Raw genomic sequence first — 112873 nt, 5'->3', positions numbered from 1 at the left:
CAGCAGCCCCCACAGGGCACCAGAGGCGTGACCCCGCCGTTCGTCCGTCCCCGTCCCCGTCCCCGTTCCCGTCCCCCGCTCCCGCCCGCGCCGGACAGGCCGTCGGTCCGTCAGGCCGTCCGGCGCGCCGTCAGCCAGTCGTGCGCCGCGTCCGCGGTGAACTGAGGGCGTCCGCCACGGAAGAGGAGTCCGGCCGAGGCGAAGGCCGGGTCGTCCGCGATGTCCGTCGCGTACGGGATCACGATGCAGCCCATGCCCGCGGCGTGGGCGGCCAGCGCTCCCGGCGCCGCGTCCTCGACGACCACGCAGTCGGCGGGCCGCGCACCCAGTCGGCGGGCCGCCTCCAGGAACACGTCCGGAGCGGGCTTGCCGTGCGCGACCTCCTCGGCGGAGACCACCGTGGTCAGCAGCGCGTCCAGTCCGGTGCCCGCGAGGACGGCGTCGATCGCCTCGAGCGAGGAACCGGAGGCCACCGCCATCGGCACCCCTTCGGCGTACAGCCGCTCGACGAACTTCCGCATCTGCGGGAAGACCTCGGTCCGGGTGCGGGCCAGCTCCAGGTAGGCCGCGTTCTGCTCGGCGAGCAGCTGCTCGACCGGAGCCTGGATCCCGTACCGCTCCTTGAGGATCTCCAGCGTCTCCATGGTGCCGATGCCGATGAAACGCGCGTGCTGTTCCCACGTGAAATCGGGGACTCCGTGCCGCTCCAAGGTGCGGCGCCCGGATTCGTAGTAGTTCGGTTCGCTGTCCACGAGGGTGCCGTCGAGATCGAATATGACGGAAATCATCCGCTATGCCCGTCCTACCGCTTGTGTCCTGTCCCAGTCATCCTGTCAGGTCGCGCGGACGTTCCTCCCCACGGCTTCGACCAGCGGCAGCAGCCGGTGCGGGACCCGCTCGCGCAGCGCCACCTCCGTCCGCGTGCGGACCACGCCGGGCAGCTGGATCAGCCGCTGGATCACGTCCTCCAGGTGCGCGTTGTCGCGGGCCGCCACGCGGGTCAGCAGGTCCCCGCCGCCGGTGATCGAGAAGGCCTCGATGATCTCCGGTACGGCGGCCAGCGCGTCCCCCACGTCGTCCAGGTGTCCCTGGGTGACCTCGATGTGGACGAAGGCCAGCACCGGGTGGCCCAGCGCGGCGGGGGAGAGGACCGGCCCGGTCCCCGTGATCACGCCGGTGCGCTCCAGCCGGTCCAGCCGGGCCTGCAGGGTCCCGCGTGCGACGCCGAGGATCCGGGCGTACTCGCGGACGCTGGTGCGCGGCTGCTCGATCAGCAGACGCAGGATTCGGGTGTCGAGCTCGTCCACCGCCATGCCGCGACTGTACCAATGGCCCAGGTCAGCGCGATCGTTCCCGGCCAGGAGCGGGCCCGGTGTGCAGCGGGGGCTGCCCCCGGTAGGCGAGGCCCACCACCAGTACCGCTGCGGCCGTCGGCAGCAGGAGCCAGCCCACCGTGCAGCCGGCCCGGATCAGCAGCGCCCCGAGGACCCCGCCGGCGAACATCGCGAGGACGGACAGGCCGCGCAGTTTCCAGCCGGCCGTCCCGTATCCGTAGACGGCATCGCGCCCCATGGCGGAGCCGCCGAGGAAGGCGGTCATGGACCGGGTGACCAGCGTGGTCGGCACACCCGGCACGTTCGCCCGCATGATCGTGGTGTTGCGCATGCCCATCGCCAGCGCCAGGACCGCCATCACCGCCAGGTGCCGAGGGGTCGGCGATCCGTAGTGCGGCACCAGCCCCCAGGCGGCGGCCGCGGCGGCCAGGATCAGTCCGGCCTCGACGATGAGGCCCATGACGAACCAGCGCCGCCCGTGGGTCTCCGTCACGGACTCCAGGTGGGAGCCGCAGATCACCCCGAGGACGAACGCGGCCAGCGAGATCCCGGCGGGCAGCGTCGGCAGGTTGCCCGCCTGCGCGGCACCGAAGGCCAGGAACAGCACGTTGCCGGTCTGCATCGCCGTGAAGGCGGGCCCGAGCGCGAGCAGGCTCACCGCCTCGACCACCCCGGTCACCGCGGTCAGGGCGACCATCAGCGCCGGCATGTGCGGCGGGAGCTGCGAACCGGCCGTCCGCGCGGCCCTCCGCTTCTCGTCCATGACGCCCGACAGTGACACGCCCGCCCGGATCCCCCGGCGCCGACATGCCGGAAGGCATAGGGTCCGAGGGGTGAGCGACCTGTTGCTGGTGAGGCACGGAGAAACATCCTGGAGCGCCGGCGGACGGCACACCGGACGCACCGACGTCCCGCTGAACGCGGGCGGGATCGAGGAGGCCATCTCGCTGGCCCCCTACTTCCGGGACCGGCACCCGGCCCTGGTGCTGACCAGCCCGCTGCACCGGGCCGTCGCCACGGCCGAACTCGCCGGACTCACCGGCGCCGTCACCGACCCCGACCTGTACGAGTGGGACTACGGCGGCTACGAGGGCATCACCACCCGGGAGATCCGGCAGACCACCCCGGACTGGTCCCTGTGGACCGACGGCGTCCCGCCCGGCGACCCGGCGCACCCCGGTGAGAGCGCCGCCCAGGTCGGCGCCCGCGCGGACCGCGCGCTCGCCCGGGTCGCCCCCGTGCTCCGCGCGGACGGCGGCGACGTCGTGCTCGTCGCCCACGGCCACTTCCTGCGCGTCCTCACCGCCCGCTACCTGGGCCTGGAGCCCGCGGACGGCCGGCTCTTCCTGCTGCGCACCGGCACGGTCAGCCTGCTCTCCACGGAACACGGGCTCCCGGTCATCGCGGGCTGGAACATCCGCCCCTGACCGGCCCGTCCCGCCTCGCGCGGTGGCGGCGGGTGCGTGACCATGCGTACATGGGCCAGGACCGAACGGACGTCGAACACGAGCCGGACCACGGGGAAGAGGGGCTGAAGGCCAACGCGATCGGCTTCCTCGACGCGCTCGTCATCGGCCTGAACTCCACCTCGCCCGCCTACTCCCTGGCCGCCGTCCTCGGACCGATCGTGGCCCTGGTCGGGATCTACGCGCCGGGCGTGATGCTGGCCTCCTTCGTGCCGATGCTGCTCATCGCCGCCGCCTTCTACTACCTGAACAAGGTGGACCAGGACTGCGGGACGACCTTCTCGTGGGTCACCCGGGCCATGGGCCCCTGGGCCGGCTGGCTCGGCGGCTGGGCGATCGCCATGACGGGCGTACTGGTCATCGGCTCGCTGGCGGACGTCGCCGTCAACTTCGGCCTGCTCGCCTTCGGGCTCGACGACTGGGCGGCCAACCCCTGGATCCGGCAGTCCCTCACCGTCGCTGTGATCCTGGCCATGACCGCGATCTGCGTCATCGGCACCGAACTCTCGGCCCACCTCCAGGACGTCCTCATCCTCGCCCAGGTCTTCTTCCTGCTGGCCTTCGCCGTGGTCGCCATCTACCGGATCTACGCCGGCACCAGCACCCTCGAGGAGATCGAGCCGTCCCTCGCCTGGCTCAACCCCTTCGGCGCCGGCGGCGCCGCCCTCACCGGCGGACTGCTGCTCGGCGTGTTCATGTACTGGGGCTGGGAGTCCGCGGTCAACCTCACCGAGGAGGTCGAGAACTCCGCCACCGCGCCCGGCAAGGCCGGGATCTGGTCGACGGTCATCCTCCTCGTCACCTACCTGTCCGTGTGCTTCGCGGTCGTCGGGTACGCGGGCACCGCCTTCCTCGCCGAGAACGCGGGCGAGGAGGAGGCCATCTTCGCCGTGCTCGCCCACGAGGTCATGGGCGGCTGGGACTGGGTGGTGCTCCTCGCCGTCTGCACCTCCGCGCTCGCCTCCACGCAGACCACGATCATCCCGGCCTCGCGCACCGCCCTGTCCATGGCCCGCCGGCACGCGCTGCCGCCGCCGCTCGCGCACATCCACCACCGGTTCCGGACCCCGGACGTGAGCACCTGGTGGGTGGCCGGCATCGCCATCGGCTGGTACCTCGTCGTCAACCAGATCAGCGAGAACGCGCTCCTGGACTCCCTCACCGCGCTCTCCCTGCTGATCGCCTTCTACTACGCGCTCACGGGGCTGGCCTGCGCCGTCTACTACCGACGCCACCTCATGGAGAGCGCGCACAACCTCCTGCTCATCGGGGTCGGCCCGGTGGTCGGCGCCGGCCTGCTGACCTGGCTGCTGGTGGAGTCGATCGGCGACATGTCCGACCCGGAGAACTCGGCGAGCGGCGTCTCCTGGTTCGGGCTCGGCCCGCCGCTGGTCATCGGGATCGCGATCGCCGTCGTCGGCGTGCTCGTCATGTGCTTCTGGCGGGTACGGGACGGCAGGTTCTGGCAGGAGCGGCGGGGCGTGGTCGACCCGGCGCTCGTCCACACCAGGAAGCGCTGAGGAGTCCCGATGTCCGTGGTCCTTGGATACGACGAGTCGCCCGGCGCCGAACGGGCCCTGCACGTGGCGCTGGAGGTGGCCACCGCCTTCGGCGAGCCGCTCGTCCTCGTCTACGGCGCGGCCGCCCCGGGCGCCGCCGGCGAGGAGTACCGCGCCCACCGGGAGGCCGTGCGCCAAGTGGGCCGCAGCGCCCTCGCCCGCGCCGTCGAGGAGGCCGACGCCGCCGGTGTGCCCTCGACCGTCGAGGTGGTCGACGAGAAGCCGGCGCAGGCCCTGCTGGACGCCGCCGAGCGCCACCGCGCCCGCGTCATCATCGTCGGCAGCTGGGGCGACAGCCCGATCCGCGGCGCCCTGCTCGGCTCCACCCCGCACAAGCTCCTGCACCTGTCACCGGTGCCCGTCCTGTGCGTGCCGACCGAAGGCGGCCCGGCGCAGTGACCCCGGGCGGCCCCCGCCGCACGGGAAAGCCGGTCCGTTGGTCTGCTGATGGCCGAAGATCCCCACCGGTAACTGTGCCAATGGTCCAGTCGGCAGGGGCCCGCTTGAGCCATTGCCCCTGCGGATGCTTATCTGTGGCGTATCCATGTACTTACGGCGCCGCGCAGCGCCGGACGGCAACGAGGCCGGTTCCGGAGCGCGGCGCCTTCGCCGTGCCCGTCCACCGCCCACCACCCCCGGGCGGCGCCGGGCCGGCGCGCACCACACGAGGGGGGCGGCACACCGCCGTGAAGAGGATGTTCGTGGCTCCGGATCCGGGGCGTCTGAGATTCAGGAACGCGGCCCGCGCGGTGATCGGCGTCGCCGCCTCCGTCGCCCTCGCCGAACTGTGCGGTCTCTCCCTGAGCGCCTCCATCACCGGGGGACTGGCGGCCCTGCTCGCCCTCTTCACCGTCACCGACGCGACCGTGCGCCGCCAAGCCGTCACCACCGCCCTGCTGCCCGCCGCCGGGTTCCCGGTCCTCGCCCTCGCCACCGCCCTGCACGGGCTGACCCCCGCCCGCGACGCGGCCTTCGTGCTCGTCGTCTTCTGCGGGGTCTACGCCCGCCGCTGGGGCCCGCGCGGACACGCGCTCGGGATCTTCGCGTTCATGAACTTCTTCATCACGCAGTTCCTGCACGCCGTCCCCGCCCAGCTCCCGGAGCTGTTCGCCGCCGTGGGCCTGGCCCTGGTCGCCTCCGGCGCCGTACGGTTCCTGCTCTGGCCCATCGAGCGGCGCACCCCGCCGCCCGCCGCCCCCGCACAGCTGCCCGGCCGGGGCCTGGCCCGGCCCACCACCCGCCAGGCCTTCCAGGCCACCGCCGCCTGCGCCGTCGCCCTCGCCATCGGCCAGGTGCTCTCCGAGGACCGCTGGTACTGGGCCGTCGGCACCGCCTGGTGGATCTTCGTCAACACCGCCTCGCGCGGCGAGACCCTCGTGCGGGGCTTCCGCCGGGTGCTCGGCACCGTCATCGGCGTGGCCGCCGGCGTACTGATCGCCATCCCGCTGAACGGCGCGCCCGCGCCCACCGCCGTCCTCGTCGCCGCCTGCGTCTTCGCGATCTTCTACACGGCCGCCGTCTCCTACAGCTGGATGATCCTCGCGGTCACCCTCATGGCGGGACTGCTCTACGGCCTCCTGGGCGTACTGGACCCCGGCCTGCTCGTGCTGCGCCTGGAGGAGACGGCCGTCGGCGCGGTGTGCGCCGCCCTGGCCGTGGTCCTCGTGCTGCCGGTCACCACCCACGCCACGAACGACGCCTGGATCCAGCGCGCCCTGCACTGCGTGCACGCCGCCACCGCCCAGGCCGCCGCCCGCCTGGCCGGCTCCCCGACGGCCGACCCGGCGCCCCACGCCGCCGAGCTGGAGACCCTGCTGGCGCGGGTCCGGATGGCGCTCGCGCCGCTGGTCCACCCGCTCAGCCCGTTCCGCGCGCGCAAGGCCCGCGCCGGCCAGGTCATCGCGCTGCTGGACGACTGCGCCCGCGAGGTGCGCGGCCTGGTGGCCGTCGCGGCCGACCCGGACGCCAGCCACGACGCCCGCCTCGCCGCGGCCTGCTGGCGCGTCGAGGCGGCGGTGGAGGCGCTGACCGCCGAGGAGCGGGGCGTGAGCGGGCCCGCCACGGCCCGCGAGATCGTCGCGCACACCGCCGCCTCCGGGCCCGCGCTCGCCCACCTGCACGGCCTGGAGCGGGCCCTCGCCGAACTCGCCGCCCCGCTGGGCAGCGACCCGCGGGCGCCGTTCGTCGTCAGCGCCTGACCAGCCCCCGCGCCGGCAGCGCCAGCCCCGCCGGCAGCCGGCCGGCGGAGTGCACCACGCCGAGGGTCTGGGTGGCCCGGGTCAGCGCCACGTACAGGTCGCTGGGCTGGAAGTCGGCCGGCTCCACCACGACCACCGTGTCGAACTCCAGCCCCTTGGCCTGGCGCGGATCCAGCAGGACGACCTCCCGGGTCAGATCCGGCTCCGCGCCCTCCCGTACCCCCGGCAGGACGGCGGCCAGCGCGGCGTGCAGCGCCCGCGGCGCGATCACCGCGAGCCGCCCCTGCGCCGGCCGCTCCCGCTCCACGGCCTCCGCGACCGCCCGCGCCGGGTCCCCGGTCGCGTGCGCCCACGGCCGCACCCCGGTCGTCCGTACCGAACGCGGCGGTTCGAAGCCGGGATCGCGCTCGCGCAGCACGGCCGCCGCCACCTCCATGATCTCGGCCGGCGTGCGGTAGTTGACCCCCAGCCGGACCAGCTCCCAGCGCTCGCCCACGTACGGGGAGAGGATCCGCTCCCAGGAGCCGCAGCCCGCCTCGTCGGCGGTCTGCGCGGGATCGCCGACCAGCGTCATCGACCGGGTGGGGCAGCGCCGCATCAGCAGCCGCCACGCCATCTCCGACAGCTCCTGCGCCTCGTCCACGATCACGTGCCCGAAGGCCCAGGTGCGGTCGGCCGCCGCCCGCTCGGCGGCGCTGCGGTGGTCGGCCTCCTCCTGGCGCTCGGCCATCCGCTCGGCGTCGATGATGTCGTGGGCCGCGAGGAACTCGTTCTCCTCGTCCTCGAACTCGTACGACTGCGAGCCCTCCGACAGGTCCAGCACCCCCTGCGCGTACGCGATGCGCCGCTGCCGCTCCCGTTCCTCGGCGGCGCGCCGGGCGCTGTCGTCCTCCCCGAGCAGCTCGGCCGCCTCGTCCAGGAGCGGCACGTCGGCCGGGGTCCAGTCCGGCCGCGCCGAGGCCGCGCGCCGGACCAGCCCGGCCTCGTGCGCGGACAGGTGCGTGGGGTCCGCCAGGAAGTCGGCGACCAGTTGCTCGGGGGTGAGCGAGGGCCACAGCGAGTCGATCGCCGCGTGCACGGCGGGGCTCATCGCGATCTCCTTGCCGAGCTGGGCCACGTCGTCCGAGCCGAGCAGGTTCGGCCCGCCGTACGGATCGGCGCCCAGCCGGTCGGCGAGCTGCGCGGTGAGCGCGTCGATGATCCGGAAGGCGAAGGAGGGGCGCGCCTGGTTGTGCGGCAGCCCGGTGGCCCGGGCCCGGTCCCGCGCCTCGTACGCCATCGTGCGGTCCAGCAGCAGGGTCCCGTAGTCGTCGTGGTCGATCTCCAGCGCGGGCTCGGGGACCGTGTCGTACTCCTCCCCGGTGCCCGCCGGCACGGTCTCCGGCAGGGCCTGCCGGTCGGCCACGACCCGGGCGAGGACCTCCGCCATCGCGGCCCGGCCCTTCACCGCGGCGGCCCCGGGGCGGTCGGTGCCGGTGGCGTGCACGCCGGGGAAGAGCTCGCCGGGGGTGGCGAGCAGTACGCCCGTCTCACCGAGGGCCGGGAGCACCTCGCCGATGTATCCGAGGAAGGCCGGTCCCGGCCCGACGATCAGCACCCCGCGCTTGGCGAGCAGTTCCCGGTGGGCGTACAGCAGGTACGCGGCGCGGTGCAGCGCGACCGCGGTCTTCCCGGTGCCGGGACCGCCCTCCACGACCAGCACCCCCCGGTGCGGGGAACGGATGATCCGGTCCTGCTCGGCCTGGATGGTGCGCACGATGTCGTGCATGCGGCCGGTCCGGGCGGCGTCGAGCGCGGCGAGCAGCACGGCGTCCGCGTCGGCGCCCTCGTGCCCGGTGCGCTCCGCGTCGGTCAGGTCGAGGATCTCGTCGTGCAGGGCGGTGACCTCGCGCCCCCGGCTGCTGATGTGCCGGCGGCGGCGCAGCCCCATGGGGGTGTGGCCGGTGGCGAGGTAGAACGGGCGGGCCACCTCCGCGCGCCAGTCCAGCACCAGCGGCGTGCGTTCCGCGTCGTCCGCGCGGATTCCGATCCGGCCGATGTGGTGGTCACGGCCGTCGGAGAACTCCAGACGGCCGAAACAGAGGCCGTTCTCGCCCGCATTCAGCGCGGAAAGCAGGCCGGACTGCTCGGCGACCAGGACATCGCGTTCGAGACGCGCCTGAAACCCGCTCCCCACGTCGCGCAATGCCCCTTCGACCGCACGTTCGGCCTGGTCGCGCAGGTCGTCGAGGCGCCGATAGAGATCGGTGACGAATTGCTGCTCTTTTCGGAATTCCTCGGTTGACAATTGCACTCCCACCGCGATACAGTGTCCTCGTAAGGTTCCTTGTGGCTTCGTTTTCCATGAAGTCACGAACCAACGAATATACTCTCTCGCATCCCTCGGCAGCGAATTCCGCCGGGGGATTTTTTGCGTACGGTGGATCCCATGACCACCGCACACGGCTCCGCCGACGGAATCGTCTACCGCCTCGCCCGCCCCGAGGACGCGGGTGCCATCGAGGCCCTGGACAGCTCCTTCACCACCGCCACGGTCTTCGAGGTGGCCGCCGCCGAGGACGGCTTCGGCTTCCGGCTCCGCGAGGTCCCCGTGGACCCGCCCGTGCACAAGGTGTTCCCGCCCGAGGAGCACGACGAGCAGGGCTTCGGCGGCGCCGCGGGCCGGGACGCGGACGCGCGCACCTACGTGGCCCTCGACGGCGGCGAGGTGTGCGGCTTCGCGGCCGTCGGCTACGCCGCGTGGAACCGGCGCCTCACGATCGAGGACATCGAGGTCGCGCCCGGCCGGCGGGGCCGCGGCATCGGCCGCGCGCTCATGGAGTGCGCTGCGGAGTACGCCCGTGAACGGGGCGCGGAGCACCTGTGGTTGGAGGTCAGTTCGGTCAACGCCCCTGCCGTGCACGCCTACCGGCGGATGGGATTCGGCTTCTGCGGCCTCGACACCACGCTGTACGGCGGTACGCCCGCCGCAGGCGAGCGGGCGCTCTACATGAGCCGACCCTGCCGCTGAACCCGCGCCTGCGCCGGATCGTACGCCCCAACTCCCCTTGCCCGCAGGCCGATCGTCGAAGATCACTCAGAGGAGTGTTCCGGCCGCTCCTGCCGCACACCGCTGACCTGCGGCATGTACAACGGGTAATTGTTTACTGCACATTCATCCGGCACGTACAGGGTGGATCTGGTCGGACAGGGGGTAACCGCCCGGAATGGAAATTCTTCAACAGCGCTCCACCACCGCTCAGGTGTGGGAAGCGGCCGAGGAGTTCATCCGACTCTTCCACCGGGAGACCAAGGGCGCGGGCGATCCGCGCGCCCGGCTCGCCGCCGTCAGGGCCGAACTGGCCGGGACCGGCACCTACGTGCACACCCCCGAGGAGCTGGCCCACGGGGCGCGCGTGGCCTGGCGCAACAGCAACCGCTGCATAGGCAGGCTCTACTGGAACTCGCTGCGGGTCCGCGACCGCCGCGGGCTCACCGACGCCGACGACATCGCCGCCGAGTGCTTCGACCACCTGCGCGAGGCGACCAACGGCGGCAGGATCAGACCCACGATCACGGTCTTCGCCCCGGACGCCCCGGGCCGACCCGGCCCGCTGATCTGGAGCGAGCAGCTCATCAGGTACGCCGGGTACGGCGACCACCCCTCCATAACCGTCGGCGACGCACGCAACGCCCCGCTCACCGAGGCCCTGCTCCGGCTCGGCTGGGCCGGCGGCTCCGGCAGCCCCTTCGACCTCCTTCCGCTGGTGGTCCAGGGCGTCGACGACAAACCCCGCTGGTTCGACATGCCGGCGGACGCCGTGCTGGAGGTGCCGATCGACCACCCCGACGGCGACGGCTGGGCGGACTGGGGGCTGCGCTGGCACGCCGTACCCGCCATCTCCAACATGTGCCTGGAGATCGGCGGCATCCACTACCCGGCCGCACCCTTCAACGGCTGGTACATGGGCACCGAGATCGGCGCGCGCAACCTCGCCGACACCGACCGGTACAACCTCCTGCCGGCCGTCGCCCGCCGGCTCGGTCTGGACACCTCCAGCGAGCGCTCCCTCTGGAAGGACCGCGCGCTCGTCGAGCTCAACCGGGCGGTCCTGCACTCCTTCGACCGCGCCGGCGTCGCCATCGCCGACCACCACTCCGAGTCCCGGCGGTTCCTGTCCCACATGGAGCGGGAGGAACGCAAGGGGCGCGAGGTGGGGGCGGACTGGTCCTGGATCGTGCCGCCGATCTCCGGCTCCGCCACCCCGGTCTTCCACCGCACCTACGAGGACAACCCGAGCAGCACCACGTACGTCCACCACCCGGGCGCGCGGGAACGGGCCCAGGGACGGGATTTGGTCTAGACCTTCTGTTACCGTCAGCTCCCGACGGATCCGAGAGCGGTGAGAGGGGCCTCGCGTGGGCGGCGCTGACAGTACGGACCAATGCGGCGAACACCGGGCCTACATCGGCTCGTTCACCTCGGGGGGCGGCCGCGGCGTCACCACCGCGGCCGTGGATCCGGCGACCGGAGCGCTGACCGAGCTCTCGGTCGCCGCCACCGACGACCCCTCGTACCTCGCTCTCGCCCGGGACACCGGTGTGCTCTACGCGGTGAACGAGACCGAGGAGGGCGCGGTGACCGCCTTCCGGACGACCGCCGACGGCCTCGCCCCCCTCGGCGCGGCCTTTCGTGTCGGCGGCGCCGGCCCCACCCACCTCAGCGTGAGCGGAGGCCGACTGCTCACCGCCAACTACACCTCCGGCAGCGTCAGCAGCCTCCCGCTCGCCGTCGACGGCAGTCCGGCCGGGCCCGCCCACGTCCTCCCGCACGAGGGGAGCGGCCCCGACGCCGACCGCCAGGAGCGGCCGCACGCCCACCAGGTGCTGCCCGACCCGACCGGCCGCTGGGTGCTCAGCGTGGACCTCGGCACCGACTCGGTGCGGATCTGCGCGGCGGACCCGGCCACCGGCGCGCTGCGGGTGCACGCCGAGACCCCGCTGCGCGCCGGGACCGGGCCCCGCCACCTCGTCTTCCATCCGGAGGGCGCCGTGGTCTACGTCCTGCACGAGCTGGAGCCGCAGGTGACCGTCTGCCGCTGGAACGGGGCGTCCGGGCAACTGGAACCGGTCCGCGAGGTTCCGGTCGCCTCCACGGGCGCCTCAGGGGCCGTGCGGGCCTACCCCTCGGCGGTCGTTGCCTCGCCGGACGGGCGGTTCGTCTGGGTGGCCGTCCGCGGCGCCGATGTCATCGCCACGTTCTCCCTGGCCGGCGGACCCGAGGAGCCGCGGCTCGCCGGCGCCGTGGACTGTGGCGGCGACTGGCCGCGCGATCTCGCCGTCGACCCCTCGGGACGTCGGCTCTACGCGGCCAACGAGCGCTCCGGCGACGTCACCTGGTTCGACGTGGACCCGCTGACCGGGCGGCCGCACCGGTCCGGCTCGATGGCCGTCCCCGCGGCCACCTGCGTGGTCCTCGGCTGACACGCGTACGGGCCCCCGTAACCGGCCTCCGTACGGGACGTCCGCGCGCGTCGTCCGTACGGGGCCACGGGGAAGGCCCCCGGCGAGCCTGGAGACCAGGGTCGGCGGGGGCCTTCTCCGTCACGGACGGACGGGTCAGTGGGCAGCGGCGCCCTGGGCGATCCCGAGGGCCGCGGAGTACTGGGCGACGGCCAGCTTGCCGAGCGCCGGGTAGGCCCCGAGCACCTCGGCGGTGGCGCAGTCGGCCTCCTTGCAAGCGGTGTCCAGCAGTCCGTCGGCCGCCTCCGGGCCGATCAGGTACGGGGCGAGCGCGAGCTGCGTGGAGCCCTCGCCGCGCAGCTGCTCGGCGACGGCGGCCACCGAGCCCTCCTGGTCCAGCGCGGCCGCCTTCACGGGCACGGCGAGCCGGGCGGCGAGCAGCATGCCCGTGATCCCGGCGGCCTGCACGGCCTCCTCGCCACCGGTGGTGGCCAGGACGATGCCGTCGGCGGCGGTGGTCACGGTGAAGAGCCGGGCGCGGTCGGCGCGGGCCAGGCCGGCCTCGGACAGGCGCACGTGCAGGCCCTCGGCGAGCAGCGGGTGCGGGCCGAGCACGTCGGCCAGCTCGGCGGCGGCCGAGGAGTCCATCAGCGCCTGGCGGATCCGGCGGAGCAGATCTCCGTCCGGGCCGGCGAGCAGCGGCACGACCACGGCGTCCGGGCCGGTCGGTGCGGGCACCTCGTGGCCGGCGGCGCGGGCGAACTCCGCGCGCGCGGCACGCTCGGTCGCGACGGCGGTCAGCACGCCGGACAGGGACGGGAACTCGGAGGCGTCGTCACCGTCAAGGAAACCGATGCGGGCGTCGAGGCCCGGCAGCTCGGAGCGGCCGATGCTGATGATCTCTTCCGCCAGCTGCCGCGAGGCGGCCGAGGGGGCACCGGGCACGGCGAGCACCAGCGCGGGCGCGCCCTCGGGCGCCGCCGCGGGCTCGGGCCGGCGGTGCCGTCCGGTCTGGCGGGGTCGCGGCATTCGTACGGGCAGGCCATTTGCGGGCCCAGTGGGGGAGCTCATGGCGCCGCATGCTACTGGCTTATCGGAACAAGGTGTTCGGGCAGGGCCTTCTCAGGCGGCATCTGTCCGCATTTATCCGATGAAGGGCAGATACCGTCAACTGACCGACGGTAGGCGCCCGGCCACCCGTTGGACCAGTAGAGTGACACGGCGTGGCACCACGACCTTTGAATGAACTCGTTGAAGCAGGCTGGGCGAAGGCCCTGGAGCCCGTGTCCGGACACATCGCGGCCATGGGGAACTTCCTCCGCGGCGAGATCGCCGCGGGCCGGACCTACCTGCCGGCGGGCGCGAACGTACTGCGCGCCTTCCAGCAGCCGTTCGACGACGTCCGCGTCCTGATCGTCGGACAGGACCCCTACCCCACACCGGGGATGGCCATCGGCCTGAGCTTCGCCGTCGCGCCGGAAGTGCGCAGGCTGCCCGGCAGCCTGGAGAACATCTTCCGGGAGCTGAACTCCGACCTGGGACTTCCCCGGCCGTCCAACGGGGACCTCACCCCGTGGACCCGGCAGGGCGTGCTGCTGCTCAACCGGGCCCTGACGACGGCACCCGGAAAGCCGGCCGCGCACCGCGGCAAGGGCTGGGAGGAAGTGACCGAGCAGGCGATCCGGGCCCTCGTCGCCCGGGGCACGCCCCTGGTGTCGATCCTGTGGGGCCGCGACGCGCGCAACCTGCGGCCGCTGCTCGGAGACCTGCCCGCCCTCGAGTCGGCGCACCCCTCGCCGATGTCGGCGGACCGCGGCTTCTTCGGCTCGCGCCCGTTCAGCCGGGCGAACGACCTGCTGGCGCGCCAGGGCACGCAGCCGGTGGACTGGCGGCTTCCCTAGGCACCACGTCGCTCTGTCCGGCTGTCCGGCTTGTCCGGTCGTCCGCGTTCGGGCGCTGCCCGGCCCTGTCCGCATCCGTTCCGGGTGTGAACGGGGAAGGATGGGCGAAGGGGACCCGTCCGGCGCCCGCCGGCCGCCGTCCCGGGACGCAACGATCGGAGCACAGCCCGTGAGCACGCACCCCCGGAACCCGAACCCCGCCCCGGCCACCGGACTGCGGTGCCTGGTCACCGGCGCGGGCGGCTACATCGGCGGCCGGCTCGTCCCCGAGCTGCTCGACGCCGGACACCGCGTGCGCTGCCTGGCCCGCACCCCGGCCCACCTCAGGGACCACCCGTGGGCCGGACGGGCCGAGGTGGTCCGCGGTGACGTCACCGACGCGCAGAGCCTGCGTCCCGCCCTGCGCGACGTGGACGTCGCCTACTACCTGGTGCACTCCCTGGGAGCCGGGCGCGACTTCGAGGAGACCGACCGGCGCGCGGCCACGACCTTCGCCACCGAGGCCCGCGCTGCCGGCGTCGGCCGCATCGTCTACCTCGGCGGCCTCACCCCGCGCGGCGTACCCGAAGAGGAACTCTCCCCGCACCTGCGCTCCCGGGCCGAGGTGGGCCGGATCCTGCTCGACTCCGGCGTGCCCACGACCGTACTGCGCGCGGCCGTCGTGATCGGCTCCGGATCGGCCTCGTTCGAGATGCTCCGCTACCTCACCGAACGGCTCCCCGTGATGGTGACGCCGAGCTGGGTCGGCACCCGCGTCCAGCCCATCGCCGTACGGGACGTGCTGCGCTACCTCGTCGGCAGCGCCCGGATGCCGCAGGACGTCAGCCGGGTCTTCGACATCGGCGGCCCCGACCTCCTCACCTACCGGGACATGATGATGCGCTACGCGGTCGTCGCCGGACTGCCCCGGCGGCTCATCCTGCCCGTCCCCATGCTCACCCCGCGCCTGTCCAGCCACTGGATCGGCCTGGTCACGCCCGTGCCGGCCGCCCTCGCGCGGCCGCTCGCCGAATCGCTGAAGTACGAGGTCGTCTGCGCGGAACACGACATCCGCCAGTACGTGCCCGACGCGCCGGGAACGCCCGTCCCCTTCGACCGCGCCCTCACGCTGGCCCTGGAACGGGTCAAGGAGGCGCGCGTCACCACCCGCTGGTCCAACGCCTCACTGCCCGGCGCCCCGAGCGACCCCCTGCCCACCGACCCCGACTGGGCGGGCGGCAGCCTCTACACCGACGAGCGCGAGCAGCCCGTCCCGGCGACCCCGCAACAGCTGTGGCGGGTCATCGAAGGGGTGGGCGGGACGAACGGCTGGTACTCCTTCCCCCTGGCCTGGGCGGTACGGGGTTGGCTCGACCGGCTCGTCGGCGGGGTGGGGCTGCGCCGGGGCCGGCGCGACGCCGACCGGCTCAGGGTCGGCGACACGCTCGACTTCTGGCGGGTCGAGGAGATCGAGCGGGGACACCTCCTGCGGCTGCGCGCGGAGATGAGGCTCCCCGGACTCGCCTGGCTGGAGATGCGCGTCGAACGCGACGCCACGGGCGGCACGCTCTACCGCCAGCGGGCCCTCTTCCACCCGCGCGGCCTGGCGGGACAGCTGTACTGGTGGAGCGTCGCGCCGTTCCACGCCGTCGTCTTCGGCGGCATGGCACGGAACATCGCCCGCACCGCCGAGCAGACGGCGGAGGAACCCGCACGGGAGAGCGCCGTGGGCACGACGGGGCCCGTGGTGCATCCGGGAGGCGACGGCCGGCGGAAGTGAGGGCGGCAAGTCCGCACGCAGCCCACCCGCCGCCGCCCCGCGCGCCCGCCGGGTGGCCGATCGCCGGGAGTGGCGCCATGAACTCCGTCGTCCTGTTCACCTCCGACCTCCGCCTGCACGACCAGCCGGCCCTGCGCGCCGCCCTGGCGGCGGCCCACGACGTGGTGCCGCTGTTCGTCCGGGACCCCGCCGTGGACCGCTCGGGGTTCGCGGCGCCCAACCGGCTCGCCTTCCTCGCCGACTGCCTGGCCGACCTCGACGCCGGCCTTCGTGACCGCGGCGGCCGGCTCGTCGTGCGCACCGGGGACACGGTCGCCGAGCTGCACGCCGTGGCGCGGCAGGCCGATGCGGACGAGGTGCACATGGCCGCCGGATGCTCCCGGTTCGCCCGCGACCGCGAGGCACGGCTGAGGCACGCCCTGGAGTCCGACGGGCGCCGCCTCTACGTACACGACGGGGTGACCACGGCCGTGCCGCCCGGCGCCGTCACCCCGCAGGGATCCGACCACTTCGCCGTCTTCACCCCGTACTTCAAGCGCTGGGCCGCCGAGCCGCTGCGTACGCCCCTCGCCGCCCCTCGGGCCGTTCGGGTGGTCCGCGGGGTGCGCTCCGAGGCGCTGCCGTCGCGGGCCTCCGCGGGGGACGTGTCCGAGGGCCTCCCCGCAGGTGGGGAGCGGGAGGGCCGCCGCCGGCTCGGCAGCTGGCTGTCCCGGCTCGCCGACACCTACGAGGAACGCCACGACGACCTCGCCGGCGACGCCACCTCCCACCTGTCCGCGTACCTCCACTTCGGCGCCGTATCGGCCACCGAGGCCGTCCACCGGGCCAAGGCCCGCGGCGGCGCGGGCGCCGGCGCCTTCGTACGGCAGCTGTGCTGGCGGGACTTCCACCACCAGGTGCTCGCCGCCCGGCCGGAGACGGCCACCGCGGACTACCGGCCCCGGCACGACCACTGGCGGCGGGGCGCCGAGGCGGAGGCGGACCTGCGGGCCTGGCGGGAGGGGCGGACCGGCTACCCGGTGGTGGACGCCGCCATGCGGCAACTGGCCCACGAGGGCTGGATGCACAACCGGGGACGCCTGATCGCCGCCTCCTTCCTCACGAAGACGCTGTACGTCGACTGGCGCGAGGGCGCCCGCCACTTCCTGGACCTCCTCGTGGACGGAGACGTGGCGAACAACCAGCTCAACTGGCAGTGGGTGGCGGGGACGGGGACGGACACCCGGCCCAACCGGGTCCTCAACCCCGTCCTCCAGGGCCGGCGGTACGACCCCCACGGGGCCTACGTCCGCCGCTGGGTCCCCGAGCTCGCGGACCTGCCCGCCGGGACGATCCACGAGCCGTGGAAGCTCACCGGCCCGGAGCGGGACGCCTGCGATTACCCCGACCCGATCGTGACCCTCGCCGACGGCCTGGCCCGCTTCCGCCACGCCCGGGGGCGGGACTGACCACCCTGCCCGCGGGCCGCGCCGGAGCGCAGGACGACGCACGAACGATGCGAGTTGAAGCGCCTCCTTCCCGCGCCGGAGCCTGAGGGGGCGGGAGCGGCCGAGCTCCCGGCAGCGGTGAGGAGGCGGAGTCGTCATGAGCGCAGCAGCCGGCACGACCGGGACGCTCCCGGGCGGGGTCTCGGCCGGGGGCTCGGGCGCTCTGCGGGACCTGCTCTCGGACGAGGAGATCGGCCGCGGGATCGGGCGGGGCGACGCGGACTGCTTCGCCCTGGCCCACCGGCGCTGGGGCCGCCTCGTGCACCACCTGGCCGCCCGCACCCTCGGTGACGCCCGGGAGGCCGAGGACGTCACCCAGCAGGTCTTCCTCGCGGCGTGGGCCGGCCGCGCCGGCTACCGCCCCGAGCGCGGGCCCGTCCCCGCCTGGCTGGTCGGCATCGCCCGCCGGAAGATCGCCGACGCGCTCACCGCCCGGACGCGCCGGCTCGACCTGGCCGCCGCGGCCGGGGCGGCCCTGCCACCGGCCGCCCCGGCGCCCGACGGGTGCGAGCGGGCCCTGGACCGTCTCCTCGTCACCCGTGAACTCGCGCGTCTTCCCCGAGTCCAGCGCGAGGTACTGGCCCTCGCCTTCTACGCCGACCTGACCCAGGTCCAGATCGCCCGCCGCACGGGCCTGCCGCTGGGCACGGTCAAGAGCCATGTGCGGCGCGGACTCCAGCGGCTGCGCCGGGCCCTAAAGGGTGTCGTAGAGCCGGGAGACGAGGTCGAGCGCCTCCCGCAGACCGCCGGGGCGCAGCGTGCCGGGTCCGGGGGCGCGGCCCGCCCAGCCGGGGCCGGCGAGCAGCATCACGGGGTGCGTCCGCGCCCCCTTGACCCCGAAGGCGCTCTCGGTGACGTACCGGGCCAGTGCGTGGTCGGCGGTGGAGCGGGCCTGGGACCAGAGCACAACGGCGGCCGGTCCCGTGCGCCGCACGGCGGCGTCCAGTGCCTCGGCGGGGACGGCCGCGCCGAACATCCGGGCCGGCAGGCCGCGTTCGCCGAGCCCCGCCGCCAGCGCCTCCAGGGGCAGGGTGTGCTGCTCGGCCGGAACGCAGGCCAGCAGCACCGGGGGAGCGGCGGTCCGCCGTACCGGGGCGGGCGCCACGCGCCGCAGGGCCGTGGAGACGTGCCAGGACAGCAGGTGCTCCACCTCGACGTAACGGTCGCCGGAGGACTGCCACTTGCGCCCCACGGCGTGCAGGGTCGGCACCATCACCTCCTCCCAGACGGTGACGAGCCCGTGGCCCGCCATGAGGTCGCCCAGCAGCACGTCCAGGGCCGGGCCGTCGAGGCGTACCGCGGCGCGGGCCAGCCCCCGGCTCTCCCGGAGCACGTCCCGCTCGGCCCGCTCGTCCGGTACGTCCGGTACGGCGCCGGGGCGCACGGGCCCGGGCCGGCCCACCGGACGCGCCCCGGGTCCCCGATCCGCGACCGGGCGGGAGAGCCCGCCCCGGGCCGCCCTGGCCGCCCGGGCCGCCTCGGCGGGAGGCACGCCGGAGGCGGTGAGCCGGCACATCTCCTCCAGCATCGCGATGTCCCCGGCGGTCCAGCGACGGTGTCGCCCGTCCTCGCGCGCCGCGGGGCCGATGCCGTAGCGCTGGTCCCAGGACCGCAGCGTGGTGGGCGACACGCCGAGGTGGCGTGCCACCGCGCCCGTGGTGATGCCAAGCGTCGTCTCGGACATGTCCTCACCGTACGGCGCACGAACGATGCGGTTTCGCCGTCACCCGCCGATGGTCGCCGCGCGCACGCACAGTACGTCCGGCAGGTGCTCGGCCAGCAGCTGCCAGCTCTCGCCGTCGTCTTGGCTGGCGTACAGCTCACCGTTGCGGTTGCCGAAGTAGATGCCCGCGGGGTCCGCGTCGTCCGTGCACAGGGCGTCCCGCAGGACCGTGCCGTAGTGGTCCCCGGAGGGCAGCCCCTTCGAGAGCGGCTCCCAGCTCTCGCCGGCGTCCCGGGTGCGGAAGACCCGGCAGCGGTGCTCGGCCGGGACGCGGTCGGAGTCGGCGTTGAGCGGGAATACGTAGGCGGTGTCCGGCCGGTGCGGGTGCGCGGCCACCGCGAAGCCGAAGTCGGAGGGGAGCCCGCCGCCGATGTCGGTCCACCGGGCCCCCGCGTCGTCGCTGCGGTAGACGCCCCAGTGGTTCTGCAGGTAGAGCCGGTCGGTGTCCCCGGCGTCCTGGGCGATCTTGTGCACGCACTGGCCGTACTCGGGGTGCGGGTCCGGCAGGAACACCGCGGAGACGCCGTCGTTGGACGGGGCCCAGCTGGCGCCGCCGTCCTTCGTCCGGAACACGCCGGCCGTGGAGACGGCCACCGTCACCGCGTCCGGGTCGCGGGGATGGGTGATCACCGTGTGCAGGCCCTCACCGCCGCCGCCCGGGACCCAGTCGCCTCGGCTCGGGTGCTCCCACAGCGGGCGGACGAGCTCGAAGGACTCGCCCCGGTCCGTCGAGCGGAACAGCGCGGCCGGCTCCGTCCCCGCGTACACCACGTCCGGGGCCTCGGGCCCGGCCGGCTGGAGCTGCCAGACCCGCTCCAGCGAGGCGCCCGTGTCCTTGGGGAACTTCACGGCGGCCGTGGCGGGTTCGCGCCAGGTGGCCCCGAGGTCGTCGGAGGTGAAGACGGACGGCCCCCAGTGCGTGCTGTCCCCGCCGACCAGCAGCCGGGGTGCCGGACCCCGGCGGTCGACGGCGACCGCGTAGACGGCCTGGGCGTTGAAATGCGGCCCGTCGAACTCCCACGGCCCCTCCCCTCGCCGTCGGCCGACGAAGAGCCCCTTCCGGGTTCCCACGAGCAGCAGCACATCGGGCATGGCCGGTACCTCCGGACCTCGTCGTTCCTGCGGGGCGTTTCCTCATGAAGCGTCTTTCCGGCCAGTCTGCACCCACCCTCTGACAGCGGCCCGGCGGACGGCACCGGACCCTTCCATAGCTGATCGATACCGATCATTTACTCTCCGGAAATCATTGCTACTTGAACGTAGGCGTTTGGAATGGGTTGACTTCAAGCCACTGCACTGCTGTCATCGCCGCACGCGAGAGGACCTACGTGGCCACCGAGCACCTGTCACCGCTCGACCTCGCTTTCTGGCGGATCGAATCCGCCGCCCACCCCATGCACCTCGGCGCCCTCGCCGTCTTCTCCGCCGCCGGCGGCCCCGGCGCCGCCGAGCGCGCAGCCGCCCTGATCGCAGCCCGCTGCGCCGCCGTGCCGGGCCTGCGCCGGCGGATCCGCGACGTGCTGCTGCCGGTCGGCGCGGCCGCCTGGTCCCCGGACCCCGGTTTCGACCCGGCGCGGCACGTCTTCCTCGTGCCGACCGACGATGCGGACCCGCACACCGCCGCCGGCCCGCTGATGGCCCGGCCGCTCGACCGGGAGCTGCCGCCCTGGGAGGCCCACGTGCTGGCCGGGCCGGACCCGGACTCCTTCGCCGTGCTCTTCAAGTTCCACCACGCCCTCGCCGACGGCCTGGGCGCGCTGGCCCTGGCGGCCGCGCTCTTCGACGAGGGGCCGGCCCCTCGGACCCCGGCGCGCCCGGTCCCCGAGCAGCGGGCCGGCTCGGCCCTGCGCCGGCTCCCCGGGACCCTGGCCGCCCGGGTCCAGGACGTCGGCCAGGCCCTGGAGATCGGGGCCGCCGTGGCCCGCGCCGGGCTGCCGCTCGGGGTCCCCGCGGCCCTCACCGCGGACCCGGCCGGGCCGGGGACCCGGGCCGTCGCGGGCCTCGCCCTCGACCTGGACGAGGTGAACCTGGTCCGCAAGGCCGCCGGCGGCACCGTCAACGACGTGCTGATCTCCATGGTCGCGGGGGCGCTGCGGCGCTGGCTGGAGGAGCGGGGCGATCCCGCGCCGACCGGACCCGGCCCGCGCGCGCTGATTCCGGTGTCCCGCCGGGGCCGGCCCGGGGCCGGCGGCGGGAACCGGCTCTCGGGCTACCTGCTGCGGCTGCCGCTGGCCGAGCGCGACCCGCTGCTGCGCCTGGACCGGGTCCGTGCGGCGATGGACCGCAACAAGGACGCCGGGCCCGCGCGCGGCGCCGGGGCCGTCGCCCTGCTCGCCGACCACGTCCACCCGCTGGGCCACCGGCTCGGCGGTCCGCTGGTGGCGCAGGCCGCCCGGCTGCTCTTCGACATCCTGGTCACCAGCGTCCCGCTGCCCGGATTCACCTTCAGCCTCGGCGGCAGCCGGGTCCGCGAGGTCTACCCGCTCGCCCCGCTGGCCCGCGGCCAGTCGATGGCCGTCGCGGTGTCGACGTACAAGGGGACCGTCCACTACGGGCTGGTCGCCGACGCGGCGGCCGTCCCGGACCTGGGGGCCCTGGCGGGAGCGCTGCGCGCGGAGCTCGACGCGCTTGTACGAGAGGTCTCGTAGTACGAAGGATTTCGTAGTACGGTGAGTCTCGAACTCAGCCGCCGATCCCCGGCGCGCCCGGTGACCTCTGGAGCCCTGATGAGTGCTGCCCCCGCCGCCCCTGCCGCTTTCGCCGCCCTGTTCACCCCGTACGGCCTCCGCTCGGTCACCGTCCCGAACCGCGTGTGGATGGCGGCCATGTGCCAGTACAGCGCCGAGGCGTTCGGCCCGAACGCGGGCGTGGCGAACGACTGGCACTTCGCGCACTACGCCGCCCGCGCCGTCGGCGGCACCGGCCTGATCATCCAGGAGGCCACCGCCGTCTCCCCGGAAGGCCGGATCACCCCCTACGACCTCGGCATCTGGAACGACACCCAGGTCGCGGCGCTGCGCCGGATCACCTCCTTCCTCAAGGCCCAGGGGACCGTCCCCGGCATCCAGATCGCGCACGCCGGCCGCAAGGCCTCCACCGACCGCACCTGGAAGGGCGGCGGCGCGGTCGGACCCGAGGCGCACGGCTGGCAGCCCGTCGCCCCCAGCGCCGTCCCGTTCGGCGAGGGCAGCCACGTGCCGCACGAGCTGACGGTCGATGAGATCTCCGGGATCACCGCCCAGTTCGCGGCCGCCACCGAGCGCGCGCTCGCGGCGGGCTACGAGGTCGTCGAGATCCACGGCGCCCACGGCTACCTCATCGGGGAGTTCCTCTCCCCGCACAGCAACAAGCGCACCGACGCCTACGGCGGCTCCTTCGAGAACCGGACCCGCTTCGCCCTCGAAGTCGTGGACGCCGTACGGGCCGTGTGGCCCGAGGAGCTCCCGCTGCTCTTCCGGATCTCCGCCACCGACTGGCTGGAGGAGGACGGCTGGACCGCCGACGAGACGGTACGCCTGGCCCGGCTGCTCCAGGAACACGGCGTGGACCTCCTCGACGTCTCCACCGGCGGCCTCGCCCCCGGGGTGTCGATCCCGGTCGGCCCGGGCTACCAGGTGCCCTTCGCCGCCCGGGTCAAGGAGGAGACGACCCTCCCCGTCGCCGCCGTCGGCCTGATCACCGAACCGGAGCAGGCCGAGAAGATCCTGGCCAACGGCGAGGCCGACGCGGTCCTGCTCGCCCGTGAGCTGCTGCGCGACCCGTACTGGGCCCGCCGTGCGGCCGCCGAGCTGGGCGCGGAGATCCGTACGCCCGAGCCGTACCACCGCTCCTGGTGACGGCGGTGCGGCTCCGGCGCCCGGCGCCCCGCCCGCGGCGGAGCCGCACCCCGTTCCCGCCGATTTCCGCGAGAGCCCCGACTCCTTCGACGACTCTCGTACGATGGGGGCCCGCAGCAAGCCGAGTGAGTGGAGCAGGGACATGACGGAACGGGACGCCGGCCGTACCCTCGCCCACCCCGAAGCGGCCGAGATCCGCCTGGAGGGCGTGCTGCACGCGCTCTCCGACCCGGTCCGGCTCTCCATCGTCCTGGACCTGGCCGCCTCGGCCGCGGACCTGGCCTGCTCGTACTTCGACCTGCCGGTCACCAAGTCCACGACCACGCACCACTTCCGCGTCCTGCGGGAGAGCGGAGTCGTGCGCCAGACCTACCGGGGCACCACCAAGCTCAACGCCCTGCGCCGTGATGACCTGGAGGCCCTCTTCCCCGGCCTCCTGGACAGCGTCCTCACGGCGGCCGAGGCCGAGTCGGCGCGACTGTCCTAGAAGGTGGCGTCCCAGCGGTGGAGCAGCCCGCCGTCCGGGCCGAAGACGTCCATGCGGTAGCCGTGCGGCAGCGTGACGCCCTCGCGGAGCGTCAGGTACGCGGTGATGGACGTCGCCTGCCGCGTGAACCGGGCATGGTCCGCGTCCGGGTTGTGGGTGTGGACGACGAACAGGGGAGATGAGCCGTCCGGCCCGGGCACCTGCTCGATGCCGTACACGTCGGCGTCCCCGCCCGCCTTCCGGTAGCGCTCGGCGAGGGCCGCCGCGTCCGGGGGAGCGGCCGTACTCGTCACGGTGGGGCCCGGCGCGGGTGCGCCCGCCCGGTCGGCGCCCTCGTCCGTACACCCCGACAGCACGGCGCAGGCCGCCACGGTCACCGCGAGTACCAGCGTTCTTGCGCGCATCACCCCAGCACTCTAATGCGAGACGTCCCCTACGCGAGCCCCGCGGCGCCCAACAGCCCCGCCCAGTCCGGGATCTTGACGGAACGGCGGCCCAGGGAGCGGCCCAGATCGGACTCGGCCGTCTCGATGGCCTGCCAGCCCGGCCACTCCACCGGATGCAGCCCCGCCGCCCGCAGTGCGGCCAGCGGGTCCCCGGGCAGCTCCCGCCGGGCCAGCACCGCCGCGTCCTGGAGCAGCGAGGACACGGTCTCCTTCGCGCACGGCCGGTTCGTGCCGATCACCCCGGTCGGGCCGCGCTTGATCCAGCCCGCCACGTACTCGCCGACCGAGGCCCGGCCCGCACGGACCACCCGGCCCGCCGCGTGCGGGACCGTCCCCTTGGCGGGGTCGAACGGCAGCCCGGCCAGCGGAACGCCCTTGTACCCCACAGACCGCAGCACCAACTGCGCCTCGATGTCCTCGTGGACGCCCGTCCCGGTCACCCCGCCGAGCCCGTCCGGGGCGGTCCGCTCGAAGCGCATCCCGGTGACCCGGCCGTCGGGCCCGCCGAGGACCTCCACCGGACGCAGGTAGAACCGCAGCGCGATGTGGCGCGGCTCCACGCCCGGATCCGCCTCCGCCCAGCCGCGCAGCACCTCCAGGTTCCGCCGGGCCACCGCGGGCAGCGCCGCGGCCGCGCCCGGATCGGTGTACATGGGGTCGAGCGCCAGCTCGGCGCGGTCCGCGCGGGCGTCCACCCCCGGCAGGGTGCCCAGCTCACGCAGCTCCTTGGTGGTGAACCTGCCCTGCGAGGGGCCGCGCCGGGCCACCATCGCCACCCTGCGCACCCCGCTGTCCGCGAGCGCGCCGAGCGCCGGCTGCGGCATGTCCGTCGGCGCCAGTTCCGCCGTGCCGCGGGCCAGGATCCGGGTCACGTCCACCGCGACGTTGCCCGCTCCGACGACCACCGCCGAATCCACTCCGGGCAGGTCGAAGACCTCGTCGACGGCGTCCGGGTGGCCGCTGTACCAGGACACGAAGGCCGTCGCGGAGTGCACCCCGGCCAGTTCCTCGCCGGGGATCCCCAGCAGGCGGTCCCGCGCCGCGCCCACGCAGTACACCACCGCGTGGTACAGCTCCAGGAGCCGCTCCGTGGACAGCTCCGCCCCGCCGACCTCGACGTTCCCGAGGAAGCGGATCCGCTCGTCCTCCAGGACGGTGCGCAGGCTGCCCTGCAGCGACTTGATCTTCTCGTGGTCCGGGGCGACCCCGTAGCGTACGAGCCCGTACGGGGCGGGCAGCCGGTCCAGTACGTCGACCCGCACCCCGGGCACCTCGCGCTGCTGGACCAGCGCCTGGGCCGCGTAGACCCCGCTGGGGCCCGATCCGACGACGGCGACACGAAGCACGGCGGAGCTCCTCCCGCAGGTGGTCCCAGCATGACACCGGCCCCCTCCGCCGTCAGCCCATCGCGCGCATCCGGTGGATCTCGGCGCTCTGCGTGGCCACCACCTCGGTGGCCATCTCCTCGACCGCCACGTTGTTGCCGGCGGCCAGCACCTCGCCGGCCATCTTCACGGCGCCCTCGTGGTGGGCGGTCATCAGCTTCAGGAAGAGCCGGTCGAAATCGGCGCCCCTCGCCCCGGTCAGCTCCTCGAGCTGCTGCTCCGTCGCCATGCCCGGCATGGTGGCGTGGTCGTGGTCGTGTCCGCCGGAGCCCCCCGACGGGGCCGGATGGACGGTCAGCCACTTCTCCATCGCCCCGATTTCGGGCCGCTGGGCGGCCGAGATCCGTTCCGCCAGCCGTTTGACCCCGTCCGCCCCGGCCCGCTCGGGGGCCAGCGCACTCATGGTCAGCGCCTGCCGGTGGTGTTCGATCATCCGCTGCACGTAGGCGCGGTCGGCGGCGTTCGGGCTGTCGTCGGGCTTCGCCTTCGCGGCCTGCTCGGGGGTGAGCGTGCGCGCCTTCTCGCCGGGCCGGCCCGGGGCGACGACCACGGCCCCTCCGTCCGCGGCCCGGTCCGCCCCTTCGTCCCCGCCCTGGCAGCCGACGAGCGCCAGCAGGAGGCCGGCGGTCGCCACCGCCGCGGCGGAGCGGCGGATCAGCACGCTTGACGCCTCGCGGCCCCGGAGGTCTTTTGCCATGTCCATGAAAGGGAAGATACTGCCGGGGTCCTGGTTCCGTTCCCCCGTGAGCGGAACCGATCTGGCTCCCATCGGAGGGCACAGTGACCTCGCTACACGCAAGGAGAGTGCGGAACAGGAGGGTGGGGGTGGCCGTCGCGGCGGCCGGGCTCCTCACCACGCTCCTGGCGGCCGGACCGGCGTCGGCCACCCCCGACCCGGGTGACTTGGCGCCCGGCAGCGGCGGCCGGCAGAGCGCGAACTCCGTCGGAGGCGGGGAACTGGCTCCGGGCGACATCCCCGGTCAGGACGAGATCGTGCACAGCCGCAACATCAAGCACCTGGCCAACATCCCCAGCGCCGATCCCGCGAACATCAACTCCGACCTGGCCTTCCAGGGCCGGTACGCCTACGCGGGCAGCTACAGCGGCTTCACGATCTACGACATCGCCAATCCGAAGGCACCGAAGACCGTCTCCCAGGTGCTCTGCCCCGGCGGCCAGAACGACGTCTCCGTCCACGGGGACCTGCTCTTCCTCTCCACCGACTCCTCGCGCAGCGACGACTCCTGCAACAGCGTCTCGCAGCCCGCGACGGAGAAGTCCTCGTGGGAGGGCATCAAGATCTTCGACATCAAGGACAAGAAGAACCCCAAGTACATCAAGTCCGTCGAGACCGCCTGCGGTTCCCACACCCACACCCTGGTGCCGGGTGACAAGGACATCTACCTCTACGTCGCCTCGTACTCCCCGAACGAGGCCTTCCCCGACTGCAAGCCGCCGCACGACGGCATCTCCGTGGTGAAGGTCCCGAAGAAGGCGCCGACGAAGGCCGCGGTCGTCGCCTTCCCGATCCTCTTCCCGGACGGCGGCAACCCCGGCGGGCCCACCAACCCCGGCGTCTCCAAGACCACCGGCTGCCACGACATCACCGTGCTGCCGTCGAAGAAGCTCGCCGCCGGCGCCTGCATGGGCGACGGCATCCTCTTCGACATCAGCAAGCCCGAGCAGCCGAAGGTCATCGACCGGGTCCAGGACAACGTGAACTTCGCGTTCTGGCACTCGGCCACCTTCAACGAGCGGGCGAACAAGGTGGTGTTCACCGACGAGCTCGGCGGCGGCTCCGGGGCCACCTGCAACGAGGCCACCGGCCCCGACCGGGGCGCCGACGGGGTCTACGACATCACCGGCCGCGGTGACCAGCGCAAGCTCGTCTTCCGCAGCTACTTCAAGATCCCGCGCCACCAGGCCGACACCGAGAACTGCGTGGCCCACAACGGCTCGCTGGTCCCGGTCGGCGGCGGCCGCGACATCATGGTGCAGGCCTGGTACCAGGGCGGCGTGTCCGTATGGGAGTTCACCGACTCCGCCAAGCCCAGGGAGATCGCGTACTTCGAGCGCGGGCCGCTGACGACGGACCAGCTGGGACTGGGCGGGTCCTGGTCGGCGTACTACTACAACGGACACATCTACTCGAACGACATCGCCAAGGGCCTCGACGTGCTGCGGCTCGACGACTGGCGCACCGACAGCGCCAAGTGGGTGTGGATGGACCGGCTCAACGTGCAGAGCCAGCCCGAGTACCACTGACGCCCTGGTCCCTAGGGGTGTGAGGGAAACGTTCCGCCGGGCGGCCCGCCGTCCGGCGGAACGCCGAGCTCCCAGTCCAGCCCGTAGCGCTGGAAGAGCTCGGCCCGCAGCCGGGCCTGCGGCATCGGCGCGCCCGGCAGCAGGACCGCCACCACCGCCCCCATCAGCAGCGCCCGCAACAGCGGATAGTCCGCGTCCACGTCCGCCGAGCCGTAACGGGCGACGGTGTCCCGCAGCAGCTCCGCCAGCCGCTGCTGCTCCGGACACTGCACGAAGCCCTCGGCCGCGAGGATGCCCGCCATGTGGGTCCGCATCAGCAGCGGCTCGTCGCGGGCGAGCCCGAGGATCGCGTCGATGGCGCGCGCCAGCCGCTCCCGCCCGTCATCGGTACGGGGCTCCCGCTCCAGCGCCGCGTGCAGCGTGAGGTGCATCAGCCGGTGCACCGCGGACTGCAGCAACTGCCGTTTGCCCGGGAAGTAGTACGAGACCAGGCCGCGGGCGGCGCCCGCCCGGTCGGCGATGTCGCCGAGGGTCGTGGCCTCGTAGCCGCGCTCGGCGACGAGCTCGACCGTGGACTGGAGCAGCCGCTCCCGGGAACGTCTGCGCAATTCTTCATTGACCGATGCGCTGCGCGGGACCATGCTTACTCCTGCGTTGACTGGCTCAGAGCCAATATACTCAGCGCACGGGGTCGCCTGCTCTGGGTGAAACGGGGGATCGCCCAGAGCAGGTACCCCGCCCCTTCACCGGTCCACCGGGCCGGATCCGCGCCGACGGCCGTATCCGGCCGTCGCGAGGGCCACGACGGCCACGCCCAGCAGCCACCCGGCCAGTACGTCGGACGTCCAGTGCACCCCGAGGTAGACACGGGTGAAGCCGACCCCGAGCACCGAGACCGCGGCCACCGCCCAGGCGGCGGCCGGCGCCCACGCCGGGAGCGTACGGGCGGGAGGCGGGGGGAGCGGGCCGGAGCCCGGCCGGGGGAGCAGCCACAGGAGCATCCCGCACACCACCGTCGCCGTCATGGCGTGCCCCGACGGGTAGGCCGCGTACTGAGCCGAGTCCACCGGATCGGGCCACACCGGACGCTCCCGGCCCACCAGCGCCTTCAGCCCCTGCTGCACCGCCGTGGCCACCACGGCGGCCAGCGCCACCCGAAGGGCCCGCTCCCGGTCGCCGCGCCACCACAGCAGGACACAGGCGACGGCGGCCAGCGCCCGCATGGTCCAGGGGTCCCACACCCAGTCGGAGAGCACCCGCATGGCCTGCGTGACCCCGGGGTGGGCGACGGCGTGCGCGTGCAGGTCACCGGCGGCCCGGACGTCGAAGGAGAGCAGCGGCCGCCACCGCGCCGCGACCAGCGCCGTCAGAATCGACGCGAGGAGCACGGCGAGGATGCCCGCCCACCGAAGGGGGTTGTTCCGCATGAGTGGATCCTCGCACCGGCACACGGATCGCCGGGCCGCGGCACGGGCGGACTGCGCAGGCGCACTTCGGGGGCGGACTACGCGGGAGCACTAGGCCAGTGCGCTCAGGCCCGGCACGAAGGCCACGAGCAGCGGGATCGCCGGGACCAGCGTGGCCAGCGCCGTCAGGCGCAGCCGGCGGCCAGCCGACAGCCGGGGCGCGGCCGCGAGCAGCCGCCGCACCCGCTGCGGGACGTGCGCCTGCTGGGCGGAGGCCCCGAACACCCCCCGGTCCTCGTTGAGTCCGACGAGCGCCAGCGCGATCGTCAGCCGGCCGAACCGCCGCGAGGCCACGTCGTCGGCGGCCATCTCCACGAGCCGGTGCATCTCCGCCTCGAAGGCCGCGAAGACCGGCACCTGCGGGAAGCCCCGGGCCAACGCCCGCGAACAGTGCAGCAGCCAGTCGTGCCGGGCCGCCGCATGCCCTTGCTCGTGCGCCATGACGGCGTCCAGCTGGCTGCCCTTCAGCCGCCCCAGCGCCGCCGTGGTGACCACCAGCTGCGGGGCCGCTCCCGGCAGCCACCAGGCGTCGGGCCGCGGGCCCTCCAGGACGACGAGCCGCGCACCCGAGGGGTCCTCCCCGGGCAGCAGCGGAGCCCGCACGAGCAGTTCGCTGCCCTGCGCGCGCCGCCGGGCCCGCGCCCCCAGCACCTCACCGGTCAGCATCGCCCCGGTCCACAGCCCGCCGCCCGCCAGCGCGAGCGCGGTGGCGGCGGCCCAGGGCCCGCCGGACGCGCCCAGCGCGTAGGCGTCGACCACCCCGTGCGGGGCGGCGGCGAAGAGCCGGCCCCGGACCGCCTGCCAGGCGGCCGCGGCGCTCAGCAGCATCGACAGTCCGAAGCACAGCAGCACCGCACCGACCACGCACTGCCACGCCCACAGCGCCACGACGGGTTCTCGCTCGGGCCATCGGGCCCGGGCCAGCAGACGGGGGGCGAGCACCGCGGTCAGGGCGCCGAGCATCAGGAGAGCGGCGGGGACCATCATGTCCGCCAGCCTATGAGCGCGGGACTACCTGCCGGTACGGCCTCGGCGCATTGGTGACGCAGGACACGTCCGCGAGCCCTCACATCGTCAGCAGCATGGCCAACATGCCGATGCCCATGGCCAGTCGGCAGGCGCGGATCAGCTCGCCCGGTCCGCCCCCGCCCACGGCGGCCTGCTGCCCGGCGGGTCCGCCCGCGGTGACCAGCCGGGTGCCGCCGAGCACCACGTACCCGGAGTAGTAGAGGAGGAGCGCCCCGGTCAGCAGCGGCAGCCCGGCGCCCTGCCCGTGCTCGTGGCCGCCCCCGGAGCCCGCCGTCAGGGTCATGTAGACCATCGTCAGGGAGCCCACCAGGTGGTGCGTGTGGTGCGCGCCGCCCCGCAGCAGCCACAGGGCGTGCAGGGCCGCGCCGCAGAACACCACCGCCAGGACGGGAGCCCGCCAGCCGTCGCCCCGCGCGAGGGGCACCGCCATCAGCGCCATGCCGAACCCCATCACCGCCTCCGCGGCGGCCGCGCCGCCCGACGCGCGCACCCGCCGGAGGCAGTACGCCCCGCTCACCGCGCACAACAGGACGAGCAGCCAGGCGGACACGGAAACGGACACGGAGTCGGAAACGGAGGTGGCGGAACCGTGCACGGCGGAACCTCCCGGTTCGTCGGCGTCACGGGGAGAGATGCCCCTCTCACACGGCGCTCACGCGGACCCGGGTTACGCTCTCCCTGCCGCACCAGGCATGTCATATGCCACCGCATCGAACGGAGCGCCCGATGTCGACCGCCCAGTCTGCCGCCCTCAGTTTCCGCAGCGCCGTGGAGGCGGACATACCGGAACTGGTGGTGCTCGTCGAGTCCGCGTACCGCGGGGATGCCAGCCGGGCCGGCTGGACCACCGAGGCGGACTACCTGGACGGCCAGCGCACGGACCCGGACGGGGTCCGCGCCGTCGTCGAAAGCCCCGACAGCGTCCTGCTCGTCGTCGAGCGCGCGGGCGAGCTCGTCGCCTGCTGTCAGCTCGAACACCGCGGGGACCACGCCTACTTCGGCATGTTCGCGGTCCGCCCCGGGCTCCAGGGCGCCGGTCTCGGCAAGGAGATCCTGGCCGAGGCCGAGCGCCGCGCCCGCGAGACGTGGGGTGCGAAGGAGATGCGGATGACGGTGGTGAACGTACGGGAGGAGCTCATCGCCTACTACGTGCGCCGCGGCTACCTGCGCACCGGCGAGCTGAGCCCCTTCCCCTACGGTGACGAGCGCTTCGGCGTCCCGCTCCGCGACGACCTCGCCTTCGAACTGCTCGTCAAGCCGCTCTGACCCCCCGTCGGGGCGGCTGAACCTCAGGCGGTGAACCGGCCCGTGCTGCGGATCTCCGGGAGGTCCGTGGCCGCGCCGTTCAGCCCGAGGGCCCGCGCCAGCCGCAGCTGGTCCAGGGTGTTGACCGACAGGGCGGTCACCCGCAGCCCGGCCGCGTGCGCCGACTGGACCGTCTCCAGGGACAGCAGGTGGATGTCCGCGGCGATGGTCGCGGCGCCCACGGCCAGCGCCCGGTCCACGATGGCGCCGGTGCCGCCGCCGGGGGCCGCGTACAGGGTGGTCCGTACGCCGGGCACCAGCCGGGCCACCTCGGCGAGCACCGCCTCGTCGGCGGAGGCCACCTCCACCCGGCCGGTCAGGTCGCGGCGCAGGACCAGCTCCGCCAGCACACCGGCCGTGGCCCGGTCCCGTACGGACACCTGGAGCGGCACCCGGACCGCGTCCAGGACCTCCTCGAGGACCGGCACGCGCTCGCCCTGACCGGCGTCCAGTTCGCGCAGCTCGGCCAGGGTCAGATCGGCGACGGCCCCCGAGCCGTCGGTGGTCCGGTCCACGTCGGGGTCGTGCACGGCGACGAGGGCGCCGTCCTTGCTCAGCCGGAGATCCAGGGCGATGACGTCCATGCCGGAACGTTCCGCTCGAACGAACGACCGCAAGGTGTTCTCCGGTTCGACACCCATGACCCCGCGGTGACCGATGGTGAGGAAAGTCAAGGTTCTCTCGCTTCCGTCGACGGCGGCTCCCCGCGCGGTCGCGGTGTCCCTACCGGCCGCGCGCGATGAGGTCGCATGCTAGTGCGCCGAGGGTGCGAAGGGACCGTGCGTGCACGGCCCCGAAAGAGCGTTCAGGCCGCTTCCCGCCAGGGTTGTGCGCCCCCCGGCGGCCGGCGCCGGGCCCGTCGCGTCACCCGGGCGTGGGCGCGTCCCCGTCACCTTGACGACCTGCGGCGTCGGCCTCCGGGAGCCCTGCCAGGTCGTCGAGCAGGGCCTCGGCCAGCTCCAGTTCGGCCAGGTGCTGCCGTTCGCTCCAGCGCAGCGCGAGGGCGGGGAAGGCCCATTCCGGTACGCCGCTCGCCTGCTCCATGGCCTCCCGTACGGCGGCCAGCTCGTCCCGGGTGCGCTCCACGTGCTCGCCGACCATCGCGCGCAGCCGCTCCGGCTCGGCCAGGTGACCGAGCCAGATCCGCAGCAGCAGCCCGTGCTTGAGGACCGGCGGTCCCGCCTCGGCGGTGTCGGCGGCCCAGCCCGCCAGTGCCTCGCGGCCCGCGGCCGTGATGGCGTACCGCCGCTTGGCCCGCGCCTCCTCGGGGCCCGAGCGCGCGGAGGCCGCGTAGCCCAGTTCCTCCAGACGGCGCAGCTCCGCGTAGATCTGGCTGATGGCCGGCGACCAGTAGAAGAAGCGCAGGGAGGAGTCCGCCCACTTCTTCAGCTCGTAGCCGGTCCGCTCCCCGGGGAAGGAGAGCAGGCCGAGCACGGCCCACGCGGTCGGCGGAAGCTCTTGCTTCTTCGCTTCATGACTACTAGTCATATTACTGATTGAAGTGAGACCGGGTACGCGACGCAACCCTGGGGGCACCGTGAAATTCTCCGTGATCTTCGAGGCTCAGCTGGCCGATCCGACCGTCGAGCGGGAGCACCAGGTCATCCGCGACTGCGTCGAGCAGGCCGTGCTGGCCGAACGCATGGGCTTCGACCGGATCTGGGCGGTCGAGCACCACTCCCTGAAGTGGTACGCACACATGAGCGCTCCAGAGGTCTTTCTCAGCTGGATCGCCGCCAAGACCAGCACCATACGCATCGGGCACGGCGTCGTGTGCATGCCCTTCAACTTCAACCACCCGGTGCGGGTCGCCGAGCGGGCCGCCATGCTCGACCTGCTCTCGGGAGGGCGGCTCGACCTCGGAGCCGGGCGCGGCGGCACCGAGCAGGAGACCTCGCTGTGCGGAGTGGACCGTGACCGCACCGCGGCGGAGGTGGAGGAGGCCCTGCGGATCATCGGCAGGGCCTGGCAGGAGGAGGAGCTGGAGTACCACGGCGAGCTGATCGACATCGACCCGCACCCGATCCTGCCGCGGCCGGCGCAGACCCCGCATCCGCCGCTGTTCCTGGCGTGCAGCCGCGGCGAGACGCTGGTCCAGGCGGCCGAGCTGGGGATCGGGGCGCTGGTGATGGGCTTCGCCGGACCGGAGTCCATCGCGCGGATGCGCTCCGACTACGACGCCGCGATCGCCGGCCGGGACGGCAGCCGGTTCGTGTCCACCGTGGTCAACGACCACTTCTCCGTGCTCTGCCCGACCATCGTGCTCGACGACAGGGAGGAGGCGCGCCGGATCGGCGTCCGCGGCCAGCGCTTCTTCGCCCAGTCCATCGGCCACTGGTACGGCGGGGCGGGCGTCCCGGACGAGGCCGTGGTCGCGGGCGCCGACGAGGCCGAGGAGATGCGCAGGGCCGCAGAGCAGGTGGTGGCCCGGCTGCACGAGCTGGAGATCCCGGTCCGGCCGACCTCGACCGCCACCTTCAACGCCGATCACGCCTACGGCAGTGCCGACGACGCCATCGCGTACGTGGAACGGCTCAGGGAGGCCGGCGCCGACGAGATCATGTGCCTGATCCAGATGGGCACGGTGGAGCAGGAGGCCTGCCTGGAGACCCTGCGGCAGTGGGGGGAGAAGGTCATTCCACACTTCCGGGGCGTGTGACGTCCCCCTCCATGGTGCGCCCCGGCCCCGCCGGCCGCTGCCGCGCCGGAGGGCGGTCGATGGGCCGGAAATCGTTGGCGCGACTGGGCGGAGTGGAGAATTCCAGGCTGACGAACGGGAAGACTTCCGGTGAAGCGGGGGGTATCGCAGGATAATTTCCCGAACTACCTCTTGAACGGAAGAGCCTCGCGCGCATACGCTGCCTTGACGTGAGGTTCTCCTGTGGAGGAAGTGACATGACGGAAACTCTTGTGCCGGGTACCGGCGGGGCCGTGATAACCGCCGAGACGCGGGTGGTCGACCACCCGGCGTGGCCCGAGCTCAAGGCCGCCGTGGAGGAGATCCGCCCGTGGCAGGCCAAGGACGGGTCCATCGACTTCGAGGCCGAGGGTGCGCCCGCCCGGCACACCGCCGAGGCCGCGGTCGGCCGTGTGATCCGCGCCGTCGAGACGCTCTCCCCGCTCCTCCCGCACGCCACCGCGTACCACGAGGCGCTCATCGCCGACCTGCGCAAGTGGGCCGCCGCCGACTTCCAGGTGCCGGACTTCCTCGACTCGCTGCTGGCCTTCCACCCGGCCGCCGAGCGCGCCGACGGGCTCCAGCACCTCGTCGTCTTCCCGATGTACACGCAGAACGGCAACCCGGACCGCAATCTGGAGGCCGTCGCGCTGAAGATGGTGTGGCCCGAGTGGCTCGCCGAGCTGGAGCGCACCCGGTACGACAACCCGCTCTTCCTCGGCATCACCTTCGAGGACTTCACCGCGGGCTACGACACCCACTCCGCCGTGCTCTTCCCGGAGACCATCGCCGTGCGCGAGGCCCCCGAGCGCTTCACCTGGGGCGGCATCTTCTGTGACCGCGAGGCCGCGCGCTTCCGCAAGGTCACCTCGGCCGCGGTCGACATCCTCGGCGTCGAGCTGCCCGCCGACATCGCCGCCATGGTCACCGACCAGGAGCGCTGCGAGAAGGCCTTCGTCCTGTGGGACATGGTCCACGACCGCACCCACAGCCACGGCGACCTGCCGTTCGACCCCTTCATGATCAAGCAGCGCCAGCCGTTCTGGATGTACGGCCTGGAGGAGCTGCGCTGCGACCTCACCGCCTTCAAGGAGGCCGTGAAGCTGGAGTCCGAGGGCAACGAGCACGGCCGTGACGTGCAGTACGCCGTCCTCTTCGACCGGATGTTCCGCTTCCCGGTCTCCGGCGACCGCACCCGCAACTACGACGGCCTCGGCGGCCAGCTGCTCTTCGCGTACCTCCACAAGCACGACGTCGTGCGCTGGACGGACAACAAGCTGAAGATCGACTGGATGCGTGCCCCGCAGGTCACCAACCAGCTGTGCGCCGAGATCGAGGACCTCTACCGGGCCGGCATCGACCGCCCGAAGCTGGTGCACTGGTTCAAGGCCTACGAGCTGGTCTCGACGTACCTCGCCCCGCACCCGGGCTCCAAGTGGGCCAAGGGTCCCGACGCGCTCGACATGACGCAGCCGCCGCGCAAGCTCGTGGACGACGTGCTTCCGGACGAGTTTCCGCTCAGCATGTTCTTTGAGGCGCTCGCCAAGAAGCTCAAGGGCACCATCGCCTCGACCAAGGGCATCACGGCTCTGAACTCAGAGAACGCCGAGCGAGTCGCCGCGTGAGCGCTCGCCCACAGGAGGCTGCACGGATGAACGGCTCCGGGAACGGCAACGGAAAGCTGCACGGCGCGGTGGTGGCGGTGGCCGGGGCCGGCGGGCCCGCCGGCCGCGCCACCCTGCTCCGCCTCGCCGAGGCGGGTGCCGTGGTCGTCGCGTCCGACGCCAACCCGGCGCGGCTCGCGGAGGCCGTGGACGCGGCACGCTACGCCCACGGCGGCGCCACCATCACCGGTGACACCGTGGACCTGCTCGACCTGGCCGCCACCAAGGCCTGGGCCGAGCAGACCGAGAAGGAGTTCGGCCGGATCGACGGCCTGGTCCACCTCGTCGGCGGCTGGCGCGGCAGCAAGACCTTCACCGACGTGGACCTCGCGGACTGGGACTTCCTGGAGAAGCTCCTCATCCGCACCGTCCAGCACACCTCGCTGGCCTTCCACGACGGACTGCTGCGCAGCGACCGCGGCCGCTACGTCCTGGTCAGCCAGTCCGGCGCGCACAAGCCGGTCGCCAACAACGCCGCGTACAACGCGGGCAAGGCGGCGGCTGAAGCATGGACCCTGGCCATGGCGGACTCCTTCCGCAAGGTGGGGGGTGACGAGGGCCCGGGTGCGGCAGCTGCGATCCTGGTCATCAAGGCACTGGTGCACGACGCGATGCGCGCCGAGCGTCCCAATGCGAAGTTCGCGGGTTTCACCGACGTGAAGGAGCTGGCCGAGGCCATCGCCGGCGTCTGGGAGCGACCCGCCACCGATGTGAACGGACAGCGTCTGTGGCTCACTCCGCAACCGTGAGAACCGATGCCGGCAAGACCGACGCCCGGCGCCACCACGATCCGGCGGTGCGCGGTTTCGCGAGCGACAACTACGCGGGCGTGCACCCCGAGGTGCTCGCCGCCGTCGCCCTGGCGAACGGCGGCCACCAGGTCTCGTACGGCGAGGACGAGTACACCGAACACCTGCAGAAGATCTTCCGCAGCCACTTCGGTCCGTACGCGGAGGCCTTCCCGGTCTTCAACGGCACGGGTGCCAACGTCGTCGCCCTGCAGGCCATGACGGACCGGTGGGGCGCCGTGATCTGCGCCAAGACCGCCCACATCAACGTGGACGAGGGCGGCGCGCCGGAGCGGATGGCGGGCATCAAGCTGCTCGCCGTCCCCACTCCGGACGGCAAGCTCACCCCCGAGCTGATCGACCAGGAGGCCTGGGGCTTCGAGGACGAGCACCGGGCGATGCCGCAGGTCGTCTCCATCACGCAGAACACCGAGCTCGGCACGGTCTACACGCCGGACGAGATCCGTGCCATCTGCGAGCACGCGCACGGCCTGGGCATGAAGGTGCACCTCGACGGTGCCCGGATAGCCAACGCCGCGGCCTCGCTGGACGTGCCGATGCGCACGTTCACGAACACCGTCGGCGTGGACGTGCTGTCGTACGGCGGCACCAAGAACGGCATGATGTTCGGCGAGGCCGTGGTCGTGCTCAACCCGGACGCGGTCCGGCAGATGAAGCACATCCGCAAGATGTCGATGCAGCTCGCGTCCAAGATGCGGTTCGTGTCGGTGCAGCTGGAGGCGCTGCTCGCCAAGGACCTGTGGCTGCGCAACGCCCGGCACGCCAATGCGATGGCGCAGCGGCTGGCCGCCGGCGTGCGCGAGACGGACGGGGTGGAGATCCTCTACCCGGTCCAGGCGAACGCGGTGTTCGCGCGGCTGCCGCACGAGGTGTCGCGGCGACTGCAGAAGCGTTACCGCTTCTACTTCTGGGACGAGGCCGCGGGCGACGTCCGCTGGATGTGCGGTTTCGACACCCAGGAAGAGGACGTGGACGGCTTCCTGCAGGCCCTGAAGGAAGAGATGGCCCGCTAGCACCGAGCCGGTGTGACGACAGCAAAAATCGCATAGATATACCCTCGACCGTAAATCTATTGATCCACGGTCGGGGGTCTGTCTATGCTCCGGGGCATGCAGCTGATCCAGCAGAATCCTGACATTCATGCCTATTTGGCGTCCGACGAAGCGGTCGACCATTGGGATCCCCTCGTGCAGGAGATCTCCGAAGCCCTCTGGTCCACCACGGGCAACGCATATTCATACGCCAAGGCGGCCTTCGAGTTCGTCCGCGACGAGATCCCCCACTCGGCCGATTCCGGGGACGTGCGGGTCGCCTGGCGCGCCTCCGACGTCCTCGCCACGCGCAACGGCATCTGCTTCGCCAAGTCCCATGCCCTCGCGGCCCTGCTGCGCGCGCAGGGCATCCCGGCGGCCCTCTGCTACCAGCGGCTGACCGACGACGACGGATCGCACCCGGTCGTCCACGGCCTGGTGGCCGTCCGCCTGCCGGGCGGCGCCCGGTGGTCCCGGCTGGACCCGCGCGGCAACAAGCCCGGCGTGGACGCGCAGTTCAGCCTCGAGGATGAGCGGCTGGCCTTCCCCGTGCGGCCGGAGCTCGGCGAGATCGACTACCCCGAGCTGTACGCCGCCCCGCACCCGGCCGCGCTGGGCGCCCTTCAGGGGTCCGCCGATCGGCCGGAGTTGTGGACGAAGCTGCCGACGACCCTTTGACGTGCGGTCAATAGGAAAGTTTCCTGTCTGACATCGTTGTCAGGTTGGCATGGGCATGAGTAGATTCGGTTGCGGAATCCCCCCACGGAGACCCCCGGAATCCCGGATCCCCCACCTCCGACCGGAAGGCGCTTCATGCGATACGGAGTTCCCGCCGGGCTGGCCGCCCTTGCCCTCGGCCTGGCCGCAACCCTCGCTCCCGCCCCCGCCGCAGTCGCCGGAACACCCCGAACCGCGGCCGCACCCGCGCAGTTCGCCCACCCCGGAGTCCTCAACAGCCGCGCCCAACTGGACTTCGTACGCACGCAGGTGCAAGCCGGCCGGCAGCCGTGGAAGGCCGCCTACGAGCAGATGCTGGCGAGTAAGTACGGCTCGCTGTCGCGCACGCCCAAGCCGCGCGAGGTCGTCGAGTGCGGCTCGTACTCGAACCCGGACATCGGCTGCTCCGACGAGCGCGAGGACGCCATCGCCGCGTACAGCCACGCCCTCGCCTGGTACGTGACCCGGGACGCCAAGTACGCCCGCAAGTCCATCGAGTTGATGGACGCCTGGTCCGCGAAGATCAAGGACCACACCAACAGCAACGCACCGCTGCAGAGCGGCTGGGCCGGCTCGACCTGGCCGCGCGCCGCCGAGATCATCAAGCACACGTACACGGGCGGATGGCCGAACCAGGGGCGCTTCGCCACCATGCTGCGGGACGTCTACCTGCCCGAGGTGATCAACGGGCGGCCGAACAGCAACGGCAACTGGGAACTGATCATGATGGACGCGGCCGTCGGGATCGCCGTCCACCTCGACGACCGCGCGAGCTACGACAAGGCGATGGGCATCTACCTCGGCCGCGTCCCCGCCTACTTCTACCTCGCCTCCGACGGCGCCCAGCCCGCGTACCCGCCGCGCTCGACCGTGGACACCCGCGCCGAGCTGATCGACTACTGGCACGGCCAGAGCACCTTCGTGGACGGCCTCGCGCAGGAGACCTGCCGCGACTTCGGCCACACCGGCATGGGGATCGCCGCCGCCATGCACGTCGCCGAGACCTCACGGATCCAGGGCCGCGACCTCTACCCGCAGTTCAAGGACCGGTTCCGGCACGCGCTGGGCTTCCACGCCGCCTACGAACTCGGCGCGGCGGTGCCCTCCTGGCTCTGCGGCGGCAGCCTGACCAAGGGCCTCGGCCCGGCCACCGAGGTCGGCTACAACGCCCTGCACACCCGGCTCGGCGTCACCATGGAGAACACCCGCAGGCTCACCGAGGGACGGCGACCCGCGGGCACCGAGAACCACTTCGAGGCCTGGGAGACCCTGACCCACGCCGAAAACCCCAACTGACCGGGTTTCGCCACCGGGCGGTGACGCATGCTGACCGTATGACTTGGCAGAGACTGGCCTGGATCTGCGGTGCGGTCTGGGTGCTCACCGCTGCGGGCCTCATCGCGTACTTCGTCACGGTCGGGCTCGACCAGGCGGACAAACTGGCGAGCAGCATCGGCCTGCCCGTCACCCTGCTCGGACTGGCCGGCCAGGTGTTCTCCCTGGTCATGGCGCACCGCACCACCGCGCCGCCCGCGCCCGGTTCCGAATACGTCGGCGGGTCGAAGATCTCGGTCCGCCGGGTACGGGGCCTTTCGCGGGTGACGCTGAGGCGACTGGGCCGGAACCGGCGGACCGCCCCGGTTCCCCCGCCGGCGCCCGGCTCCCACATCGAGGGGAACCACGTCCAGGTCGACGGCGCGGGCGAGTCAGTGATCGAGGAGCGGTGACCCCCCGGCGCGGCTGGCTCGCCCGGCCGGGGCAGCAGGTCACGGTGCACGGCAACATGACGGTCGTCGAGCGGGTCGGCAGCTCCGTCGTGCAGAACTTCGACCAGCCGCCCCTCTACCACCTGGGGCCCGCCACCCGTGCCCCCCTCGACATCGACCGGGAGAAGGTGCGCGAGCATCCGAGCCAGCTGCTCAACCCCCGGTACCCACAGCCGGAGTTCGTGGGTCGGGCCGCACTGCTCGGGGACCTGCGGGAGTGGCGCGGCGCCAAGGCCGCCTCCTCGGCGCTGCTGCTCCACGGGCCGGGCGGTCAGGGAAAGTCACGCGTGGCCGAGGAGTTCGCGCGGGAGTCCGAGGACGCGGGCTGGACCGTATTCCAGGTGCGGCACGGGAGTGAGCGCATGACCCGCTCGCCCACCCACTCGCCCCTGCCGGAGGCCGACGGCGGTTCCGAAGGGCTCCTGCTGATCGTCGACTACGCCGATCGCTGGCCCGCCCGGGACCTGACCGACTTCACGACCGACTGCACGGGGCAGGGTGACCCCGCGCTGCGGATGCTGTTCATCGCCCGTGCGGCCACCGGCTGGTGGAGCACGCCGTCCAAGCACCTGTGGGATCTCGGCGCGCTGGTCGAGGAACGCGAACTGCCCGCCCTGACCGAGGAGATCGACCGCGCCACCCTGTTCGCGGCGGCCCGCGACCACTTCGGCGCGGCGCTGGGCGTCACGGCCCCGCCCCGCACGCCGCCCGAGCTGAGCGGCGACGGGTTCGCCACCGTACTGGCGGTGCACATGGCGGCGCTGGCCGAGGTGGACGCCGTGCGCCGGGGCCAGGATCCACCGCGCAGCCCGGCCGAGATCTCCACGTACCTGCTCCTGCGCGAGCAGACGTACTGGGAGCAGCTGCGGGCCGCCGGCCAGGCGTCCATCCCACCCGCCACGTTCGCCCGGACCGTGTACGCCGCCACGCTCACCGGGGCCCTGCCGTGGCCGCAGGCGCACGAGGTCCTCGCGCGCCTCGACGTCAACCCCGGCGATCCGGGCCTGGCCCTCGACGACCACGGCGTCGCCTACCCGGCACGCGAGCAGGACACCGTACTGGAACCGCTGTACCCGGACCGGCTGGGCGAGGACTTCATCGCCCTGATGCTGCCGAACGGCCCGATGCGATCCGTGCTGAGCACGGCATGGACCACGCAGGCCCCCCAGCGGCTGTTCGCCTTCGCCGACGAGCCGGCCGAGGGCCTGTCCTGGCCCAGGCGCGCGCTGATCACCCTGATCGAGACGGCCCAGCGCTGGGACCACGTCGCCGAGAGACAGCTCGTACCGCTGCTCGCCGCCCGGCCCACGCTGGTGCACCGGGCCGGATCCGCCGCGCTCTCCGCGCTCGTACGGATCCGGTCCCTGCCGCCGGAGCTCCTGGACGCGATCGAAGCGGGCCTGCCGTTCCGGAACCCGGAACTCGATGCCGGCGCCGCGGAGATCGCCCGGTACGTCACCCCGTTCCGATTACGGCGTGCGGGCGGGGACGCGGCAGCCCTGGCGGAGATCCACAGCGATCTCGCCCACCGCCTCTACACGATCGGTGCGTACGCGGCGGCCGTCACCCGGATCGAGACGTCCATCAGGCTCCTCGAGGAACTGGCCGTGCAGGGTGACCCCTACGCGGAACGACTGGCCGCCTGTCTGGACTGGGCCGGGATCATGTACGAGTTCAAGGGTGACCACGTGCGGGCCCTGGAGTGCACCCGCCAGGCTGCCGCGCTGTACCAGGAGCTGGCAGCACGCCACAAGGACCAGCCGGAGACCTACGGCAGGTTCCAGCGGCGGCTGACCTACGTCCTGGCCAATCTCGCGGGCCGGGTGCTCCTCGGTCCCGCGGAGCGCCTCGAAGTGGCGCAGGAGGCGGTCGAGGCCTGCCGCGCACTCGTCCACGGCGACTCGGTCCCGCGCGACGTGGAGCTGGCCGGCGCCCTGCACAACCTGGGCACGGCGCTGCACAGGCTGGGGCGGCACGAGGAGTCGCTGGCACCGCTGAGGGAAGCGACCGCCATCCGCCGGACGCAGGCCGCCGGGGACTTCGCCTTCTACGCCCAGTACTTGGAACAGCTGCTCGGCGTGCTCACCCGCCAGCTCGCCCTCGTGGGCCGACGGCGGGAGGCGTCCAACGCCACGCGGGAACGCGTCGGAGTCCTGCGCAGGCTGGCCGAAGCCGATCCCGGGCGCTTCGCCGGGGTACTGGCCAGGGTGGAGCGGCAGCTGGAGGATCTGGGCTGACGGGACGCGGTGACGGCGACGGCCTCCGCGACCCGGCCGGGGTCCCGGAGGCCGTCGCCGTACGGGGCGTGCGCCCGGGCGTCAGCCCGCTTCGCGGACCTGGGCCGGGGTCGGGGCGGTGCCGCCCAGGTGGGCCGGCAGCCACCAGGAGTCCTCGGGGCCGCTGGGCTTGGCCGGGTAGGCGCGCTGGGCGGCGTCCAGCAGCTCCTGCACGCGCTCGCGCAGCCGGCGCGTGATGGCGCCGGCGTACTGGTCGGCGGGGGCGTCCATCGGCTCGCCCACGCGCATCGTCACCGGGATGTGGCTGCGCTTGAGGTTCTTCGGGCGGCCCTTGGTCCACAGCCGCTGGGTGCCCCAGAGCGCCACCGGGATCAGCGGGACCCCGGCCTCCTGCGCCATCCGGGCCGCGCCCGACTTGAAGCTCTTGAGCGTGAACGACTGGGAGATCGTGGCCTCGGGGAAGACGCCGATGATCTCGCCGGACCGCAGCGAGTCCAGGGCGTGCTGGTAGGCGTCCTCACCCTGCTTGCGGTCGACGGGGATGTGCTTCATCGCGCGCATCAGCGGGCCGGACACCTTGTGCCGGAACACCGACTCCTTGGCCATGAAGCGCACCAGGCGCTTCTGCGGCCGCGCCGTCAGGCCGGCGAAGATGAAGTCGAGGTATCCGATGTGGTTCGACACCAGGACCGCACCGCCCTTGCGGGGGATGTTCTCGGTGCCCTTCATGTCGATCCGGATGTCGAGGGCACGGAAGAGTCCGTGCGCGGCGCCGATCACGGGAGGGTAGACGAGCTCAGCCATGGTGGGGAGACCCCGCTTTCTGCCTGGGGAGGTGCTCCCGGCCGGAAGTTACGGAAGCGTAGGTACGCGACCATGGGGATCGTGCCCCATACGAGGGCTGCTGGCCAGCCCAGAGGCCCGTGCCCGGGGAGATTCTCATCACGCCGGGAATGTCGCGGGTCTTCGGGGTGCTCCGATCCACGTACGCGCGTACGAGCATGACGTACGCGGACGAAGACGGCGACGGGAGCGCGGGTGCTCGGGCAGGAAGACGGCCGGGACGGTCGGGACGGCCGGCCGGGGGCCCGGCTGGGGGCCGCGGAGCTCGGAGCGGAGCCGGGGGAGCGGGCCACTCTGGTGCAGTTCTCCAGCGCCTTCTGCCAGCCCTGCCGGGCCACGCGGCGGATCCTCGCCGAGGTCGCGGCGATGGTCGAGGGGGTCGCGCACGTCGAGATCGACGCCGAGGAACGGCTGGACCTGGTGCGGGCACTCGGGATCGAGAAGACCCCGACCGTGCTCGTCCTCGACGCGGCGGGCCGGATCGTCCGGCGGGCGGCCGGGATGCCGCGCAAGGTGGACGTGATCGCCGCGCTGGGGGCCGCGGTATGACGGGCGGCGCGCGATCCGGCCCGGCGGCCGGATCCGGTTCGCGGCACCGTGCCGCGCCGCCGGGCGCGCCGGTGCGCGCGCCCGCACGCAGCGTGACGCGCCTGACATCTGCCCGATCCCGCTTGACTGTGTCCACGGAAGATCGCCAGGCTGGCGGTATGCGGTATGAACTCCTGCTCTACGGACGCGTCCATGTGGATCTCGTCCGCCACGCGAGCGCGCGCTGTCGGAATAGCTGAACGCCCCAGGCCCTCGATCTCCGACAACGCCCGCGTGTCCCGCGGCAGAAGGCAGAACCCTGATGACTGCTCCGACGGTCCCGACGGTCCAGACCGCTCCGTCCCCCCGCTCTTCCCGTTCCGCGGGTTCGCCCGGTTCCTCCGGTTCCCCGGCCGGTCCCTCCGGTTCCCCGCGTTCCCCGCGTTCCGGTGACGGCCGTCCCGGCTCGCCCGACCTCCTGCGCTCCGTCTTCCGGCAGCACGCCGCCGGAGTCGCCGTGATCACCGCCCAGGACGGCGCGCGGCCGGTGGGCTTCACCGCGACCTCGCTCAACTCGGTCTCCGCCGACCCGCCGCTGCTGTCCTTCACGATCGGCACGGGGGCCTCCAGCTGGCCCGGGGTGCGCGACAGCGAGTACCTCGGCGTCCACATACTCGGCGAGCACCAACGGGAGCTGGCCGGGCTGTTCGCCCGGAGCGGAGCCGACCGGTTCGGCGGGGCCACCGGCTGGAACCCGGGGCCGCACGGGGTCCCGGTGCTCGACGGCGTACTGGCCTGGCTGGTCTGCCGGGTGGTGGCACGGGTGCCCGCCGGTGAACATCGTGTGATCATCGCTGAGGCGGTCGCGGGGGATCCCGCGGGCGACGGCCGCCCGCTGCTGTACCACCAGGGGCGTTTCAACGCGTTGCGCGACTGAATCGTCCCTGCTTGGGAGGGTCGGGCGGCGTTGGGCAGATCACAGTTCACCAGCCTTGCGACTTGGCGGCACCCACTGTGTACTGACGAGTAACATTCCCTTCGGAGCGCGGGCCGCCCCGACCGGGATCCGCCCGACAAGGCGCCTATGCTGCCTGCATAAGGCGGTACCAGAAAAGACGATGCGGTAGGAGAGCCGGCGTGAGCCTGAGGATCGTTGTCTGTGTGAAGTACGTGCCCGACGCCACTGGCGACCGGCAGTTCACCGAGGACTTGACCGTCAACCGTGACGACGTCGACGGCCTGCTGTCGGAGCTCGACGAGTACGCCGTCGAGCAGGCGCTGCAGATCGCCGAAGAGGCCGACGACGCCGAGATCACCGTTCTGACGGTGGGCCCCGAGGACGCCAAGGACGCGCTGCGCAAGGCGCTGTCGATGGGCGCCGACAAGGCCATCCACGTCGAGGACGACGACCTGCACGGCTCCGACGTCATGGGCACCTCGCTGGTGCTCGCCAAGGCCATCGAGAAGGCCGGCTACGACCTGGTCATCACGGGCATGGCGTCGACCGACGGCACCATGGGCGTGCTCCCGGCGATCCTGGCCGAGCGCCTGGGCGTCCCGCAGGTCACCCTGCTCTCCGAGGTCAAGGTCGAGGACGGCACCGTGACCGGCCGCCGTGACGGCGACACCGCGAGCGAGCAGCTGGAGGCCTCCCTCCCCGCGCTCGTCTCGGTGACGGACCAGTCGGGCGAGGCCCGCTACCCGTCCTTCAAGGGCATCATGGCCGCCAAGAAGAAGCCGGTGGAGTCCTGGGACCTGGAGGAGCTGGAGATCGAGGCCGACGAGGTCGGTCTGGAAGGCTCCTGGACCGTGGTCGACGCCGCGGCGCAGCGCCCGGCCCGCACCGCCGGCACGATCGTCAAGGACGAGGGCGAGGGCGGCAAGCAGCTGGCCGAGTTCCTGGCCGGCCAGAAGTTCATCTAAGAGCTTCGGCCAACCCCTCCATAGCCCCCAGACACTTCGCAATCGCAGGAGAGCAGTCCCATGGCTGAAGTTCTCGTCTACGTCGACCACGTGGACGGCGCCGTCCGCAAGCCCACCCTCGAGCTGCTGACGCTGGCCCGCCGCATCGGCGAGCCCGTCGCCGTCGCCCTGGGCGCCGGTGCCGACGCCACCGCCGCGGTGCTCGCCGAGCACGGCGCGGTCAAGGTCCTCACCGCCGACGCCCCCGAGTTCACCGAGTACCTCGTCGTACCGAAGGTGGACGCGCTCCAGGCCGCGTACGAGGCCGTCTCCCCGGCCGCCGTGCTCGTCCCGTCCTCCGCCGAGGGCAAGGAGATCGCCGCGCGCCTGGCCGTCCGCATCGGCTCCGGCATCATCACCGACGCCATCGACCTGGAGGCGGGTGACGAGGGCCCGGTCGCGACGCAGTCCGCCTTCGCCGCGTCGTTCACCACCAAGTCCCGCGTCTCCAAGGGCACCCCGGTCATCACCGTGAAGCCGAACTCGGCCCCGGTCGAGGCCGCCCCGGCCGCCGGCGCCGTCGAGGCGCTCGCCGTCACCTTCGGCGCCCTGGCCACCGGTACCAAGGTCACCGCCCGCACCGCGCGCGAGTCGACCGGCCGCCCCGAGCTGACCGAGGCCGCGATCGTCGTCTCCGGCGGCCGTGGCGTCAACGGTGCCGAGAACTTCCACATCATCGAGGAGCTCGCGGACTCCCTCGGCGCGGCCGTCGGCGCCTCGCGTGCCGCCGTCGACGCCGGCTGGTACCCGCACTCCAACCAGGTCGGCCAGACCGGCAAGTCGGTCTCCCCGCAGCTGTACATCGCCTCCGGCATCTCGGGCGCGATCCAGCACCGGGCCGGCATGCAGACCTCGAAGACCATCGTCGCCATCAACAAGGACGCCGAGGCCCCGATCTTCGACCTCGTCGACTACGGCGTGGTCGGCGACCTCTTCGCGGTCGTCCCGCAGCTGACCGGCGAGATCCAGGCGCGCAAGGGCTGACCTGCGCTTCTCTTCGTAGCTTCACTTCTTCGGGGCCGTGTGGTGTTTCTCACCGCACGGCCCCGAGTCGTTCGTCCCACGCGTCGGAGGGACCATTGACGGAGCGGAACCGCGTGACTAAATTCTGCTATGCGGATCTAAGCTTCCGTGAAGCGGAAAAGAGGAGAGTGCACGATGGGTCAGCAGGAGAAGGTGGCGACGAGCCTCGCAGGCGCGGTCAGCGAGGGCATCAGCGCCTCCCTCGCGCCGGTGGACGCGGAACTCGCGCGCCACTACCCGGGCGACCCCGGCACCCGTCAGCCCATCCACACGGTCTACGTCCCCGGTGACGTCTTCGCCGCGGACACCATCCGCTCCTGGGGCGACCAGGCCCTCGCCGCGCTCGACGAGCACGCCCCGGACGCCGCCACCTTCGCCAAGGTGCTCGGCATCTCCGACGAGCTGGCCGTACCGGTCTACGACCGCGTCCGCGCCAAGCTGGCCAGTGAGCCCATCGAGGACCTCCGCGTCGACTTCGAGGACGGCTTCGGCGTCCGCTCCGACGAGGAGGAGGACCAGGCCGCGGCCCGCGCCGCCCGCCTGATCTCCGAGGCGTACTCCAACGGCACCAACGCCCCGTACATGGGCATCCGGATGAAGTGCATGGAGTCCAACGTCCGCGACCGCGGCATCCGCACCACCGACATCTTCCTGTCCGGCCTGCTCGCCCACGGCGGCCTCCCGGACAACCTGGTCCTGACCCTGCCCAAGGTCACGTACGCCGAGCAGGTCACCGCCTTCGTCAAGCTGCTGGAGGCCTTCGAGACGGCCCGCGGCCTGCGCCCGGGCCGGATCGGCTTCGAGATCCAGATCGAGACCAGCCAGTCCATCCTGGCCTCCGACGGCACCGCCACCGTCGCCCGCATGATCGAGGCCTCCAAGGGCCGCGCCACCGGCCTGCACTACGGCACCTTCGACTACAGCGCCTGCGTCGGCGTCTCCGCCGCGTACCAGTCGAGCGACCACCCCGCCGCCGACCACGCGAAGGCGATCATGCAGGTCGCGGCCGCCGGCACCGGCGTACGCGTCTCCGACGGCTCCACGAACGTGCTGCCCATCGGCACCACCGAGCACGTCCACGAGGCCTGGAAGCTGCACTACGGCCTGACCCGGCGCGCCCTCGCCCGTGCCTACTACCAGGGCTGGGACATGCACCCGGCGCACCTGCCGACCCGCTACGCGGCCGTCTTCACCTTCTACCGCGAGGGCCTGGAGGCCGCCGCCGCCCGCCTGAAGGCGTACGTCGCCAAGATCGAGGGCGACGTGATGGACGAGCCCGCCACGGCGAAGGCCCTGGCCGGCTACCTGGTCCGCGGCCTCGACTGCGGCGCGGTGGGCACCGAGGAGGTCACCGCCCTCACCGGCCTGACCCGCGCGGAACTGGACGCCTTCGCCATCCCCCGCCGCTCGGCCACCCTGACGGCCACCGCCTGAGCCTGACGCAGGCGCGGGGCCCGGCCGGAGCGTCTTCGGCCGGGCCCCGCGCGGCGTTTCACCGCGTTTCGGTCAGCCAGAGCCGCAGGGCGCCGTCGTCGCACGAGGCGGCCAGCAGACTCCCGTCGGGGGAGAAGGCCACCGAGGTGGCGCCGATCCGGCCGCCGTCCATCAGGCGTGCGAGGACCAGGCCGTTGCCGCCCCACAGCCGCAGGGCGCCGATGTCGTCCACGGTGGCGAGCAGACGACCGTTCGGCGAGAACGCCAGCCCCGCGATTCCCGGCCGGTGGCCCGACAAAAGCGCCCGCAAGGCCTCACCGGTCCGCGGGTCCCACACCGAGACGCCCGCCCCGTCCGCGTCGATGACGCTGATCCGTGTGCCGTCCGCCGTGAACGCGGCCCCGGGCCGTACCGCGCCCGGCCGCTCGGGGAACGGCGGGCAGGTGATGCCACCGCCCTCGGCGTCCCACACGAGCACCCGCTCCCCGACGACGGCGAGCAGCCTGCCGTCCGGGGAGAACCGCACCTCGGTGCCGTGGGCCGGCCGGCCGGGATCGAAGGGGCCGCCCCGCTGTGCGAACGTCGCCCGGTCGTGCAAGGTGACCGTGCCGTGGGTGTTGGTGAGTGCGACGAGCCGTCCGTCCGGTGAGTACGCCATGTGCCCGACCATCGACAGCCGGGACCGGTCCGCCGGCCCGATCGGCGGCGTCAGCCCGTGCGAGGTCCAGATGCCCGCCAGGACGCCGTCCCGGCCGAACTCCACTCCCCAGGCCGGCATCCCGACGGGAACCGCCAGGTCGGCGACCTGCTCCCAGGCGGCCGGGTCCCACACGAGCAGCCGGTCCGCGTCGCTCACCGCGAGGATCAGCGAGCCGTCCGGCGAGAACCGCACCCCGTCCAGGGCGGATTCGTTGCCCGCCGACGGCAGGAACATCGGGAGCGGCACGGCGACGCGCTCGCGCAGGAAGGCCGACAGAACCGCCGACCCGCTGGATGCCGGGGCGGGCGCGGGCTCCGGGGCCGGTCCCGCGCGGTGCAGCAGGACGGTCCGGTCGTCGCCCGCGGTGGCCAGCACCCTTCCGTCCGGGGAGAAGGCCACGGCGTTGACCGCGAGGGTGTGGCCGCCCACGGGCCGCCCGACGGGCGCGCCCGTCGCGGTGTCCCACAGCCGGACGGTCCGGTCGCCCCCGGCGGTGGCGAGCAGCCGCCCGTCGGGGGAGAAGGCCACCGCGGTGACCGCGTCGTCGTGCCCGGCCAGTTCGGGCCCGTGCTGCCGGCCGGTGGCGGTGTTCCACAACCGCGCCGTGGCGTCGTGACTGCCGGTGGCCAGCAGCCGGCCGTCCGGCGCGTACGCCAGTGCCTCCACGTTGTCGCGGTGCCCGGCCATCGCCGGGCCGAAGAGCAGGCCGGTGGCCGTGTCCCACTGCTGTACGGAGGCGAACCCGTCGGTGGCCGCCAGCAGCCGGCCGTCCGGCGCGAGGGCGAGGACCTCCGAAAACCCTCCCCAGTCCGTCAGGCACGGTCCCACCGGGCTGTCGGCGTCCAGATCCCGCACATGTACCTGGTCGCCCTCGCCGCTGACGCCGAACAGCCGTCCGTCGGCCAGGAACCGCAGCCGGCCGAGGTCCCGGCCGGGCCGGCACCGGGGGCTGGGGAGCCGCTTCCCGGACACCGGGTCCCACAGGTTCACGACGCCGTCGTCGCGGAGCACGAAGATCCGGTCGCCTACCGGGGAGAAGGCGACATGGAGGGCGGGGACGGAGGGCTCCCAGAGGTCACTGACCCGTACTGCCTCCGCCCGGCCGTCCGCGACGCTCCACAGCCGGACCGTGCCGTCGTTGCCCGCGGAGGCGAGGGTCCGGCCGTCGGGCGAGAAGGCCAGGTGCCACACCAGCCGGGTGTGTCCGACGAGCCGGTACGCGATCCGGAACTCCCCCGTGGCCGCCTCGCCCGGCGGTTCGGCCGTGCCCGGTACGGGGACCGGGGCCGGGGACGGATCCGGCGGGGCCGGGGACGGCGGGGCCGGAGCGGGAGCGCGGCGCCCGTACCCCGGGTCGAGGGCGGCGAGGTCGCGCCAGCGCCGGCGCCAGACCTCCAGCTCGGGTGCGTTGTGCGGGGGCACGGGCTGCTCCCGGCCGAAGGCGTCGTAGGCGTGGAGGATCCGGACCAAGCCCATGAGCCGGTCCAGCCGCAGCAGCCGCTTGCCGCGGAACGCGTCGCTCTGGGTGGCCACCGGGAGGCGGATCCCCGTCTGCGACCTCGCCGCGCGGGCGGCGAGATCGCGGTACGAGCGTTTGCCGCGGTCGATCCGCAGCCGGCACAAGTCCGCCGCGAACGCCGCGAGTTCATCCTCGAATAACGGTGCGTCTTCCATCAGGGGCCAGGTTAGAGCGGTACGGCACGGCTCCGCCGGACAATCCCGAACAGCGCGGAACGATCGCGGTGACGGCCGGTGTACGGCGTTGTCCGGCAGCGGTACGGGTTCGTTCGGCCCGTGCCGCGAGGCGGTCCGCGGCGCGCTGCAATCGGTGCATGACCACACCCCGGCACCCTGAATCCCGGCCTCCCGAGCCGCCCTCCGCAGAGCCTCCCCTCCTCACCCTGCACGCCGCCGTCGTGCTGCTCGGCGCCATGCTCGTCGGCTTGGTCGCCGGCGGGCTGAGTCACCTCGGCGGGCTACCGCCCGCGCTGGCCGTGCTCGGGGGGCTCGGGGCCGCCGGTGCGGCCGTTCCCGTGCTGCGGACCCTCATCCGCTGAACGGCGGGAGTTCGCCCGAACCGCGGGGGATCAGGTGGGTCGGGAGTTCGGTGCGGGTCGTGGGGAGGGCGGATCCCGACAGGCGTTGGAAGAGGCGGTCCGTGGCCACGCGGCCGAGGGTGGCCGGGTCCTGGGCCACCACCGTGATGCCGGGGCGGAGCAGGTCGGCCAGTTCGAAGTCGTCGAAGCCGACCAGGGCCACCGGGTGCTCCCGGGCCGCGAGGACCCGTACCACCGTGACCGTCACGCGGTTGTTGCCCGCGAAGACGGCCGTCACCGGATCCTGGCCCGCGAGCATGGACCTCGTCGCCGCGGCCACCCGGTCCGGGGCCGTGGAGCCGAGGGAGACCCAGGAATCGGCCACCGGCAGGCCCGCGTCGGCCATGGCGGCGCGGTAGCCGCGCAGGCGTTCCGTCGCCGTGTGGATGCGGGGGTGGTCGCCGATGAAGCCGATCCGGCGGTGGCCGCCGGCGATCAGATGGGCGACGCCGTCGCGGGCGCCGCCGAAGCTGTCCGAGAGGACGACGTCCGCATCGATCCGGCCGGCCGGGCGGTCCACGAAGACCGTGGCCACACCGGCCCGCATCTCCGGCTCCAGGTAGCGGTGGTCGTCGCCGGCCGGGATCACGATCAGACCGTCCACCCGGCGGGCGCACAGGGCGAGCGCCAACTCCCGCTCCCGGTCCGGATCCTCGGCGCTGGAGCCGTTGATGAGCAGCGCGCCGTGCGCGCGCGCCACCTCCTCCACGGCCCGGTTCAGCGGTCCGTAGAAGGGGTCGGCGAGGTCCTCCAGGATCAGGCCCACGGTGGCGGTGCGCCCCTTGCGCAGGACGCGCGCGCTGTCGTTGCGGCGGAACCCCAGGGCGTCGATGGCCTCTTGGACCCGCTTCTCCGTCTCGGGGGTGACGCCAGGCTCGCCGTTGACCACCCGTGACACCGTCTTCAGGCCGACGCCCGCCTGGGCCGCCACGTCCTTCATGGTCGGCCGGTTGCCGTAGCGGGGATCGAACGGGCGGCGGTTGTGGGGCACGGTCGTGAATCCTCCGGAGTCTCGGGCAGGGCTGTGACCTTGAGGATAAGCACTCGGCCGATAGTGAGGTTTCCGTGGCAGGGTGGTGCGGGCAAGCCACTGGGGGCTCCGGACGAGCCATGGGGAGAGGGGTAGACGTGATTGTCTGGATCAACGGCACATTCAGCGCGGGAAAGACCAGCACGGCCCGCGAACTGGCCGCAATCCTGCCGGACAGCACCCTGTTCGACCCGGAGTTCATCGGCGACGCCCTGCGCGTGCTGCTGCCGGCCAAGCGGCTTGCGAAGGTCACCGACTACCAGGACCTGCCGAGCTGGCGGCGGCTGGTGGTGGACACGGCGGCGGCGATGCTCGCGGAGCTGGGCGGGGTGCTCGTCGTACCGATGACGCTGCTGCGCCAGGAGTACCGGGACGAGATCTTCGGCGGGCTGGCGGCGCGCCGGATATCGGTGCGGCACGTGCTGCTCGCCCCTGCGGAAACGATCCTTCGCGAGCGGATCGCGACCCGTGAGGAGCCGGGGGACCCCGACCAGGTCGACCTCCGCGTCCGCCAGTGGGCCTACGACCACATCCCCGTCTACCAGCAGGCCCTCGGCTGGCTCACCGGCGACGCGCACGTCATCGACAACAGCAGCCTGACCCCGCGCGAGACGGCGCAGCGGATCGCCGAGGCCGTCCGCTCGGAGACCGCCCCGGTCTGCGACATCGTGCAGACCCCGGAACCCACGCGGGAGACCGTCGCGGCCGGGGTCCTGCTCTTCGACGAGCACGACCGGGTGCTGCTGGTGGATCCGACGTACAAGGCCGGCTGGGAGTTCCCGGGCGGCGTCGTCGAAGCGGGCGAGGCCCCCGCCCGCGCGGGCGTACGGGAGGTCGCGGAGGAGCTGGGCCTCGTACTGGACCGGGCGCCCGGCCTGCTCGTGGTCGACTGGGAGCCCCCCCAGCCGCCCGGGTACGGGGGGCTGCGCCTGCTCTTCGACGGCGGCCGCCTCTCACCGGAGGCGACGGCCCGGCTCCGGCTGCCGGGCCCCGAACTGCGGGCCTGGCGCTTCGTCACGGAGGCCGAGGCCGCCGATCTCCTCCCGCGGCACCGTCACGAACGCCTGCGCTGGGCCCTGCGCGCCCGGGAACGCGGCCGCCCCCTCTACCTGGAGGCGGGCACCCCGGTCGGCTGAGCCCGGCGCCGGGCAGCCGGGCGCCCGAGGGCGGGAACCGAGGGCGGGAAACCGAGGACGGCAGACCGAGGACGGGAGACCGAGCCGTCAGGCGGGAGTTCCGGCGGCCGCCTTGACCAGTGCGGCCGCCGTGTCCGCCGTCAGCGGATCGCCGTGGCCGAAGCAGGCGATCGACGGGGAGAGCCCGGCCAGGCGGTGGAACGAGTCGATCGCCCGGCCCCGGTCCACGTTGAACACGCCCAGCATCAGCGGGCCGACGGCGGCGATGCAGTCGCCGGTGAACAGCACGCCGTGGCGCGGGAGGTGGATCCCGATGCTGCCGTCCGTGTGGCCGGGGGCGTGGACGACGTACGCCCCGTCCCCGAAGCCCAGCGCGTCCCCGTCCTCCAGCTCCCGGTCGACCGGGGTGGGCGGGGCCTCGGGGACGGCGGTCAGGGCGTGCGCGTACAGCGGGATCTCCCAGTCGAGCAGCACCGGTTCGGGAACGGGCCGCTCTCCCCGGACCACCGGCGCGTCCAGGCGGTGCGCGAGCACGCGTGCGCCCCAGCGGGCGGCGAGCTCACCGGCCGCGCCGATGTGGTCGCCGTGGCAGTGGGTGAGGACGATCCGCTCCAGCCGCTCGGGGAGCAGCCCGAGGGAACGTATCGCCCCCTCGATCTCGGCGGCGGACCCGGCGTTGCCCGCGTCGATCAGGGTGAGGGCCTCGCCGTCCTGCCAGAGGTAGGCCTGGCCGATGGGGAAGCGGAGCATGTGGAGCCGGTCCGGAAGCACTTCTACAAGATCCATGCGTCGACCGTAGCCACGGCCGGCCGGTTCACACGGGCGACTTCACCGGTAGCGGAGTACGCCCAGGGCGCACTGCGCCCCGGGCGCACACGCACCCCTCACGGGGTCAGGCGCGCTTGGACTCCGCGTAGTTGACGAGGAAGAGGGCCTCCGCCACCGACAGGCGCTCCAGCTCCTCCGGCGACACGCTCTCGTTGACCGCGTGGATCTGCGCCTCGGGCTCGCTCAGCCCGATCAGCAGCATCTCCGCCTCCGGGTACAGCGACGTCAGCGTGTTGCACAGCGGGATCGACCCGCCCATGCCGCTGATCTGCATCTCCTGGCCGGGGTACGCGGCCTCCAGCGCCGACCGCATCGACGCGTACGCCGGGCTGTCGGTGTCCGCCTGGAACGGCTGGCCCTGGCCGACCACCTCGAGCTCGAGGCGCGCCTTCCACGGCGTGTGCGCCTCCAGGTGGGCCTGCAGCAGCTTGATGGCCTCCGCGGTGTCCACGCCCGGCGGCACGCGCAGGCTGATCAGCGCGCCGGCGCTCGCGTGCACCGAAGGCGTCGCCCCGACCACGGGCGGGCAGTCGATGCCGAGCACCGTCACGGCCGGGCGGGCCCACAGCCGGTCCGCGACCGAGCCCTCACCGATCAGCTCGACCCCGTCGAGGACCTTCGCGTCGGCACGGAAGTCCGCCTCCGGGTACTGCAGACCGTCCCACACCGCGTCCGAGGCGAGCCCGTCCACGGTCGTCGAACCGTCCGCCGCGCGCAGCGAGTCCAGTACGCGGATCAGCGCGGCCAGCGCGTCCGGGGCGGCGCCGCCGAACATCCCGGAATGCAGGTTGCCGCCCAGCGTGTCGATCTTCACCTTGAGCAGGCACATGCCGCGCAACGTGGCCGTCACCGTCGGCAGGCCGAGACGGAAGTTGCCCGCGTCACCGATGACGATGGTGTCGGCGGTCAGCAGCTCCGGGTGCGCCTCTGCGTACTGCTGGAGGCCGCCGGTGCCCTGCTCCTCGGAGCCCTCGACGATCACCTTCACGGCCACCGGGACACCGCCGTTGGCCTTCAGCGCGCGCAGCGCCAGCAGGTGCATGATGAACCCGCCCTTGCAGTCCGCCGAACCGCGCCCGTACCAGCGGCCGTCGCGCTCGGTCAGCTCGAAGGCGGGGGAGATCCAGGCCGCGTCGTCCAGCGGCGGCTGGACGTCGTAGTGCGCGTACAGCAGCACGGTCGGCGCGCCCTCGGGGCCGGGCAGGTAGCCGTAGACGGACTGGGTGCCGTCGGGGGTGTCGAGCAGCGCCACGTCCTGGAAGCCCTCGACGCGCAGGGCGTCGGCCACCCAGTTCGCGGCGGCCTCGCTCTCGCTCTTGGGGAACTGTGCCCAGTCCGCGACCGACTGGAAGGCCACCAGCTCGGTCAGCTCCTGCTTGGCGCGGGGCATCAGCGAGGCGATGGTCTCGGCGATCGGATTCTGGGACATGGGCACGCTCCTTTTGGGTGCGACGTTGTTCTCCGTGTACGCCGCCCGCATCCGCGGGGTGTGCGTATGCCGGGTACGGCGAAAAAGACAGTTCCGATCCTCGCACAGCAGGACGGCGCGTCGTCTCGCCGTAGGATTTCCCCGGCATCGGAGCAACCGGGTGATCAGGAGCGGCAACACATCGTGAGCAGCGACGACGACGTACGCGACGCAGGGGCCGGCGCAGGCGAGGGCGCGGGCCGGGGCGAGGGCGCAGACGCAGGCGTGGACGCGGGGCAGGCCGGACAGGGGGCGCTCGACGGGGCCGTCGACGAGGCGGCCGGCGAGGCACCCGACGAGGCGGCAGGGGGGAGCGGCGGGACCGGCGAAGTGTGGGACGTCGTCGTGGTCGGGGCCGGACCGGCCGGGTCTTCGGCGGCGCACGCGGCGGCGACGGCCGGGCGGCGCGTCCTGCTGCTGGAGAAGGCCGAACTGCCCCGCTACAAGACCTGTGGTGGCGGCATCATCGGCCCCTCGCGCGACGCCCTGCCCCCGGGCTTCGTCCTGCCCCTCAAGGACCGCATCCACGCGGTCACCTTTTCGATGGACGGGAAGCTGACCCGAACCCGGCGCTCGAAGCAGATGCTGTTCGGGCTCATCAACCGGCCCGAGTTCGACGCCGGCCTGGTCGCCGCCGCCGAGAAGGCCGGCGCCACCGTCCGTACGGGCACTGCCGTGGCCCGCGTCGAACAGCACGGGACCGCCGTGCCCGACCGGCGCACCGTCGCCGTCGTGCTCGCCGACGGGGAGACCGTCCTGGCCCGTGCGGTGGTCGGCGCGGACGGCAGCGCGAGCCGGATCGGCGCGCACGTCGGCGTCGAGATGGACCAGGTGGACCTCGGCCTGGAGGCGGAGATCCCCGTGCCCGAGACGGTCGCGGAGGACTGGAAGGGGCGGGTGCTGATCGACTGGGGCCCGCTGCCCGGCAGTTACGGCTGGGTCTTCCCCAAGGGCGACACCCTCACCGTCGGGGTCATCTCGGCCAAGGGCGAGGGCGCGGCGACCAAGCGCTACCTGGACGACTTCATCGCCCGGCTCGGGCTCGCCGGCTTCGAACCGGCCGTCTCCTCCGGACACCTGACCCGCTGCCGCAAGCCCGATTCGCCGCTCTCGCGCGGCCGGGTCCTGGTGGCGGGCGACGCGGCCGGGCTGCTGGAGCCGTGGACCCGGGAGGGCATCTCCTTCGCGTTGCGCTCGGGGCGGCTGGCGGGGGAGTGGGCGGTGAAGATCTCCGAGGCGCAGGACGCGGTGGACGCGCGCCGGCAGGCCCTCAACTACGCCTTCGCGGTGAAGGCCGGACTGGGCGTGGAGATGGGCGTCGGAAAGCGGATGCTGACCGTCTTCGAGGCCCGGCCGCGGATGCTGCACGCGGCGATCACCGGCTTCCGTCCGGCGTGGCGGGCCTTCGCCCGCATCACGCGCGGTTCGGCGACCCTGGCCGACATGGTGCGGACGTCCCCGCTGGCCCGCAAGGCGCTGCACATGCTGGACGCCAGGCAGGCGGCGGCGGCCGGGAACGGCGGCCGGGGCCCGGACAAGGGCCCGGACAAGGGCCGGGGCCAGGGCCAGGGTCAGGACTGAGGCGTGGGCCGGGGCACGGGCGCGGGCGGTTCCGAGGGGGATGCGGGGCCGCCCGGCCCGGGCTGGTGGGGCGGCGTGGACCTGAACGGGGTCGAGCGGCCGGAACAGGTCCTCGCGGCCTTCGAACGCGGCGAGGGGCGGGTGGGTGTGGCCGTGATCGCGCTGGCGCTCAACCACGCCGATCCCGCGGCCGTGCTGCCCGTGGTCGCCAGGGCGCTGGACTCGGCGGACCCGGAGGTCCGCCGGCAGGGAGTGGTGGCCCTGGCACACGTCGCGCGGCTCCACCGCACGGTGGACCGGCGCTGCCTGGAACTGCTGCGCCGTTGCCCCCGTGGCAACGAGGCCGGCGACGACCTGTGGTCCTTCGTGCCGCACCGGGAGCTGCCGCTCTGGCTGTGGCGGCACCATCTGCGGGAACGGCTGGTCGAGCGGCTGCGCCGGCCGTTCGACTGAGCGGTATCGGCGGTCACGATCGGGGGCCACGGGGGCCACGGTGGCCCGCCGGCCGAGTCCGCGGGGTCAGTTCGACACCGTGATCCGGAAGACCGGGTGGTCGGCGGCGGCCGCCTGGAGTTCCGCGTCGGAGGACTTCGCGGAGATGCCCTGGAAGAACCGGTCGACCTCCCAGCCCCACTTCTCCAGGTAGGTGCGCAGGACGGCGGCCTGCTGGACCGGGTCGGTCAGCTCGGTGGCGGTGAACGTACGCACCTTGCGCCCCACGCGGAGCTCGCCGCCACCCGCCACCCGCATGTTGCGGACCCACTGGGAGTGGCCGCGGGCCGAGACCAGGTACTGGGCGCCCTCGTACGTGTGCGGGTTGACCGGGATCCGCTGCATCTTGCCGGACGTGCGCCCGCGCACCGACATCTCGGCGCTGCCGGCCAGGCTGATGCCGAAGCGGGCCAGCTTGCCGAAGAAGGAGTTGAAGCGGGTGGCGAGCGGGCCGGCCTGGACGTAGTACGGGGTGGGCGCGTTCATGGTGACCTCCGGGGTCGTTCTCCGCTGCTGAGAGAGCACTGCTCTCCCTTGAGACCAGTGTGCACGGATCGATGCACCAAAGCAAGAGCACTGCTCTCGAAATGGAGCGGTGTCCCACTTTCTGGGCAGTGCTCCAGATGCGTGGCACACTGACCCGCATGAACACCGTGCGAGGGGCCAGGGAACGGGCCCGCATCGAGGTCACCGCCGCCATCAAGGACGAGGCGCGCCGCATGCTCGCGGCCGAGGGCGCCGCCAAACTCTCCCTGCGCGCCGTAGCCCGCGAGCTGGGCATGGTCTCCTCCGCCCTCTACCGCTACTTCCCCAGCCGTGACGAGCTGCTCACCGCGCTGATCATCGACGCGTACGACAGCATCGGAGCCGCCGCCGAGGAGGCCGACGCCCGCGCCCTCGCCGCCGGGTCACCGCCCCGCGCCCGCTGGACCGCGGTCTGCGAGGCGGTCCGCGCCTGGGCGCTGGAGCACCCGCACGAGTACGCCCTCATCTACGGCTCCCCGGTGCCCGGATACAGCGCCCCCATGGACACCGTCGGCCCCGCCTCCCGGGTCGGCAACGCCTTCATCGCCATCCTCCGTGCCGCCCACGAGGGGCGCGGCCTCGCCCTCCCGCCGCTGCCGCCCGCCCTGCGCCCCGAGGCGGACCGGATGACCGCCGACTTCGCCGAAGGCCTGCCCCCGCAGGTCACGGCCGCCCTGGTCGCCGCATGGGCCCAGTTGGTCGGCCTCGTCTCCTTCGAGCTGTTCGGCCAGTTCAACCGCGTCGTCGAGGACCGTGCCGCCTTCTTCGCGCACGCCGCCGACCAGCTGGCGCACGGGGTCGGCCTGCCCGCCGTGTGACGGGAGGAGAGGAGGGGGGAAGAGGGGGCAGAGGGGAGGGCGGGGGGCGGGAGTACGGCCGCTTCCGGAGATTCACATGATGAGGGGATGACTCGCTCTTCTGTTCCTCACACCAATGCGGGCGGTTCAGCCTTGAACGATGGGCCGCCCGTCTAGTGTTCCTGAGGTCGCCCGCCCTGCCGCCGCCGGAGGAACGTTCATGCCTCGCGCCGTAAAGGCCTTGTACGCCGTCCTGGCCACCCTCTTACTGGCCGCGCCGGCGCCGGCCGTCACCGCGTCGGCACGCGACGCGCCCGTGGTCGCGGCCGACGCCCCGACGACCACCCCGCCCCCCATGCCCCGGATGCCCGGCGTACGGGGCCTGGAGATCGGCGTTCCCGCGTACGTCCCGGCGAACGACCGCATGCTGACCGACCTCACCGCCACCGGCCCGGCCGCCTCGGTGGTGGTGCTGAACCCGGGCAACGGCGACGCCCCGTTCGACGCCCCCTGGCGGGCCCGCGCCGACGCACTGCGCAAACGCACCACCGCCACCGGCGAGAAGACCAAAGTGCTCGGCTACGTCCACACCGACCACGGCAACCGCGACATCGCCGCCGTCAAGGCCTCCGTCGACAACTACCTCAAGACCCCCGACGGCCGCCTCCACGTCGACGGCATCTTCTTCGACGTGGTCAGCCGAGACTGCGGCCCCGCCAACGCCACCCGCGACCACTACGCGGAACTGCGCCGGTACGTGCAGGACACCATGAGCGCCGCCGACCCGGCCGCCCCCGACCTCGTCGTCAACAACCCCGGCACCGCCATAGCCGACTGCTACCTGGAACCGGGCCGCCGCACCGCGGACGTCTTCGTCACGTTCGAGGACACGTACGCCGCGTACACCGGCGGCGGCTGGCTCGGCGGCAACGTCTTCGACCCGCTCGCCGGCTACCGCTCCGGGGCCGAACTCGACCCGAGCGGAACGGCGTTCTGGCACCTGGTCCACGACGTCCCCGCCGCCGAAGCCATGCGCACCACCCTGCGCACCGCCTTCGACCGCGGCGCGGGCTACGCCTACGCCACCAGCACGGTCATGCCCAACCCCTGGAACGCGGGCCCGACATGGAAGTACCGCGCCCAGACCACCTACGCGGCCACCCTCGGCTGACGCGCTCTGCCGTTCACTCCAGTGCCGTGAGGAGGCAGGGGCAGTCGATGACGATGGCGCACAGTTATCCGATCACCCCCCCGAGCGTAGTGCCCACAGCCGGGCCCGCGATATTCGGCGGCGGCACTCGGCGTCGGGTGGCAGGCTGGCCCGATGCCTACCTGGACCCCGTCGGCGGTGCTGTTCGACAACCTGCGGTACCTGCTCAACGAGTGGGATCCGATCGGCGTCGCCGATCTGTCGCAGGACGAGTACGACTGCATGCTCGTCCCCTTGTTCCAGCGTCTCCACCGCGGCACCACCCGGGCCGAGATCGGTGAGTTCCTCTGGTACGAGCTCGAGGACCACTTCGGTCTGGATCCCGTCGTCCACCGGACCGATGCGATGGCCGACCGGCTGATCGCCTGGTGGGCCGCGGCGGGCCCGGCGGCGTAGCGGCCCGCCGACCTGGCAGCCCGGCCATTCAGCGGCCGTCGTTCTCCGGGCGGCGGGCGAAGCGCCACAGGAGGTGGGTGATCCGGAGGAGGAAGACCGCGCCCGCCACGATTCCTCCGGCCACCGCCAGGGCGTGGCCGGCCGCCGGGGAGAGGGAGAACGCCGGCGCGGGCCCGTACACCGCGCCGAAGACGAGGGCGGCCGCGAAGCCGGCGCTGACCAAGGCGTAGCCGATCTCGATCGTGATCGCGTCCCGGTCCGCCTGCGTACGTCGCCCCATGCGCGCAGTCTCACAGCGCGCACTGCGTGCCACAAGGAGGCCCGCGCCGTGCCGCGCCGCTCCCGCCGCCCGGTTCAGATACCCGCCGTCTCGCTCCACAGCCGGGCCAGCGCCACATCGCCCGTCACTCCCGGACCGGCCAGCGGAATCCGGTTCCACAGGGCCGCGTAGAGCCAGGCCGCCTCCCCGGTCAGCTCGCAGTCGGCCGCCCCGCCCGTGTCACCCAGGACCGTCCGGGCCGGCTCCGGCGACAGGTGCACCGTCCACACCGCGCCCGTGTCGGCGGCCCGGACCCGCACCACCCGCGGCTCCGGGGTGCGCACCCGGCTGCGCGGCCGCGCGTGGAAGCCGGTCAGCAGCTCGTCCACCCCGTCCTCCGCGAACTCCGGCTCCACCGCGGAGAACGCCACACCCCGCGCGGCTTCCGCGTCCATCCGGTGCACGGTCGTCTCGTGGGCCTGCCGCCGCGCCCAGAACGCCAGCGGCGACGGCGGGGCCGTCGGGAGGAAGGTCCAGCACTGGACGTCGGCCGGGGCCTCGGTCAGGGTGCGCACCAGGTCCGCGTGGCCCTGCCGGAACCACGCCAGCAGCTCGCCGTCGGCCAGTTCCGGCGCGTCCGGGAAGCCCACCGGCTCCAGCCGCCGCTCCGCCACGTACCCGGCCGCCCAGCGGTGCACCGACCCGGTGTGGCGCAGCAGATCGGTGACGTGCCATCCCGGACAGGTGGGGACCGGGGCCTGGGTACCGGCCTGTTCGGCCACGTCGGCGAGCAGCTCGCCCTCTCGTGCGAGGGTCTTCACGAATTCGGTGATCTCCATACCGGGAGTCTTATCAGCCCGCCCGCGACAATGGGGGGCATGGATGGGGAACTCTTCCCGCGCGAGCGGACCCTGATCGCCCCCGGCGCCGTGCACGTGCCCGACTGGCTCGGGGCCCGGCGGCAGGGCGAGTTGCTGGCGGCCTGCCGTGCGTGGGCCCGCCCGCCGGCCGGCCTGCGCACCGTACGGACCCCGGGCGGCGGGGTGATGACCGCCCGGCAGGTGTGCCTCGGGCTGCACTGGTATCCGTACGGGTACGCCCGCACCGTCGTCGACGGGGACGGGACGCCGGTCAAGCCGATGCCGGAATGGCTCGCCGAGCTGGGGCGGGAGGCGGTGGCCGCCGCGTACGCAGACGTGCCGGACCTGCCGGGCCTGCCCGACCCGGCGGGCCCGGCCGAGGCCTACGACATCGCGCTGGTCAACTTCTACGACGGCGACTCCCGCATGGGCATGCACCGCGACGCCGAGGAGAAGTCCGCGGCCCCGGTGGTCTCCCTCAGCCTCGGCGACACCTGTGTCTTCCGCTTCGGCAACACCGCCTCGCGCGGGCGCCCCTACCGGGACGTGGAGCTGCACAGCGGGGATCTCTTCGTCTTCGGGGGCGAGAGCCGGCTGGCCTACCACGGAGTGCCGAAGGTCCTGCCGGGCACGGGTCCGCGGGACCTCGGGCTGACCGGGCGGCTGAACATCACACTGCGGGTCGGCGGGCTGGGCTGAGCGGCGGCGTCCGGCACCCTCCGATCATGCGAGGATCGATGGCATGAACGGCAACGGGGCCCCGCCGCGGGTGGGGGATGTGACCACGCCATCCGCGTCCACGAACGCCACGCGGACCAGACTGGAACGCGGTCGCGGCGCGCTCGGGCCGGCGCTGGAGCTCGTGCACACCGGCCGCGCCCCGACCCGCGCGGTCCTGACGGCCGAGCTCGGGGTCACCCGGGCCACCGCCGGAGCCGTCGCCGCCGAGCTGGAGGCGCTCGGGCTGATCCGCGTGGACTCCCGCCCCGGCGGGGCCGGCGGAGCCCAGGGGCGCCCCTCGCACCGCCTCTCCGTGGCCGAGGACGGCCCGGTGGCGCTCGCGGCCCAGGTGCACTCGGACGGCTTCCGGGCGGCCCTGGTCGGCCTCGGCGGCCGCATCGTGGCCACCGCCCCCGGCAAGGTCACCGTCTCCGCCGACCCGGCCCAGGTGCTGGGCGCGGTCGTGGAGGCCGGCGCCGAACTGCTCGCGGACAGCGGCCGCCGCTGCGTCGGCGCGGGGCTCGCGGTCCCCTCGGCCGTCGCGGAGCCGGAGGGCACCGCGCTGAACCCGCTGCACCTGGCCTGGCCGGCCGGTTCTCCCGTACGGGCCATCTTCGCGGAGTGCGTGAAGGCGGCCGGCATCGACGGCCCGGCCCTGACCGGGAACGACGTCAACCTCGCGGCCCTGGCCGAGCACCGGCACGGCGCGGGCCGCAGCGCGCAGCACCTGCTGTGCGTGGCCACCGGGCACCGGGGCGTCGGCGGGGCGCTGGTGCTGGACGGCCGCCTGCACAGCGGCAGTTCGGGCCTGGCCCTGGAGGTCGGTCACCTCACCGTGAACCCCGAGGGGCGGGCCTGCCACTGCGGCGGCCGCGGCTGCCTGGACGTCGAGGCGGACCCGCTGGCCTTCCTCACCGCGGCGGGCCGCAGCCCCGGCCCCGAGGTGTCCCTGCTCCAGCAGGCCCGCGACCTGCTGCGCGAGGAACCCGCGGAGCCGGCGGTACGGGCCGCCACCGAGGAACTGATCGACCGGCTCGGGCTCGGCCTCGCCGGGCTGGTGAACATCCTGAACCCGGACCGGATCATCCTGGGCGGCCTGCACCGGGAACTGCTGCACGCGGACCCGGAACGGCTGCGCGCGGTGGTCGCCGACCGCAGCCTGTGGGGGCGCAGCGGCGGCGTGCCGATCCTGCCGTGCACCCTGGACCACAACAGCCTGGTCGGCGCGGCGGAGCTGGCCTGGCAGCCGGTGCTCGACGACCCGTTGGGGGCCCTGGCCTAGGCCGTCTCTTTCGGATCTTGCTCCCCCAGCTACCGCTGGGAGGTGCCCCCAGACCCGCGCCGCCTGGCACCGCACCTCGCTGCGTTGTCGGGGCGCCCAAGTACGTCCAGTACTCGGGCGCCCCTCCGCCTTGCGATGCACGGCACCAGACGACACGGGCTTAACCGGCAAGATCCGAAAGAGACGACCTAGGCCGGCGTGTCCTGCCGGTCCAAGCCGGGTGTGGGGCGGGGCGGGGCGTCGGGGTCGGGTCACCCCGGCCCGGCGCCCACCGGTGATGCCACCGGCACGCCCGTCCCGACGGCGTTCGGGTCGAGGATTCCGGGGTCGACGGAGACGACCACCGTGCGCGCGGGTTCCCGTACGGGCCTGGTCTCGATGCGTACCGGCTGCGGGGGCGCCGCCGGGGCGGGGGCGGCCGTGAGCGAGAACCACACCACCTTGCCCGGCCCGTCGGGCTGGTGCCGCGCGCCCCAGGACTCGCTGAGCGCCGCCACGAGGGCGAGGCCGCGTCCGCAGGTCTCCAGCGCGCCGGCCTGCGTCTCGTGGAGCACCGGGAGCCGCGGATCGCTGTCGATCACCGAGACGGTGAGGCGCCCGAGGCGGAGTTCGATCTCGACGACGCAGGTCTTGTCCGGCTGCGCGTGGCGATGGACGTTCGTGAGCAGTTCCGTCACGCCGAGCGCAGCCCGGTCTATGAGCGGATCGAGCTGCCAGTGGCGCAGCTGGGCAGAAACGATTCTGCGGATTTGGCCGATCCGCGACGGCAAGGCCTGCAGTTCGACGACGCAGTGCCTGCGGGAATGACTGATCACGGCTGCGACTCCCCGACATGAGTGTTACGGGTGCTGCACCCTCGGTAATGCTCCACCAGGGTCACTCACGGTGCCGCGCAGTGCAACCGAACGCCATCGAAAGCAATGTGCATGGAACCCCAAAGCGAACGTTTGTGCAGGTGAGCGAGGTACATTGCGAAAGGAGGGGGCGAATTACACCCATGAAGGAGCGCGGCGCATGAGCACCACCGGCACCACCAGCAGCACCGGTACGACGGCCACCACCATCGACGTCGACCGCAGCGACGCGGAGTACCGCGCCTGGCTGAAGGAGGCCGTCCGCAAGGTCCAGGCCGACGCGAACCGCTCCGCGGACACCCACCTCCTGCGCTTCCCGCTCCCCGAGGAGTGGGGCATCGACCTCTACCTCAAGGACGAGTCCACGCACCCGACGGGCTCCCTCAAGCACCGCCTCGCACGCTCGCTGTTCCTGTACGCGCTCTGCAACGGCTGGATCCGCCCCGGCCGCCCGGTGATCGAGGCCTCGTCCGGCTCGACCGCCGTGTCCGAGGCGTACTTCGCCAAGCTGATCGGCGTCCCGTTCATCGCCGTCATGCCGCGCACGACCAGCCCGGAGAAGTGCCGCCTCATCGAATTCCACGGCGGCGCATGCCACTTCGTCGACGACTCGATGAAGATGTACGAGGAGTCGGCCCGGCTCGCCGCCCGTACGGGCGGGCACTACATGGACCAGTTCACGTACGCCGAGCGGGCCACCGACTGGCGCGGCAACAACAACATCGCCGAATCGATGTACCAGCAGCTCAAGCTGGAACGTTTCCCCGAGCCCGCCTGGATCGTGGCGACCGCCGGCACCGGCGGTACCTCGGCGACCATCGCCCGCTACGTGCACTACATGCAGCACGACACCCGCATCTGCGTCCCGGACCCGGAGAACTCCTGCTTCTTCGACGGCTGGACCAACAACGACCCGAACGCGAGCAGCGATTGCGGCTCGCGCATCGAGGGCATCGGCCGGCCGCGGATGGAACCGAGCTTCGTGCCCGGCGCCATCGACCGCATGATGAAGGTCCCGGACGCGGCGAGCATCGCCGCCTGCCGCGCGCTGGAGACGGCCATAGGGCGCAAGGCGGGCGGCTCGACCGGCACCGGCGTGTGGAGCGCCCTGAAGATCATCTCGGAGATGGTGGCGGAGGGCCGTACCGGCAGCGTCGTCACCCTGCTGTGCGACCCGGGCGACCGCTACCTGGACAAGTACTACTCCGACGAGTGGCTGGCGGCGCAGCGGCTCGACATCGCCCCGTACGCGAAGACCATCGACACCCTGCTGACGACCGGGGTCTGGCGCGAGCCGGTGGCCTGACCGGCCCGGCCGGCCCGGCCGGCCCGACCGACGTGACCTGCCGGACCGGGTCCGTGGCGCGACCGTGACGGTACGGGGACGAAAACGCCCCGGGTGCAGCCGAGTCGGCTGGTTACGCTGTGCGGACCTTCGAGCGGGCGGAGCACCGGGGGAGCCACGGCGGGCATCGAGTACAACAGACCGGAACGGCTGGAGCGTCCGAGCTGCCGCCGCTCGGACGAGGTGCGGGCCGTCCCCGCCATCTGCGTGAGCGGGCACAGCAGGTACCGGGAGGAAGCCGGCGGCGACCGCGGCGTCGGCACCCTCGAGGTCGTCCCGAGGCTGGCCGAGGCGCCGGCCGTCGCCCCGCCGCCGCCGGTGACCGCGGGGCGGACGGCGCCGGCCGTGCTGCTGGTCCTGGTGCCGATGGGTACGTTCACCGGCGGCGCGGCGGGCGGGCAGTGGTTCGCCGACGCGCCCGCGGCCGAAGTGGACCACGGGTCGACGACGCTCTGGGGCGGTGCCACACGGGCGACCGCGCCCGAGCCCGGGGCCGAGCCCCTGTTCCCGGCCTGGATCTCGGCGTTCGCCCTGCTGGGGGGCGGTCCTGCTGATCACCTCGGCCGTGCGGACCCAACGGGCGTTCCGGACCCGGATCGCGGCCGGCCGGGACGCCGCCGAGGAGGTCTGGTCCCGCGGCTGGTGCTGCGCGCGGTGGTCCACCTCGGCGCGGGGCGGGCGATGACCCTGCAGGAGTTCCGCAGGGCCGTCTGGGGTGCGGGCGGCTACGGAGAACTGGCCGAAGTGCACCGTACGACCGGCACGGTGGCGGCCCCGGCTACTGATCCGCCGCGCGTCGGGCGGTGAGCCGCCCGTCCAGTGTGCGGACCGCCGTGCGGAAGGAGTGGCCCAGGCCCGGGCGGGCGGCGGTCAGGCCCAGACGGAACGGGGCCGAGCCGTCCGCGGCGAAGGTCCAGCGGACGTGCGTGCCCGAGCCGGCCGGTGTCAGGCGCCACTCCTCCAACAGGGCCCGTACCCCGGGGGCGTTGGTCGTGTCGACCCGGTAGGCGTAGCGCTGCTCGGGATCCGCGGCCATGATCGTCTCCTCGAAGCGCACCCCGCCCGTCAGCCTGACCTCGCGGCCCGCGCCGCCGTGCGTGGGCCGGGCCAGGGTCACCGCCTTGAACCAGCTCGGCCAGCCCGCCACGTCCTCGGCGAGCGCCTGGTACACGGCCTCGGGCGGCGCCGCCGCCTCGGTGGCGAAGACCAGCCGGATCGGTGCGTCGTCGATGAAGTCCAGCCCCACCGGACGGAGTCGGCGAGCCATGGCGGTACCCCCTGGGACGAGGTTCGGGATCTGCGTGGGCGTCACCATAGCCGGGCGGCCCCGAGAAGTCCGCTGCGATCTCGCACGGATTCCCGGCCCCGTTCCCGGCCTGTTTCCCGGCCCCGTTCCCGGCCGGCTTCCCGGCCCGCTTCCGGTCTCGGTGAATTCGCCCCACGTGGGGGATTCCCCCGCGCGGGGCCTGGGCACGGGAGGCGGCGCGCGGGATGCTGGACCCGCGCCGATCCCGCCCCGCGAGCGGAGGCCTCTGTGCCCGACCGTCCCACCCCAGACCCTCCCCTCGCCCTCGAACTCCTCGTCCACGGAGTCGCCGGCGCCGCCCCCGGCGAGCTGCTCGGCGACCCGCGCACCGTCCGCGTCACCGGCGACTCCACCGCCGCCGTCTTCCGCCGCACCGAGGACGCCGACGCCGAGGCGCACCCCGAGCGGTACGCCGGGCGGCCCGTCCCCGAGGCCTACTGCTGGTCCCGGCTCACCTCCGGCAACGGCGCCCGCGCCCTGTGGCTGCTGCTCCTGCCCTTCATGGTGGCCAACCTCGCCCACTGGGCCCGGCCGGCCACGCCCGCCGCCGACCCCGCCCCGCGCGCCGTGCGCGCGTACGGGGTGCTCGTACGGATCCTCGCGCTCAGCCTGACCGTGCTGCTGATCGCCGCCGCCTGTGAGGTCGCGCTCGACCTCTTCGCCTGGCAGTGCGCGGGCTCCGGCACCTGCGCCGGCTCCCGTTCCTGGCTCGGCTTCCTCGCGCCCGGAGGCGGCTGGTGGGCCCAGCCCGGGCGCCGCCTCGCCCTCGGGGCGCTGGTCCCCGCCGCGCTGACCGGGCTGCTCTGGTTCCTGTCGAACCGCACCTGGAGCGCCTACGAGTCCCAGCCGCCGCCCGCCGGCTCCGCCGACCCGGACGCCGCCTCCGAGACGGCGCCCGCGCTCGGCCGCCCGGGTTTCTGGTACGGCCGCCGGATCGTGGCCCGGCTGCGCGCCGCGCACACCGCCGCCGGGCTGCTCACCGTGGCGGTGGCCGTCGCCGTCCCCACCGCCCGCTACGACCGGCGGGCCGCCGCCCCCGTACTCGAAGCGCTCGGCTGGGTCATCCTGACCCTGCTCGCCGCCGGGGCCGTCACCGTGGCCTGGGTCGTCTGCCGGCGCGGCCGCTCCGAGGTCCGGGCGGACCACCGGCTCGACCGGGCCGCCGTCACGCTGCTGCCCGGCGCGGCCCTCGCCCTGCTCGCCGTCGTCGTCCTCCACGCCTGCTGGTCGCGCTCCGGCTGGGCCTCCACCGGGCGGCTCCCCGGGGACTTCGCCTTCGGGGTGCTCATGCTGGGGCAGGGCTGCTGCGTGCTCGCCCTCGCCGCCGTCGCCCGGTCCCTGCACCGGCGGGCCCCCGATCCGGCGGCCGCCCTGCACGGTCTGGGCGGGCCCGCCGTCGCCATGCTGGGCTGCGCGCTCGGCGGGGTGATGTCCGGCGGTGTCGCCCAGCGGGTCGCCGACTGGCTGGACGGCGGGGCCACGCCCGGGATGGCCGGCACCCCGCTGGCCGGGCCGCCCGTGCTGCTGTCGTGGCAGGCCGCCGTATTACCGCCGATGCTCCTCGTACTGGCCCTGCTCGCCGTCTGGTTCGCCGTGCGCGGAGCCCGTGCCCGGGGCCGCCTCGCCACGGCCGTGGCCGCCGAATACCCGGGGGAGGCGCCGGACGGGGCCCGCAGCCGCCGCATCGCCGGGGCGCGGACCGCGGCCGCGCTCACCGACTCCGCTCCCTGGTTCGTGGCGGCCGTCTCCGGGATCACCCTGGTGCTCGGCGCGGGCGCGCTCGCCGGGGCCTGGCTCACCGGGAAGGTCCCGGGCGAGGCGGCCCGGGGGACCCAGCCGCTGCTGGAAGGCGCCGCCCGCGCCGCCCAGGACGCCGGGTCCTGGCTCATCGGCCTCGGCATCGCCGTCTTCGTCACCTGGGGCCGCCGCGCCTACCGGGACGCCTCCGCCCGCCGGACCATCGGCATCCTGTGGGACGTCGGCACCTTCTGGCCGCGCGCCGCCCACCCCTTCGCACCGCCCTGCTACGCCGAGCGCGCCGTCCCCGACCTGACCTGGCGGATGGCCGGCTGGACCGGCCGCACCGGCGGCCGCCTGGTGATCTCCGGCCACTCCCAGGGCAGCGTGCTCGCCGCGGCGGCCGTCTGGCAACTCCCGCCGCCCGCCCGCCGCAGGGTCGCCCTGCTCACGTACGGATCCCCGCTCGGCCGGCTCTACGGCCGCTGGTTCCCCGCCTACTTCGGCCCCGGCCCGCTCGCCGCCCTGCACGGCGAGGTCGACTGCTGGCGCAACCTGTGGCGGGCCACCGACCCCATCGGCGGCCCGGCGCTTCCCGGTGCGGGGCAGGACGTGGACCGAGGCCCGCTCGCCGACCCGATCGCCTACGGACGCAGCGTCCGCCACCCGCTGCCCGCGCCGATCCTGGGCCACTCCGACTACCAGGCCGATCCGGCCTTCGCCGCCGAACGCGACGCCCTGCTCGCCCGGTTGGACGCGGCCGCGCGGGGCGACCTCCCCGCTCAGCGGTCCCGCGTCAGCAAGGAGCGGGCAGGGCCGGCAGGGTCGGGAGATCCGCCGGGAACAGCAGGGTGAGCTCGTCCGTACTGGGCTCGGACAGCTGGGCCACCCGGCCCGCGTGCCGCTCCACCATCGACTCGAACGTCTGGCGCGCGGTGCGGCCGTTGCCGAAGGCCGGACCCTTCGGCAGCTCCGTGAAGTACGTCAGCAGGGCCTCGGAGGTGCCCTCCCCGAGCCGGTACTCGTGCTCCTCCGCCTGCTGCTCGACGATCCGCAGCAGTTCCCCGGGCCCGTAGTCGCCGAAGGTGATGGTCCGGGAGAACCGCGAGGCCACACCGGGGTTGACGGTCAGGAAGCGGTCCATCTCCGCCGTGTACCCGGCGACGATCACCACCACCGCGTCCCGGTGGTCCTCCATCAGCTTCACCAGCGTGTCGATCGCCTCGCGCCCGAAGTCCCGGCCCGAGTCCTCCGGGGCCAGCGCGTACGCCTCGTCGATGAACAGCACCCCGCCGCGCGCCCGCTCGAAGGCCTCCTGCGTACGGATCGCCGTGGAGCCGATGTGCTCGCCGACCAGGTCCACGCGGGACACCTCGACCAGGTGACCGCGCTCCAGCACCCCGAGGGAGGCGAGGATCTCCCCGTACAGCCGGGCGACCGTGGTCTTGCCCGTGCCGGGGGAGCCGGTGAAGACGAGGTGCCGGCGCACCGAGGCGGCCTTGAGGCCCGCCTGCTGCCGCCGCCGGCCCACCTCGATCATGTCGGTGAGCGCCCGCACCTCGCGCTTGACGCTGTCCAGGCCCACCAGCGCGTCGAGCTGGCCCAGCACTTCGCCGGAACCCCGCGCGGCCGCCGCCGCGCCGTCCTGCGGCCGCTCCGACGCGGGCCGCGGTACGGTCGCGGACGCCCGGGCCGGCTGCGGGACGGCGCTCTGCGCCGCCGTGACCGTACGGATCCCCGCCTGCGCCCCCGCGAAACCGCCGCCCGAGGCCGACTGGGCGGCCAGCCGCGGGCCCGACTCGTCGCTCGTGCACTCTTCGGCGAGCGGGCCGTCCTCCGCGAACTCGTAGCCCCCGCGGGCACAGCGCTCGGTGTGGCAGCGGGACAGCGTGGTGCGGCAGCCGTCGATGACGTGGAAGCCGAAACCGGAACTGCCCGTCACCCGGCAGGCCGTGAAGGTGCCGCGCCCGCCCGCCGACACGTAGTACCCGGCCTCGGCCGGGGAGGTGACCGTGCACCGCTCCAGCGTCGGGTCGGCGCCCTTGGTGACGATCACGCCCGTCTGAACGGCGTCGATGGTGCAGTTGGCGAGGGTGCCGCCGCTGCCGTGGTCGCGGAACCAGGCCCCGGTGGCCGCCTCGCGGATCCGGCAGTCGTCGAGCTGCGCGGTGGCCCCGTCGCTCACCGAGACGGCGGTGTTGCGGACCTGGGACAGGTCGCTGTCGACCACGTCGACGCGCGAGCCCCGGTCCAGCACGAACAGCGCGTCCGGCACGTCGTGCACCCGGCAGGAATCGAGGGCGACGGTGGCGCCGTCGCTGATCCACACCGCCGGATAGTCGCCCGTGCTGTCGTGGATCTCGCAGGACTCGGCGTCCACCCGGGTGCCCGGGTCCCACACGGACAGACCGTTGCGGCCGAAGCGGCGGACCGTGGTGCGGCTGAGGGTGAGCACCGAACGGGACCGCAGGTCGACGGCGTTCTCCGGGATGTCGTGGATGTCGCAGCCGGCCAGGGTGAGGACCGCGTCGGTGTCCAGGGTGACCCCGTCGGCCGAGGTGCGGTGCACCGCGCAGTCGGTGAGCCGGGCCGTGGCACGGGCGGCGATCTGCACCCCGGCGCCCTTGACCTCGTACACCTCGCAGCCCAGTGCCTCCAGGCCCGAACCCTCGCCCGTGACACCGATGCCGGCGCCCGTGGCGTGGTGGATGCGGCAGCGCTCCAGCCGGGGCCGGCCCCCGCCGCGCACCGAGACGCCGGTCTGCCCGGCGGCGACGACCTCGCACTCCTCGAACACCCCGCCGCCGCCGTCCAGTACGGCGATCCCGACGCCGGCCGGGTTCTCCACCGTGCACCGCCGCACCACGGGCCGGGCCCCGGGGCCGCGCACCTCGATGCCGGCCGCCGAGTGGGTGCTGACCCGCAGATCCGTGAGCTCGGGGCAGCCGTCCTCCACCAGCAGCGCGGGCGCCGCCCGGTCCTGGCCCTCCAGGTACAGGTCCTGGACCACGGCCGAGGCGCGCACGGTCAGCGCGACCCCGTCGAGCGGGGCGATCCGCACCGACCCCAGCCCGCCCTCGGGTCCGCGCAGGGTGACGGCGTGGTGCAGGACCAGGTTCTCCCGGTAGGTGCCGGGGGCGACGGTCAGCACGTCCCCGTCGCCCGCGGCGGCGAGCGCGGCGGTCAGCGTCGGATACTCACCGGAGCGGCGCCGCCACCGCGAAGACCCGCCGTGCGTCACCTGGACCGTGCCCTGAACCATGGTGCTGTCGTGCCCCCACCCTCGTACTCGTGCTGCCGATGCGGCCGGAGCCACTGAACTCTGAAGCCACCGGAACCACTGGAGTCACCGTAGCGCGCGCGGAGCCGAAGAGGTGCCAGGTCAACTGCCCGCGCCCGCTCGACCCCAGTCCGGCCCGGCGGCCGCCCAGGCCCGGTCCAGACGTATGTACCGCCGATGCACGAGCCGCCGTACGACCAGGCGCCGGACCGTCTCGCCGAGCGCGGCCACCCCGATCGCGGCGGCCAGGCCGGCCATCCCCGCGTGGAAGGCGGCCGCGGACGGGTCGAGCGGCTGCCCGACCAGCCGGCCGTGCGCATCGGTCCATATCCGGAACCGGTCGCCGGCGCGCGGCGGTTCCTCCGCGGCCGGCACGGTCCCCTCGTGGCTGCTGCCGTCCGGCGCGGTCCACGAGGCCACGATCTGCGTACGGCGCGGGGCGGTCCGCTGCGCCGACGCGTCGGCGGCGGACACCTCCTCCGCCGACACCGGCGCGGACCGGACCACCACCGCCGGCACGAGATGACGCTCCTGCCGCTGCTCCTGCGCCGCCTGCTGCAGCGTGCCGTCCACCCGGACGCCCGCCACCCATCCGATGGCCGGAGCCACCATCAACACGCACACCAGCGCGGCGAACGCCACCCATGCCTCGAAGAGATCGGTCGGCCGGCGCAGCGGATTGCGCCGCCAACGCCACACACCCATTACTGTCCGCACGGTCCGGCTCCCCCAACTTGTGCCAGTCTCCCTCTGCCCATGTGTCCTGACTGATCCAACGGCGTGGTCGTGCCTGTTGGTTCCAGCGCGGACGCGGAGCCCCCCGAAGGTGTCATTCCGAGCCGGCTGGTCAGTGCCGGCACGTCCTTCACCCTCTTCGCATCATGTGTGTCATTCGAGGACGCGGACCTCGTCGCCGACGCGCACCGTGCCCAGCCGCACCGGCACCAGGAGCCGCCCGAACGCCAGCGACTTGCCGATCCGCCGGTGCTTCCCCAGGGTCTTCAGGGGTTCCTTGCCCCGCCGCGCCGTCCCCTGGTCGGTGGTCGTGACGACGCACCGGCCGCATTCCCGGGCCCCGCGGAAGACGGCGTCGCCGATCGCGATGCGCCGCCAGCCGTCCTCCGCCCACGCCTCGGCCCCCGATACCACCACATTGGGGCGGAAACGGTTCATCGGCAGGGGACCCTCCTCGGGATGGTCCCCCTGCGCGATCAGCGAGTTGAGAGCGTTCAGCGAGGCGACGGTGGTGAGCAGCAGCGGATAGCCGTCGGCGAGGCTCACCGTTTCGCCGGGCAGTGCGTAGTCCGGATCCACGGGACGGCGTACGGCCGGGTCGTCCAGATGCACCAGACGCACCGGCTCTTCGAGGTACGCGCTGAACCAGTCGGCCGCGGTGCTCGCCGCGACCACGGTCTCGACCTTCTTCCCGAACAGGACGACCGGCTCCAGCGGACCCGGCTCGGGCACCTCCACGACCAGCTCCGCCATGCCCGGCGCGGTCACCGCGATCCGGCCGACGCCGGGCACCGGGCGGGCCGCCGCCAAGGCCAGCTGCGGATGGCGGCGTTGGGTGATGACGGTGCCCTCGGTGTCGACCAGCGCCCAGCGCCGGTCCCCGGACAGACCCCAGGGCTCCACGGCCACCTCGTCGGGAGCGGTCCCCGCTACCGACTTGACGGGATGGATGTGGAGCGCCTGGACGTGCAAGTTCGACATGGGGGAATACTGCCAGCCCCCTCCGCTGCCCCGGCGCCTCGCGGTGGCCCGGTCAGTAACCACGCCCCTGGTACTGACGGCCGTACGGGTCCTCGTACGAGGCCGCGGGCACCGGCGCGGGCACCTGCATCGGCCGCGGCGCGGCCGGGCGCATGGCCTCGTACCCGGTGGCCATGGCGGCCGGGCGGGGCTGCTGCGGCTGGGGCTGCGGCACGTACCCGGTACGCGCCGGAACCGGCTGCTGCTGCGGGATGTACGGGGCGGGCGCGTGCTGCAGCGGCATCGGCTGCGGAGCGGCCTGCTGCTGGTACGGGTACCCGTACGCGGGGGCGTTCTGTTGCTGGGACGGCGCGGGCGGCAGCGCGGGCAGCGCCGACGCCAGGGCCGGCAGGTACCCACCGCTCGAATAGCCGGCACTCGGGGACTCGTAGGCAGCCGGAACGCGGATCGGGGCGATCTGCGGAGTGCCGCGTTCGGCGACGAGGGAGTCGTAGATGGGGGTGTCCGGGAAGGAGGGCGCGGAGTAGTAACCGCCGCCATAAGTGGAGCGGGGGGAGGTCATGGGACCTAAGTTAAGCCCACGACTTCACCGGGTCCATAGCGAGGTGCCGTCAACACCGCGCTGACCTGCATCTTCGCAGGTCAGGGCCTCACCTTTCACTTGACGTTCACGTGCACGATTCGCCACTTCCACCCCACCTTGTTCCTACTCGTACTCACTGGTTGGGTGTTGCACCGACTTTTTGCTGACGCAGTGTCACAACGCGGTGACCTCGGATGACGCCGCGTCGGGCAGCAGTTCGCCGTTTCAGGCATCGCTGGGACGGGCATAGGTACGGCCCTTCCAGGACGCGCCGCGGCCCCGGTAGTGCTGAACGGCCGAGTCGACGGTCATCAGGAGGTACAGCAGGGCCGTGAGCGGAAGCAGCGGAGCGAGCGCGGCGGGCTGCCGGTAGTAGCGCAGCATCGGCAGGTACGTGCCCGCCATCAGGAGCCAGGCGAGGCCCCCGGCCCACGCGGTCGCGGGCTCTCCGGCCGCGAGCCCCGTCAGGAGGGCCGCCGGGGGCACGAGGTACACGAGCACCAGCCCGGCGACGGTCCCGGCCAGCAGGATGGGCTGGTGGCGCAGTTGGGCGTAGGCGCTGCGCGAGACCATCCGCCACAGGTCGGCGAGCGCCGGGTACGGGCGCACGCTGTCCACCCGCTCCGCCAGACCGAGCCAGATCCGGCCGCCGGAGCGGTGGACCGCGCGGGCGAGGGAGACGTCGTCGATGACGGCCTGACGGATGCTGTCGGGGACCCCGGCGCGCACGGCGGCCTCGGTGCGCAGCAGCACGCAGCCGCCGGCGGCCGCCGCGGTGCGGGCGGAGGGCCGGTTGATCCGGCGGAAGGGGTAGAGCTGGGCGAAGAAGTACACGAAGGCCGGTACGACGAGCCGTTCCCAGAGGCCGGCGACGCGCAGGCGGGCCATCTGCGAGACGAGGTCGAGGTCGGCGGAGGTCGCGGCGGCGACGAGTTCGCGCAGGCTGTCGGGCTCGTGCGCGATGTCGGCGTCGGTGAGGAGCAGGAAGTCGGGCTCGGTGGCGTGCGCGGTGCGGGCGAGGAAGATGCCGTGGCGCAGCGCCCAGAGCTTGCCGGTCCAGCCGGGGGCGGGGTCGCCGGGGGAGGAGACGGTCAGCGGGAGTCCGGGCTGCCCGGCGGCGAGCCGGAGCGCGAGGGCGCCGGTGCCGTCGGTGCTGCCGTCGTCGACGAGGATGACCTCGGCCTCGCCGGGATAGTCCTGGGCGAGGAGCGAGGGCAGGCTGCGGGGCAGCACCTCGGCCTCGTCCCGGGCGGGGACGACGATCGCGACGGACGGCCAGTGGGTGGGGGCGGTGCGCGGGGGGAGGCGGACGTCGGTCCGCCAGAACATGCCCTGGGCGAGGGTGAGCCAGAGCCAGGCGGCGAGGGAGGCGTAGGCCGCGCAGGCGGCGGTGAAGAGGCCCATGGCGGCAGTGTGCCGGGCCCGGGCGGACGTGTCGCGCAACCGCCCGCGCCGGGTGCGGCGGCCCTCGCCGGGCGGACGGACGGCACCGGGCCCCGCCCGGGCGGGCGGTGGCCCGCGGGTGCGCCCCGTGGTCCTGCCGGCCGGGGTGGGCGGGGTCGGGTGTGGGCGGTGCCGGGCTCGGGTGGGGTGGGGGTCGACTAAGGTGGCCCGGTGAAGATCGCGCTCATGGACTCCGGAATCGGCCTCCTCGCGGCGGCCACGGCGGTGCGCCGGCTGCGGCCGGACGCGGACCTGGTCCTGTCCTCGGACCCCGACGGGATGCCCTGGGGGCCGCGGACCCCCGCCGACCTCACCGAGCGCGCGCTCGCCGTCGCCCGGGCCGCCGCCGAGCGCCGCCCGGACGCGCTGATCGTGGCCTGCAACACCGCCACCGTGCACGCCCTGGACGCCCTGCGCGCGGAGCTGGAGCCCGCCATCCCGGTCATCGGGACCGTGCCGGCGATCAAGCCCGCCGCGGTCGCCGGCGGCCGCGTCGCGATCTGGGCCACCCCCGCCACCACCGGCAGCGCCTACCAGCGCGGGCTGATCCGTGACTTCGCCAACGGGGTCCGGGTCACCGAGGTGCCGTGCCCCGGGCTGGCCGACGCCGTGGAGACCGCCGACGACGCCGCCGTCGCGGCCGCCGTGGCCGCGGCCGCCGCGCTGACGCCGGCCGACGTCACCGACGTGGTGCTCGGCTGCACGCACTACGAGCTCGTCGAGGACGCCATCCGGACCGCCCTCGCCGCGCGGACGGGGGGAGCCGCGCTCGTCTTCCACGGTTCCGCCGAGCCCGTCGCCGTCCAGGCGCTGCGCCGCCTCGGAGCCGGGCCGCAGCCCGCGCTGCCCCGCACGGGCGGACTGACGGTGCTGCGCAGCGGGCGCGAGGGCTCCCTGCCCGCCGCCGCGCTCAGGTACGCCGAGGGCCGGCTGCTCGCGGGCGAGGGCGCGCCCGTCGGCTGACGGGTCGAGAGCTCAACGAGACGGTCCGTCTTGCATGAGGTTCAAAGGTGCGTTACTTTTGGTCCGATCGCGAGACGGAACGGTTCGTCTCTCGTTTGCCCCCTCGGCCTCCCGGCCTCTCGGTTCCCGTCCCACTCGCCCCGAAGGGATCGCCCTTGCCCGCTCCGCTCGCCTCCACCCAGATCGTCCTGTCCGAGGTCACCAAGAGCTACGACACCCGCGTCGTCCTGGACCGCGTGAGCTGTACGGTCCGGCCCGGCGAGCGGGTCGGCGTCGTCGGCGACAACGGCTCCGGCAAGTCCACCCTGCTCCGGCTCCTCGCGGGACGGGAACGCCCCGACCACGGCGAGGTCACCGTCACCGCCCCCGGCGGCCTCGGGCACCTCGCGCAGACCCTCGACCTCCCGCCGGCCGCCCGCGTCGGCGACGCGGTCGACCTCGCCCTCGCCGACCTGCGCGCCCTCGAACGCCGGATCCGCGCCGCCGAGTCCCGTTTGCACCGGGCCGGTCCCGAGGAGCTGGCCGCGTACGGGGACCTCCTCACCGCCTACGAGGCGCGCGGCGGCCGCGACGCCGAGCGCCGCGTCGCGACCACCCTGCGCCACCTCGGCGAACGCCGCGCGCTCGACCCGGACCGCCGGCTCGGCACCCTGTCCGGCGGTCAGCGCTCCCGGCTCGCCCTCGCGGCCGCCCTCGCCGCCGAGCCCGAGCTGCTCCTGCTCGACGAGCCGACCAACGACCTCGACGACGAAGCGGTCGGCTGGCTGGAGGAGCGCCTGCGCACCCACCGCGGAACCGTCGTCGCCGTCACCCACGACCGGCTGTTCCTCGACCGCGTCACGACCGCCGTCCTGGAGGTGGACCAGGGCCGCCGGACGGTCCGCCGCTACGGCAACGGATACGCCGGGTTCCTGACCGCCCGCGCCGCCGAACGGGCCCGCTGGGAACGGGAGTACGAGGAGTGGCGCGCGGAGGTGCGCAGTGCCGAGCGGCTGGCCGACACCAACATCGGGCGGTTCGCCGCCATCCCGCGCAAGCTGCCCCGCGGCTTCAGCGGGGCCGGCGCCTTCCGCGCCCGCTCCCGGACCCACGGCGCCGCCGCCCGCATCCGCACGGCCCGCGAACGGCTGCACCGGCTGACCGAGAACCCCGTACCGCCGCCCCCGCGGCCGCTCGTCTTCACCGGCCGGTTCACCGAAGGCGCTGCCGGCGTGGTGGAGTTGGCCGGTGCGGAGGTCCCGGGACGGCTCGCCCCCCTCTCGCTCACACTCGCGCCCGGGGAGCGGCTGCTGGTGACCGGGCCCAACGGCGCCGGGAAATCGACCCTGTTGCACCTGCTGGTCGGTGAACTGGAGCCCGTACGAGGCCTCGTACGGACACCCCCGCGCGTGGGGCTGCTCCGGCAGGACGACCGGTGGGCCCGCGAACCCCGGTCAGCCGTCGAGATGTTCGGCGAGGAGTACGCCGAGCAGGCGGCCCGGCTCGGCCTGCTCGCCCCGGACGACCTCGTCCGGCCGGTAGGCGCCCTCTCGGCCGGCCAGCGGCGCAAGCTGGACCTGGCCCGGCTGGTGGCCCGCCCGCTCGACCTGCTGCTCCTGGACGAGCCGACGAACCACCTGGCGCCGGCCGTGGTGGAGGAACTGGAGGCGGCCCTGGCCCACTTCGGCGGGACCCTGGTCCTGGTCACGCACGACCGGCGGCTGCGCGCGGCCTTCCGGGGTCGCCGACTGGAGCTTCAGGGGGAGCCGGCGGCCGCGGTCCGGCCGGCCGCCGCGAGCCGCTGAGCCAGCGCCCGCAGGTCGTCCGCGTCCAGGATCCGCTCCCCGAACCCGGGCAGCGGCACGTGGAGCGCGGCCGTCCAGGACTCCGGGACCGCCCCCTGGCCGTACCGGGCCCCGGCCAGGGTCCCCGTCACCGCGGCCACCGTGTCGGTGTCCCCGCCCAGGTCCACCGCGGCCCGTACGGCGTCCGCGAACCCGGTGGTGGTCCGCAGCGCCCACACCGCGGAGCCCAGGCAGGGCCACACCGCTCCGTTGAACTCGGTGGCCAGGCCGGGATGCCAGTCGGGGGCGAGTACGCGGCCGTACCGCTCGCGGTGGTCCGGGTGCACCGCGGCGAGCGTCGCCGGGAGGGCGGCGAGCGGATCGGCTCCGTCCAGGGCGACGCGCACGAGCTCGTGCAGGACCGCCGTCCCCTCCCAGGCGGCCCGGTCGCCGTGCGTCAGCGCCGCGATCCGCCGCACCGCGTCCATGGTCCGTTCCCGCCCGCCGGCGGCGAAGTACACCGCCGAGGTGGCGGCCCGCATCAGGGAACCGTTGCCCGCCGCCCGGATGTTGACCTGGAAGTGCAGGGCGGCCGCGAGGTCCCACGGCTCGCCGTTCGTCAGCACGTCCTCGGTCTGCAGGCCTATGTCCTTCGGCCGGCCGGCCGCCCACCGCTGGAACCGGGCGAAGACGTCCGGGAGTTCGAGGCCGTCCCGCTCCAGCAGGGACTCGCCGACCAGTACGGCCATCTGCGTGTCGTCGGTCGCCTCGCCCGGATCCCAGCCGCCGCCCCCGCGCATCTCCTCCCCGCGCGCGGTCAGTTGTCCGGCCGGCCCGAACTCGTACGGCGCGCCGAGCGCGTCGCCCGCCGCCGAGCCCAGGACGGCGCCCACGGCGCGGTCGAGGCGGGTGGTCATCGTGTCTCCTCGGGGCAGACGGCGGCCAGCAGGGTGCGGGCGAAGCGGTCGAGGTCGTCCAGGCCGGCCGCCGCCAGGGTGGCCGGAGCGCCGGACAGCAGGTGGGGGATGGCGCCGTGCAGCGCGAGGGTGAGGGCGCGGGCCTGCTCCGGTCCGGCCGGCAGCCCGGCCGCGCGCAGCAGGTGCGCGTGCGCGGCGAAGTCCGCCGCGGCGATCGGGTCCAACAGCGCGGCCAGCCACGGCCGCCGCGTCCCCTCGGTCTGGAGCTCCAGGTACGCGAGGACGCGCGGCCGGCCGGGTCCGGCGACGTTCCGCAGCAGCCCGGCCAGCAGCGCCGCGAGCTGCCGCGCGTCGGCGGGCCCCGGGCCGGCCCCGGCCAGGGACGCGGCCAGTGCCCGGTACTGCTCGACGCAGCGTTCGGCGACGGCCCGCAGCAGGGCGTCCCGGGTCGGGAAGTAGTTCTTGGCCGTGCCCGTGGGCACGGCGGCGGCCGCGTCGACGGCACGGTGCGTGAGCCCGCGCCCGCCCGCTTCCGCCAGTACGGCGACGGCCGCGTCCCGCAGCCGATCCCTCCGGTCCTGATTCACGTTGCCACCCTAACTACATCCGTGGTACCACAGGTGTAGTACCACGGATGTGGTAGTCGCCGGCCGGGATCCAGGTGAAGGGACGCGCCATGAGCAGCGAGACCGAGACCGAGACCGAGGCGGAGGCCGTCGTGGTCGGAGCGGGAGTCGGTGGGCTCGCCACCGCCATCGGCCTGCGCCGCGCGGGCTGGAAGGTGACCGTCCTGGAGCGCCGCACCGAGCCCGACCGCTACGGCACCGCCTTCGGCATCCACCCCACCGCCCAGACCGCCCTCGACCGCCTCGGCCTCGGCGACGCGCTGCGGGCGCGCGCGGTCCCGTACCGCGACGCCCGTATCCGGCGCCCCGACGGCACGGTGCTTGCCGCCCTCCCGCTCGAACGGATCGAACGCAGGGCGGGCAGGCCGGAACTGCTCATTTCCCGCCCCTACTTGATCGACGCGCTGCTCGCGGAGCTCGACGGGCTCGGCGGCGTACGGATCGAATACGGGCACCGCCTCGCCGACGCCGCCGCACTCACCGCCGACCCGGACCGCCTGGTCGTCGGCGCCGACGGCATCAACAGCGTGGTCCGTACGGCGCACTTCGGGCACCGCAGCGGGCCGCGCCCGATCGGCACGGTCGCCTGGATCGGCATCGCCGGCTTCGAGACCGGCCTGTACGGCGAGACCTGGGGCGCCGGCCGCTTCTTCGGCATGACCCCCGTGGAGCCCGGCCGCACCAACTGGTACGCCACCGTCCCCGAGGCCACCACCGCCCGCGAGGTACGGGACGCCTTCGCCGACTGGCACGACCCCGTCCCGCGCGTTCTGGCCGAGACCGACCCGGCGACCTGGATCCGGTACGAGATGCGCCACCTCTACCCGGCGCTCCCGACCTTCGTCGCCGACGGCCGGGTCGCTCTCGTCGGCGACGCCGCCCACGCCATGACACCCAACCTCGGGCAGGGCGCCTGCACCGCCCTGCTCGACGCCGAGGCGCTGACGCGCGCCGTCGCCGCCATCGGATCCGCCGGCGGACCGGCCGGGCTGCCCGGGGCCCTGCGCGCGTACGACGCCGAGCGCCGCCGCAGCGCCCAGCGCGTGGCCTTCGGCTCCCGCAACCTGCACCGCTTCATGACCGCCCGCCGGCCCGCCCTGCGCGACGCGCTCGTCGGCCTGCTCCCCGGCTGAGGAACCACCGGGCGCGCTGATCCGACCGGGCGAGGGGCAGTGGCGTACCAGCGCAACGTGAGTACGCTGCTACACATGACGGCGCACCCCCCGGGTCCGTTGTGGACGGGCCGGGCCTCCAACCGCGTGCAGTGGCTGCTCGCAGCGGCCGGCGCGGCCTGTCTGGCGCTCGGCATCGAGCTCGCCGTCGACAACGCCTGGACCTCCGGCTTCGTCCCGCTCCTCATGGCCGTGGCCGGCTGCCTCGCCGCCGGGCTGCTCATCCTCTACGGCACGCTCGCCTTCGTGCACGTCGCCGTCACCATCGACTCCGAGGCCCTGTGCGTGCGCTGCGGCCACATAGGGCTGCCGCGCCGCACCATCCGGCTCACCGAGGTGACCTCCGCCGAGTTCCTCCCGCGGATCACCCCGCAGCAGTGGGGCGGCTGGGGCTACCGCTGGCGCCCCGAGAAGGGCACCGCGGTGATCGTCCGCCGAGGCGAGGGCCTGGAACTGCGCCTCGGCGACGGCAAGCTCTTCACGGTCACCGTCGACGACGCGGAAGACGCCGTCCGCGTCATCCGCACCCACCTGCGCGCCCTCGCCCGGTAGAGGGGCTTCCCGGGCGTCAGCGGGGGTGGATGCGGGTGATGCCGTACCAGTTCGAGACGCAGGTGGCGACCCAGTCCCGGTCGTAGTCCGCCGTGAAGAAGGGCTCGGCGAGGGCGCCGATGTACAGGGGCTGGTAGCCGACGTCCGTGGCGCCCCGGGCGGCCTCGGTGCGGATACGGGCGTTCTGCGCGTCCCAGGCCACGGAGCGGGCGACCGTGGTGGTGGTGAGCTGGCGGACGTGCGGGACGAGCGCGGCCACCGAGGCCAGGGCCAGGCAGCCCGCCGCGACGGCCGCGGTCGCGAGGGACGCGTCGGCGGAGCGGCGGCCCGCGAGCCGCCGGCCGCCGCGGGCCCCCAGCAGGGCGCCGTAGCCGCAGAGCGCGAGTTCCATCGGTACGAGGAAGTTCGTCCACGTACGGGCGTACGTCCACCCGCTCGGGCCGTAGCCGCTGCGCAGGCCCACCACCACAGCGAACGACCCCAGCACCACCACGGGCACCGGCAGCAGCAGCGCGGCGGTCAGCGTCCGGCGCGGGACGGTCCGCCGCGGCTCCCGCTTCCCGGGCGCGCGGCCGCGCAGGCCGCACGCCAGGCCCAGGAGGACACCGACGGCGGCGGCTCCGAGGTAGGCCCACTGGCCGGTGACGGAGTCCCACACGCGCAGCCAGTCCGCGAACGTGCCCCGGAGTTCGCCCGCGGACAGCAGGGACTCCTTGTCCGGCTGCTGGGCCCGCCGCCAGCGGGCGCCGGGCGAGGTGTAGAGCACGGCCAGACCGCAGACGAGGCCGGAGCACCAGAGCAGGCACCAGGTGGACGGACGCCAGTTCCGGGCCAGCCCGAACCGGGGGATGCAGAGCAGCCCGACCAGGCCGGCGAGCAGTCCGCTGACGAGCGCGAACGGTTCGCTCAGGGTGCCCAGCGCGAAGCCGATGAGGAACGCCGAGACGAAACCGGCCACGCGGACGGGAGAGCGCGGACCGCGGACGGTCCACAGGGCCAGCAGGAGCGCCCACACGCCGATGACGCTCGGAACGGTGTGCGAGATCGTGGCAGGCGCCCACAGCAGTACCTGGTAGCTGCGGGTGCCCGCGAAGTAGATCAGCGCCTGCACGACCAGGGCGCAGGCGGTCAGGACCAGCGGCCGGGGCCTGCCGCCGAGGAAACGGACGAGCTCGCGCCCCAACAGGACCAGCCCGGCGGTGAAGCAGACGACGATGACCGTCGGCAGGATCTTGATCCCGGCGAGTCCGTCGCCGTAGACGACACCGCTCAGGAAGGCGTTGGCGATCCGGCCGTTCTGGGTCAGGTAGAAATCGGAGGTGATGCCGAGGACTCCCAGGTCACGGGCCTTCCACGCGGCGCACCAGTCGTCGGACGTGGGCCGCACGTAGAGACCGAGGAAGCAGCCGACGGCGATCAGGCCACCGGCCGCCGCGACGAGCGTCGCCCCGGCCGCCGGGAGGAGCCCGCGCAGGAGGGGGCGGCCGCCCCTTCCCCCGCCCGCCGCGGGGCCGGGGGCGCGGACGTCCTCGTCCTCCAACGCAGCAGTGCTCATTCACCACCTCTTCGCAGCGGGCCCGCGAGCCCCCATCGTGTGCACGGCCCGCCGCCCCCTGCATCCCGGGTGCGCCAGGACGGGTGGGGAGCCACGAGACCCCCTGGCGTCCCGCGCTCACCCGGGCGGCGGGCGTTCCGTGGCAGCCTCCGCCCGGGTCTCCCAGGATGGGGAAGGCGGGTCCGCACGGACCCGGGGCCGGCGGAGGGAGTGGCGATGCCCGGTGTCCTCGGCTGCTGGGCGGTCGCCACGGCGGCCTTCGCGAGCTTCGCCGTCCCCCTGTGTCCCGTGGGCAGTCACGCGCCCCTGTCGGCCCTCGCCGCGCCCACCGTCGGCCTCCTCTCCAACACGGACGCCGCCGAAGGGGTGCCGCCGGCCGTCGCCGAGGGCGCGCGGTACGTCGAGGGGAGCAACGTCCTGCGGCTGGCGTCGGGCCGGTGGAAGTACCTGCCCGCAGGCCGCAAGACGTCGCTCGTGGTCGCCGACGGCCATCCGCCGGCCGTGCGGCAGATCGCGCAGAGCCGCGCCTGGCTGGCCTCCGGCCGGGTCCCGGGCAGGTCGCCGGCCCAGCGCGCGGCGGCCGAGCGGGCCCTCCTCGCCCTGCGCGCCCTGCTCCGGCCCAACGGCGCCGTGGCCGCGGGGTGGAGCCCCGGCTGGCAGTACTCCTGGCCGCGCGACTCCAGCTTCGCCTCCGCCGCCTTCGCGCACACCGGCCACGACGCGGAGGCCTACCGGATCCTGCGCTACAGCGCCGCGACCCAGCGCACGGACGGCACCTGGGAGGCGCGGACGAAGCTCGACGCGTCCGGCCCGCCCGACGGCAGGTGGTGGCAGCTCGACGCCAACGGCTGGGTCCCGTGGGCCACCTGGCAGTGGTACCGGACGGCCCCCTCGGCCACCCGCAGCCTCCGGCTGGCCCCCCTCTACCCGATGATCCGCAAGGCGGCCGACCGCGCGGCGGCCTCCCTGCGGACGGACGGGCTGCCGCCGGCCTCCCCCGACTACTGGGAGCTGATGACGGCCACCACGAACATCGGTACGGCCGCGCCGCTGCTCGCCGGGCTCAACGCCTCCGCCGACCTCGCCCGGGAGGCGGGCCGGCCGGACGACGCGGCGCGCTGGGCCCGGGCGGCGCGGCGGCTCTCGGCCGGGATCTCGGCGCGGTTCGCCCCCCTGGGCTACCAGCGCACCGTCGACGGACGGCACGGACGCGACAGCGCGGTGACGTTCATGGCGCCCCCCTTCAACGCGGCCCCGGCCGGCCTGCCCGGAGCGCTGGACGCCACGTACCGGGCGCTGCTCCTGCCCAACGGGGGCCTGACCCCGGGGAACGACGCCACGGCCCCCTGGGGCGGGAACGCCTGGACGCCCAGTACGGCGCTCTTCGCGCTCGCCTGGGCCGCCACGGGAAGCCCGGCGAAGGCCGGACCGGTACTCGACTGGGTCCTGGCCAGGCGGAACGCGCTCGGTGAACTGCCGGAGAAGGTGGACAAGGAGGGCAGGCCCGCCTCGGTCGCCCCCCTCGCGTGGACGGGCGCGATCGCGGTCCTGGCGCTCGTGGCGCTCGACGGGACGGCGCTCCCCACCCCGCCCCTGCGGTCCTGAGGCCGGATCAGACCGGGTCCGTCCCGTCACCCGGCGGCGGTGCGGTGCGCAGCCGCTCCAGCGCGGCCAGCAGGTGCCGGTAGGCGAGCCGTTCGGCCGCCAGCGCCCGGCCGAGCGGCGGGTCGTGCGGGTCGTGCGGGTCGTGCGGTGAGCGGGCCTTCGCCGCGGCCGCGAGCCGGAGCCCCCTCGCCCGGTCCACCTCGTTCCCGGCCGCGAGGTACGCGTCGTCGAGGAGCCGGTGTTCGAGTACTTCGCCGAAGGCGCGCTCCGCCAGGGCGTGGAGCCGGTCCAGGTCGTCGCTGCAGCTCGCGGGGGCCTGCCCGGCGCAGCTTTCGTCGAGGGCCCGGGACAGCGATCCGAGGGTCGCGCCGAGCTCCGGGTACCCCCAGGCCGGCGCCGTGTCGGCCCGGCACCCGGTGGCGAGGGCCACCAGCACGGCGGCGCAGGCCACGGCGCGGACCCTTCCCGGTCCCGCGCTCCCGCGCGCGGTGGAGCAAGCGGTCATGGGAGCTCCGATCACCGGCCCTGGTGCCGGTCAGCCGGTCAGCCCGTCGGGAGCCGGCCCCGGCCGCTTCCTGACGTGGTGCCCGCCATCGTCACCCGCACGGGTCGGCGCTGCCACCCGGACAGGACCTAGCGCCCTGCCTGCACCACCGTCGAGGGCTGGACCGCGCGGTGCCACGGGGAGGAGGGCGGGCGGCTGCCGGCGGGTTCGGATCCGGCCGGGGGAGCCGTCGTCACGTGGAGACCGGCGTCCAGGCCGAGGGCCGCCGCCAGGGTCGTGCCGTCCGGCTCGGCCACGGCCGCCGGTGCGCCCGTGTAGAGCATCTGCGACTCGTACCAGGACGGCGCGTCGCCCGGGCCCGACACGCCGACCGTGCCCGTGCCCGCGCGGCCGGCGAGCAGCCCGCCCGTGACGCCGACGGCGCCGTAGCCGCCCTCGCCGCCCGCCTCGGTGACCGGGGAGAACGTCGGCGCGTGGCCGCCCGCCGTGGCCAGGCTCGTACCGACGGTGCCCGTGCCGGGGCGGCGGAACCAGAGGCGGACGCCGTCGCCCTGCGGGCCCGCCGAGAGCGGACCGGTGGTCGCCGGCAGGCCGGTCGGGAGGGGGCCGCCGAACGGGGCGTCCGGCGTCGGCTGGACCCAGGCCAGTACGGACTGGGCGGTGGCCGCGTACACGTGGCGCCGTCCCGCCGCGTCCGTCGCGGTGACCGGGTCGCCCTGGAGGGCGGCGCCGCCCAGGGACCGCCACCCGCCGAAGCCGCCGTCGGGGGTGTCCTGCGCGCGGGCGCGCAGGGTGCGCCGGGAGTCGCGTACGTACACGGTCATCCGGCCCGTGCGGTCCACGGCCACGGCCGGGGCGCTGATCGCCGAGGTGCCGGATATGTCGTCCGTGTCCGGGGTGCCGAGCGACTGCCACGGGCCGAACGCGCCGCCGGGGGCGGCCTGGACGGCGTACACGAGGTCGCGCCCGTACTCCTGGGGTGCGGTGCCCAGGGTGGTGCGGGTGCCGAAGACCGCGATCCTGCCGTCGGGGAGGCGGACGGAGGTCGCGCCCGCGTCGATCCCGGCGCCTGGGAGGAACTCGGGGCCCTGCCAGGGGGCCTTGGGGCCGCTGCGCGACCAGTAGGCCATCCGGCCGTCCAGGACGGCGAAGGCCCACAGCCGGCCGGAGGCGCCCTCGGTCATCCAGGAGGTGCCGTCGCCCCGGCTGTAGCGGATGGTCTGGTTCCAGCCGGCGCCGGTGGGCCGCGTCGCGGTCTTGCGGTCGCCGCAGCCGGCGGCGCTGCCGCACCAGTCCTGGTGGTCCGTCCAGGCGTAGGTCTTGAGGTAGCCGAGCTTCTCCTCGGCGGCCTGCGGGTCGAGCGTCGGGGGCAGGGAGCTGTTCGGGTAGCTCACGTAGTTCTGCACCGAGAAGTGCGGCCGGTCCCCGGACCGCGCGTAGCGTTCGGCCGCGGCCTGCACGAAGCGGGCCCCGTACATGTGGTCCTGGTGGTCGAGGAAGGCCCCGCCGCCCTGCGCCCGGCCGGGCGTCGGGTCCTGCGTCCGTATCGTGGTCGGCCGGAACCTCGCGAAGACGTCCGCGATGGCCTCGACGGCCTGGTCCTTCGTGTACGAGAACCCGCTCTTGACCGGCGTCCCGGAGGTCAGCTGGGAGCCCAGGGCGGGCACCTTGCCGTCCCACAGGCCGCGCAGGCTGTCCGGATTGTCGCCGGAGATGCTGCGGGCCTCGCGGAGCTGCATCCATATGAGGTTGACCTCGGGCCGGGCGACGAGGACGTCCACCTCGGCGCTCCCGCCCCCGGCGGTGGGTATGGACGTGCGCTGCCAGGCGCTGGTGCGGTTGCCGGTGGCCATCTGCGCGTAGGCGGCCCGGATGCCGTTCTGCCGGGCCTCCGCGTAGGCGGCGTGGTCGGCGGGGCGTGCCGGGTCCTCCAGGTGCGGGCTGTGGGCCTCGTTCCTGCCGTCGGACTCGCCCGAGGTCAGGTACACCGTGGCGACCTTCACGCCCGTCGATATGGAGCGGCTCAGGTCGGGGTTCATGAAGAAGAGGTCGTCGTCGGGGTGCGCGACGACGTGGAGGACCGTGCCTTCGGTCACACTCGGGCGGAGGACCGCCTCCGGAGCCGCCGGCTCCGGCGCGTTCCCGTATCCGTAGGCCCAGGTCGTCACCCCGGCGGCGCCGATGGTGAGCGCGGTGAGCAGGCCCGCGAGGCGGGTGCGGCTGGCCAGGGACATGTACGACGCCTTGAGGATCGGTCCGGTGCGGAATTCCGCCGAGGGGGTGAGTCGGTGTCCCGATGGCTCCACCGCTTCCGGAGACGACCGGCCCCGATTATGCCCCGCGGGTTTGCGACTGACACACCCTCAAACGGCATATGGAATAAGTCGAGTTGAATGCATCGTATGCGTCAGATATCCCATTTGTCATTACTTGGGTGGTGATCGTGACGGGCCCGGACCAGCACGGGCGCTTACCGGTCTCCGAGGCGTGGGGACGTACACTCCGCCAGATGAGCAGCAGTGTCACCCGCGCGGCCGGGAACGAGCCCTCGCAGCCCGCCGACGGAGCCCCGGCCGAGGCCGCGCCGCCCCACGCCACGGCCCGCGGCGACGCCCCCGCGGCCCCCGCCCCCGCGCCGCGCAAGGGAGCCTGGCTGGTGCGCTCCGTGCTCGCCGCCCTCTCCGGCGTGCTGCTCTACCTCAGCTTCCCGCCCCGCCCCCTGTGGTGGCTGGCCCCCTTCGGCATCGCCCTGCTCGCCGGCTGCCTCCACGGCCGCCGCGCCCGGGCCGGCTTCGGCCTCGGCTTCCTCGCCGGCCTCGGCTTCCTGCTGCCGCTCCTCGTCTGGACCGGCGAGGAGGTCGGCCCGGTGCCCTGGCTGGCACTGGTCAGCCTCGAAGCCCTCCTGATCGGCCTCACCGGCCTCGGCATCGCCCTCGTCAGCCGGCTCCCCGCCTGGCCGCTGTTCGCCGCAGCCGTCTGGGTCGCGGGCGAGGCCCTGCGCGCCCGGGCGCCCTTCGGCGGGTTCCCCTGGGGCAAGCTGGCCTTCGGGCAGGCCGACGGCGTCTTCACCCCGCTCGCCGCCCTCGGCGGCACCCCCCTGCTCTCCTTCGGCGTCGCCCTGTGCGGATTCGGCCTCTACGAAGCCGTGCGCATCGCCCGCCGCCACCCCACCCGCGCCACCGCCGCGCTGGCCGCGCTCACCATCGCCGCGCCGATCGGCGCCGGACTCGCCGCCCGCCCGCTGGTCTCCGACGCGGCCGAGGACGGCACCGTCGTGGCCGCCGTCATCCAGGGCAACGTGCCGCGCCTCGGCCTCGACTTCAACTCCCAGCGCCGCGCCGTCCTCGACAACCACGCCAAGCGCACCCTCCAGCTCGCCGAGGACGTCAAGGCCGGCCGCGCTCCGAAGCCCGACTTCGTCGTCTGGCCGGAGAACTCCTCCGACCTCGACCCGTACGCCGAACCCGACGCCCGCGCCGTCATCGACCAGGCGGTCAAGGCCATCGGCGTGCCCGTGGCGATCGGCGCCGTCGTGTCCCCGGAGACGGGTCCGCTGCGCAACACGATGATCCTCTGGGACCCGGTCGCCGGCCCCACCGCGACCTACGACAAGCGCAAGATCCAGCCCTTCGGCGAGCGCATCCCGATGCGCTCCTTCGTCCGGCTCTTCAGCTCCGACGTGGACCGGGTGCGCCGCGACTTCGGCCCCGGCAAGGAGCCCGGCGTCTTCGACATGGCCGGCAGCGGCGTGGGCATGGTCACCTGCTTCGAGGCCGCCTTCGACGACGCCGTCCGCTCCACCGTCCAGGACGGTGCCCAGGTCATCGCCGTGCCGAGCAACAACGCCACCTTCGGCCGGACCCAGATGACCTACCAGCAGCTGGCCATGGACCGGATCCGCGCCGTCGAACACAGCCGGACCGTCCTCGTCCCCGTCACCAGCGGGGTCAGCGCGGTCATCCGCCCCGACGGCAGGATCACCGCGGAGACCAAGATGTTCACCGCGGACGCCCTCGTCGCCGAGATCCCGCTGCGCTCCACCCGTACCCCGGCCACCGTGGTCGGACCGCTCCCCGAGTACGCGCTGCTCCTCGTCGCCGCCGGCGGCTTCGGCCTGCTCCTGGCCCGACGGATCCGCGCGCGCCGGGCGGCCTGAGACGGGGGACGGCGCCCCGGCCTCGTAGGGTCGGGGGATGACCACACCCGATTACATCCGCGCCATCCGAGCCACCGCCGGGCACCAGCTGCTCCTGCTGCCCGGGGTCACGGCCATCGTCCTCGACGACCTGGGCCGGGTGCTGCTCGGCCGGCGCTCCGACACCGGCCGGTGGTCCGTGGTCGGCGGAATCGCCGAACCGGGGGAGCAGCCCGCCGAGACCGCCGTGCGCGAGGTGTACGAGGAGACGGCGGTGCGCTGCGTCCCCGAGCGGGTGGTGCTCGTCCAGATGCTGGAGCCGATCACCTACCCCAACGGCGACATCTGCCAGTTCCAGGACATCACCTTCCGCTGCCGCGCGACCGGCGGCGAGGCGCGGGCCAATGACCACGAGTCCCTCGAAGTGGCCTGGTTCGAGGTGGACGCGCTGCCGCCGCTGGAACCCTTCGCCCTGGACCGGATCCACCGGGCCCTGCGCGACGAGCCCACCTGGTTCGCGGCGCCCGCGGAGATCCCGGAATAGGACGCGTCCGGCAAACCGGTCGGGTGTGGTCCGGCTCACCTGGGGAGGGCCGGGAGCGGGCTGTAAGGTTCCGCAGATCCGACGGCGGTCATAGGACAGTCGTACGTTCACAAGGGGTGGTCGGGGTATGGGCGCGGGCAGTTCAGCCGGAGGGCCGCAACCGAGCGGCGTCACGCGGGCCGGTGCCGCACGTGACGGCCGTACGCGCGAGGGAGCCGCGGGCGGACGCCTGGCGGTCCTCGACGGCGTCCGGGTCCTCGCCGCGCTCTCCGTGCTCTTCTACCACTACGTGGTCCTCGACAGCGCCTGGGGCGAACCGACCAAGGGCGTCTTCCCCGCCGCCCACGGGTTCGCCGTCTACGGCTGGCTCGGCGTCGAGATCTTCTTCCTGGTCAGCGGGTTCGTCATCTGCATGAGCACCTGGGGCCGGACCGTGGGCGACTTCGCGGTGTCCCGGATATCCAGGCTGTTCCCCGCCTACTGGGCGGCCGTGGCCTTCACCTCCCTCGTGCTGTTCAACTGGCCCGAGGTGAGGAGGATCAAGACGGGTGACGCGCTGGTGAACCTGTCGATGATGCAGGCCGGCATCGGGGTCCCCCACATCGACGACGTGTACTGGACCCTCTTCGTCGAGCTCAAGTTCTACGTCCTGTTCGCCCTCGTCGTGATGCGCGGCGTGACCTACCGCAACTGCGTCCTCTTCTGCGGGGCCTGGACCCTCGCGGGCGTGGTGGCCCCCGCCGTCGACAGCGGAGTGCTGTCCTTCTTCGCGGCGTCGTCCGCCTCCCCGTACTTCATCGCCGGCATCGCCTTCTACCTGATGCGGCGCTTCGGGCCGAACGCCGTCCTGTGGGCCGTCATCGGCCTCCAGTTCCTCCTCGCGCAGCACCACGTGCACGACCGCATGACCGCCAGCCTGGGCCCGGGCGTCACCCAGCAGACGCCCGTCTGGCCCGCCCACGCGATCATCCTGCTCGGCTTAGTCCTCATGGCGGCGATAGCCCTCGGCGCCCTCGACGGCATCCGGTGGCGCTGGCTCCCGCACGCCGGAGCGATCACGTACCCGCTCTACCTGATCCACATGCTGGCCGGGCTGACCTTCATCCACCACTTCCGCCACCAGGTGGCGCCCGTACCCCTGGCCCTCGGCGTCACCGCCCTCATGGTGCTGCTCGCCTGGCTCATCCACCGGTTCGTCGAACGCCCGCTGGGCCGGTTCCTGCGCGACCGGCTGCGGCGCGGCGTCCAGGACATCCGCTCGGGGACCCCGGCCCCGCCCCCGCTGCGACGGCTGCCCGCGCAGCCCTCCGCGCCCGAGGCGGAACGCATCCCGGCCACCCGCTAGGCGGCCCTAGCCGGCGTCGGCCGCCTCCCGGTACAGCTCCACCGCCTGGTCGCCCATCACCGCGCTGTACGAGATCTCCGGCACGGTCCCGCCGCCCTCGTGGCCGCCGAGCACCCCGGCCAGCGCGCCGTCCACCAGCCAGGGGCTGCCGCTGGTGCCGCCGCTGAGCTCAGGGCAGCCGATCCGCCGCTGGGTCTCGGAGAACAGGTCGGTGGTGTTGGCGCAGCGCAGCGGGGCCTCCAGGGTCCGCGGGTACCCGATGACCGTCACCGCGGCGTCGTCCGGCTGCCCGGCGGCGACCGGGAAACCGCCCACGAGGTCCTCGACGGACCCGCTCTGCCCGGCGTCCACCGGGGCCACCGTCGCGAAGGCGATGTCGTCGTCCGGGTCCTGGCCCTCGGTCCAGCCCGGGGCGAGGTACACCCCGGTGAGCTTCCAGAGGCCGTACGGGGCCTCGCCGTCCCGGTAGCCCGGCGCGAAGACGGTGGTGTACGGGCTCTCCAGACAGTGCGCGGCGGTGGCGATCACATCGCGGTCGTCGCTGCGCACCACGGAGGCGGTGCAGAAGTGCCCGCCGTCGAGCCCGTCCGCGAAGAGCGCGCCCACCCGGTCCGCCGTGGCGCCGGGCAGCGCCCGCGCGGTGATCCCGAGCGGCGGTCCGGCCGCGGCGTCGGGCACGTCCACGCCGAGCAGCGCCGCCATCGCGGTCAGCGCGAGCAGGATCCGTGACGCCCGCCGCGCACGGATGCGCCGGGCCGGCCGGGGGAGCATGCGGTGGATCATGCTTCCACCCTGCCCGCCGAACCTATGTCCGGAGCCCGGTGTTCCGTATGAATCCCCTGTGAATCCCGTGGGGCCGGTGTGAAACCCGGACGGACGGACCCGCGAGGCCAGGCCCCGTCAGGGCGGACAGGACCTAACCGCGGCGCTCGTACACCGTCACGCGGCGGCCCCGCACCTGCCGGTCCTCCACCACCGCGAAGTGCTCCCGCAGCACCGCGGCCTTCGCCTTGTCCCGCTCCGCCGACGGGGCCTTCGCGACCTTCGCCGAGTCCGTCACCAGCAGCACCCGCCGCTCCCCGAGCAGCGCCGCCCGGATCCGCTCCGGTTCCGCCTCCTCGCCCTTGAGCGTGGCCGAGTCGACCGGGGTCCGGGCCAGCGCCAGGTCGCTCAGGCCCGTGAAGGCGCCGGGGGAGACCAGCGCGGTGTCCCGCCGTGCGGCCGGCACGAACAGCACCGCGTCCCCGTCCCGCTTCAGCTGTTCCACTTCGCCGGCCACCGCCAGGACGTCGTCGACCCGGCTGGCCGGGGCCCGCTTGCCCAGCTCCACCGGCAGCAGGGCCACCACCGCCACCCCGACCACACCCGGCACGAGCAGCCCCGCCGCCCCCGGGAACCGGGACGCGCACGCCCGTACGGCCGCGCCCAGCGCGGCGCCGATCAGCAACGCCAGGCCCACCATCGAGAACAGCACGTACCGGTCCAGGAACAGCGGCTGGACCAGCGACAGACCGATCAGCCCGAGCTGCGGCACCGCCAGCAGCGGCAGGCCCACCGCCGCCGCCGAGAGGCTCTTGCGGTCGGGCCGGTCCGCCCACGCGCCGAGCCCGCCGACGGCGAGGAGGATCCCCGGACCGATCAGCATGTGCCAGGTCAGCGGCGGTATCCAGGACACCTGGTCCGACTGGCCCCGGCTGAACAGGACCAGCGGCAGCGCCCCCGCCGCCGCGGCCGTACCGTACGCCGCCCAGCGCAGCAGGACCCCGCGCCCGGCCCGTACCCACCACAGGGTCGCCGCGTGCGCGGGCAGGACCAGCAGCGACAGCCAGTTCAGCAGGGCGCACGCCAGCACCGTGACCCCGTACGCCGTCCAGCGCGGCCAGGCCCGCCGCCCGGGCCCGCCCTCCACGAGCGAGACCAGCAGCAGCGTCGACAGTCCGGCCCCGGCCGCGACCAGCGCGTACGGCCGGCCCTCCTGCAGGTAGAACTGGACGGCCGGCAGCAGCCCGAGGGCCAGCCCGCCGCCGAGCCCCGCCCAGAAGCCCGCCAGCCGGCTCCCGATCAGCGCCACGCACGCCGCCGCGGCGGCGACGGCCAGCACCGACGGCAGCCGCAGGGTCGTCGTACTCGCGCCGAAGACCTCGAAGAGCCCGTGCATCAGCAGGTAGTAGAGCCCGTGCACAGCGTCGACGTTCCCGAGCATGCGCCATATCTCGCCGGCCGGCCGCCCCGCCACCTGCCAGGTCGCCGCCTCGTCCCGCCACACGCTGTCCTGCCGCGAGAGCCCCCACAGACCGAACGCCAGGGTCCACAGGAACGGAACGAGCCGGAGGAGGAGCCCGCGTCGGGCCGCGGATATGTGGCAAAGCATGAAGGTGCGGGGATCCTCGGTCTGGTGTTCGGGCGGAAGACACCAGTCTATGGACGCCACGGACGGTTTCCGGACCGCCTGTTGTGCACGACGGAGCGTGATCGCCCGGCGTCGTCGCCCCTAGCCTCGCCGCAGGAGCACGAACGAGGGGCGGTACCCGGTGAACTGGCTCATCCACGACTACCGCGAGAGCGATCTCGCAGCGGTGGTCCACCTGATCGACACCACGGCCGAACTCGGCCAGGAGTCCGTCTTCTCGCTCGCCGAGTGCATCAGCGCGCTGACCGACCGCCAGCCCTGCGTGGTCGCCGTCCACCAGGGCGTCCCGATCGGCGCGGCACTCGCCTGCGTCACCGGGGAGCGGGCCTGGGTCATGCGCATCGCGATCGCCGCCGGCTGGCGCGGCCGCGGCCTGGCCAGCGCCCTGCTCGTCGAGCTGGAGCGGCGGCTCATCGCCGCGCGCGTCGGCCGCATCGCCTACGTCCTGCCCGAGGAGGACCTGCTCGGCGAGGGCCTGCTCAACGCCGGCTACACCAGGCAGCCCGCCGTCGCCTACTTCGAGAAGACCGAGCCCCTGCACGGACCGGCCGCCGGCCTCCTCGACGACCTCGGTGGCCGCTTCCTCCCCAACGACCTGTGGGCCAAGGTCGCCGGCATGGAGAAGGAGAAGGACCTCATCGAGCGGCGCGTGGTGCTGCCGCTCGCCGAGCCCGAGCGCGCCGCCTCGCACGGGGTGCGGCCGCCGCGCGCGATCACCCTCTTCGGCCCGCCCGGCACCGGCAAGACCACCTTCGCCCGGGCCATCGCCTCCCGGCTCGGCTGGCCCTTCGTGGAGCTGCTGCCCTCCCGCCTCGCCGACGAGGGCAACCTGGCCGCCGCGCTGCGCGACGCCTTCGCCCGGATCGCCGAGCTGGAGCGCGTACTCGTCTTCATCGACGAGGTCGAGGAGATCGCACCGGTGCGCACCGAGCCCGCACAGCCCGGCGGGATCCACGGCGTGACGAACGAGCTGCTCAAGCTGATACCGGGCTTCCGTGAGGGCGACGAACGGCTGCTGGTGTGCGCCACCAACTCCATCCGCTCCCTCGACCCGGCCTTCCTGCGGCCCGGGCGCTTCGACTACCTGATCCCGATCGGCACCCCCGACGCCGGCGCGCGCGCCGCGATCTGGTCCCGCTACACGGCGGGGCGCACGGACGTGGACGTGGCGGCCCTGGTCGCGGCGACCGAGCTGTTCACCCCGGCCGACATCGAGCACGCGGCCCGGATCGCGGCGCAGGTGTCCTTCGAGCGGGACCTGGAGGCCGTGGGCGCGCGGGGCGCGGCCGCCGCGCAGCTGGGCGCGACCACGGAGGACTACCTGGCGGCGGTCCGGCAGTGCCGGCCGACGGTGACCCCGGCGATGACGGGCGAGTTCGAGGCGGACATCACGGCGCACGCCCGGTTCTGACCGGCGCCACGCCCCCATGGACTTCCGTCCCCCGGTTGCGGCGGGGGAGGGAACGCGGAACGGCCCGCGGCCACTCCCCAAAGCGGCCGCGGGCCTCCCGCGCGGACTGGCAGCCGCGCGGGACGGCCACGTTCCGGTGTGGGGTGTCGCCGGCCGGAACGTGACACGCAGCGGTGCCTGAGGGCATCCCTGAACCCTCGTCAACGCCTTCCAGTGAACCGACGCACGGGCCGCCCGCGCCTCGGCCGGACGGCCACCTTCCGCTCGGCCGAACGGCCGAACCGCCGGGCGGGGACCGGGTCGGCTACCGTCGGGCCATGGGCTTCGTCATCTTCATGACCCTTCCGGGGCTGGTTCTGCTGCTCACAGCCATGGCCTTCCTCGACCTGGCGCTGGAACGCGCGGGCCGCGCGGGCCTGTTGCCCTGGCGCTGGAACGGCCGTCAGGGGCAGATGTCCGCCACCGGCTTCGAACAGCTGCACGCCAGTTTCTCGCCGGGCAAGCAGAACGAGCTCAAGGAACGGCAGAGCGCCCTCGTCCTGCGCGACGACGAGGAGGACGGCGCGCCGCCGCGTTCCCGCGTGGACCTCGACGGCGGGCTCGCCGTCATCCGGCTGCCCGCTACGGGGAGCAGCGGTACGTGAACTCCACCGCGGCCGTGCGCTGCTCCGGGGACAGCAGGCGCAGTTCGGCCCGCGCGGGGTAGTTCCCCGCGCCCTGGAACGTCCACAGCAGGTGCAGCCGGGCCTCGCGCTGTCCGCGCGGCACCCGCTCGGTCAGCTCCTCCGACTGCGTGCCGTCGCTGCGGACCCAGCGGTAGGTGAGGGTCCCCGGGCGCCCGTTGGTCCCGACGACGGCGACCACGTCGGCCGTCGCGTCACAGGGCGGGCCCTGGGGATCGGTGCTCACGGCCACGCCCCGGACCTCGATGCCGGGCCCGAACCGCTGCCACCCGAGGTACGCGAGGACGGCGGCCAGCACCACCGCGGCGAGGGCGTACCGCCGCAGGCCGACGATGCGGCGGCGCCGGGGCGCGGCGACGGAGGCCACCACCACGGGGAACGGCGCGGGCATGGCCGCGGTCACCCCGGGCCCGAACCGGAGCACGGATCCCTCGACCCGGTCGGGGGTCACCTCCGGGGCCGCCGGCGGACCGGAGAACCAGTGGCTCCCGAGGACGGTGGCGCTGTAGTCGTCGCCCTCGGGGGCGCGGGGACCGGTCATCGGGGCACGTCCTGACAGCGCAGAAGGTACTGAGAGGCCGACGCCGACTTGTTCCCGGCGGCCGGCTTCGTGGTCACCCGCACGCCTCCGTAGCAGCCGCGGTCACGGGTGAAGGTGTGGGACTTGACCACGGTGACCGGCGAACCGGCCTGGACCGTGAACGACTCCGTGCCGTCGGCGACGGAGAAGGAACCCTGCGCACCGCCCAGGAACCACTCCAGCACCACGGTGACCGGCCCGGTGCCCTGGGCGGCGACGGAGACGGTCGCGTCGCCCCGGTACACACCGGTCTTCAGCGACACGTCGACCTTCGTGACCACCAGGGTCGGCGTCGGCGTCGGCGTGGGCGACCAGCTCACCGTCGGCTTCGGAGTGGGGCTCGACGAGTACGAGGGCGACGCGGACGGCGATGCGGACGCCGACGCGGACGTGGACGGCGAAGGGCTCGCGGACGCCGAGGCGCTGGGACTCGGCGAAGCGGAAGCGGAAGGAGAGAGCGTCGGATCCGGGGTCGGGGACGCCGATCCGGGCGGGGCCGCGCTCGTCGTGGCGAAGGCGCTCAACGCCGAGGCCCCGCCGGGGGACGCGCCGATCGCGTCCGTGGTCAGCACCACCACCGCGCCCAGGACCAGCGCCACCCCCGCCGCGAGCCAGCCGCTGCGGCCGGGCGCCCAGCCCGAGCCGCTGCTCAGGGTGGTCGTGGCCACCGCCGTGGTGCCCGCCGCCGGGGCGCCCGCCGAGGGGAACAGCAGCGGCAGCAGCGCGGCCAGCGCCGCCAGCTTGCGCTGCCCGCGCTCCTCCCACTCGGGCCCGTACGCGGCCAGGGCCACGCCCTCCAGCTCCGCCACGAACGCCTCGGCGTTCTCCGGGCGCTGTTCGGGCCGCTTGGCGAGGCCGCGCCGGATCAGCGGGCGTACGGGCTCGGGGGCCTCGGTCTCCGGGACCGGCGCCTCTATGTGCTGGACGGCGAGCTCGGCGAAGTTCTCCCCGTCGTACGGCTTGCGCCCGGTGAGGCACTCGAAGAAGGTCGCCGTCGCCGCGTACACGTCGGCCGCGGGCGAGGCCGGCCGGCCCTGCCACTGTTCGGGGGCCATGTAGGCGGGGGTTCCGGCCACACCGGGCGTGGTGCCGCGGTTCGCGGCGATCCCGAAGTCCACCAGTTTCGAGGAGCCGTCGGCCGCGACCAGCACGTTCTCCGGCTTGTAGTCCCGGTGGACGACGCCGGCCCGGTGCGCCGCCGCGAGCCCGAGCAGCGATCCCTTGAGGACCACCAGCGCGGCCTCGGCGTCGGCCTGCCCGGACTGCTTGAGCAGCGCGCGCAGGGAGATGCCGTCGACGAGCTCCATCACGATGGCAGCGCCGCCGGGGGACTCCACGTACTCGTACAGCCTCACCACGTACGGGGTCCCGAGCCCGCCCAGGAGGCGGGCCTCGGCCCGGAACTCCCCGACGAACGCGGGGTCCTCGCGCAGCCGGTCGCTGAGGTACTTCACCGCGACCGCCGTGCCCGTGGCGTCGTGGACGGCGAGCACCACGCGGCCGCTGCCGCCCGCGCCGAGCTCCCGGACCTCCGTGTAACCCGGGACCGACCATGCCGCCCGCGTGTCCTTCATCGTTCCCGCCCCCTGTCCGGCTGTCCGCCGTGCCGTGCCGCACTGTGTCCCCGTGGCCGGCCGGTGACCGGCCACCCCCTGGGACACGGTTTCCGGCACGGCCGGTTCCCAACCGTGCGGGGTGTCTCAGGCTGCGGCTCTCAGGCCGCGGCCGCCATCGCGCCGATCATGTCGTGCAACCGGTCGGCGGCCGCCCGTCCGAAGGCCGGGTCGTTGATGTGCGTGTCGTAGTCGTAGAGCCGGGCGGCGCTGCCCCGCAAGCCTTCGCGCAGCGCCGAGAACAGAGCCCGGTCCGCGCCGGGGTCATGGTACGGGCCGCCCGGCGATCCGAGCGTGGACAGTCCGCGGAGCGGGACGCAGACCGCCGTGGGGCCGGTCGCGACGCGGAGTTTGGCGGCGACCCGGCGGCCGAGTTCCGTACATTCCGCCGGGTTCGTACGGATCACCGTGATGGACGGGTTGTGGACGTGGACGCCCCGGTCCAGGACCCGCTGGGGCAGGCTCTCCAGCGGGCCGAACTTCACCATGTCCAGCGCCCCCAGGCTCACCACCTGCGGGATCCCGGCCCGCCCGGCCGCGCTGAGCCGGTCCGGGCCCGCGGTGAGGATGCCCCCGCACAGGTCGTCGGCGAGCTCGCTGAGGGTGAGGTCGAGGACGCCCGCGAAGACCCCCTGGCCGGCCAGGGTCTCCAGGGTGCGGCCGCCGGTGCCGCTGACGTGGAAGACGAGCACCTCGTAGCCGAGGTCCGTCAGCCGTTCGCGCGCCGCGTCCACACCGGCCGTGGTCACGCCCGCCATGCTCGCCGCGATCAGCGGGCGGGCGCCCGCTCCCAACCGGGGCGGGCGGCGCTCCAGGGAGGTGCGGGCGTAGGCCCTCGCCATCCCGGCGATCGCCTCGACGGCGTTCGCCAGGACCGGTCCGGAGACGCTGTTGATCCCCGCGATGTCCACGACGCTGTACATCATCGTGATGTCCGAGGAGCCCACGTACGGGCTGACGTCCCCGGAAGCCATGGACGAGACCATCAGTTTCGGTACGCCCAGCGGCAGGGCGCGCATCGCCCGGGTGGCGATGGAGGTGCCGCCGCTGCCGCCGATCGCGAGCACCCCGTGCAGCCTGCCCTCGGCGTGCAGGCGCAGCAGCGTCGCCTCCGCGCCGCGGGCCATCGTGGTCACGGCCGCGCCCCGGTCGGCGGCCACGCGCAGTTCCGACAGTTCCGTTCCCGCCGCCCGGGCGACCGCGTCACGCGGCACGTCGGCGGGCACCCGGGGTTCGCCCATGATTCCTGTATCGACCAGTACCACTTCGACGCCGGCGCGCAGCAGCCTCTCGCGCAGCCAGCCGTACTCCACACCCTTGGTGTCCAGGGTTCCCACCAGCACGACGTTCGTCATATGTGCAATGTCCATGCAGGTGGGAGTGTTGGCAAGCGCGAGTACGAGTCAGCTCTCAAGGCCCCCCAAGAGCCCCAACAGCCGCTCCAGGAAAGGAACCTGAGACTTAATCAGCATTTTTTCGGCCAGCGGCGGAGCAAACCATGCCACCCGGTCCAGCTCCGGGAACTCCTGTACGTCCCCGGAGTGCGGTGGCCACTCCATGGTGAAGGTCCCGGGCACCATCAGCTCCGGGTCGAGGTCCGCCTCCACCGCCCAGATGGTCACCAGCTTCCCGCTGGTCAGCCGTACCTCGCCCAGCGGCAGGTACTCGCCCTCCGGCGGGGGCAGCCCGATCTCCTCGGTGAACTCCCGGCGGGCCGCGTCCCGCGGCGTCTCCTCCGGTCCGTACTCGCCCTTGGGGATGGCCCAGCCCCCGGCCTCCCGTCCGGCCCAGAGCGGGCCGCCCATGTGCCCGAGCAGGACCTCCACCCCGGACGTCTGCTCTTCCGGCCGTCCGCCGGTCCGCCGGAACAGGAGCAGTCCGGCACTGCGCTTGTGCGTCATGGGTCCATCCATGCCCCGTACGACCGCGGGTCAGTGCTGCCGATCGGTGCTCCGCGCCCTGGAGGACGTCGTCGGGAGGACGTGGTCAGCAGGACGTGGTCAGTGGGCGTGCGGCCCCTGCCGGTGGACCGGCCCGTGCGCGTCCGCGCAGTGGGGGCCGGACGGGCCCTCGCCCGCGCGGCCGACCGTGAGGAGGGAGTCCTGCGCGTGGTCCACCTGGAGGGTGGTGTGCGTGATCCCGTACTCCTTGGCCAGCAGCCCCTCCAGGTCCCGGCGCACGGCGTGGCAGTCGCCCTCCGGCTCCACCAGCACGTGCGCGGAGAGCGCCGCCTGGCCCGAGGTGATCGTCCAGATGTGCAGGTCGTGCACCTCGGTGACGGGCGGGTGCCCGACGAGCCGGTCGCCGACCGCGTCCGGGTCCACATGGGCGGGAGCGGCCTCCAGGAGTATCCGGCCGGACTCGCGGATCAGCCCGTAGCCCGCCTTGAGCATCAGCACCACCACGACCAGCGTGGCGATCGCGTCCGCCTGCCGGAAGCCGGTGGTCAGCACGATCACGCCGGCGACGGCGGTCCCGATGAAGGCGAAGAGGTCGTTCAGGATGTGCTGGTAGGCGCCTTCCACGACGAGCGCCGAACGGTTGGCCCGGGAGATGCACCAGGCCGCGGCCACGTTGACGGCGATGCCGGCGAGCGCGGTCACGACCACCAGGCCGCCTTCCACCGGCGGCGGGTCCATCAGCCGCCGCACCGCCTCGTACGCCAGCCAGAGCCCCAGCAGGATCAGCGTCAGGCCGTTGGCCTGGGCGGAGAGGATCTCCGCGCGCTTGAGGCCGTACGTGAAACCGCCACGGGCCGGGCGGGCCGCCAGCCGCATCGCGATCAGCGCGAGGACGATCGAGACGGCGTCGGTCAGCATGTGCGCCGCGTCGGAGATCAGGGCCAGGGAGTTGGCCATGACGCCGACGACGACCTCGACGGCCATGAACCCGCCGATCAGGGCGAGCGCGATCGCCAGCCAGCGCCGGTCGGCGTCGGCGGACACGCCGTGGCTGTGTCCCGCGTGACCGTTCCCGTTCCCGTGTCCGTGCCCGGGCCCGTGGTCGTGGTCGTCGTGCGCGTGGTCGTGCCCACTCATGGCGTCCCCCGTCTCATCGCGGCACCCGTGTGTTCGGATCCGTCGCGTGAAGTGAAGCGCACCCCGGCGAGATGGGCAAAGGCTGCAACGGGGACCGTTGTCATTACCCATAAGAGGCCTCTGACCTGCGATGATGTCGGGCCGCTGCCGGGTGGGCGGCTTCATGGGAAAATCTGCTCATGGTCCAGCGCCCCGGTGTGCCGACCGCACCCGAGCTCGTTCTCGTGACCGACACGGGCTCCGTCGCGATGAGCCCGGGCCGGACGTACCACGTCGGCAGGGACCCGCTCTGCGAGATCTGCCTGGAGGACGTCAGGGTCTCCTGGCACCACGCGGTCCTGCGCCCGGAGGGCGACCACTGGACGGTGGAGGACGAGCACAGCACCAACGGCACCTGGGCCGACGGCCGGCGCGTGCACGAATGGAGCGTCGGCGTCGGCAGCCAGCTACGGTTCGGCGACGCCGAGGACGGCCCGCGCGCCGTCCTCGTCGATCCCCCGCCGCCCCCGCCTCCGCCTCCGCCGCCTCCGCCGCCTCCGCCGGCCGCCGCCGCGCCCTCCGCCGGGCCGGACGCCGCGTACGCCGCCAGGCCCTCCGGGGTCTCGTCGATGTACCGTACCTTCCAGCGGCCGACGACCGTACGCCCGCTGCTCGCCCGTACCGCCGTGAGCATCGGCCGCGACCCCGGGAGCGACCTCTTCATCGACGACCTCACCGTCTCCCGCCGGCACGCCGAACTCCGGGCCCTCGCCGACGGCACCTACGAGATCGCCGACCTCGGCAGCCACAACGGCACCTACCTCAACGGCGCCCGCCTCGACCGCCGGGCCGCCCCCCTCCGCCAGGGCGACATCGTCGGCATCGGCCACTCGGCCTTCTGCCTCGTCGGCGACGAGCTCCAGGAGTACGTGGACACGGGCGAGGTCTCGCTCGACGTCCAGGGCCTCACCGTCGCCGTCGACAAGGGCCGCAAGGTCCTCCTCGACCGCGTCTCCTTCCCCGTCGGAGCCAAGTGCCTGCTCGCCGTCGTCGGCCCCAGCGGCGCCGGCAAGTCCACCCTGCTCGGCGCGCTCACCGGACTGCGCCCCGCCGACCAGGGCACCGTCTTCTACGACGGCCGCGACCTCTACCGCGACTACGCCGAACTGCGCCGCCGCATCGGCCTCGTCCCCCAGGACGACATCCTGCACTCCCAGCTCACCGTCCGGCGCGCCCTCGGCTACGCCGCCGAACTGCGCTTCCCGCAGGACACCGCCAAGGCCGAACGCCAGGCCAGGGTGGAGGAGGTGATCGGCGAACTCGGCCTCCAGCAGCGCGCCGACCAGCCCATCCACAGCCTCTCCGGCGGCCAGCGCAAACGCGTGTCCGTCGCCCTGGAGCTGCTCACCAAGCCCTCCCTGCTCTTCCTGGACGAGCCCACCTCCGGCCTCGACCCCGGCATGGACCGCTCGGTGATGCACATGCTGCGCGGCCTCGCGGACGACGGCCGCACGGTCATCGTCGTCACCCACAGCGTCCTCAACCTCGAAGTCTGCGACAGGCTCCTGGTCCTCGCGCCCGGTGGGCGGACCGCCTACTACGGCCCTCCGGAGGAGGCCCTCGGATTCTTCGGCTTCGAACAGTGGCCCGAGGCCTACGAGGCGTTCGAGAACGACCAGAACCGCGACTGGGCCGGACAGTACCGGGCCTCACCGCTGCAGAGCCGCTACGTCGACGTCTCCGCCGGAAGGCCCCCGCCCCCGCTCGCCGGAGAGGCGCCACGGGGCGGCGGCGCCGTGCCGGGGCCGCCGCCCAAGGCCCAGAGCTGGGCCTCCCAGCTCTCCACCCTGATCCGCCGGTACACCGCCGTGCTCGGCGCCGACCGCACCTTCCTGGCCATCATGGTCGGGCTGCCGTTCGTCATGGGCGGCTTGGCCCGTGCCCTTGCCGGCAGCGCCCTCTCGGCCGAGACGGGGCTGAACGCGCTGTTCATCCTGGTCCTGGGCGGAGTCCTCACCGGCGCCTCCAACGCGGTGCGCGAAATCGTCAAGGAACGCGTCATCTACCAGCGCGAGCGCGCCGTCGGCCTGTCCCGGTCGGCCTACCTGATGTCCAAGGTGATCGTCCTCGGCGCGCTCACCGTCGCCCAGGCCGTGGTCCTCACCGTGGTCGGCCTCGCCGGGGTCGACACCAACGCCCCCGGCGGCAAGGGGATCTTCCTGCCGCCGCTGGTCGAGATCACCCTCGCCGTCGCCCTGCTGTCGTTCACCTCGATGCTGCTCGGCCTGATGATCTCCGCCCTGGTGACCAGGGAGGAGGCCACCATGCCGCTGCTGGTCCTCCTCACCATCGTCCAGTCCGCCTTCTGCGGCGCCCTCCTGAAACTCGCCGGCGTGCCCGTCCTCGAACAGCTGGCCTGGTTCGTGCCGGCCCGGTGGGCCATGGGCGCGATGGCCACCACCACCGACCTGGGCGCGATCGTGCCCCTCAAGATCACCCAGGACCCGATGTTCGATCACAAGGCGAGCCTGTGGCTCGTCGACGTCGGGATGCTGCTCGCCCTGTGCGTGCTGTTCACCGTGCTGGTGGCCCGGCTGCTGCGCCGCACCGAGCCCGCGGTCATGAGGAAGTAGCGGCCCATGACCAGCCCCGGTCCGGCCGAGGACTTCCGGCCCACCCACATCGTTCCGCAGGAGGGTCTTCCCGCCTGGGAGATCCCGGACGTGTCCCGCCCGACCGTGCCGCTCGACGGCTTCCTCCCCGTACAGCTGCTGTCCCGGCGCGGTGACTGGGGCGAGGTCCTGTGCGCCAACGGCTGGTCCGCCTGGGTGGACGGCCGGCTCCTGGTGTCGGTGCCGCAACCCCCGCCGACGGCCGACCGCCCGCTCGCCCGTAAGGAGGACGTGCGGCCGCAGCTCACGCGCGCCGCGGAGGCCCTGGAGCGCTACCGGCGTGCCGTGGACGAGCTCGCCTCGGGCAGAACGGACGCCGACTCCTTCCGGCGGACCGTACGGGGGCTGCGGGCCGGGGTGGTCCTGGACGGGGAGTCGGTGTGGGTCTACGACCCCACGGCGGGGAAGTGGCTGTACGGCGACGAGAGCCGCCTGACCACCTTCGCGGTCGTGGCGGCGCCCGGGGCCTCGCCCGAACCGCCGCCGCAGCCACCGCCCGCGCCGCCGACGCCCACGCAGGTGAGCGGGGGGTCGGGCGTACCTCCGGAGCGGCCCCCGGCGGACGGGGCGGCCGGGGGCGGCCCCGCCGCCGACGCGGAGCACGACACCACCCGGATCGTGAACACGCGCGACCCCGAAGCCGACTGAACACGGTCACTGAACACGGCACCGACACACGGTCCCGGAAGCCGACCGGACGCGGTTTCGGAAGTCAGGGCGCGGCCGGGCCGGGGCGCGCTGCGGCAGGTTCCTCGACGCGGCCGCGGCGGTGCAGGGGACGGGCCAGGAGGGCGCCCAGGAAGCCCGCCACCACGCCCCACAGCAGGGCGAGCCCGACCGTGCGCCACAGGACGGGATCCAGCAGGACCGTGCCGCCGAGCCCGTCCACCTCGCCGATGCCCAGCAGGGAGAGGCCGAACTGCGCCTGGATCCGCCCGAGCAGACAGACCGTCAGGGTCGCCAGGGCCAGGGCCACGCCCAGGTGGAGCGCGTGCTGCCAGGGCCGGACGTGGGCGGGGGACCGTACGGCCGCCAGCACGCCGGTGCCGAGCAGCAGGACGGCGGCCACGGCCACCAGCCACCACGCCCGGGAGTCGTGCTCCGCGAGCGAGGCCACGTCCACCGTGGACGCCTCGGAGCCGCGCAGCACCTGGTCCAGGAGCTGCGGCATCGGCAGCCCGAACGGGCCGTCGACCCGGCCCTGCCAGGCGCCGCCGAAGCCCAGGGTGAAGGCGAGCCAGGCGAGGTTCGGCAGCCCGAGCAGCATCACGGCGAAGGTCCGGGCGGCATGGCCCTGGGTCGCGGCCACCACCAGGCCGACCCCGATGCCGAGGACGACGTAGGCGAGGAGCAGCAGCATCGTGGCGAAGGCGGCCGGGCGCAGCGCCGCGTGGAAGCGGACCAGGCCGGCCGGGAGCGGGGCGCGGCGCGAGACCAGCAGGGCGATCAGCAACAGGCCCAGGATCCACAGCAGTCCGAAGAGGAGCGTGGCGGGCAGATCGGCCCGGAACCCCACGGTCGGGGCGGAGTCGAGGAGTTCACCGATCACCCCGGCCGGGGAGTCGGAGGTGGAGAGGCCGAAGGTCTGCCGGGCCAGGAGCGCGGCGCCGGTCAGTGCGAGGAGCCACAGGACCACCAACGGCAGGGCCCGGCCGATGAGTTCGCGGGGCCGGGCCACCGCCCGGTTGTGCAGGGGGTGCAGGAAGCAGGAGCCGGCCGTGAGGGCGCCGGCCAGGCTCACCGACAGCGGGACCACCGACAGGCTCACGTCCGCCCCCGCCAGGACACCGGCGCCGCCCGACACCTCCAGCGAACCGCCGGCCGCCATCACGACGACCGCGGCGACCACACGGGGGAACGCGCCGCCCGGCAGATCGCCCGCGCCCGCGCACGCCAGCCCGGCGGCGGCGACCACGGTCATCACGGCGAATCCCGCCACGACGGCGACGAGGGCGTCCCTCCATGCCCTCGCGGAGCCCCCGGACGATGGTGATCTCGGTATTCGGCTCACCCTGCAACCGTGGCACCCTCGGCTTGCGGGCACCACCCGGATGGCGCACACAATGGTCCGCAGGGAACTCCCTCCTCCTGGGAAGAAGAGCCCGTGACCACGCAACCCTCCGGCCGGCCGCCCTCGTCAGAGCGCCCCAGCGGGCCGCCTTCCGGCCCGCTTTCGGGCGGGCAGCAAGGGCCGCCGCCGCCCCCGCCCCCGTCCGCACCGCCCGCGTCGGGCCCGCCCGGCGGGCCCGGCGGCCCTGACAAGGGGCCGTGGTGGCGATCCGTTCCCCGACTGGCCACGATGCTCGTCGCGGTGGTGGCGGTCGTCGCCCTGGCCGTCGTCCTGACCCGGCCCAGCGGTACCGACAACGCCGGCGGTGAGGTCTTCCTGCAGCCGGCCGCCGCCTCGGGGCCCGACCCGTTCACCGAGTCGGTCGCGACCACCCAGGACGCGCCGCCGGAGAGCCCGACGGCGTCCCCCACGGGCCCCACGGGCTCCAAGCCCCCCGTGAGCCCCAGCGCCCGCGCGAGCTCCCCTGCGGGGACCACGACGGGCACCAGGAGCATCAGCGGCTCCGCACCCGGCGTGTACGGGGGTACGAGGGACTCCGCCAGCTGCGACGTGGAGAAGCTGATCGGTTCGCTGTCCGCGGACCCGTCCAAGAACGCCGCCTTCGCCTCGGCCCAGGGCATCCAGCCGCAGTCCGTCCCCGCGTTCCTCCGCTCGCTCACCTCGGTGCAGCTGCGGATGGACACCCGGGTCACGAACCACGGCTACCAGAACGGCAAGCTCAACGCCTACCAGGCCGTGCTGCAGGCCGGGACGGCCGTGCTGGTGGACGACCGAGGGGTGCCGCGGGTGCGCTGCGCCTGCGGGAACCCGCTCGGTCCGCCGGTGGCGCTCAAGGCCGACCCGAAGCGCTTCGGGCAGACGTGGTCCTCGTACCAGCCGCAGAAGGTCGTGGTCATCGCACCGGCACCCGTCGTGATCCACAAGATCGTGATCTACGACCCGCACAACCGGCACTGGTACGAGCGCGACAAGGGCAGCCACCACGGCAGGCCCGACCGGCCGGTGCCCCCGCCGCCGATCCACACGCCGACGATCATCCCGACGAAGCCGACGGGGACGCACACCTCCCGGACGCCCACGGGAACGCACACGTCCCCGACCCCCACAGGGACGCACACGTCCCCGACGCCGACGGGCACCCACACGTCCCCGACGCCGACGGGCACGCACACCACGCCGACGCCGACGGACACCCACACCACGCCGACGCCGAGCGACACCCACACGACGCCGACACCGACACCGACGCCGACTCCGACGCCCACCGAGACCGAGACGTCGGCGACGCCGACCGAGACGGAGACGTCGGCGACACCGACGGCGACGGAGACCCCCACCCCCACCCCCGCGACGCCGACCGAGACGCACACGACGGCGTCAGCCGAGACGACTCCCGAGACCACGCCGGAGACGACGCCGGAAACGACGCCTGAGACCACGCCGGAAACGACCCCCGAGACCACGCCGGACACGTCCACGGAGCAGCCTGAGACAGAGGCCCCGACGCCCGTGGAGCCGGAGGTCACGGGCAACCAGTCCGAGTAGCCCCACAGCACCTCCAGCGGCACCCCGAGTGCACCGCTTCACCCGAACGGGCGAAGCGGTGCACTCGCGTGACCCGGGTGCCACGGACCCGGGTGCGGGATCAGGCCCGGCCGCGCCGGGTCAGTGCGTCGCCCGCCGCGCCCACCGCGAGGCCGAGGACGAGCATGACGACGTAGCCGTAGATCTCGTAGCCGTCGGGGACGAGGAAACGGACGAAGCCCATGAAGTGGATCCAGCCGAGCCACTCGTGCAGGAGACCGCTCGCGCCGCCGACGACGAGGACGAAGGAGAGCAGCCCCGTGACGGCCGCCAGGGGTGATTTCGGGGTGGAGGAGGTCATGCTCCGACGGTAGGAGCCGGGCGCCGGCCACCGGATCGGCCTTAGGGCGCTCGGCGCTCGTACTTAAGTATCCGATCCGGGGTGGGAGGGTCCCGTCACGGGCCCGCCCGCGTAGATTCCGCAGACATGCGCCGCATCCACCGAACCCGCCGGGACTGGGCCGTCGACCTGGGGCTCTTCCTCTTCGCCGCCTGCTTCGCGGCGATCAGCTCGCAGTCCATCCCGGTGGCGCAGGACCTCGGTCCGGGGTGGCGGGCCGCAGACCAGGTGGTCGGCGGGCTGGCGTGCGCGGCGGTCCTGCTGCGGCGGCGCTGGCCGGTCCAGCTCGCCGTGGTCCTGCTGCTGGCCGGCAGCCAGGCGCACTACCTGACCGGCCCGACGATGGTCGCGGTGTTCACGGTGGCCGCGACCCGGCCGTGGAAGACCACGGCGTGGGTGGCGGCGCTGGCCTTCGCCCCGCTGCCCGTCTTCCTGTGGCAGCTGGCGGACATGCCCGAGGAGCGGGCGGGCGCGGCCGTGACGTACTTCGCCCTGATCGCCGGGTCCATCGGCTGGGGGCTGTTCCGGCGCTCCCGGCAGCAGCTGATCGCCTCCCTGCGCGAGCGGGCCGAACTGGCCGAGGCGGACGCGGAGTCACGCGCGGAGCGGGCGCGCCGGGAGGCCCGGGAGGAGATCGCCCGCGAGATGCACGACGTGCTCGGCCACCGGCTGTCGCTGCTGAGCGTCCACGCGGGCGCCCTGGAGTTCAACTCGGGCGCCCCGCGGGCCGAGATCGAACGGGCCGCCGGGGTGATGCGGGAGAGCGCCCACCTGGCCCTGCACGATCTGCGCGAGGTGATCGGCGTACTGCGGGCGGGATCCGGGTCGGGGCCGGCGGAGGGCGAGCGGCCGCAGCCGGAACTGGCGGACCTGGCCCGGCTGGTGGCGGAGGCGCGGGCCGCGGGCGGCCGGATCGAGTTGGCCGGGCCGCCCTCGGGGGTTGAGCCGCCGCCCCTGGTGGGGCGTACGGCGTACCGGATCGTCCAGGAGGCGCTGACCAACGTACGCAAGCACGCGCCGGGCGCGGCCGTCGACGTACGGGTGGCCGGGGGCCCGGGGGACGGGCTCACGGTGGAGGTGCGCAACGCCCGGCCGCCCGGGCCGGATCGGGCTCCGGACGCGGCGGCAGCCCTCGGGGGAGCGGGAACCGGAACGGCAGTGGGGGCGGGCGGCGGGCAGGGGCTGATCGGCCTGGCGGAACGCGCCCGGCTGGCGGGCGGGGAGCTGACGGCCGCCCCCGCCGAGGGCGGGTTCCAGGTGCACGCCTGGCTACCCTGGCAGGGCTGACCGAAGGCCGGCGGCAGACGGCCGACGGGGACGAGGGAGGAGGCGCGGGTGATCCGCGTACTGCTGGTCGACGACGACGCGATCGTCCGGGCCGGGCTGCGTCTGATGCTGGGCGGCGCCCCGGACATCGACCTGGTCGCCGAGGCCGCCGACGGGGCGGAGGTGCCCGGGCTGGTCGCCGCCCACGGACCCGACCTGGTGCTGATGGACATCCGGATGCCCGGTGTCGACGGGCTGGCCGCGACCGAGGCGCTGCGGGCGCGGCCGGGGGCTCCGGAGGTCCTCGTCCTGACCACCTTCCACACCGACGCGCACGTGCTGCGGGCGCTGCGCGCCGGCGCGGCCGGGTTCCTCCTCAAGGACACGCCGCCTCAGGAGATCGTGACGGCCATCCGGACGGTGGCCGCCGGGGACCCGGTGCTCTCCCCGGCCGTCACCCGCCGCCTGATCGACCAGGTGGCGGGCGGCTCGGGGCAGGACGAGAGGGCGGCCGCCGCCCGCGCCCGGCTGGCGTTGCTGGCCGAACGCGAGCGGGAGGTGGCCCTGGCGGTCGGGCAGGGCCTGTCCAACGCGCAGATCGCGCGGGAACTCCACCTGGCGCTGCCCACGGTGAAGACCCACGTGTCACGGATCCTGACCCGGCTCGACCTCAACAACCGCGTCCAGATCGCCCTGTTGGTCCATGACGCGGGCACGCGGGACCCGTCCGGGTGAGGCGGGCCGGCGTCAGTTCGCCGTGCCGCCGCCCGGCTGCGCCACTGCCTCCGCCACTGCTTCCGCCTGCCGCAGCGCGGCCTTGAGCGCGGTGTCGAGCGCCTGGTCCGCCGGGACCCGGACGTCGGGAACGACGCCCACGCCCTCCCAGTTGGTGCCGGTGACCGTGTTGATGCTCCGGGCCGCCGGCACGGTCACGAGCACGTGCTCGGAGACCGCGTGGCGGGCCGTGGGATGGGCGCCGCCCCGTGTCGTCGCACCGACGACGACGGCCCGGCCCTGGGCCTGCAGGGTGTACGCCACGTCCTCGCCGCCGGAGAAGGTGGTCTCGCTCGTGAGCACGTAGACCGGGCGGTCGGTGTAGCGCGGCGCGGGCAGGTGCCCGGACGTCCAGTACTGGCGGGTCGTGTCGGTGGTCCGGTCGTAGATGTCGTTCAGGTGCACCTGGTCGTCGGCGAAGAAGTAGCTGCACCACATCGCGGCTCCTTCCGGAGCCCCGCCGCGGCAGCCGCGCAGGTCCAGCACGAGCGCGGAGCTGCCCGCGACCAGCTGCATGGCCGCGCCGATCACGCTCGCGCCCTCGACGGCGGTGGCGATCCACCCGATCTCGATGAGCCCGATGTTGCCTTCGAGGTGCTCGACGCGGCGCACGCCCTGGTTGTGCTCCCTCAGCAGCCTGAGGAACGCGGCCCGCCCTCCGTCCGCCGACACCGGTTCGAGGGACTGCGGCTCCTCGGTCCAGAGCAGGCGCAGGTGCTTGTCCGGGCACACCTCCTGGAGGTGCGCCGTCACGGTCTCGCACAGTGCCGGCCCGTCGAGGCCTTCGTACGCGCCCGCCGCGAGACGGCCGCGGACCGCGGCCTCGATGACGACGGCCTTCTCGGGGAAGACGTAGCCCGCACCGATCCGGTCCAGGGCCTGTTCGATGATCTGTTCGTTTGTAGGCATGGCGGGTCATGTTAGACGGCCAACAGGCCGCGGACCAGCGGATTTTCCGGTGCGCCGCCGCGTTGCGGCCCGTCCGCGCCGGTCGCCGGCGGCGCCGGGGTCGCCTCCCCCCGGAGCACCGGCTGGATCTCGACGGCGGGGCGCCCGAGCCGGCGGGGGAGAACGGCCGACCCGGGTGTGTCCGTGGGGTGGTCGTGGGGCGGTCGTGCCCCACGGGGACACCGGCGGGGGAGAGTGAGACCCTGGCTGCATGGCCCGCAGGGGAAAGAACCCCGAGGTCGACTGGCCCGCGCGGCCCGATACGAGCCTTGCGCTCAACCGCATGGGTACGTTCGACTGGGACCTCGACAGCGGGCGGATGCACCTGGATCCCACCGCCCTCGAGGTCCTCGACCTGCGCCCGGACGAGTACAACGGCACCCCGGAGGGGCTCCGGGCGCGGCTGGCCCCCGCCGAGGAGGCCCGCCTCGACACCCGCGTCGCGCAGGCGATCAAGGACGGCCGAAGCCACTACGGGGCCTACGTCCGCACCCGCAGCCGGGACGGGGCGCCGGCCTGGACCCACATCCAGGGCCACATCCTGCGGCACCCGGACGGGCGCCCGTACCGCGTCATCGGGATCTTGCGCGACGCCGCCCACGACCCGGGCGACCCCGGGGCGGCCGGGGAGCAGGCCGAGGGCCGGGCCCGGATGACGGGCGTCGTCGAGCGGACCACCGCGATCCTCGCCCACGCCCGCACCGTCAACGACGTGACCGACGTCCTCAAGGACCCCCAGGCCCTCGGGCACCTCGGCGCGGTCAGCGTGATGCTGGGCGTCGTCGACGGCGGCCGCATCCACCTGGTCGCGGAGGGGCAGCTCGGCTCGTACGTACCGGAGATCGAGTACACGCGGATCGACGCGCGGTTCCCGATGAGCGAGGCCGTACGCACCATGCAGCCGGTCTTCCTCGTCTCGCGCGAGGAGTTCCAGCGCCGCTACCCGGAGCTGTGGCCGTACATCGAGCCGCTGTCCGTCCGCAGCGGCGTCTACCTCCCGCTGATCGCCCAGGGGCGCCCCATCGGGGCGCTCGGGCTGCTCTACACGCGGGAGGGGGAATTCACCGCCGAGGAGCGGAACCTGCTGATGGCGCTCGGCAGCGGCGTCGCGCAGGGCCTCCAGCGCGCCATCCTCTTCGAGCAGGAGCACGACCTGGCCGAAGGGCTCCAGCGGGCCATGCTCCCCCGCCGGATCCCGGAGGTGCCGGGTGCGCGGATCGCCGTACGCTACCGGTCCGCCCGGATGGGGCAGGACATCGGCGGCGACTGGTACGACGTGATCCCGCTCGGCGACGGCCGGGTCGGGGTGATGATCGGCGACGTCGAGGGGCACGACACGGACGCGGCCGCCGTCATGGGGCAGTTGCGGATCGTGATGCGCGCGTACGTCGTCGAGGGGCACACCCCGGCGGCGGCGATGGCGCGGGCCTCGGCCTTCCTGCGCGAACTGGAGACGGAACGGTTCGCCACGTGCACGTACGCCGAGGTGGACCTCACCACCGGGATGCTCCGGATGGTCCGCGCCGGCCACCTCGACCCGGTCGTACGGCGCGGCGACGGCAGCTGCCACCGGATCCAGGTGGCGGGCGGGCTGCCGCTCGGGCTGCCGGCCCGCGAACAGCCCGGTACCGGCACCGGCTATCCCGTCACCAGCCTCGAGCTCCACCCCGGGGACACCCTCGTACTGTGCACGGACGGCCTGATCGAACGCCCCGGCGCGGACCACGACACCGGCATGCGGGAGTTCATGGCCGCGGTCCACAGCGGCCCGGTCGACGTGGAGGAACTCGCCGAAGTGCTGTGCGACCTGGTCGGGGACTCCGGCGGGGGCGACGACATGGCCCTGCTCGTCCTGCGCCGCCGCGGCACGCCCGGCGCGCGCGGCGGCGGCCCGCTGCGCCAGCGGCTGGAACCGGGGGACACGGAGGCGCCGGCGCTGGCCCGGCACCTGATCCGGGCGGCGGTGGCCGCCTGGGGAGCGCGGGAGCGGGCCGACGAGATCGAACTGGCGGCGGACGAGCTGATGACCAACGCCCTGGTCCACACGGACGGCGGCGGCGACGTCAGCATGCGGCTCACGGCCCAGGGCCGGATCCGCGTCGAGGTCGAGGACTCCAGCAGCGCCCTGCCGAGGCGGCGGGAGGCGGGGGACTGGGCGGTGTCGGGGCGCGGCCTGATGCTGGTGGACCGGCTCGCGGACGAGTGGGGCGTGGAGCCCCGGGGCGGCGGGAAGTGCGTGTGGTGCGAGTTCGCCGTGGCCGCACCGGAACAAACGGGCTGAGCCCGTCCCCCCGCTGCCGCCCGCGTGCCGCAGTGGGAGGGCCGCGCGGGCGGCACCTCGTCGAACACCGTCACCGTGCCCATCGGCGCCGACGGCAAGGTCCTCACCCAGCTCAACT

At 73.8% G+C, this 112873-nt stretch carries 103 protein-coding genes and 1 pseudogene; 58 read left to right on the top strand and 46 right to left on the bottom strand.

Annotation, left to right across the window (positions count from 1 at the left end; genetic code table 11):
• Positions 1–110 precede the first annotated feature (110 nt).
• Genes AB0D29_RS18195 through AB0D29_RS18185 form a run of 3 tightly spaced genes read right to left on the bottom strand, consistent with a single transcriptional unit; the run spans position 111 to position 2097 of the window.
• The gene (locus AB0D29_RS18195) at positions 111–788 is read right to left on the bottom strand and encodes an HAD family phosphatase (protein WP_362855293.1); all 678 of its coding nucleotides are present in this window, start codon (positions 786–788) and stop codon (positions 111–113) included.
• 45 nt (positions 789–833) lie between these two features.
• Positions 834–1313, bottom strand: coding sequence for an Lrp/AsnC family transcriptional regulator (locus AB0D29_RS18190; protein WP_362855291.1), 480 nt, complete (start codon positions 1311–1313; stop codon positions 834–836).
• A 25-nt stretch (positions 1314–1338) separates the two neighbouring features.
• Complete coding sequence (locus tag AB0D29_RS18185; RefSeq protein ID WP_362855290.1) at positions 1339–2097, bottom strand: YoaK family protein; 759 nt, start codon at positions 2095–2097, stop codon at positions 1339–1341.
• Between the two features lie 70 nt (positions 2098–2167).
• On the opposite strand from AB0D29_RS18185, the gene AB0D29_RS18180 reads away from it, so the two are divergent.
• The 4 genes from AB0D29_RS18180 (at position 2168) to AB0D29_RS18165 (ending at position 6557) form a co-directional block, all read left to right on the top strand.
• Complete coding sequence (locus AB0D29_RS18180) at positions 2168–2761, top strand: histidine phosphatase family protein (RefSeq protein WP_362855289.1); 594 nt, start codon at positions 2168–2170, stop codon at positions 2759–2761.
• A 50-nt stretch (positions 2762–2811) separates the two neighbouring features.
• Positions 2812–4320: an APC family permease gene (locus AB0D29_RS18175; RefSeq protein WP_362855288.1), complete on the top strand. Its 1509-nt coding sequence runs from the start codon at positions 2812–2814 to the stop codon at positions 4318–4320.
• A gap of 9 nt (positions 4321–4329) precedes the next feature.
• Positions 4330–4758, top strand: a complete 429-nt coding sequence (locus AB0D29_RS18170; RefSeq protein WP_362855286.1) for a universal stress protein — start codon at positions 4330–4332, stop codon at positions 4756–4758.
• Positions 4759–5054: 296 nt separating this feature from the next.
• Positions 5055–6557, top strand: coding sequence for an FUSC family protein (locus AB0D29_RS18165; RefSeq protein ID WP_362855468.1), 1503 nt, complete (start codon positions 5055–5057; stop codon positions 6555–6557).
• Here AB0D29_RS18165 and AB0D29_RS18160 read toward each other — a convergent pair.
• On the bottom strand, positions 6547–8547 hold the full coding sequence (locus AB0D29_RS18160; protein WP_362855285.1) for an ATP-binding domain-containing protein: 2001 nt from the start codon (positions 8545–8547) through the stop codon (positions 6547–6549). The two genes, AB0D29_RS18165 and AB0D29_RS18160, sit on opposite strands and share 11 nt — an antisense overlap.
• A gap of 48 nt (positions 8548–8595) precedes the next feature.
• On the opposite strand from AB0D29_RS18160, the gene AB0D29_RS18155 reads away from it, so the two are divergent.
• The 4 genes from AB0D29_RS18155 to AB0D29_RS18140 all read left to right on the top strand — a co-directional run bounded on the left by AB0D29_RS18155 (position 8596) and on the right by AB0D29_RS18140 (position 12020).
• Positions 8596–8841 (top strand): hypothetical protein, encoded by a 246-nt coding sequence (locus AB0D29_RS18155; RefSeq protein ID WP_362855284.1) that lies wholly within the window; start codon positions 8596–8598, stop codon positions 8839–8841.
• Positions 8842–8985: 144 nt separating this feature from the next.
• Positions 8986–9567, top strand: a complete 582-nt coding sequence (locus tag AB0D29_RS18150) for a GNAT family N-acetyltransferase (RefSeq protein WP_362855283.1) — start codon at positions 8986–8988, stop codon at positions 9565–9567.
• A gap of 196 nt (positions 9568–9763) precedes the next feature.
• A complete protein-coding gene (locus AB0D29_RS18145; RefSeq protein ID WP_362855281.1) occupies positions 9764–10900 on the top strand; it encodes a nitric oxide synthase oxygenase in 1137 nt (378 codons plus the stop codon).
• A 55-nt stretch (positions 10901–10955) separates the two neighbouring features.
• Positions 10956–12020, top strand: coding sequence for a lactonase family protein (locus AB0D29_RS18140; protein ID WP_362855280.1), 1065 nt, complete (start codon positions 10956–10958; stop codon positions 12018–12020).
• A gap of 135 nt (positions 12021–12155) precedes the next feature.
• Here the strand turns inward: AB0D29_RS18140 and AB0D29_RS18135 are convergent, their stop codons facing one another.
• The gene (locus AB0D29_RS18135; RefSeq protein ID WP_362810693.1) at positions 12156–13070 is read right to left on the bottom strand and encodes a hypothetical protein; all 915 of its coding nucleotides are present in this window, start codon (positions 13068–13070) and stop codon (positions 12156–12158) included.
• A gap of 152 nt (positions 13071–13222) precedes the next feature.
• Between AB0D29_RS18135 and AB0D29_RS18130 the strand changes: the two genes are divergently transcribed.
• From AB0D29_RS18130 to AB0D29_RS18115, 4 genes and pseudogenes are all read left to right on the top strand, one after another.
• Positions 13223–13900, top strand: coding sequence for a uracil-DNA glycosylase (locus tag AB0D29_RS18130; RefSeq protein WP_362855279.1), 678 nt, complete (start codon positions 13223–13225; stop codon positions 13898–13900).
• 169 nt (positions 13901–14069) lie between these two features.
• Positions 14070–15659, top strand: a complete 1590-nt coding sequence (locus AB0D29_RS18125; RefSeq protein ID WP_362855278.1) for an SDR family oxidoreductase — start codon at positions 14070–14072, stop codon at positions 15657–15659.
• A gap of 77 nt (positions 15660–15736) precedes the next feature.
• Positions 15737–17107 (top strand): deoxyribodipyrimidine photo-lyase, encoded by a 1371-nt coding sequence (locus AB0D29_RS18120; protein ID WP_362855276.1) that lies wholly within the window; start codon positions 15737–15739, stop codon positions 17105–17107.
• 136 nt (positions 17108–17243) lie between these two features.
• Positions 17244–17843, top strand: a pseudogene (locus AB0D29_RS18115) (sigma-70 family RNA polymerase sigma factor); the annotation flags it as partial.
• On the opposite strand, the gene AB0D29_RS18110 reads toward AB0D29_RS18115, so the two are convergent.
• Both AB0D29_RS18110 and AB0D29_RS18105 read right to left on the bottom strand, forming a co-directional pair.
• Complete coding sequence (locus AB0D29_RS18110) at positions 17841–18830, bottom strand: MerR family transcriptional regulator (RefSeq protein WP_362855275.1); 990 nt, start codon at positions 18828–18830, stop codon at positions 17841–17843. The pseudogene AB0D29_RS18115 and the gene AB0D29_RS18110 overlap by 3 nt on opposite strands.
• 39 nt (positions 18831–18869) lie before the next feature.
• On the bottom strand, positions 18870–19961 hold the full coding sequence (locus AB0D29_RS18105) for an exo-alpha-sialidase (RefSeq protein ID WP_362855273.1): 1092 nt from the start codon (positions 19959–19961) through the stop codon (positions 18870–18872).
• Positions 19962–20197: 236 nt separating this feature from the next.
• Here AB0D29_RS18105 and AB0D29_RS18100 point away from each other — a divergent pair, with 236 nt between their 5' ends.
• The 3 genes from AB0D29_RS18100 to AB0D29_RS18090 all read left to right on the top strand — a co-directional run bounded on the left by AB0D29_RS18100 (position 20198) and on the right by AB0D29_RS18090 (position 23192).
• Complete coding sequence (locus tag AB0D29_RS18100) at positions 20198–21517, top strand: wax ester/triacylglycerol synthase family O-acyltransferase (RefSeq protein ID WP_362855271.1); 1320 nt, start codon at positions 20198–20200, stop codon at positions 21515–21517.
• A gap of 78 nt (positions 21518–21595) precedes the next feature.
• Positions 21596–22705 carry an NADH:flavin oxidoreductase/NADH oxidase gene (locus AB0D29_RS18095; protein WP_362855269.1) on the top strand — a complete coding sequence of 370 codons (1110 nt, stop codon included), beginning with the start codon at positions 21596–21598 and terminating at the stop codon, positions 22703–22705.
• A gap of 142 nt (positions 22706–22847) precedes the next feature.
• Positions 22848–23192, top strand: coding sequence for a transcriptional regulator (locus AB0D29_RS18090; RefSeq protein WP_362855268.1), 345 nt, complete (start codon positions 22848–22850; stop codon positions 23190–23192).
• Here the strand turns inward: AB0D29_RS18090 and AB0D29_RS18085 are convergent.
• The 3 genes from AB0D29_RS18085 to AB0D29_RS18075 are packed head-to-tail and all read right to left on the bottom strand — an operon-like array spanning position 23189 to position 25726.
• Positions 23189–23596, bottom strand: coding sequence for a hypothetical protein (locus tag AB0D29_RS18085; RefSeq protein WP_362855267.1), 408 nt, complete (start codon positions 23594–23596; stop codon positions 23189–23191). The genes AB0D29_RS18090 and AB0D29_RS18085 overlap by 4 nt on opposite strands.
• Positions 23597–23625: 29 nt before the next feature.
• Entirely contained in the window at positions 23626–24984 is a 1359-nt protein-coding gene (locus AB0D29_RS18080) for an FAD-dependent oxidoreductase (protein WP_362855265.1), read from the bottom strand.
• A 52-nt stretch (positions 24985–25036) separates the two neighbouring features.
• On the bottom strand, positions 25037–25726 hold the full coding sequence (locus AB0D29_RS18075) for a DUF305 domain-containing protein (RefSeq protein WP_362855263.1): 690 nt from the start codon (positions 25724–25726) through the stop codon (positions 25037–25039).
• Between the two features lie 77 nt (positions 25727–25803).
• Here AB0D29_RS18075 and AB0D29_RS18070 point away from each other — a divergent pair, with 77 nt between their 5' ends.
• Positions 25804–27288 (top strand): hypothetical protein, encoded by a 1485-nt coding sequence (locus AB0D29_RS18070; RefSeq protein ID WP_362855261.1) that lies wholly within the window; start codon positions 25804–25806, stop codon positions 27286–27288.
• Between the two features lie 11 nt (positions 27289–27299).
• Here the strand turns inward: AB0D29_RS18070 and AB0D29_RS18065 are convergent, their stop codons facing one another.
• The 4 genes from AB0D29_RS18065 to AB0D29_RS18050 form a co-directional block, all read right to left on the bottom strand.
• Positions 27300–27929, bottom strand: a complete 630-nt coding sequence (locus AB0D29_RS18065) for a helix-turn-helix domain-containing protein (protein WP_362855259.1) — start codon at positions 27927–27929, stop codon at positions 27300–27302.
• A gap of 102 nt (positions 27930–28031) precedes the next feature.
• Positions 28032–28715, bottom strand: a complete 684-nt coding sequence (locus AB0D29_RS18060; RefSeq protein ID WP_362855258.1) for a phosphatase PAP2 family protein — start codon at positions 28713–28715, stop codon at positions 28032–28034.
• 90 nt (positions 28716–28805) lie between these two features.
• A complete protein-coding gene (locus AB0D29_RS18055; RefSeq protein ID WP_362855257.1) occupies positions 28806–29741 on the bottom strand; it encodes a M56 family metallopeptidase in 936 nt (311 codons plus the stop codon).
• Between the two features lie 79 nt (positions 29742–29820).
• On the bottom strand, positions 29821–30378 hold the full coding sequence (locus AB0D29_RS18050; RefSeq protein ID WP_362855255.1) for a DUF5134 domain-containing protein: 558 nt from the start codon (positions 30376–30378) through the stop codon (positions 29821–29823).
• Positions 30379–30509: 131 nt separating this feature from the next.
• On the opposite strand from AB0D29_RS18050, the gene AB0D29_RS18045 reads away from it, so the two are divergent.
• Complete coding sequence (locus tag AB0D29_RS18045; protein ID WP_362855254.1) at positions 30510–31049, top strand: GNAT family N-acetyltransferase; 540 nt, start codon at positions 30510–30512, stop codon at positions 31047–31049.
• Positions 31050–31072: 23 nt separating this feature from the next.
• Here the strand turns inward: AB0D29_RS18045 and AB0D29_RS18040 are convergent, their stop codons facing one another.
• Positions 31073–31762, bottom strand: coding sequence for a glycerophosphodiester phosphodiesterase family protein (locus AB0D29_RS18040; RefSeq protein ID WP_362855252.1), 690 nt, complete (start codon positions 31760–31762; stop codon positions 31073–31075).
• Positions 31763–31952: 190 nt separating this feature from the next.
• Positions 31953–32576 (bottom strand): PadR family transcriptional regulator, encoded by a 624-nt coding sequence (locus tag AB0D29_RS18035; RefSeq protein ID WP_362855250.1) that lies wholly within the window; start codon positions 32574–32576, stop codon positions 31953–31955.
• Between the two features lie 49 nt (positions 32577–32625).
• On the opposite strand from AB0D29_RS18035, the gene AB0D29_RS18030 reads away from it, so the two are divergent.
• From AB0D29_RS18030 to AB0D29_RS17995, 8 genes are all read left to right on the top strand, one after another.
• On the top strand, positions 32626–33747 hold the full coding sequence (locus AB0D29_RS18030) for an LLM class flavin-dependent oxidoreductase (protein ID WP_362855248.1): 1122 nt from the start codon (positions 32626–32628) through the stop codon (positions 33745–33747).
• 236 nt (positions 33748–33983) lie between these two features.
• Positions 33984–35390 (top strand): DUF6421 family protein, encoded by a 1407-nt coding sequence (locus AB0D29_RS18025; RefSeq protein ID WP_362855247.1) that lies wholly within the window; start codon positions 33984–33986, stop codon positions 35388–35390.
• Between the two features lie 26 nt (positions 35391–35416).
• Positions 35417–36178: an SDR family oxidoreductase gene (locus tag AB0D29_RS18020; RefSeq protein ID WP_362855245.1), complete on the top strand. Its 762-nt coding sequence runs from the start codon at positions 35417–35419 to the stop codon at positions 36176–36178.
• A complete protein-coding gene (locus tag AB0D29_RS18015) occupies positions 36175–37251 on the top strand; it encodes a low specificity L-threonine aldolase (protein ID WP_351584386.1) in 1077 nt (358 codons plus the stop codon). The genes AB0D29_RS18020 and AB0D29_RS18015 overlap by 4 nt, the downstream gene beginning before the upstream one ends.
• A gap of 96 nt (positions 37252–37347) precedes the next feature.
• Positions 37348–37947 (top strand): transglutaminase family protein, encoded by a 600-nt coding sequence (locus tag AB0D29_RS18010; RefSeq protein WP_362855244.1) that lies wholly within the window; start codon positions 37348–37350, stop codon positions 37945–37947.
• A 135-nt stretch (positions 37948–38082) separates the two neighbouring features.
• Entirely contained in the window at positions 38083–39282 is a 1200-nt protein-coding gene (locus AB0D29_RS18005) for an alginate lyase family protein (protein ID WP_362855243.1), read from the top strand.
• 38 nt (positions 39283–39320) lie between these two features.
• Complete coding sequence (locus tag AB0D29_RS18000; RefSeq protein WP_362855241.1) at positions 39321–39713, top strand: hypothetical protein; 393 nt, start codon at positions 39321–39323, stop codon at positions 39711–39713.
• Entirely contained in the window at positions 39710–41989 is a 2280-nt protein-coding gene (locus AB0D29_RS17995; protein ID WP_362855239.1) for a hypothetical protein, read from the top strand. Before AB0D29_RS18000 ends, AB0D29_RS17995 begins: the two co-directional genes overlap by 4 nt.
• A gap of 81 nt (positions 41990–42070) precedes the next feature.
• Here AB0D29_RS17995 and AB0D29_RS17990 read toward each other — a convergent pair whose 3' ends face one another.
• Entirely contained in the window at positions 42071–42793 is a 723-nt protein-coding gene (locus AB0D29_RS17990; protein ID WP_362855237.1) for a lysophospholipid acyltransferase family protein, read from the bottom strand.
• A gap of 234 nt (positions 42794–43027) precedes the next feature.
• Here AB0D29_RS17990 and AB0D29_RS17985 point away from each other — a divergent pair, with 234 nt between their 5' ends.
• The 5 genes from AB0D29_RS17985 to AB0D29_RS17965 all read left to right on the top strand — a co-directional run bounded on the left by AB0D29_RS17985 (position 43028) and on the right by AB0D29_RS17965 (position 47779).
• A complete protein-coding gene (locus AB0D29_RS17985) occupies positions 43028–43381 on the top strand; it encodes a thioredoxin family protein (protein ID WP_362855236.1) in 354 nt (117 codons plus the stop codon).
• 301 nt (positions 43382–43682) lie between these two features.
• Positions 43683–44297, top strand: coding sequence for a flavin reductase family protein (locus tag AB0D29_RS17980; protein WP_362855234.1), 615 nt, complete (start codon positions 43683–43685; stop codon positions 44295–44297).
• A 200-nt stretch (positions 44298–44497) separates the two neighbouring features.
• Positions 44498–45283, top strand: a complete 786-nt coding sequence (locus AB0D29_RS17975; RefSeq protein ID WP_030708987.1) for an electron transfer flavoprotein subunit beta/FixA family protein — start codon at positions 44498–44500, stop codon at positions 45281–45283.
• 60 nt (positions 45284–45343) lie between these two features.
• Positions 45344–46306, top strand: a complete 963-nt coding sequence (locus AB0D29_RS17970; RefSeq protein ID WP_030708985.1) for an electron transfer flavoprotein subunit alpha/FixB family protein — start codon at positions 45344–45346, stop codon at positions 46304–46306.
• Between the two features lie 174 nt (positions 46307–46480).
• Positions 46481–47779, top strand: coding sequence for an aldolase (locus AB0D29_RS17965; protein ID WP_362855233.1), 1299 nt, complete (start codon positions 46481–46483; stop codon positions 47777–47779).
• A 58-nt stretch (positions 47780–47837) separates the two neighbouring features.
• Here the strand turns inward: AB0D29_RS17965 and AB0D29_RS17960 are convergent, their stop codons facing one another.
• Positions 47838–50153 (bottom strand): WD40 repeat domain-containing protein, encoded by a 2316-nt coding sequence (locus AB0D29_RS17960; RefSeq protein ID WP_362855231.1) that lies wholly within the window; start codon positions 50151–50153, stop codon positions 47838–47840.
• Positions 50154–50311: 158 nt separating this feature from the next.
• On the opposite strand from AB0D29_RS17960, the gene AB0D29_RS17955 reads away from it, so the two are divergent.
• Positions 50312–50536 (top strand): hypothetical protein, encoded by a 225-nt coding sequence (locus AB0D29_RS17955; protein ID WP_362855230.1) that lies wholly within the window; start codon positions 50312–50314, stop codon positions 50534–50536.
• Here AB0D29_RS17955 and AB0D29_RS17950 read toward each other — a convergent pair.
• Complete coding sequence (locus AB0D29_RS17950) at positions 50526–51515, bottom strand: LacI family DNA-binding transcriptional regulator (RefSeq protein ID WP_362855467.1); 990 nt, start codon at positions 51513–51515, stop codon at positions 50526–50528. The genes AB0D29_RS17955 and AB0D29_RS17950 overlap by 11 nt on opposite strands.
• 170 nt (positions 51516–51685) lie before the next feature.
• On the opposite strand from AB0D29_RS17950, the gene AB0D29_RS17945 reads away from it, so the two are divergent.
• The gene (locus AB0D29_RS17945; RefSeq protein WP_362855228.1) at positions 51686–52741 is read left to right on the top strand and encodes an NUDIX domain-containing protein; all 1056 of its coding nucleotides are present in this window, start codon (positions 51686–51688) and stop codon (positions 52739–52741) included.
• An 87-nt stretch (positions 52742–52828) separates the two neighbouring features.
• On the opposite strand, the gene AB0D29_RS17940 is transcribed toward AB0D29_RS17945, so the two are convergent.
• Together AB0D29_RS17940 and AB0D29_RS17935 are read right to left on the bottom strand one after the other, a co-directional pair.
• Entirely contained in the window at positions 52829–53527 is a 699-nt protein-coding gene (locus tag AB0D29_RS17940; RefSeq protein ID WP_362855226.1) for an MBL fold metallo-hydrolase, read from the bottom strand.
• Between the two features lie 106 nt (positions 53528–53633).
• Positions 53634–54998 carry a dipeptidase gene (locus tag AB0D29_RS17935; protein ID WP_362855224.1) on the bottom strand — a complete coding sequence of 455 codons (1365 nt, stop codon included), beginning with the start codon at positions 54996–54998 and terminating at the stop codon, positions 53634–53636.
• A 369-nt stretch (positions 54999–55367) separates the two neighbouring features.
• On the opposite strand from AB0D29_RS17935, the gene AB0D29_RS17930 reads away from it, so the two are divergent.
• Both AB0D29_RS17930 and AB0D29_RS17925 read left to right on the top strand, forming a co-directional pair.
• Complete coding sequence (locus tag AB0D29_RS17930) at positions 55368–56618, top strand: geranylgeranyl reductase family protein (RefSeq protein WP_362855465.1); 1251 nt, start codon at positions 55368–55370, stop codon at positions 56616–56618.
• Positions 56619–56621: 3 nt separating this feature from the next.
• Positions 56622–57071, top strand: coding sequence for a hypothetical protein (locus tag AB0D29_RS17925; RefSeq protein WP_362855222.1), 450 nt, complete (start codon positions 56622–56624; stop codon positions 57069–57071).
• A gap of 66 nt (positions 57072–57137) precedes the next feature.
• Here the strand turns inward: AB0D29_RS17925 and AB0D29_RS17920 are convergent, their stop codons facing one another.
• Positions 57138–57596 carry a nitroreductase/quinone reductase family protein gene (locus AB0D29_RS17920; protein WP_362855221.1) on the bottom strand — a complete coding sequence of 153 codons (459 nt, stop codon included), beginning with the start codon at positions 57594–57596 and terminating at the stop codon, positions 57138–57140.
• Between the two features lie 158 nt (positions 57597–57754).
• On the opposite strand from AB0D29_RS17920, the gene AB0D29_RS17915 reads away from it, so the two are divergent.
• From AB0D29_RS17915 to AB0D29_RS17905, 3 genes are all read left to right on the top strand, one after another.
• Positions 57755–58453 (top strand): TetR/AcrR family transcriptional regulator, encoded by a 699-nt coding sequence (locus AB0D29_RS17915; protein WP_362855219.1) that lies wholly within the window; start codon positions 57755–57757, stop codon positions 58451–58453.
• A 199-nt stretch (positions 58454–58652) separates the two neighbouring features.
• Positions 58653–59603, top strand: coding sequence for a spherulation-specific family 4 protein (locus AB0D29_RS17910; protein ID WP_362855217.1), 951 nt, complete (start codon positions 58653–58655; stop codon positions 59601–59603).
• A 153-nt stretch (positions 59604–59756) separates the two neighbouring features.
• Positions 59757–60038, top strand: coding sequence for a hypothetical protein (locus AB0D29_RS17905; protein WP_362855216.1), 282 nt, complete (start codon positions 59757–59759; stop codon positions 60036–60038).
• 28 nt (positions 60039–60066) lie between these two features.
• On the opposite strand, the gene AB0D29_RS17900 is transcribed toward AB0D29_RS17905, so the two are convergent.
• Positions 60067–60318: a DUF6332 family protein gene (locus AB0D29_RS17900; protein ID WP_362855214.1), complete on the bottom strand. Its 252-nt coding sequence runs from the start codon at positions 60316–60318 to the stop codon at positions 60067–60069.
• Between the two features lie 74 nt (positions 60319–60392).
• Complete coding sequence (locus AB0D29_RS17895; RefSeq protein ID WP_362855213.1) at positions 60393–61136, bottom strand: maleylpyruvate isomerase family mycothiol-dependent enzyme; 744 nt, start codon at positions 61134–61136, stop codon at positions 60393–60395.
• Positions 61137–61175: 39 nt separating this feature from the next.
• Here AB0D29_RS17895 and AB0D29_RS17890 point away from each other — a divergent pair, with 39 nt between their 5' ends.
• Entirely contained in the window at positions 61176–61856 is a 681-nt protein-coding gene (locus AB0D29_RS17890) for an alpha-ketoglutarate-dependent dioxygenase AlkB (RefSeq protein WP_362855211.1), read from the top strand.
• A 79-nt stretch (positions 61857–61935) separates the two neighbouring features.
• Positions 61936–63159, top strand: coding sequence for an ROK family protein (locus AB0D29_RS17885; protein ID WP_362855209.1), 1224 nt, complete (start codon positions 61936–61938; stop codon positions 63157–63159).
• Positions 63160–63410: 251 nt separating this feature from the next.
• Here AB0D29_RS17885 and AB0D29_RS17880 read toward each other — a convergent pair whose 3' ends face one another.
• Complete coding sequence (locus AB0D29_RS17880) at positions 63411–63974, bottom strand: ATP-binding protein (RefSeq protein ID WP_362855208.1); 564 nt, start codon at positions 63972–63974, stop codon at positions 63411–63413.
• A 199-nt stretch (positions 63975–64173) separates the two neighbouring features.
• Here AB0D29_RS17880 and AB0D29_RS17875 point away from each other — a divergent pair, with 199 nt between their 5' ends.
• Together AB0D29_RS17875 and AB0D29_RS17870 are read left to right on the top strand one after the other, a co-directional pair.
• A complete protein-coding gene (locus tag AB0D29_RS17875; RefSeq protein WP_362855206.1) occupies positions 64174–65319 on the top strand; it encodes a PLP-dependent cysteine synthase family protein in 1146 nt (381 codons plus the stop codon).
• Between the two features lie 93 nt (positions 65320–65412).
• Positions 65413–66165 (top strand): hypothetical protein, encoded by a 753-nt coding sequence (locus AB0D29_RS17870; protein ID WP_362855204.1) that lies wholly within the window; start codon positions 65413–65415, stop codon positions 66163–66165.
• Here AB0D29_RS17870 and AB0D29_RS17865 read toward each other — a convergent pair.
• Positions 66137–66625: an SRPBCC family protein gene (locus tag AB0D29_RS17865; protein ID WP_362855203.1), complete on the bottom strand. Its 489-nt coding sequence runs from the start codon at positions 66623–66625 to the stop codon at positions 66137–66139. The two genes, AB0D29_RS17870 and AB0D29_RS17865, sit on opposite strands and share 29 nt — an antisense overlap.
• Before the next feature lie 267 nt (positions 66626–66892).
• Here AB0D29_RS17865 and AB0D29_RS17860 point away from each other — a divergent pair, with 267 nt between their 5' ends.
• On the top strand, positions 66893–69256 hold the full coding sequence (locus tag AB0D29_RS17860) for a hypothetical protein (protein WP_362855201.1): 2364 nt from the start codon (positions 66893–66895) through the stop codon (positions 69254–69256).
• On the opposite strand, the gene AB0D29_RS17855 is transcribed toward AB0D29_RS17860, so the two are convergent.
• The 5 genes from AB0D29_RS17855 to AB0D29_RS17835 form a co-directional block, all read right to left on the bottom strand.
• Entirely contained in the window at positions 69198–71663 is a 2466-nt protein-coding gene (locus AB0D29_RS17855; protein WP_362855200.1) for a right-handed parallel beta-helix repeat-containing protein, read from the bottom strand. The genes AB0D29_RS17860 and AB0D29_RS17855 overlap by 59 nt on opposite strands.
• 120 nt (positions 71664–71783) lie before the next feature.
• Entirely contained in the window at positions 71784–72398 is a 615-nt protein-coding gene (locus AB0D29_RS17850) for a hypothetical protein (RefSeq protein WP_362855198.1), read from the bottom strand.
• A 171-nt stretch (positions 72399–72569) separates the two neighbouring features.
• Positions 72570–73397, bottom strand: a complete 828-nt coding sequence (locus tag AB0D29_RS17845; RefSeq protein WP_362855197.1) for an MOSC N-terminal beta barrel domain-containing protein — start codon at positions 73395–73397, stop codon at positions 72570–72572.
• Positions 73398–73449: 52 nt separating this feature from the next.
• Positions 73450–73959: a DUF6643 family protein gene (locus AB0D29_RS17840; RefSeq protein ID WP_362855195.1), complete on the bottom strand. Its 510-nt coding sequence runs from the start codon at positions 73957–73959 to the stop codon at positions 73450–73452.
• A gap of 246 nt (positions 73960–74205) precedes the next feature.
• Complete coding sequence (locus AB0D29_RS17835) at positions 74206–75384, bottom strand: glycosyltransferase (protein ID WP_362855194.1); 1179 nt, start codon at positions 75382–75384, stop codon at positions 74206–74208.
• Between the two features lie 210 nt (positions 75385–75594).
• Here AB0D29_RS17835 and AB0D29_RS17830 point away from each other — a divergent pair, with 210 nt between their 5' ends.
• Positions 75595–76386 (top strand): aspartate/glutamate racemase family protein, encoded by a 792-nt coding sequence (locus AB0D29_RS17830; RefSeq protein WP_362855192.1) that lies wholly within the window; start codon positions 75595–75597, stop codon positions 76384–76386.
• A 155-nt stretch (positions 76387–76541) separates the two neighbouring features.
• Positions 76542–78170, top strand: a complete 1629-nt coding sequence (locus tag AB0D29_RS17825; RefSeq protein ID WP_362855190.1) for an ATP-binding cassette domain-containing protein — start codon at positions 76542–76544, stop codon at positions 78168–78170.
• Here AB0D29_RS17825 and AB0D29_RS17820 read toward each other — a convergent pair.
• Together AB0D29_RS17820 and AB0D29_RS17815 are read right to left on the bottom strand one after the other, a co-directional pair.
• Entirely contained in the window at positions 78122–79066 is a 945-nt protein-coding gene (locus AB0D29_RS17820; RefSeq protein WP_362855188.1) for an ADP-ribosylglycohydrolase family protein, read from the bottom strand. The two genes, AB0D29_RS17825 and AB0D29_RS17820, sit on opposite strands and share 49 nt — an antisense overlap.
• A complete protein-coding gene (locus AB0D29_RS17815; RefSeq protein WP_362855186.1) occupies positions 79063–79653 on the bottom strand; it encodes a TetR/AcrR family transcriptional regulator in 591 nt (196 codons plus the stop codon). The genes AB0D29_RS17820 and AB0D29_RS17815 overlap by 4 nt, the downstream gene beginning before the upstream one ends.
• A gap of 89 nt (positions 79654–79742) precedes the next feature.
• Here AB0D29_RS17815 and AB0D29_RS17810 point away from each other — a divergent pair, with 89 nt between their 5' ends.
• Together AB0D29_RS17810 and AB0D29_RS17805 are read left to right on the top strand one after the other, a co-directional pair.
• The gene (locus AB0D29_RS17810) at positions 79743–80825 is read left to right on the top strand and encodes an NAD(P)/FAD-dependent oxidoreductase (RefSeq protein ID WP_362855184.1); all 1083 of its coding nucleotides are present in this window, start codon (positions 79743–79745) and stop codon (positions 80823–80825) included.
• 75 nt (positions 80826–80900) lie between these two features.
• Positions 80901–81416 (top strand): hypothetical protein, encoded by a 516-nt coding sequence (locus AB0D29_RS17805; RefSeq protein WP_362855182.1) that lies wholly within the window; start codon positions 80901–80903, stop codon positions 81414–81416.
• 16 nt (positions 81417–81432) lie between these two features.
• Here the strand turns inward: AB0D29_RS17805 and AB0D29_RS17800 are convergent, their stop codons facing one another.
• Entirely contained in the window at positions 81433–82971 is a 1539-nt protein-coding gene (locus tag AB0D29_RS17800; protein ID WP_362855180.1) for a DUF6056 family protein, read from the bottom strand.
• Between the two features lie 216 nt (positions 82972–83187).
• Here AB0D29_RS17800 and AB0D29_RS17795 point away from each other — a divergent pair, with 216 nt between their 5' ends.
• Positions 83188–84576 carry a hypothetical protein gene (locus AB0D29_RS17795; protein WP_362855178.1) on the top strand — a complete coding sequence of 463 codons (1389 nt, stop codon included), beginning with the start codon at positions 83188–83190 and terminating at the stop codon, positions 84574–84576.
• A gap of 7 nt (positions 84577–84583) precedes the next feature.
• Here the strand turns inward: AB0D29_RS17795 and AB0D29_RS17790 are convergent, their stop codons facing one another.
• Together AB0D29_RS17790 and AB0D29_RS17785 are read right to left on the bottom strand one after the other, a co-directional pair.
• On the bottom strand, positions 84584–85081 hold the full coding sequence (locus tag AB0D29_RS17790; protein ID WP_362855177.1) for a hypothetical protein: 498 nt from the start codon (positions 85079–85081) through the stop codon (positions 84584–84586).
• 128 nt (positions 85082–85209) lie between these two features.
• Positions 85210–87315 carry a PIG-L family deacetylase gene (locus AB0D29_RS17785; protein WP_362855175.1) on the bottom strand — a complete coding sequence of 702 codons (2106 nt, stop codon included), beginning with the start codon at positions 87313–87315 and terminating at the stop codon, positions 85210–85212.
• A gap of 275 nt (positions 87316–87590) precedes the next feature.
• Here AB0D29_RS17785 and lnt point away from each other — a divergent pair, with 275 nt between their 5' ends.
• From lnt to AB0D29_RS17770, 3 genes are all read left to right on the top strand, one after another.
• On the top strand, positions 87591–89237 hold the full coding sequence (gene lnt / locus AB0D29_RS17780; RefSeq protein ID WP_362855173.1) for an apolipoprotein N-acyltransferase: 1647 nt from the start codon (positions 87591–87593) through the stop codon (positions 89235–89237).
• A 37-nt stretch (positions 89238–89274) separates the two neighbouring features.
• The gene (locus tag AB0D29_RS17775; protein ID WP_362855171.1) at positions 89275–89760 is read left to right on the top strand and encodes an NUDIX domain-containing protein; all 486 of its coding nucleotides are present in this window, start codon (positions 89275–89277) and stop codon (positions 89758–89760) included.
• Between the two features lie 127 nt (positions 89761–89887).
• A complete protein-coding gene (locus tag AB0D29_RS17770; protein ID WP_362855169.1) occupies positions 89888–91105 on the top strand; it encodes an acyltransferase in 1218 nt (405 codons plus the stop codon).
• Positions 91106–91111: 6 nt separating this feature from the next.
• Here the strand turns inward: AB0D29_RS17770 and AB0D29_RS17765 are convergent, their stop codons facing one another.
• A complete protein-coding gene (locus tag AB0D29_RS17765; protein WP_362855167.1) occupies positions 91112–91888 on the bottom strand; it encodes a trypsin-like serine protease in 777 nt (258 codons plus the stop codon).
• 133 nt (positions 91889–92021) lie between these two features.
• Entirely contained in the window at positions 92022–93476 is a 1455-nt protein-coding gene (locus tag AB0D29_RS17760) for a hypothetical protein (RefSeq protein ID WP_362855165.1), read from the bottom strand.
• Positions 93477–93636: 160 nt separating this feature from the next.
• On the opposite strand from AB0D29_RS17760, the gene AB0D29_RS17755 reads away from it, so the two are divergent.
• Together AB0D29_RS17755 and AB0D29_RS17750 are read left to right on the top strand one after the other, a co-directional pair.
• Positions 93637–94926 (top strand): bifunctional GNAT family N-acetyltransferase/ATP-binding protein, encoded by a 1290-nt coding sequence (locus AB0D29_RS17755; protein ID WP_362855163.1) that lies wholly within the window; start codon positions 93637–93639, stop codon positions 94924–94926.
• A 317-nt stretch (positions 94927–95243) separates the two neighbouring features.
• Positions 95244–95570 carry a DUF6191 domain-containing protein gene (locus tag AB0D29_RS17750; protein ID WP_362855161.1) on the top strand — a complete coding sequence of 109 codons (327 nt, stop codon included), beginning with the start codon at positions 95244–95246 and terminating at the stop codon, positions 95568–95570.
• Here the strand turns inward: AB0D29_RS17750 and AB0D29_RS17745 are convergent.
• The 5 genes from AB0D29_RS17745 to AB0D29_RS17725 all read right to left on the bottom strand — a co-directional run bounded on the left by AB0D29_RS17745 (position 95548) and on the right by AB0D29_RS17725 (position 100840).
• Complete coding sequence (locus AB0D29_RS17745; RefSeq protein WP_362855160.1) at positions 95548–96150, bottom strand: hypothetical protein; 603 nt, start codon at positions 96148–96150, stop codon at positions 95548–95550. The genes AB0D29_RS17750 and AB0D29_RS17745 overlap by 23 nt on opposite strands.
• Entirely contained in the window at positions 96147–97763 is a 1617-nt protein-coding gene (locus AB0D29_RS17740) for a serine/threonine-protein kinase (protein WP_362855158.1), read from the bottom strand. The genes AB0D29_RS17745 and AB0D29_RS17740 overlap by 4 nt, the downstream gene beginning before the upstream one ends.
• 140 nt (positions 97764–97903) lie before the next feature.
• Positions 97904–99157 (bottom strand): Tm-1-like ATP-binding domain-containing protein, encoded by a 1254-nt coding sequence (locus AB0D29_RS17735; RefSeq protein ID WP_362855463.1) that lies wholly within the window; start codon positions 99155–99157, stop codon positions 97904–97906.
• A 48-nt stretch (positions 99158–99205) separates the two neighbouring features.
• Positions 99206–99703: an NUDIX domain-containing protein gene (locus AB0D29_RS17730; protein WP_362855157.1), complete on the bottom strand. Its 498-nt coding sequence runs from the start codon at positions 99701–99703 to the stop codon at positions 99206–99208.
• A 99-nt stretch (positions 99704–99802) separates the two neighbouring features.
• A complete protein-coding gene (locus AB0D29_RS17725) occupies positions 99803–100840 on the bottom strand; it encodes a cation diffusion facilitator family transporter (protein WP_362855156.1) in 1038 nt (345 codons plus the stop codon).
• A 179-nt stretch (positions 100841–101019) separates the two neighbouring features.
• Here AB0D29_RS17725 and AB0D29_RS17720 point away from each other — a divergent pair, with 179 nt between their 5' ends.
• A complete protein-coding gene (locus AB0D29_RS17720; RefSeq protein ID WP_362855155.1) occupies positions 101020–103452 on the top strand; it encodes an FHA domain-containing protein in 2433 nt (810 codons plus the stop codon).
• A 6-nt stretch (positions 103453–103458) separates the two neighbouring features.
• Positions 103459–104139: a hypothetical protein gene (locus AB0D29_RS17715; RefSeq protein WP_362855154.1), complete on the top strand. Its 681-nt coding sequence runs from the start codon at positions 103459–103461 to the stop codon at positions 104137–104139.
• Positions 104140–104203: 64 nt separating this feature from the next.
• Here the strand turns inward: AB0D29_RS17715 and AB0D29_RS17710 are convergent, their stop codons facing one another.
• On the bottom strand, positions 104204–105502 hold the full coding sequence (locus AB0D29_RS17710; protein ID WP_362855152.1) for a streptophobe family protein: 1299 nt from the start codon (positions 105500–105502) through the stop codon (positions 104204–104206).
• A gap of 288 nt (positions 105503–105790) precedes the next feature.
• Here AB0D29_RS17710 and AB0D29_RS17705 point away from each other — a divergent pair, with 288 nt between their 5' ends.
• On the top strand, positions 105791–107107 hold the full coding sequence (locus tag AB0D29_RS17705) for a DUF6777 domain-containing protein (RefSeq protein WP_362855151.1): 1317 nt from the start codon (positions 105791–105793) through the stop codon (positions 107105–107107).
• A 100-nt stretch (positions 107108–107207) separates the two neighbouring features.
• Here the strand turns inward: AB0D29_RS17705 and AB0D29_RS17700 are convergent, their stop codons facing one another.
• Positions 107208–107447 carry a hypothetical protein gene (locus AB0D29_RS17700; RefSeq protein ID WP_362855149.1) on the bottom strand — a complete coding sequence of 80 codons (240 nt, stop codon included), beginning with the start codon at positions 107445–107447 and terminating at the stop codon, positions 107208–107210.
• 126 nt (positions 107448–107573) lie between these two features.
• Here AB0D29_RS17700 and AB0D29_RS17695 point away from each other — a divergent pair, with 126 nt between their 5' ends.
• Positions 107574–108773, top strand: coding sequence for a histidine kinase (locus AB0D29_RS17695; protein WP_362855147.1), 1200 nt, complete (start codon positions 107574–107576; stop codon positions 108771–108773).
• A gap of 48 nt (positions 108774–108821) precedes the next feature.
• Positions 108822–109487, top strand: a complete 666-nt coding sequence (locus AB0D29_RS17690; RefSeq protein WP_362855145.1) for a response regulator transcription factor — start codon at positions 108822–108824, stop codon at positions 109485–109487.
• A gap of 12 nt (positions 109488–109499) precedes the next feature.
• Here AB0D29_RS17690 and AB0D29_RS17685 read toward each other — a convergent pair whose 3' ends face one another.
• On the bottom strand, positions 109500–110435 hold the full coding sequence (locus tag AB0D29_RS17685) for a S41 family peptidase (protein WP_362855143.1): 936 nt from the start codon (positions 110433–110435) through the stop codon (positions 109500–109502).
• Between the two features lie 250 nt (positions 110436–110685).
• On the opposite strand from AB0D29_RS17685, the gene AB0D29_RS17680 reads away from it, so the two are divergent.
• Complete coding sequence (locus AB0D29_RS17680) at positions 110686–112755, top strand: SpoIIE family protein phosphatase (RefSeq protein ID WP_362855142.1); 2070 nt, start codon at positions 110686–110688, stop codon at positions 112753–112755.
• Positions 112756–112873 lie beyond the last annotated feature (118 nt).

Source organism: Streptomyces sp. NPDC048424, assembly GCF_040651555.1.
Taxonomy (GTDB): Bacteria; Actinomycetota; Actinomycetes; order Streptomycetales; family Streptomycetaceae; genus Streptomyces.
The sequence above is the reverse complement of the archived record's forward strand: the minus strand, read 5'-3'. Positions and strand labels throughout refer to the sequence as shown.

Coding starts and splice junctions, on each gene's coding strand:
- AB0D29_RS17970 (WP_030708985.1), top strand. CDS start 45,344: ATGGCTGAAGTTCTCGTCTACGTCGACCACGTGGACGGCGCCGTCCGC.
- AB0D29_RS17835 (WP_362855194.1), bottom strand. CDS start 75,384: ATGGGCCTCTTCACCGCCGCCTGCGCGGCCTACGCCTCCCTCGCCGCC.
- AB0D29_RS17915 (WP_362855219.1), top strand. CDS start 57,755: ATGAACACCGTGCGAGGGGCCAGGGAACGGGCCCGCATCGAGGTCACC.
- AB0D29_RS17845 (WP_362855197.1), bottom strand. CDS start 73,397: ATGTCGAACTTGCACGTCCAGGCGCTCCACATCCATCCCGTCAAGTCG.
- AB0D29_RS18110 (WP_362855275.1), bottom strand. CDS start 18,830: ATGTCCGAGACGACGCTTGGCATCACCACGGGCGCGGTGGCACGCCAC.
- AB0D29_RS17790 (WP_362855177.1), bottom strand. CDS start 85,081: ATGACCGCTTGCTCCACCGCGCGCGGGAGCGCGGGACCGGGAAGGGTC.
- AB0D29_RS18105 (WP_362855273.1), bottom strand. CDS start 19,961: ATGCCCGATGTGCTGCTGCTCGTGGGAACCCGGAAGGGGCTCTTCGTC.
- AB0D29_RS17785 (WP_362855175.1), bottom strand. CDS start 87,315: ATGTCCCTGGCCAGCCGCACCCGCCTCGCGGGCCTGCTCACCGCGCTC.
- AB0D29_RS18145 (WP_362855281.1), top strand. CDS start 9,764: ATGGAAATTCTTCAACAGCGCTCCACCACCGCTCAGGTGTGGGAAGCG.
- AB0D29_RS18185 (WP_362855290.1), bottom strand. CDS start 2,097: ATGGACGAGAAGCGGAGGGCCGCGCGGACGGCCGGTTCGCAGCTCCCG.
- AB0D29_RS17810 (WP_362855184.1), top strand. CDS start 79,743: ATGAGCAGCGAGACCGAGACCGAGACCGAGGCGGAGGCCGTCGTGGTC.
- AB0D29_RS17890 (WP_362855211.1), top strand. CDS start 61,176: ATGGATGGGGAACTCTTCCCGCGCGAGCGGACCCTGATCGCCCCCGGC.
- AB0D29_RS17680 (WP_362855142.1), top strand. CDS start 110,686: ATGGCCCGCAGGGGAAAGAACCCCGAGGTCGACTGGCCCGCGCGGCCC.
- lnt (WP_362855173.1), top strand. CDS start 87,591: ATGAGCAGCAGTGTCACCCGCGCGGCCGGGAACGAGCCCTCGCAGCCC.
- AB0D29_RS17760 (WP_362855165.1), bottom strand. CDS start 93,476: ATGCTTTGCCACATATCCGCGGCCCGACGCGGGCTCCTCCTCCGGCTC.
- AB0D29_RS17775 (WP_362855171.1), top strand. CDS start 89,275: ATGACCACACCCGATTACATCCGCGCCATCCGAGCCACCGCCGGGCAC.
- AB0D29_RS18135 (WP_362810693.1), bottom strand. CDS start 13,070: ATGAGCTCCCCCACTGGGCCCGCAAATGGCCTGCCCGTACGAATGCCG.
- AB0D29_RS18045 (WP_362855254.1), top strand. CDS start 30,510: ATGTCGACCGCCCAGTCTGCCGCCCTCAGTTTCCGCAGCGCCGTGGAG.
- AB0D29_RS17725 (WP_362855156.1), bottom strand. CDS start 100,840: ATGAGTGGGCACGACCACGCGCACGACGACCACGACCACGGGCCCGGG.
- AB0D29_RS18120 (WP_362855276.1), top strand. CDS start 15,737: ATGAACTCCGTCGTCCTGTTCACCTCCGACCTCCGCCTGCACGACCAG.
- AB0D29_RS17705 (WP_362855151.1), top strand. CDS start 105,791: ATGCTCGTCGCGGTGGTGGCGGTCGTCGCCCTGGCCGTCGTCCTGACC.
- AB0D29_RS17895 (WP_362855213.1), bottom strand. CDS start 61,136: ATGGAGATCACCGAATTCGTGAAGACCCTCGCACGAGAGGGCGAGCTG.
- AB0D29_RS17955 (WP_362855230.1), top strand. CDS start 50,312: ATGACCACACCCCGGCACCCTGAATCCCGGCCTCCCGAGCCGCCCTCC.
- AB0D29_RS18055 (WP_362855257.1), bottom strand. CDS start 29,741: ATGATGGTCCCCGCCGCTCTCCTGATGCTCGGCGCCCTGACCGCGGTG.
- AB0D29_RS17745 (WP_362855160.1), bottom strand. CDS start 96,150: ATGACCGGTCCCCGCGCCCCCGAGGGCGACGACTACAGCGCCACCGTC.
- AB0D29_RS18150 (WP_362855283.1), top strand. CDS start 8,986: ATGACCACCGCACACGGCTCCGCCGACGGAATCGTCTACCGCCTCGCC.
- AB0D29_RS18170 (WP_362855286.1), top strand. CDS start 4,330: ATGTCCGTGGTCCTTGGATACGACGAGTCGCCCGGCGCCGAACGGGCC.
- AB0D29_RS17770 (WP_362855169.1), top strand. CDS start 89,888: ATGGGCGCGGGCAGTTCAGCCGGAGGGCCGCAACCGAGCGGCGTCACG.
- AB0D29_RS17920 (WP_362855221.1), bottom strand. CDS start 57,596: ATGAACGCGCCCACCCCGTACTACGTCCAGGCCGGCCCGCTCGCCACC.
- AB0D29_RS17695 (WP_362855147.1), top strand. CDS start 107,574: ATGCGCCGCATCCACCGAACCCGCCGGGACTGGGCCGTCGACCTGGGG.
- AB0D29_RS18175 (WP_362855288.1), top strand. CDS start 2,812: ATGGGCCAGGACCGAACGGACGTCGAACACGAGCCGGACCACGGGGAA.
- AB0D29_RS18020 (WP_362855245.1), top strand. CDS start 35,417: ATGAACGGCTCCGGGAACGGCAACGGAAAGCTGCACGGCGCGGTGGTG.
- AB0D29_RS17740 (WP_362855158.1), bottom strand. CDS start 97,763: ATGAAGGACACGCGGGCGGCATGGTCGGTCCCGGGTTACACGGAGGTC.
- AB0D29_RS18090 (WP_362855268.1), top strand. CDS start 22,848: ATGACGGAACGGGACGCCGGCCGTACCCTCGCCCACCCCGAAGCGGCC.
- AB0D29_RS18060 (WP_362855258.1), bottom strand. CDS start 28,715: ATGCGGAACAACCCCCTTCGGTGGGCGGGCATCCTCGCCGTGCTCCTC.
- AB0D29_RS17945 (WP_362855228.1), top strand. CDS start 51,686: ATGGGGAGAGGGGTAGACGTGATTGTCTGGATCAACGGCACATTCAGC.
- AB0D29_RS17805 (WP_362855182.1), top strand. CDS start 80,901: ATGACGGCGCACCCCCCGGGTCCGTTGTGGACGGGCCGGGCCTCCAAC.
- AB0D29_RS17905 (WP_362855216.1), top strand. CDS start 59,757: ATGCCTACCTGGACCCCGTCGGCGGTGCTGTTCGACAACCTGCGGTAC.
- AB0D29_RS18075 (WP_362855263.1), bottom strand. CDS start 25,726: ATGGACATGGCAAAAGACCTCCGGGGCCGCGAGGCGTCAAGCGTGCTG.
- AB0D29_RS18190 (WP_362855291.1), bottom strand. CDS start 1,313: ATGGCGGTGGACGAGCTCGACACCCGAATCCTGCGTCTGCTGATCGAG.
- AB0D29_RS18010 (WP_362855244.1), top strand. CDS start 37,348: ATGCAGCTGATCCAGCAGAATCCTGACATTCATGCCTATTTGGCGTCC.
- AB0D29_RS17910 (WP_362855217.1), top strand. CDS start 58,653: ATGCCTCGCGCCGTAAAGGCCTTGTACGCCGTCCTGGCCACCCTCTTA.
- AB0D29_RS17950 (WP_362855467.1), bottom strand. CDS start 51,515: ATGAAGGACGTGGCGGCCCAGGCGGGCGTCGGCCTGAAGACGGTGTCA.
- AB0D29_RS17855 (WP_362855200.1), bottom strand. CDS start 71,663: ATGGTTCAGGGCACGGTCCAGGTGACGCACGGCGGGTCTTCGCGGTGG.
- AB0D29_RS17990 (WP_362855237.1), bottom strand. CDS start 42,793: ATGGCTGAGCTCGTCTACCCTCCCGTGATCGGCGCCGCGCACGGACTC.
- AB0D29_RS18035 (WP_362855250.1), bottom strand. CDS start 32,576: ATGACTAGTAGTCATGAAGCGAAGAAGCAAGAGCTTCCGCCGACCGCG.
- AB0D29_RS17840 (WP_362855195.1), bottom strand. CDS start 73,959: ATGACCTCCCCCCGCTCCACTTATGGCGGCGGTTACTACTCCGCGCCC.
- AB0D29_RS17730 (WP_362855157.1), bottom strand. CDS start 99,703: ATGACGCACAAGCGCAGTGCCGGACTGCTCCTGTTCCGGCGGACCGGC.
- AB0D29_RS17715 (WP_362855154.1), top strand. CDS start 103,459: ATGACCAGCCCCGGTCCGGCCGAGGACTTCCGGCCCACCCACATCGTT.
- AB0D29_RS17800 (WP_362855180.1), bottom strand. CDS start 82,971: ATGAGCACTGCTGCGTTGGAGGACGAGGACGTCCGCGCCCCCGGCCCC.
- AB0D29_RS17750 (WP_362855161.1), top strand. CDS start 95,244: ATGGGCTTCGTCATCTTCATGACCCTTCCGGGGCTGGTTCTGCTGCTC.
- AB0D29_RS17935 (WP_362855224.1), bottom strand. CDS start 54,998: ATGTCCCAGAATCCGATCGCCGAGACCATCGCCTCGCTGATGCCCCGC.
- AB0D29_RS18000 (WP_362855241.1), top strand. CDS start 39,321: ATGACTTGGCAGAGACTGGCCTGGATCTGCGGTGCGGTCTGGGTGCTC.
- AB0D29_RS17765 (WP_362855167.1), bottom strand. CDS start 91,888: ATGATCCACCGCATGCTCCCCCGGCCGGCCCGGCGCATCCGTGCGCGG.
- AB0D29_RS18005 (WP_362855243.1), top strand. CDS start 38,083: ATGCGATACGGAGTTCCCGCCGGGCTGGCCGCCCTTGCCCTCGGCCTG.
- AB0D29_RS17940 (WP_362855226.1), bottom strand. CDS start 53,527: ATGGATCTTGTAGAAGTGCTTCCGGACCGGCTCCACATGCTCCGCTTC.
- AB0D29_RS17820 (WP_362855188.1), bottom strand. CDS start 79,066: ATGACCACCCGCCTCGACCGCGCCGTGGGCGCCGTCCTGGGCTCGGCG.
- AB0D29_RS17865 (WP_362855203.1), bottom strand. CDS start 66,625: ATGGCTCGCCGACTCCGTCCGGTGGGGCTGGACTTCATCGACGACGCA.
- AB0D29_RS17795 (WP_362855178.1), top strand. CDS start 83,188: ATGCCCGGTGTCCTCGGCTGCTGGGCGGTCGCCACGGCGGCCTTCGCG.
- AB0D29_RS17960 (WP_362855231.1), bottom strand. CDS start 50,153: ATGGAAGACGCACCGTTATTCGAGGATGAACTCGCGGCGTTCGCGGCG.
- AB0D29_RS17720 (WP_362855155.1), top strand. CDS start 101,020: ATGGTCCAGCGCCCCGGTGTGCCGACCGCACCCGAGCTCGTTCTCGTG.
- AB0D29_RS18025 (WP_362855247.1), top strand. CDS start 33,984: ATGACGGAAACTCTTGTGCCGGGTACCGGCGGGGCCGTGATAACCGCC.
- AB0D29_RS18065 (WP_362855259.1), bottom strand. CDS start 27,929: ATGGTCCCGCGCAGCGCATCGGTCAATGAAGAATTGCGCAGACGTTCC.
- AB0D29_RS17900 (WP_362855214.1), bottom strand. CDS start 60,318: ATGGGGCGACGTACGCAGGCGGACCGGGACGCGATCACGATCGAGATC.
- AB0D29_RS17965 (WP_362855233.1), top strand. CDS start 46,481: ATGGGTCAGCAGGAGAAGGTGGCGACGAGCCTCGCAGGCGCGGTCAGC.
- AB0D29_RS18195 (WP_362855293.1), bottom strand. CDS start 788: ATGATTTCCGTCATATTCGATCTCGACGGCACCCTCGTGGACAGCGAA.
- AB0D29_RS18095 (WP_362855269.1), top strand. CDS start 21,596: ATGAGTGCTGCCCCCGCCGCCCCTGCCGCTTTCGCCGCCCTGTTCACC.
- AB0D29_RS17685 (WP_362855143.1), bottom strand. CDS start 110,435: ATGCCTACAAACGAACAGATCATCGAACAGGCCCTGGACCGGATCGGT.
- AB0D29_RS17875 (WP_362855206.1), top strand. CDS start 64,174: ATGAGCACCACCGGCACCACCAGCAGCACCGGTACGACGGCCACCACC.
- AB0D29_RS18085 (WP_362855267.1), bottom strand. CDS start 23,596: ATGCGCGCAAGAACGCTGGTACTCGCGGTGACCGTGGCGGCCTGCGCC.
- AB0D29_RS18165 (WP_362855468.1), top strand. CDS start 5,055: ATGTTCGTGGCTCCGGATCCGGGGCGTCTGAGATTCAGGAACGCGGCC.
- AB0D29_RS17700 (WP_362855149.1), bottom strand. CDS start 107,447: ATGACCTCCTCCACCCCGAAATCACCCCTGGCGGCCGTCACGGGGCTG.
- AB0D29_RS17735 (WP_362855463.1), bottom strand. CDS start 99,157: ATGACGAACGTCGTGCTGGTGGGAACCCTGGACACCAAGGGTGTGGAG.
- AB0D29_RS17980 (WP_362855234.1), top strand. CDS start 43,683: ATGACTGCTCCGACGGTCCCGACGGTCCAGACCGCTCCGTCCCCCCGC.